The sequence below is a fragment of the Nocardiopsis sp. NPDC007018 genome, from assembly GCF_040635075.1.
Classification (GTDB): Bacteria; Actinomycetota; Actinomycetes; order Streptosporangiales; family Streptosporangiaceae; genus Nocardiopsis.
In genome coordinates, this window is sequence record NZ_JBEYHA010000015.1 from 1 (window position 1) to 115,343 (window position 115,343).

The window sequence follows — 115,343 nt, forward strand, 5'->3', positions numbered from 1 at the left end:
CCGCAGTGTCGCACAGCGGGGGCCCGCCCGGGTTTGGCTGTCCGAGCGAAGTCGGCGCAGCGAGAGGCAGCCTGGTGGTCGCGAGCCCGGAATGATCCGCGGAACACGCCCTAGGCGCACGGCGGTCTCAGACGGTCGCGCTCCGGGTCCAGGGGGAGTCGAGGACCCGGAGCGCTTCCGTAGACGCGCCCGCTTCCATGGGGAGGAGGGGAATTGAGCGCGTCTCTCCAGGATGGTCTAGGCGTGGCTCGCGCGGTCGCGGCCGCACCCCGCGAGGGGTGTCAGTGGACCACGATACTCCGTGTGGCCCGCCGTCGACCGTCAGTGAGAGACATCCGCCGGTTATTTCCCCTGAGCACCGGCTAACCGTTGGTAGGGAAGCCCAGGTCCACGCCGCCTTCGGGGCGCCGCCCCGGGTCGGTCCAGCGGGCCGTGACCGCCTTGGTCCGAGTGTAGAAGTGCACCCCCTCGGTGCCGTGCGCGTGCGAGTCACCGAACAGCGACTGCTTCCAGCCGCCGAAGGAGTAGTACGCCATCGGCACCGGGATGGGCACGTTGATCCCCACCATCCCCACCTCGACCTCGTTCTGGAACCGCCGCGCCGCCCCGCCGTCGTTGGTGAAGACGGCCGTCCCGTTCCCGTACGGGTTCTCGTTGACCAACCGGACCGCCTCGTCGTAGTCGCGCACACGCAGCACGCTCAGCACCGGACCGAAGATCTCCTCGCGGTAGCAGGACATCGCGGGGGTGACGTGGTCCAGGACCGAGGGGCCCAGCCAGAAGCCGTCCGCCTCCCCGCCCAGGACCGGGTGCACCCTGCCGTCCACCGCCAGGGTCGCGCCCTCGCGCACGCCCGACTCCAGGAAGGACGCCACCCTGTCGCGGTGCTCACGGGTGACCAGCGGACCCATCTCGCTGCGCTCGTCGTCGCCGGGGCCGACCCGCAGCCGCGAGACGCGTTCGCGCACGCGCTCCAGCAGGTCGTCGGCGACCGACTCCACCACGGCCACCGCCGACACGGCCATGCAGCGTTCGCCCGCCGAGCCGAACCCGGCCGAGACCGCCGAGTCCGCCGCCAGGTCCAGGTCGGCGTCGGGCAGCACCACCATGTGGTTCTTCGCCCCGCCCAGCGCCTGGACGCGCTTGCCGTGCTCGGCGGCGGTGCGGTACACGTACCGCGCGATCGGGGTGGACCCGACGAAGCTCACCGCCGCCACGTCCGGGTGCTCCAGGATCGCGTCCACCGCGGCCTTGTCCCCGTGCACGACGTTGAAGACCCCGTCGGGCAGCCCGGCCTCGGCCCACAGCTCGGCCAGGAGCACCGACGCGGACGGGTCCTTCTCGCTGGGCTTGAGCACGAACGTGTTTCCGCAGGCGATGGCCACCGGGAACATCCACATCGGCACCATGGCCGGGAAGTTGAACGGCGTGATGCCGCTGACCACGCCGAGCGGCTGGAGGATCGAGTAGGCGTCCACCCCCGTGGAGACGTTCTCGGAGTACCCGCCCTTGAGCAGGTGGGGGATGCCGCAGGCGAAGTCCACGACCTCCAGCCCCCGGGCGACCTCGCCCCGGGCGTCGGAGAGGACCTTGCCGTGCTCGGCGCTGACCGCCTCCGCGAGCCGCTCGCTGTTCGCGCTCAGTAGCTCCCGGAACCGGAACAGGACCTGGACCCGCCGCGACAGGGAGGTGTCGCGCCAGGCGGGGAAGGCCGCCCTGGCCGCGGCCACGGCGGCGCCGACCTCCTCGGGCCCGGCCAGGGCCACCGTTCCGGTGACCGCTCCGGTCGCCGGGTTGTGGATGTCGCCGGTCCGCCCGGCGGGGCCCTCGTGGGCGGCGCCGCCGATCCAGTGGGTGACGTGCTTGCTCATGCTTGCTCCTCCTGGGGCGGTCTTCAGGCCTGGGCGGCGACGGCGCGGACGGCGTCCAGCAGGAGGTCGCGGCCCTCGGCGGCCTCCTCGGTCGTCAGGGTCAGCGGCGGCGCCATCCGCAGCACGTTGCCGTGCACGCCGCCCTTGCCCACGAGCAGTCCCCGTTCGCGAGTGGCCTCCAGTACCTTCCCCGCCAGGGGCGAGGAGGGCGCGCCGGTGGCAGGGTCGGCCATCTCGATCGCGAACATCAGGCCCCTGCCGCGCACGTCCTTCACGCAGTCGAGTTCGCGCAGGGCCCGCAGGCCCTCGATCACGGTGGCTCCCTGGCGGAGGGCGTTGCCCTGGAGGTCGTGTTCCAGCACGTAGTCGAGGGTGGCCCCGGCCGCGGCCATCGACACGGGGTTGCCGCCGAAGGTGGCCACACCCAGCGCCGTCAGGCCGTCCATGAGGTCGCCGCGCGCCACCACACCGCCCACCGCGAAGCCGTTGCCGAGGCCCTTGGCGAAGGTCATGGCGTCCGGGGTGACCCCGTGGTTGCCGATCCCGAAGAAGCTGGTCCCGGTCCGGCCCCAGCCGGTCTGCACCTCGTCGGAGACGAAGAGGATGCCGTGTTCGTCGAGCACCTCCTTGTAGGCGGCGTACAGGCCGTCCGGGGGCATCGCGAACCCGCCCACGCCCTGGACGGGCTCGGCGATCAGACAGGCCACGCCGGGCGCAGCGGTGTCCAGGACCGCGCGCAGGTCGGCCACGCAGACGTCGACGTACTCCCGTTCGCTCAGGTGCCGGAACGCGGGGGCGGCGTGGTCGGTGCCGTGCAGGTAGTGCACGTTGAGGGGGGAGAGGGAGGAGTTCTTCCAGGCGCGGTTCCCGGTGACCGCGACGGTGCCGAAGGACCGCCCGTGGTAGCTGCCGCGCATCGCCAGCACCTCGTCGCTGCCGCGCGCGTGCGTGGCCAGGAGCAGGGCCGTCTCGTTGGCCTCGGTGCCGGAGTTGGTGAAGAACACCTTGGCGTCGGGGATGCCGGACAGGCGGGCGATCTTCTCGGCCAGTTCCACCTGCGAGCGGATGAGGTAGAGGGTGGAGGTGTGGACGACGCCCCTGGCCACCTGGCGTTCCACCGCCTCGCGGACCTCGGCGACGTCGTAACCGAGCATGTTGGTCACGATGCCGGTGAAGAAGTCCAGGTAGGTGCGGCCTTCGGCGTCCGTGACACGGGCGCCCTTTCCGCTCACGATCTCCAGCGGGGACTCGTAGTAGAGGGGCAACCAGGAGGGCATGACCGCGCGGTGGCGTGCAAGGAGTTCCGACATGACCCCAGTGTCCCCAGGGCCGCGGGGGTTGACCAGGACCACCATGTTGACAACATGCTGGCTGGGTTTACAGAGTGTAAAGAAGGGGGGTGGCGGCCGGACCGGGACTCACAGACCGGGCGGCTCGGCACGGTGTAAAGCAAACCGCCTTCGAACCTGACAGAGCGTCCTAGACTGTCGCCTGTGCTTCCCACCCTTGCCGAGCTCCTCCAGCTGCCCGCGCTCCAGAAGGCCCGGCCCCGAGTGGTGGCCGGCTCCGAGTACCTCGACGTCGCCGTGCGCTGGGTCCACATCGCCGAGGTCACCGACCTCGCCCACCTGTTGCGGGGCGGCGAACTGGTGCTCAGCACCGGCATCGCCATGCCCGACGACCCCCTCGCGCTGCGCCGCTACATCGAGGACATCGCCGACGCCGGAGTCAGCGGCATCGCCGTCGAACTCGGCCGCAAGTACCACGCCGAACTCCCCCCGGCCTTCCTCGAAGCCGCCCGCGACGCCCGAATCCCCGTGATCCTGCTCGACCGCGAGGCCCGCTTCGTGGAGATCACCGAGGCCGTGCACATCCGGGTGGTCAACGAGCAGCTGGAGGAACTGCGCGAGTCCGAGAAGCTGCACTCGGTCTTCACCCAGCTGTCCGTGGAGGGGGCCGACGTCGGGCAGATCCTGCACGAGGTGACCCAGCTCTCCGGCTGCCCGGTCGTGTTGGAGAACCTCGCCCACCAGGTCCTGGCCTGCGACCTCAACGGCGAGGACCCCGGAACCCTGCTCACCTCCTGGGAGAGCCGATCGCGCGCGATCCGCACCGGAACCCGGACCGTCCACGCGCCCGCCTCCGGCTGGCTCGTGACCACCGTCGGTGCCCGGGGTCAGGACTGGGGGCGGCTCATCCTGATCGTCGGCGCCGGCCCGACCGGGCGCCAGACCGTGCTCATTGAACGCGCCGCCACCACACTGGCCCTCGGCCGCCTGCTCGAACGCCACCAGGAGAGCCTGGAACGCCAGACCCACCGCACGATCATCGCGGGCATCATCGACCGCGCGTACTCCGATCCGGAGGAGGCCCTCGTCCGGGCCCGCGCCGTTGGGGTGCCCCTGCACAACCGGGAGATGGTCGGCCTGGTCCTGCGGCTGCGTGAGAGCGGCACCGGCCTGGCCGCGCAGGCCCGCCTCTCCGACACCGCCGAGGGCGCCGCCCGGGCCTGTCGGGAGCTGCGCCTGCCCGCGCTGGTGGGCTCCCTCGACGACCTGCGCGTGGGTATCCTGCTGGCCCTGCCGGACCGCAGACGGCTGGACGCCACCCTGCACCTGCTCGCGGACCGGTTGCGCGGCGCCGTGGGCGACGCCGCGGTCCTCGCCGTCGGGTCGGCCGCCGACGACGTGCGTGAGGTCCGACGTTCGTTCCTCGAGGCCCGCCAGGTCGGGGACGTGGCGATCAAGCAGAGCGACCGGCGCCCCTTCTACCGGCTGCCCGACCTGCACCTGCGCGGGCTGCTGCACCTGTTCCGGGACGACGAGCGCCTCCAGACCTACGTGGAGCGCGAGCTCGGCCCGCTCCTGGACCACGACGCCCGGCACGGAGGCGACCTCGCGGACATGCTCCGGCACTACCTCGGGGCGGGGCGCAACAAGGCGCTGGCCGCGAGCCGGGCCCACCTGTCCCGGCCCGCGTTCTACGAACGGCTGCGCCGGATCTCCAACGTGCTCGACACCGACCTGGAGTCGGTCGAGACCTGCCTGTCGCTGCACGTGGCCCTGCTGTCCCTGGACTCGCTGCGGGACCAGCGCTGACGGGGGCGGGGCCGAACACCCGCAGGGAGCCCGGCCCGGGTACGGGAGTTCGGGCCGGTCACCCTCGAGCCGACGCGTGCCGGTTCCGGCGTTCTCCGGGCGGGGACGCGGACGATGCACCAGAATGGGCCCTTGACAGCGGGGGGTAGCCGGTCGACCACGAGGGGTCGGCGGTGGTCAGGGGGAGTCGTGAGGTCGTTACGGGACGATGAGCAGGTCGGTGGCCTCGGGTACTACCCGGCCACCGGACGACCGCCGGCCGACGGTGGCCGACCGGCGGCCGGAGCCGGGTCCACGCCCGTGCGCTGGGCGCTGCGGGCGGACCGGGGCGACGTCCGCTCCTACCTGGCCTACCTGAGGTCCTGCCTGCGCCGTGAGGCGGTGCTCTCCCACACGGTGCGCGCCGAACTCCTGGAGAGCGACGCCTGTGTCTGCCTGCCCGCCGGGCCCGAACTCCTGTTCAGCGGGGCCCGGGACACCCTGCCCCCGCACCCCGGGAGCGCCGGGGTGGCGCACCTGGCCGCACGCCGCGGTCAGGCACTGCGGTACGGCTACCCCCTGGTCATCCTGGGGGAGGGGGCCGAACGCGCGGCACTGCCCCTGCTCACCGTGGACCTGCGTGTCACGGGCGCGGGGGAGGCGGGGGGCGGTCGGCCGGGCGCGCAGCCGGGGCCCCGGCTGCGGGCCGTGGGCAGGCCCGACGTCAACACCGCGCTCCTGACCCGACTGGGTGTCACCGATCCGGAGGACCTCTTCGAACTGCGCGCCAGGCTGCGCTCCGACGCCCCCGACCCCGCCCACCGGCCCGCCGCCGTCGCCGACCTCGCCGCCAAGGTGCGCACCCTGCTCACCCGGCTGGAGATCGAACGGATCGACGACATCGCGCCGTTGGGCACCCGCGGCCGACCCCACCCGCTCGTCGCCGGAGCGCACAACACCGCCGTGCTCTTCCGCGCCGGCCCTTCGGGCGCGAACACCCGGGCCGACGGCACACCGTGCGGGGCGGAGGCCGTACTGGCCGACCTCGACCCCACCGACCGCGACGGGATCGACCCGGCCGCCGTCCCCGGCACCGCGCTGGGGTCCCTGCTCGGCGGCGCGCCGCCCACCGCGCCCCGCGCCACCGGGGCGGCCGAGGCCTGGCCGGTCCCCGAACCGCTCCTCCGGCGCGCTCGCGGGCACCGGGCGGGTCACGGGGAACACGACCACGCGCCCGCCCCCGTCCCCGTCTCCGCCACGGACCTCAGCCAGTCCCAGTACGCGGTCCTGCGCGCCGCGATGCGCGAACAGCTCACCGCCGTGGCCGCCCCGCCCGGCAGCGGGGTGCCCGAGCTGGTCGACTCCCTGGTGCGCACCGCCGTCACCAGTGGGCAGCGGGTCCTGGTGTGCGGTCGCTCCGAGGACGACCTCGACGCGGTCCTGGCCCGGGCCGACGCCGCCCCCGCGCACCCGGTCGTGCGTGTGGACGCACCGCACGGGCGCGCCGCCGAACAGCGCCAGCTCACCCACCTGCTCGCACGCCACACCGGCACCCGGGAGCTCGCGGCACCGCCCCCTCCGGGGGGAGAGGGGGCCGGTCACCGCGACGAGCTGGCCGCCGCCTGGAACCGGATACGCCGGGTCTGGGCGGCCATGGACACCCTCGCGGCCGACGGACACGTGCTCGCCGGACTGGCCGAGGAGCGCGGGCGCGCCATCGCCCGGGGGTGGTCGCCCGACGCCCTCTTCACCCTCGAGCACGGGGGCCCCGAGTACTGGCTGCACCGGGCCGAACGCGCGTCGGCGGGCGGCCTGGGCGGCCTGGGGCACCGGGCGGCCGTCCGGCGTGAACTGGGAGTGGCCACCGACCCCGAGGGACTCGACCAGCTGTGCTCCGTGGCCCGTCTGGAGAGCGAGTGGCGCGAGGCGGTGGACCGCAGGACCCGGTGCGCGCCGCTGAACGAGCTCACCGAGGAACTGGCCGACGCCTGGTCGGCGCACCGTGGGGCCAGCGCCGCCTGCCTGGCCTCGGCCACCGTCCCGCGGCTCCTTCGGGGCCGTACCGCCGTCGAGAACCGGGTGGAGGCGCTCAACTGGCACCACGGCGGCTGGACCGGGGCGGCCTCTCTCCTCGACGCCCTGCCCGTGTGGGCCTGCCGCACCGACCGGGCCCGGACCCTGCCGTCCGAGGCCGGGACGTTCGACCTGGTCGTCGTGCTCGGCGCCGAACGGACCCCGGTCAGCGAGCTTCTTCCGGTGCTCTACCGGGCGAGCCGCGCGGTGGTGGTGGGCGACCCCGCCCACCCCGGTCCGGCCAGTGTCATGGAACCGGAGGAGGAGCGGCGGGCCCTGGCCGCCGCCGGACTGGCCGCGGACCAGCTGGACGAACGCGCGCTGCGGTACGGCGCGGGCTCGGCGCTGCGGGCCGCGCGTGCGGCGGCCCCGCCCGCGCTCTGGTTGGACGAACACGAGGGAGCCCCCGAGGACCTCGGCTCGGCCGCCTCACGCCACTGCTACGGCGGACGGCTCGTCGTGACCGGTCCGCCCCGGGGCGGCGGGGGGCCCGTGTTCGAGTGGCGCGACGTCGAGGGAGAGTGCGAGGCGGCGCCCGGTTCGTCCTACGTCAACCGTGAGGAGGCGTACCGGGTGGCCGTGGTCGTGGCCGAACTCGACCGCGACCTGCCCGAGGACAGCGACGTGGCGGTGGTGGCGCCCCTGCAACCGCAGGTGGCGCTGGTGCGCCGCCTGCTGCGCCAGCGCGACCTGCGGCACCGGGTCCGCGTCGGCGGCCCCGACCTGCTGGACTCCGACTCCGCGCGCGCCGACGTCACCGTGCTCTCCCCGATGCTCTCCTCCGGCGCCCCCGCCATCGCGGAGCGCAGGGTGCGCCAGGCGACCCACCTGTGGTCGTCGCTGCTCACCCGGACCCGGAACCGCCTCCTGGTGGTGGGGGACCGGTCGCACTGGTCCGGCGGCGAGGGCCCTCTCGGGGAGCTCCTCGCCGGACCCGGCCGTCCCGCTTCCACCCCGGCCTCCGCCGCCCTGGCGGACGCCCTGCGCGCGGCCGGGGCGGCGGTGGAGGCGGGCCGTCGCGTCCACGGCTGGACCGCCGACCTGGTGGTCGGCTACGGTGCGCGTCGCGTGGTCCTGCTGCTCGACGACGCACCGGACGGCCCGGCCCTGCGCCGCCTCCTCACCAGGGGTGACGCGCTCAACGAGGCCACCGACGACCTCGTGGTGGTCGTTCCCGCCTGGCGCTGCCTGACCGACCCGCGAGCCCTGGTGGAGGAGATCCTGTCCGCCCGCTGAACCCGGCATCCCCGTCATCGGCTGCCGGGTCCGTCGTGCCGCTCCGCCGACGGCCGCCCCCCATCCGCGCCCTATTCTGGGACCGACGGACACATGCTCACAGAAGGGGACACGGGTGCCTGAGGGTCACACGCTGCACCGGCTGGCCGCACACTTCGAGAAGGCCTTCGGCGGCGGCACGGTCAGGGCCAGCAGTCCCCAGGGGCGCTTCTCCGAGGGTGCGGCACGCGTCGACGGCCGCGTGCTCACCGAGAGCGAGGCGCACGGCAAGCACCTGTTCCTCGGGTTCGACTCCGGTGACTGGCTCCGGGTCCACCTCGGCCTCTACGGCGCGTGGACCTTCGGAGACGCGGACGGAGAGCGCCACCTGGGCGCGCCGCGCGCCGAGGGGGCCGACCGGCTCGACCTGGAGCGCGACCCGGACGGCTTCGTGGTCCCGCCCGAGCCGGTGGGCGCGGTCCGTGCCCGCCTGGTCAACACGTCGGGCTGGGCCGACCTGCGCGGTGCCTCCGCCTGCGAGGTCATCACCGTCGAGGAGAAGCACGCCGTCCAGGCGCGCCTCGGACCGGACCCGCTCCGCCCCGACGCCGACCCCGAACGCGCGTGGCGGACGGTGAGCCGGTCGCGCAGCAGTCTGGCGGTGCTGCTCATGCGCCAGGACGTCATCGCGGGCATCGGCAACATCTACCGGGCCGAGTCCCTCTTCCGCGCCGGGATCGACCCCCTGACGCCCGGTCGCGACCTGACCCGGGAACGCTGGGACGCCCTGTGGGACGACCTCGTCGGGCTGTTGCGGGACGGCGTCCGGGACGGCTTCATCATCACCACCCGTCCGGAGGACCGCCCCGACCCCGGAGCACGTCCGGTGCCCAGGCCGGACACCCTGTACGTCTGCTACCGGACCGGTGACCCCTGCCGCGTGTGCTCGTCGCCGGTCGCGGCCACCGAGCTGTCCGGGCGCACGCTCTACTGGTGTCGCGGCTGCCAGCGGTAGCCCCGAACGCCCTCCCGCAGCGGTTCTCCGGGCAGGCCGCCCTCCCGAAAAGCACGGGAGGTCCCGTGTGCCCCGTGGGTACAATCCCGAGTCGACCGCTGAACCGGTTCAGTGTTTCGGGTGCGCGGAGCCCCGATCCCGGCGGCGGACACGAGGAGGGTTCATGAGGGGAACACCATGGGCGCCCTGATGCGCAGGCCGACGATCATGGACATCGCCCGGGCGGCGGGCGTGTCCAAGGGGGCGGTCTCCTACGCGCTCAACGGGCGACCCGGCGTCTCGGAGGAGACGCGGGAACGCATCCTGGGCATCGCCCGTGACCTGGGGTGGGCACCCAGCAAGGCGGCGCGGGCGCTGTCCCCGGGCGGCCGGGTCGGCGCCGTGGGGCTGGTGGTGGACCGTCCGGCCCGCTCACTCGGCGTCGAACCGTTCTTCATGCAGCTGGTCTCCGGCATCGAGACGGAGCTGGCGTCGTCGGGGGTGGACCTGCTGCTCCAGGTCACCGACGACGCGGGCGCGGACCTGGAGGTCTACCGGCGCTGGGCCTCCGAGCGCCGGGTGGACGGGGTGGTCATGGTCGACCTGCGGGTGGACGACCTCCGGCCGGAGGCGGTGCGCTCGCTCGGGCTGCCCGCCGTGTTCCTGGGCGGTCCGGACGGCGTCGGCGGCCTGCCCTGCCTGTACACCGACGACGGTGCCCCGGTCCGGGAGGTGGTGCACTACCTCGCGGCCCTTGGCCACCGCCGTGTGGCCAGGATCGCCGGCCCGGAGGAGTTCGTGCACACCCGGGTGCGCGGCGCGGCCTTCCATGAGGCGGCGACCGAGGCGGGCCTGACCGGGGCGTACTCGGTGCACGCCGACTACACGGGGGAGGGCGGCACCCGGATCACGCGGCGGCTGCTGGCCTCCGCGCACCGGCCGACCGCCCTCGTCTACGACAACGACCTGATGGCGGTGGCGGGGCTCGGGGTAGCCGCGGAGATGGGTGTGGACGTGCCCGCCCAGCTGTCGATCGTGGCGTGGGACGACTCCGCCCTGTGCCGCCTGGTGCGGCCCTCACTGACCGCGATCAGCCGGGACGTCGCGGGTCACGGTCGGCAGGTCGCCCGGATGCTCGGCCGGGTCCTGGACGGGGACCGGGTGGAGAGCGAGGAGACTCCGACGGGGGAACTGCACCCCCGGGGGAGCACGGGGCCGCTGGTGGGACACCCCGAGAACGCTGTTACAAGCGGATAACACCGAAGTGTCGGGGATTGACGGGGTTCGTCGGTCCGTGTTGTTGTTAACGTCACTTACCCGGTTCAGCAACGGTCCTTCGCTCCCACTATTGGGAGCGCTCCCAGCCCCTGTTGTTTCCAGGATCGGCTTCCCCCCATTCCCAGGGCCGACCGGGTGAAAGAAGGAGTCGAGATGAGATCTCTGAGGCTTCCCGCCGCTCTGGCGGCGCTGGCGCTGGTCGTCAGCGCGTGCTCGGGCGAGGGCGCGGAGGGCGGAGCCGGGTACCCCCGGAACGAGACGCTGTACACCACCGGAACCGCCTGGGGACCCCCCACCAACTGGAATCCGATCATGGAGGGCAACTACGCGGTCGGGACCGTGGGGCTGGTCTACGAACCCCTCTTCATCTTCGACCCCAACGAGGGCGAGTACACGCCCTGGCTCGCCGAGAGCGACGAGTGGCCCAACGAGAACACGCATGTCATCACCCTTCGCGACGGGGTCGAGTGGACCGACGGTGAGCCCCTGGTCGCCCAGGACGTCGTCACCACCCTGGAGCTCGGCCACTTCGACATCCACTACAGCAACGTGTGGGACTACCTGGAGAGCGCCGAGGCCACCAGCGAGCGCGAGGTCACCCTCACCTTCTCGGAACCGCGCCCGCAGGAGTGGATGAACTGGGTGGCCAACCGCGCGATCGTCCCCGACCACCTCTGGGCGGAGAAGTCCCAGGAACAGGTCAACGACGACCCCAACTCCGACCCGGTCGGCACCGGCGCCTACGTCTACGAGAACCACGCCGACGACCGCATGGTCTGGAAGCGCAACGACGACTGGTGGGGCACCGACGCCCTCGGCCTGGAGATGAAGCCGACCTACATCGTCGACATCGTCAACGCGTCCAACGACGTCACGATGAACATGCTGAGCAACCACGAGGTCGACCTCTCCAACAACTTCCTCCCCGGCATCGACCAGGTCATCAGCAGCGACAACAACATCACCAGCTACTTCGCGGGCCCGCCGTACATGCAGTCCGCGAACACCGCCTGGCTCGTCCCCAACCACGAGCACCCCGCCCTGGGCGACCCCGAGTTCCGGCGGGCGCTGGCCCACTCGATCGACATCGACCAGATCGTCGAGGGCCCCTACACCAACCTCGTCGAGCCGGCCGACCCCACCGGCCTGCTCCCGCAGTGGGAGGAGTTCATCGACCACGAACTCGTCGCGGACGAGGGCTTCACCTACGACTCCACCGAGGCGGTGGCCATCCTGGAGGAGGCCGGCTACCTGGACGAGGACGGCGACGGCTTCGTCGAGACCCCCGACGGTGAGCCGATCGCCCTCAAGCTGGAGGTCCCCTCGGGCTGGAGCGACTGGATGGAGGCGGCCAACGTCATCGCCCAGAACGCGCAGGAGGCCGGGATCAAGGTCGAACCGGCCTTCCCCGAACACGAACTGCTCATCGAGAACTTCCGCAAGGCCGAGTTCGACCTGATGATCAACAACGACCGGAGCCTGAGCAACACGCCCTGGACGTACTACGACTTCATCTTCCAGCTGCCGATCCGCGACCAGCAGACCACGGCCAACTACGCCCGGTACGAGAACGAGGAGGCGTGGGAGCTCACCGAACAGCTCGCCGCGACCCCCGCCGAGGACGTGGAGGGCATGGCCGCGATCACCTCCGACATCCAGGGCATCTTCCTGGAGGACCTGCCGATCATCCCGCTCTGGTACAACGGCATGTGGTCCCAGGCCAGCAACCAGGTGTGGACCAACTGGCCCAGTGAGGACGAGGGCACCCCCGACAACTTCGCCACCATGTGGAACAACATGTACCAGATGGGCGCGATCCGTACCCTCGCCGAGATCGAACTGGCCGAATAGCGCACACGTGGGGCGTTCCCGGGAGGGGACGCCCCACGCTCCGCGCCCCCACACCTGGAGGACACCCGTGTGGCGCTACATGGGCCGCAAGATCGGCATCTACGGCATCACCTTCGTCGTGGCGGTCACCATCAACTGGATGATCCCGCGTTTCATGCCGGGCGACCCCGTCCGGAGCATGTTGAGCAGGGCCTCGGTCTCCGACCCGGAGGCCCTGGAGCGGATGACCGCCTACTACAACGAGGTCTTCGGACTCGACACCCCGCTGCACCAGCAGTACCTCAGCTTCTGGTCCGGGCTCCTGCGCGGTGACCTCGGTCTGAGTGTCTGGCTCTACCCCGAGCCCGTCACCGACGTCATCCTGCGGCACGTGCCCTTCACTCTGGGCCTGCTGCTTCCCGCGATCATTCTCAGCTGGATCGTCGGCAACCGCTTCGGCGCCTTCGCGGCGCGGAGCAAGGTGCTGGACAACACCGTCCTGCCGATCGGCTACATCCTCACCGCGATGCCCTACATGTGGATCGCGCTGCTGCTGGCCTACTCGCTGTCGGTGGTCGGCGGGTTCTTCCCGACGGCGGGCGGGTACAGCTTCGCGCTCACGCCCTCATGGTCGTGGGTGTTCGTCTCGAACCTGATCTCCCACTGGTTCCTGCCGTTCCTGTCCATGTTCGTCGTGGCCCTGGGCGGCTGGGCGATCGGTATGCGCAACATGATCATCTACGAGCTGGAGGCGGACTACTCGAACTACCTCCAGGCCCTGGGCGCCCCCCGTCGGCTGATCCGCCGCTACGCGTTCCGCAACGCGATGCTGCCGCAGATCACCGGGCTCGCCGTGCAGCTGGGGACGCTGATCGCGGGGGCCCTGCTCACCGAGATCGTCTTCAACTACCCGGGCCTGGGCACCCTGATCCTCAACTCGCTGAACAACCGCGACTTCTTCCTGCTCCAGGGGATCTTCCTGTTCGTGGTCGTCGGCGTACTGATCGCCAACTTCATCATCGACATCATCTACGTCATGGTCGACCCGCGTACGCGCGTCCAGATGACGGGAGGCGCCTCATGACCAGCATCCCCGGCACCCCCGGGGCCACCGACCCCGGAGGCACACCCGAGGCGACCGGCGAACGCCGGGTGTCCGAGACGCTGCACTTCGCCCGGCGCAACCCCAAGCTGCTCATCGGCTCGGGGATCGTGCTCGCCCTCCTGGCGATCGGTCTGGTCGGGCCCCTGTTCATCGACCACGCCCCCAACGCCTACGTCGGCCCGCAGAGCCAGCCCCCCAACTCCGAGTACTGGCTGGGCACCACCACGTTCGGCCAGGACATCTGGGCCCAGTTCGTGTTCGGGATGCGCTCGACCTTCCTCACGGGGCTGCTCGGAGGCGGCATCGCGTTCCTCGTGGGCACCACCGTCGGGTTCGTGGCCGGATACAAGGGCGGGATCGTCGACGAGGTCCTCAACATGCTCACCAACGTCGTGCTGGTCCTGCCCGGCATGGTCGTGCTGATCGTGGCCGTCGCCTACCTCGACGTGCGCGGGTTGGTCGTCCAGGCGCTGTTCATCGGGCTGACGTCGTGGCCGTGGGCCGCGCGAGCGGTCCGCTCCCAGGCCCTGAGCCTGGCCAGCCGGGACTACGTGGACCTGGCCCGGCTCAGCGGACGGCGCACCTGGCGGATCATCACCAGCGAGATCGCCCCCAACATGAGCTCCTATCTGGTGATGTCGTTCATCCTGCTGTTCGGTGGCGCCATCCTCATCGCGGCCGGGCTCGACTTCATCGGCCTGGGCCCGGCGGGCGGCGTCTCCCTCGGCCTGATGCTGGAGAACGCCGGGTCCTGGAGCGCCCTCCAGCTCGGCATGTGGTGGTGGTTCGTCCCGCCCGGTGCCGGGATCACCGCCCTGGTCGGTTCGATGTACATCCTCAACGTCGGGTTGGACGAGGTCTTCAACCCCAAGCTGCGGGAGCTGTGATGACCCTGCGCGTCAAGGACCTGAAGGTCTACTACCAGACCCTGCGCGGGGACGTCCACGCCCTCGACGGGGTGAGCTTCGACCTCGCGGACGGGGAGATCATGGGCCTGGCCGGGGAGTCCGGCTGCGGCAAGACCACCCTCGGCAAGAGCCTGATCCGGCTGGACGGCCGGATGCGGCACGTCGACGGCACGATCGAGTTGGACGGCAAGGACGTGCCCATCGCGGACGACCGCGCGATGGACCCCTTCCGGTACCACGAGATCTCGCTCGTCCCGCAGTACGCGATGAGCGCGCTCAACCCGACCCGCAGGATCGGGAGGATGATCGACGAGCTGCTGCGGGCGCGCGGGGTACGGCCCGCCTCGGTGGCCCAGGAGCTCCGTCGGCGCCTGGAGCTCGTGGGCCTGGACCCCGACGTGCTCCGGCGCTTCCCGATCGAGCTGTCCGGCGGCATGAAGCAGCGCGTGGTCATGGTCATGGCCACCCTCCTCAACCCGTCCCTGCTCATCGCCGACGAGGCGACCTCGGCGCTGGACGTGTCCACCCAGCGCTCGGTGGCGGAGTCCATGGTGGAGTTCCGCGATCGCGGCTACGTCAAGAGCATGATCTTCGTGACCCACGACATCTCGCTCGTCTACCAGATGGCCGACTCGGTGATGGTGATGTACGCGGGCCGGATCGCGGAAAAGGGACCGGCGTCCGCCCTCATCAACGACCCGCAGCACCCCTACACGCGGATGCTCATCGGGGCGCTGCCCGAGGTCGGCACCACCACCGAGGACACCCGCCTGGAGGGCATCCCCGGCACGCCGCCCGGGTTGCTGCGGCCGCCCTCGGGCTGCCGGTTCCGGGAGCGCTGCCCCCTCGCCTCGGAGGAGTGCGCCGAGGTACCGCCGCTGGTGGAGATCGAACCCGGCCACTGGGCCGCCTGCTGGAAGACGGGGAGGTAGCGCCGTGCTGGAACTCAGCCACGTGCACAAGGTGTACCGGGTGGGCGCTTTCGGCGGCTCCCGGCTGCGCGCGGTCCGCGACGTCAGCCTCACGGTCGCCCCCGGCGAGGTGGTGTCGCTGATCGGCGAGAGCGGCAGCGGCAAGAGCACCATCGGCAAGATGGTGCTCGGCCTGACCGGAGTGAGCTCCGGCAGCGTCCGCTTCGAGGGGCATGACGTCACCCGACTGCGCGGCTTCACCGCGAAGAAGGAGTACTACCGGCGGGTGCAGGGGGTCTTCCAGGACCCGTTCAGCTCCTTCAACCCCATCTTCAAGGCCGACCGCGTCTTCGCGATGATCCGCTCCTCGTACTTTCCCGAGGTGTCGAACGCCGACTGGCGGGAGCGGGTCCTCGACGTGGTCGGCACGGTCCGCCTCGACCCGGAGAACGTGCTGGACAAGTACCCGCACCAGCTCAGCGGCGGGCAGTTGCAGCGCCTGCTCATCGCCCGCGCGCTCCTGCTCGACCCCCGGATGCTGGTGGCGGACGAGGTGATCAGCATGCTGGACGCCTCCACCCGGATCGACGTGCTCAACCTGCTGGGCGACCTCAAGGAACGGGGCCTGGGCATCCTGTTCGTCACCCACGACCTCTCCCTGGGCAACTACGTGAGCGACCGGTCGGTGATCCTGCGCAAGGGGGCGATCGCCGAGATGGGGCCCACCCGCCGGGTGTTCGAGAACCCGCTGCACCCCTACAGCCGCCATCTGCTCTCGTGCGTGCCGCAGCTGCACCGGACCTGGGCCGAGGTGGACGCGGAGCTGGCCGCGAACCCGCCCGAGGACGTGGAGCTGCCCGTGGCCGACAGCGACGACACCGCGCCGCTGCTGGAGGTCGAGGAGGGGCACTTCGTGGGTATCGACCAGGGCTGATCCCGGCGGCCCCCGGGGCCGGGAGGACGGCCCGACCGAAGAAACAGACAGTAGTGAGCAGTAGTGAGAGGGAGCGCGCATGACCTCCTGGTTCGACCTGTGCGAGGGCTGGACCCTGACGGCGGAGCCCCACGAGGGCACCCTGCCCGGCCCGGCCGCCGCGCTGGGCGCGGTCCCGGCCACCGTGCCGGGCTGCGTCCACACCGACCTCCTCGACCGGGGACTGATCGAGGACCCCTACCTCGACGACAACGAGGACCGGTCGGGCTGGATCGGCCGTACGGACTGGAGGTACGCGCGCTCCCTCGCCGACCTGGCCCCGGAGCGCGCTCCCGACGTCGCGGCGGCGGAGCGGGTGGACCTGGTCTGCGAGGGCCTGGACACCGTCGCGGTCGTGCGGGTGGGAGGCAGGGAGGTCGGTCGGACCGAGAACGCGCACCGCTCGTACCGCTTCGACGTCACCCGTGCCCTGGCCGAGGGCGGTCCGGACCCCGCCCTGGAGGTGAACCTGGCCTCCCCCTACCGGTACGCGGAGGAGCGCCGGGAGCGCTTTGGCCCGCTGCCGGGCGCCTACGACGAGCCCTACCAGTACATCCGCAAGATGGCCTGCAACTTCGGCTGGGACTGGGGGCCGACCGTGGTCACCTCCGGCATCTGGCGGCCGGTCCGGCTGCACGCGTGGTCCACGGCGCGGCTGGCCTCGGTGCGGCCGCTGGTGACGGTCACCGACGACGGCTCCCTGGGCCGGGTCAGCGCCCACGTGCGGGTGGAGCGGACCGGGCCGGGTTCCGAGGCGCCGCTCACCCTCACGGCGACGGTGGCGGGGGCCCGCGCCACCGCCACCCTCGCCGCGGGGGAGACGGAGGCCGTCCTCGACCTCGTGGTGTCCGAACCCGCGCTGTGGTGGCCGCGCGGGCACGGTGACCAGTCCCGGTACGACCTCGGAGTGGAACTCTCCTCGGGTGCCGCCGACGGTCGCGGGCTGGACTCGTGGCGACGGCGGATCGGGTTCCGGAGCGTGGCGGTGCGCAGCGCGCCCGACGACGAGGGCACGGGCTTCGCCGTGCGTGTGAACGGCCGCGACGTGCTGGTCCGGGGTGCCAACTGGATTCCCGACGACGCCTTCCCCAGCCGGATCGGGCGCGACCGCTACCGGGAGCGGATCGACCAGGCCCGCGACGCCGGGATCAACCTGCTGCGGGTGTGGGGCGGCGGGATCTACGAGTCCGAGGACTTCTACGAACTGTGCTCCGAGCGCGGTGTCCTGGTCTGGCAGGACTTCCTCTTCGCCTGCGCCGCCTACCCCGAGGACGCCGCGACGGCCGCGGAGGTCGAGGCCGAGGCGCGGGAGGCGGTCGTGCGGCTGGCGCCGCACGCCAGCCTCGCGGTCTGGTGCGGCAACAACGAGAACCTCTGGGGGCACGAGGACTGGGGGTGGAAGGAGCGGTTGGAGGGCCGTGCCTGGGGCGCCGGGTACTACCTGGACCTGTTGCCGCGCGTGGTGGCCGAGCTGGACCCCACCCGCCCCTACTGGCCCGGGAGCCCGTGGTCCGGGGACGCCGGCACCCACCCCAACGCGGCCGAGCACGGCACCATGCACCTGTGGGACGTGTGGAACGAGGCCGACTACACCGTCTACCGCGACCACCGCCCCCGGTTCGCCGCCGAGTTCGGGTACCAGGCGCCGCCGACCCACGCCACCCTGCGCGCCTCGGTGACCGACGACCCGCTCACCCCCGTCTCGCCGGGCGTGCTGCACCACCAGAAGGCCGTCGACGGCAACGGAAAGCTCGCTCGGGGACTGGAAGCGCACTTCGGTGACCGGGAGTGGGGGTACGACGACTGGCACTACCTCACCCAGGTCAACCAGGCGCGCGCCCTCACCGTGGGGATCGAGCACTTCCGGTCCACCTGGCCGTACTGCACGGGCACGGTGATGTGGCAGCTCAACGACTGCTGGCCGGTCACCTCGTGGGCGGCGGTCGACGGGGCGGGACGGCGCAAGCCCCTGTGGTACGCGCTGCGGCGCGTGTACGCGGACCGGGTGGTGACCGTGCAGCCCGTCCCGGACGGGTTGGTGGTGGTCCTGGGCAACGACACCGACGAGGAGTGGGTCACCGAGGTGACCCTGGCGCGGCGGAGCACGGACACCGGGCGGGCCCTGGCCGCGTCCGCGCACGAGGTCCGGGTGGCGCCGCGCGGCGCGCTGCGGGTTCCGGTGCCCACGGTGGTCGCCGAGCCGTCGGAACCCGCCGGTGAGGTGGTGACCGTCGACGGCGCGGGGGAGCGGGCGTGGTGGTTCTTCCTCCGCGATCTCGACCTGGACTACCGAAAGCCGGAATTCGACGCGCAAACACGGGTGGAGGGCGCGGATTTGCGGGTGACCGTCCGCGCCCGCGTGCTCTTGAGGGATCTGGTCCTGAACGTCGACCGACTCGATCCCGGGGCGGCTGCGGACAGCGCCCTCGTGACGCTGCTGCCCGGCGAGTCGCACACGTTCACGGTGCCGGGAGGCGCCGGCCTCGACGGTGCCGCCGTGACGACCCCACCCGTCCTGAGGTGCGTCAACGATGTCCTCGCGAACGACCGGTGATCGTTCCGTGACACGCGGGTGGCCGTCACGGGCGTCACACGCGTACCCGGCCCGGCCCGCCGGTATTCCTCGGCGGGCCGTGCGGGTTGCCACACCGAAAACCCTCGCCACCGGGCCCGGCTGTGGTACGTTCAGTAGTGATTGTTAGTCGTTGAATTTCGCAGTTGGTGTCTTGCCCGCGGAGTTTGTGACCGGCGGGCGGTTTCTCATGGAGTCGGCTCGCGGCAATTTTCGGGCGTGTGAGTATGCGTCCGTGTACACCGAGCTGAAGGAGAAAACATGGCTCAGGGAACTGTGAAGTGGTTCAACGGCGAGAAGGGCTTCGGCTTCATCTCCCCCGACGACGGTGGCCCCGACGCCTTCGTTCACTACAGCGCCATCCAGGGCACGGGCTTCCGTAACCTGGAGGAGAACCAGCGCGTGGAGTTCGAGATCGTCGCTGGCACCCGCGGCCCGCAGGCCGAGAACGTCGTCGCGATCTAAGACCGCATAGACGTAGCGATGTCGCCCCTCGTGGGCGTGAACGTCGCTGAGAGCCCCCGGAGAGTTCGCCTCTCCGGGGGCTTTCGCGTGTCCGGAGCCGGGGCCGTCCTCCGGGATCGGGCCGCCTCCGGGCACGGTGGCGCCCGAGGAGCGGAGGGGTCCCTACGCGCGGGACCCCGGGGCCGTCACCGACGGCCCCGGGGTCCTCGTGTCGCTGTGGTGGCTCCTGGCGTGCCCGAAGGGCCCAGCCGGGGGCTCAGGCCTCCAGGACGGCGCGGGTGCGCTCGCGTACCTCGGCGGTGTCCAGCCCGCGAACGGTGACGGTGGTGCGGCGGCGCAGCGCGTCGTCGACGGTCACCGCCCACTCGCGGTCGCGGGCGAACACCACCTGCGCCCAGATGTCGGGGCCGTCCGGGTGGACGCGCTCGCCCAGCTCGGGCCGGTCGCGTACCGACGCGGCGATGTCCATGGCGAGGCTGCCGTAGTGCGACGCCAGGTGGCGCGCCACCAGCGGGTCCAGCCGCGCTCCCGGGTCGCGGTCGATGATCAGGCGCTGGGCGACCGCGTCCGGGCTGGCCAGACCGGGCAGCGGTACCGTGCGCAGCGGGTCGGCCATGTCCTCGGCCAGCGGCACCGCCGACACCCTGCGCAGCTCCTCCAGGACGGTCCGGCCGATGTGCCGGTAGGTCGTCCACTTGCCGCCCGCCACCGAGAGCATGCCGCCCCGGCCCTGGCTGACCACGGTCTCCCGTTTCGCGGAGCTGGTGTCCCCGGGCCCGCCCGGCAGCACGCGCAGCCCGGCGAACGAGTAGGTCATGCGGTCGCGGTCCAGGTAGGGGGCGTCGATGCCCAGCGCGGCCTCGCCGAGGATCTGGTCGACGTCACCGGGCACCACGCCCACGTCGGCGGGGTCGCCCTCGAAGGCCTCGTCCGTGGTGCCCAGGAGCAGGTGCCCCTCCCACGGGATGGCGAACGACACCCGGTACTTGTCCACCGGGATCGTGAGCGCGGCCCGCCAGGGGTCGGGGGTGCTCAGCACCAGGTGTGCCCCCTTGGACAGGCGCACGCTGGGGTTCGCGGCCGCGTCCTCCATGCGACGCAGGTGGTCCACCCAGGGCCCGGTGGCGTTGAGGACCAGCCGCGCGTCGATCCCGAAGTCCTCGCCCGCGACCCGGTCGTGCAGGTCGGCGCCGGTCACGCGCCCGCGCGTGGTGCGCAGACCCCGCACCTCGGCGTGGTTGAGCACCACGGCACCGGCGTCCACGGCGGCGCGCACGGTCATCACCGCCATGCGGCTGTCGTTCATCTGGTGATCGCTGTAGGCGGCCACGGACCTGAGCCCCTCGGTGCGCAGCCCCGGGGCCAGCCGCTTGGCCTGGAGGGGGGAGAGCAGGCGGCCCATGCCGTCGCCGAAGGCCGACAGCGCGGAGTAGAGGAAGACGCCCGCGCCCATCTTCGCGGCGCCGTGCGGTCCCCCGGAGTAGACCGGGACGAGGAAGGGGCGGTGGTTGACCAGGTGGGGGGCCACGTCGGAGGCGAGGGAACGGCGCTCCTTGTGGTTCTCCGCGACCAGGCGCACGTTGCCGGTCTGGAGGTAGCGCAGACCGCCGTGCACGAGCTTGGACGAGGCGCTGGAGGTGGCGCCGGCGAAGTCGCCCGCGTCCACCATGGCCACGCGCAGGCCCGCCTGGGTGGCGGTCCAGGCGACGGAGGTGCCGAGGATGCCGCCGCCGATGACGAGGAGGTCGAAGGTGCCCCGGGTGAGTTCGTCGCGCGTGCGCGCTCGGTGCGAGCGGGCGTCGCTTCGGTGTGCGCTGGCGGTCATGGCTGGTGCTCCGTCCGTTGGGAAGGGGGGCGTTACCGCACGTACCTGAACGGGCTCCACGTTTCAGGTGGGTGTCGTACGCATAATACGACAATGCCGAACGCTAGGGGAGTTCGGCGCCACCGTTCGGGCGCTCTCCCTCGGTGCTGGGGAGCGCGCGAGGGGGTTCGTGATGCCTGGTGTGACTCTCGGGGTTTGAGTGGTCGCTTGTTGTGTGCTGAGGTTCGGCATTGTCGAACCCGGGCGGTGTCCGAGTCGGTGGGGGAGCCTCACGCGCGGGGCGGCGGGGTCCGTCGCGCCGACATGTCGGTTCAAGGCCTGACAGGCGCGGTTCACCCCTTTTTCTGACTGGAATCCAGGATTCGGGAAGGTGGTTTCCCGGGTCCCAGCGCCAGAAGAAAGTCTGGACTTCGAGTTCCCCGGATTGTCCCGCTTGGGAGGCATCTCCGGTCCTACGATGAACCACATCATGGCCACTAGGTACTCACCCACGATCCGGCGGCGCCGGCTCTCCGCCGAACTGCGGCGGGTCCGGCTCGCCGCCCGCAAGACCAGCGAAGAGGCCGCCGCGGCCGCGGGCCTGTCCAGGTCCACCTACTCCAACATCGAGTCGGGGGTCAAGAAGCGCCCCAGCGTCCAGGAGATCAGGGCGGTCCTGGAAGCCTGCGAGGTCTCCCGGGGCAGAGAGTTCGACGAGATCATCGACCTGTGCCGCCAGTCCCTCGAACGCGGCTGGTGGTCCCGGTACCGGGACGTGCTCGCCGCGCGCTTCGTCGGCTTCGAGACGGAGGCCAGACGCATCACGTCCTGGCAGCCCGTCGTCATCCCCGGACTCCTCCAGGTCCCGGAGTACATGAGGGTCGCGGCCCAGGCGTGCCTGGCCAACCCCCAGGAGATCCGCAGGGACATCGACGCCCGCATGACCCGGCAGCGCATCCTGGAGGACCAGGACCCGCCCGAGCTGTGGGCCATCTTCGACGAGGGGGCGCTCCTGCGCCTGCGCGACCACCCCGAGGTCCGCAGGTCCCAGGTCAGACACCTCCTGGAGATGGCCCAACGGCCCAACGTCACCGTCCAGCTGACCCGGGCGGCCAAGCTCAACCCCGGGGCCGGGGGCTCCTGCGTGATCCTGGAGTTCCCCCACGTCATCGACCCCACGGTCGTCTACCTGGAGACCGCCACGGACGGCATCTACCTGGAGGAGCCGGACGAGGTCGCCCGGTACCAGCAGCTGGTCAACCACCTCAGGCTGGTGGCGCTGCGGCCCGGGGAGACCATCGACTACCTGGAGGAGGTCCACCTGGGTCCGTGAGGGCCCCGTGAACGCCGCAGGGCGCCCGGCCCGGCCGGGCGCCCCCTACGAGCGGCGGTGACGGGCGCGGCTCAGGTGCCGAAGCCGGTCAGGTGCCAGATCCAGGCGCCGATCACACCGCCCACGAGCGGGCCGACCACCGGAATCCACGCGTACCCCCAGTCGGAGGGCCCCTTGCCCGGGATGGGCAGCAGCGCGTGCGCGATGCGGGGACCGAGGTCACGTGCGGGATTGATGGCGTAGCCCGTCGGGCCACCGAGCGACAGGCCGATCGCCAGCACCAGCAGACCCACGAGCAGCGGGGCCAGACCGTGCGCGAACAGCGACGACAGGTCGGCGTCTCCCTTGGTGACCGACCCCTCGTTGGCTCCGATGCCGAGGATGCCCAGTACCAGCATCGCGGTACCGATGACCTCGGTGGTGAGGTTGGCGACCGGGTTGCGCACTCCGGGGGCGGTGCTGAAGACGCCCAGTTTGGCCTCGGGGTCGTCGGTGATCCTCCAGTGCGCGAAGTAGGCGAGGAAGACCAGGCACGCGCCCACGATGGCGCCGAGCAGCTGCGAGACGACGTACCCGGGGACCAGGGCCCACTCGAACTCGCCGATGCTGGCCAGGCCGAGCGTGACCGCCGGGTTGATGTGGGCGCCGGAGACGGTGCCGACGACGTAGACGGCCATCGCGACCGCCATACCCCAGCCGAACGTCACCACGATCCACCCTCCGGCGAGGGCCTTGGAACGGGCGAGTGAGACGCCGGCGACCACACCGCCGCCGAGCAGGATCAGAATGGCCGTACCGACGAACTCCGCCAGGTACATCGACATGTTTTCCATGGAGACCTCCGCCCCGAGCGGGGCTGCCGAGATGGATGGGCGGGGCGCCTCCCGGCGCCCCCGGCACGCGCGCCGGGGGCCGGGTCGGTGGGACCCCCGGGGCGCGGTCGTCGTGCGGTTCGGTCGCGCGAGGGCCGGGACGACCGTGCGCCGCGCCCGGGTCCCGCGCCGACCGGGTGCTACCCGGCGTCGTCGTGCTCGACCCAGCCGAGGGTGCGCTGAACGGCCTTGTTCCAGTTGTGGTACTCGCGGTCCCGGACCTCGGGCTCCATGCGGGGGTTCCACTCGGCGGCCTTGTGCCAGTTGGCGCGCAGCGTCTCGATGTCCGGCCAGTAGCCCACCGCGAGCCCGGCCGCGTACGCCGCGCCCAGGCACGTGGTCTCGGCGACCATCGGCCGCACGACCTCGGCGTCGAGCACGTCGGACAGGATCTGCATGAGCAGGTTGTCCGCGGTCATGCCGCCGTCCACCTTGAGGGTGGTCAGATCGATCCGGGCGTCGGCGTTCATGGCGTCGACGACCTCGCGGGTCTGCCAGGCGGAGGCCTCCAGGACGGCCCGGGCAATGTGCCCCTTGTTGACGTAGCCGGTGAGACCGGCGATCACGCCGCGCGCGTCACTGCGCCAGTGCGGGGCGAACAGGCCGGAGAAGGCCGGGACGACGTAGCAGCCGCCGTTGTCGTCGACGGTGCGTGCGAGCGTCTCGATCTCCGGCGCGGAGGAGATCAGGCCCAGGTTGTCGCGCAGCCACTGCACCAGGGCGCCGGTGACCGCGATCGAGCCTTCGAGGGCGTACACGGCGGGCGCGTCGCCGATCTTGTAGCCCAGAGTGGTGAGCAGGCCGTTTTCGGAGGTCACGGGCTCGGTGCCGGTGTTCATGACGAGGAACGTGCCGGTGCCGTAGGTGCCCTTGACGTCGCCCGGGTCGAAGCAGGTCTGCCCGAACAGGGCGGCGTGCTGGTCGCCCAGGGACGAGGCCACGGGCGTGCCCGCCAGGTAGCCGGTGGACTCGCCGTAGACCTCCGAGGACGAGCGGATCTCCGGCAGCAGGCTGGCCGGGATGCCCATGGCCGCCAGGACCTCGGGGTCCCAGTCCAGGGAGGCCAGGTTCATGAGCATGGTGCGGCTGGCGTTGGTCACGTCGGTGACGTGCCGTCCGGTGAGCTTCCAGATGAGCCAGGTGTCCATGGTCCCGAACAGCAGTTCGCCGCGCTCGGCCCGCTCGCGGACACCCTCCACGTTGTCGAGCAGCCAGCGGATCTTGGGGCCGGAGAAGTAGGTCGCCAGGGGGAGCCCGCACTGGGCGCGGAACCGGTCCTGGCCCTCCTCGGCGCCGAGTTCGCGCACGATGTCGTCGGTGCGGGTGTCCTGCCAGACGATCGCGTTGTAGACCGGATCACCGGTCTCCCGGTCCCAGACCAGCGTGGTCTCGCGCTGGTTGGTGATCCCGATGGCGGCGATCTGGTCGGGAGTGATGTCGCTCTTGCGGAGCGACTCCTGGACCACGGCCTCGACGTTGGTCCAGATCTCCAGGGCGTCGTGCTCGACCCAGCCCGGCTTCGGGAAGATCTGTCGGTGCTCTCGTTGGTCGACCGAGACGATGCGTCCGTCCCGGTCGAAGAGGATGCAGCGACTCGACGTGGTGCCCTGGTCGATCGCGGCGACGTACTGCTGACTCATCGGTGCTCGCCTTCAGGTGCTGGACGGCTCTGGAACGGGATGGGAAACGGTGTGATCGGCGATGCTCACCGAACGATGTACGACATTGACGTATGAATAGCCGATAGTTTCAACCGTCTCTCCTTCCCATGTCAAGGCCGTGTGACGCAATCGTGTTGCGTGGATCACGCGGTCGGGCGGACACTGTCTCAAGCCGGGCGAGCGCACGGAAAGGCACCACTCCGGGCCCTGACCCGAAGCGGGACCAAACGGTGGACGCCGTTGGGCCGACCGTTGCCCGGCACGGTGTGGGAAGGCGTGTGAAGGCCGCGCGGAGCCGGCCGTCCGCCGTCGCGGATGCTCGGCGGGGCCGTGGCGGGAGGCGTGTGACCTCCGGCTCAGTAGGGGGTGACGCCCAACTCGCGGGAGATGGCGCGGGCGGCGTCGCGCACGTAGGAGACCTGTTCCATGTCGGGCCTGCCGTCCTCGGCGCGCAGCCGCTCCACGGCGCCGCGCACCCCGATGGCGCCCACGGTGACGCCGCGCCGGTCGCGGATGGGCGCGGCGATCGACACCTCGCCGTCCACCAGCTCCTCGACCTCCCAGCCCCAGCCGCTGTCGCGGATCGTCGACAGCTGGCCCTCCAGGGCGGCCATCGACGTGACGGTGTGCCGGGTGAAGGAGGTGAGTTCCACCGGGGAGTCGGTCTCCACGGCGGAGACCTCCTCGGGCACGGCCAGGGGGTCGAAGGCCATCAGGACCTTGCCGAGCGCGCTGGCGTGCAGCGGCAACAGGGTGCCCACGTCCAGGGTCTGCCGGGAGGAGTCGGGGCGGAAGACGTGGTGCACCACGAGGACCTGGTGCTTGTGCAGGGTGCCGATCCGCACGCTCTCACCGCTGCGCGAGGCCAGGGTGTCGGCCCAGTTCAGGGCCCTGGTTCGGAGTTCGTTGCCGTCCAGGTACCGGGTTCCCAGGCTGAGCATTCCACCGCCCAGGCGGTAGCGTCCCGACTCCGGGTCCTGCTCCACGAAGCCCACGTGCTGGAGGGTGCGCAGGATGCCCAGGGCGGTGCCCTTGGGAAGTTCCAGCGAGCGGGAGACCTCCGCCAGGCTCAGTCCGCGGGCGCCACCGGCCAGGAGCCGGAGGATCGCGGCGGCGCGTTCGATGGACTGGATTCTTCCCGGCATTGCGGTGCTACCACTCTCTAGTACGACAATGTCATACGCCCGATCCTACTACGCGATGTGACGCCCGACACCTGTCGCCTCCCTGAGGTCGCGCGGGACCGACCGAGTCTACCGACGGCGGCACCGCGCCGACCTGGGGTCGGAGGGAGTCAGAGGGACGAGACCGCCCGGACGATCGCCTTCGCCGCCTCCTCGACGTCGCTGTCGGTGACCTCCTGCCGCAGGACCAGCCGCACGCGGTCGCCTCCCCCCAGCGCCCGGACCCCCTCGGTGGCGAGGGCCTCCAGGTAGCGCCCGGCCCGACCCTCGGGGGTCGTGATCAGCACCATGTTGGTCCGGGCCACCACCGACACACCGGGCAGGCCCTCCAACAGGTCGGCCAGCCGGGCCGCGCGGTGGTGGTCCTCCGCCAGCCGCTCCCGGTGGTGGCGCAGGGCGTGCAGGGCGCCCGCCGCGACGATGCCCGCCTGCCGCATGCCCGCGCCGAGCATCTTGCGGCCGCGCCGGGCCCGCCGGACCGTGTCCGCGTCACCGACCAGCGCCGAGCCGACCGGGGCGCCCAGGCCCTTGGAGAAGCAGACCGACACCGTGTCGAAGCCCTCGGCGACCTCGGCGGGGGAGACCCCCAGTCCGATCGCGGCGTTCCACAGCCGGGCCCCGTCCAGATGGGCGCGTAGCCCGTGCGCGTGCGCGAAGCCGGTCACCCGCCGCTGCTCGGTGAGGGGCACGACCCGGCCCGAGAACGTGTTCTCCCACCACACCAGGGCGGGGTCGGCCCGGTGGACGTCGCCCGCGCCCGCGATCCACGACTCCAGCAGGGGCTGGGAGGGGAACGGTTCGCCCGAATACAGGCGGGGCAGGGCCCGGGCGAGGACGGCGACGGCGCCCTGTTCGTCCCCGATCAGGTGGTGGTGTTCGTGCGCCCACACCTCCTCCCCGCTGCGGACCGACACGTACAGGCCGAGCTGGTTGGCCATGTGGCCGGAGGGCACGTACAGGGCGGCCTCGCGGCCCAACAGGGCGGCGGTCTCCTCTTCGAGCGCCCGGACGGTGGGGTCCTCCCCGAACACGTCGTCGCCCACCTCGGCCTCGGCCATGGCTCTACGCATCGCCGGAGTGGGCAGTGTCAGGGTGTCCGAGCGCAGGTCGATCAAGGCTTCTCCTCGACATGGTGTGTGTCCACGACGATACTCGGGCCGTACTCGGGCCGTCGCGGGGCCTCGGGGCCGGGAGCCGCCGTCCGCCGGTCAGGCCTCCTCCACCAGGGTCAGGTAGGCGTCCGTGTCGTGCAGGGCGTGCAACCGGTACCAGGCGTCCAGGGCGCGCGGGCTCAGCAGGTCGAGCCGGGCCAGGACCGCCCGGGCGAACTCGACCGGGGCGCTCTCGCCCGCCGTGACCAGGTCCCCGTCGGTGAGGGCCAGCTCGTCCCGGTAGCGGTGCGCACCCGCGTACCCCGTTCCCAGGAGGTAGTCCGGGGCGGAGCCGGTGTGGTCGCGCTGGTCGAGCAGGCCCTCCCTGGCCAGTCCGGCCACGGCGCCCCCGATCGCCGCCACGGGCACCCCCGTGTCCAGGAGGATGCCCGACGCCGACGCCATCGGGGCCAGCAGCTCCGGCTCGGTGTCCCAGTCGGAGGAGCCGGGGAGGAGGAACATGGCGCTGGCCGAGGGCTTGAGCTGGGCGAGGGTGAGGTCCGGGAGGACGGTGAGCCCGCCCGCCGTGGTGATCGGGGTGCCGGTGAGTCCCACGGTGACGACGGGGAGACTGCCGGTCCGGTGCGGACCGATCCCCTCCCGCACCTGAGCGACGGCGTGGCCGTAGTGCCAGTCGACCATCCGGTCGTAGACGGCGAGGTGCAGAGAGGGGGTGGGCTCAGCGCTCATGGCATGAGGTTGGGGTCTGGGCGGCGGGGTGTCAATGTCCGCGCGCCCGAGTCGTCACATCGGTTCCCCGGGCCACCGGTTTTATCCGAGGGTGCCGCGAAGATCCCGCTCGGGTGCGCTCCGTACGCCCCGGCCCGGGCCGGTTCCGCGCGTGCCGGACCGCGGTGCGCGGTCCCGCCGCCCTCACAAAACCGACAAGGGGTGTTCACAGAACCTCACAAATGGTATTACCATTCTCTGAGCCTGGTCCAAGAGCAGGTCAAGGGCGTGTCCCCGCGCCGCCAGCCCCACCGTCCCGCCCACCGGAAGGCTCCGCGATGGAGAACTTCGTACCCGTCTACGGCACGGGTCCCCTTCTCGGGATCGCGGCGGGAGCCATCGCGCTCCTGCTGCTCCTGATCATCCGATTCCGGATGCACGCGTTCGTCGCGCTGGTCCTGGTCAGCGTGCTCACCGCGCTGGCCGCCGGCATCCCGGTCGACGGAGTGGTCCCGACCCTCCTCGGCGGGTTCGGCGGCACACTCGCCAACGTCGCCCTCCTCGTCGGCCTGGGCGTGATGATCGGCCGCATGCTGGAGGTGACCGGCGGCGCCGCCGTCCTGGCCGGCGCCCTGATCAAACTGTTCGGGGAGCGGCGCGCCCCGATGGCCCTCGGCGTGGCCTCCCTGCTCTTCGGCTTCCCGATCTTCTTCGACGTCGGTCTCATCGTGATGCTGCCGATCGTCTTCAGCGTGGCCCGCCGCGTGGGCGGTTCGGTGCTCATGTACGCCCTGCCCACGGCGGGCGCCTTCGCGGTCATGCACGCCTTCGTGCCGCCCCACCCCGGCCCCGTCACCGCCGCCGTGGAGATCGGCGCCGACATGGGCCTGGTCCTGCTCCTCGGCGTGCTCCTGGCCATCCCCACCTGGTACCTGGCCAGCTACCTGTTCGGCCTGTGGGCCGGGAAGCGCTTCGAGATCCCCGTCCCGGACGACATCATGTCCAACGGCGACGTCACCCACGGGAACCCGCCCCGGCTGGTCACGGTCGTCAGCGTCCTCCTGCTGCCGATGCTGCTCATCTTCGCCAACACCGGCACGACCACCCTCGCCGCCACCGGTGCGGTACCCGCCGACGCGGTCTGGGTCCAGTCGCTGCGGCTCGTCGGAGAGACCCCGATCGCGCTCCTGGTCACCGTGCTCTACGCCATGGTCGTGCTCAGCCGGGGACGCTTCACCCGTCAGAGGGTCGAGGAGATCGTGGGCGGGGCGCTCGGCCCGGTCTGCGGGATCATCCTCATCACCGGCGCGGGCGGCATGTTCGGCGGCGTCCTGCGCACCAGCGGGATCGGTGACGCCCTCGCCGGAAGCCTGGAGTCCACGGGCATGCCGGTCATCGTCGCCGCGTTCGTCATCGCGCTCGCCCTGAGGGTCGCTCAGGGGTCGGCCACGGTCGCCATCACCACGGCCGCCGGGCTCGTCGCCCCCGCCGTGCAGGCCACCTCCGGGCTCAGCTCCGTCGACCTCGCGCTGATCGTCATCGCCATCGCGTCCGGGGCCACGGCCCTGTCGCACGTCAACGACTCGGGGTTCTGGCTGGTCGGCCGCTTCCTGGGGATGGACGTGCGCACCACGTTGAAGACGTGGACGGTCATGGAGACCCTGATCGGCTTTGTCGGCTTCGGGTTCGCGTTCGCCCTCCACCTGGTGCTGTAGGGGTTCAGCGGCCGGGGGCCCCGTCCCTGAGGGCGTCCGCGACCTCGGTCACGATCGCCCGCATGGCCGCCTCGGCCACGTCGGGCAGCCCGTCCCGGACGGCCCGCGCCACCGTCGTGTGCAGGCGCAGGGCCTCCGGGCGGGGGTTGTGGGGCATCAGGTCGTAGGAGGTCCGGGCGACGAGCACCTCGGTCACCACCTCGGCCAGTCCGGAGAGCATCTCGTTTCCGGACAGCTCCAGGACGGCGCGGTGGAAGGCGATGTCGAGCTCCATGAAGGTGGTGAGCTCTCCGGCCTGGCCGGTGACAGTCATCTCCTCCGCGACGTCCACCAACCGGGCCCGCTCGGCGGCGGGGCCGCGTTCGGCGGCCAGGGCCGCGGCGCCGGGTTCCACGGCGGCACGGAGCTCGTTGAGGGACCGCAGCTGTTCCATCCGGCCCGATCCGGCCAGGCGCCAGCGGATCAGCTGGGGGTCGAACACGCTCCAGTCCCCCTGGGGGCGGACCCGGATGCCGGTGCGGGGGCGGCTCACCACGAGGCCCATGGACTCCAGCACGCGCACCGCCTCGCGGGCGACCGTCCGCGACACGCCGAAGTCACCCTCCAGGCCCTGGAGGGTGAAGGCGTGGCCGGGGGCGTACTCCCCGGCGGCGATCGCGGGGCCGAGTACCGCCAGCACCCGGTTGTGCAGCGTTCGGTGCTCGGTGGCCATCGCGTCCCTCGGAATCTCCGTGTGTTCGACCTCTTCCGGTCGGGGTCAGGGAGCAGCCTAGTCGGATTGATTGATATCACTATTGGTGGCGGCGTCGCGGCGTAGCGGCGTGCCAGGACTCGGAGAGAGCATGCATTTCGTGTTCATGGGCGTATCCGGCAGCGGGAAGACCAGTGTCGCCGAGCGGATCGCCGCGCGGTTGGGGCTGCCCTTCGCGGAGGCCGACACCTTCCATCCGGAGGCCAACATCACGAAGATGTCGGCGGGTGTACCGCTGACGGACGAGGACCGCTGGCCGTGGCTGGCCGAGCTCGCGGACTGGATCGCCGCGCACGAGGCGCTGGGGGAGTCGACCGTGATGGCCTGCTCCGCGCTCCGGCGCTCCTACCGGGACGTGCTGCGCGGCGCGGCCCCGGGCGTGTACTTCGTGCACATGCACGGCACGGAGGACGTGATCTGGAAGCGGATCGAGGCCCGCACGGACCACTTCATGCCGCCCGCGCTGCTGCGCTCGCAGCTGGAGACCCTGGAGCGCCTGCGGCCGGACGAGGAGGGGCTGGAGCTCGACGTCCGGGCCGACCTCGACACGCTCAGCGGCCGGGCCCTGGAGTACGTGTCCGGGCGGCTGGGAGCCGCCCGGGCCTGAGCCCGGCGGCGTCTGGCCGGGTCGAACCAGTGGGGCGCCCCAGCGTGAAGTGAAGAGAGTTCACCCCAGCTGCCGACGGGCCTCGTCGAGTCCCTCCCGCAGCCAGTCGGGGGTGAACTCGTCACTCCTGGGGTAGAGATTCGCCTCGTTGACGTAGTCCTCGGCTCCCGGGGCGAAGGTGAACGGTGGCTGATTGTCATAGTCGAAGAAGGAGGCGAACTCCCCCTCGCTCCGGATCTCCAACCTCCAGGTGAACCAGGTTCCCTGACCCTCCCTGTACACGCCGGATCTGAGGTCCATGATCCTGGGGAAGAGCCTCCCTGGCAGATTGACCCTGCCGCGCTCTCCCGCCTCGTTCTCGAACTCGGCAGTCATGATTCCGTACATGCCGATGAGTGTGACGACGAGCCTTCCCGTCCTCCAACCGTCGGGCAGGTGGCGTGCCATGTCCGAGGCGATCCGCGAGATCACCTCGTTCTCCTCCGCCGGGCCCATGTGACCCCTGGGGCTGCCGTACATCCTTGTTCCGTTCTGTTCCGTTCGAGCCGTGTCCGTGTACGGTGTCCTCAGCGCCACCGTGCTCGCTGAGCGGCCGAGCGCCATGAATCGCTTCCACCGATCCACGGGGTCCACTGTCCGTCGCCGACTGGTTCGCGATCCTGTGACGGTGATATCACCTTGTGTGCGCGGATTCGGCTCCACTTGTGTAGTACGCCCCGGCACGCGACCCTGGTGGTCATGCACGACACCCAGACGTCCCCCGCATCCTCCGCGTCCCGGCCCTTCAGCGAGCTGCCGGCCCCCCGGCCGAGCATGCTCGCCGCGCGCCGCCCGGGCGTGCGGCCCCCGCAGGACGTTCGACAGACCTGTGTCCTGATGTTCGTCACCGCCGCCGTCTTCGTGGGACTGGCCTACCAGTCCTGGACGACGCTCCAGACGGACCCGCCCGCCCCGGTCGTGAACGAGCTGTGGGCGCAGCTGGTCCTGGCCGCGCTGGTCGCCCTGGGGCTGGTCGCGCTCGCCCTGCCGGTGCGCCGAGGGGGCAACGTCCTGTGGCGTGCCGCCCAGCTCGGCGCGCTGGTCGCCCTCGGCGTGGCGGTCTCCGTGCTCCACACGGCGGCTCGGCTGGCGGACACCCCGACGCTCCTGGTCGCCCTGGTGGTGGTCATGTTCTCCATCGTCACCGCCATCGCCCTGTGGAGCACGAGCGTGCGCCGCTGGTGCGCGGCCTAGCCGGGTACGCCGAGGGTCCGGGGCGCGTGTTCTCGGGCACGTCCCCGGGCCCCCTTCCGGGTCCCTCCTCAGGCTCCGCCGGTCAGTCCTCCTCCTCGCCGTCCGCCAGGACGTGCAGGCGGGCCAGGTGCTCGCTGTCGTCCTCCCCGTGACGGTTCACGTAGATCTCGCGGGCCTCATCGGCGATGTCGCCGACCTCGTCCTCGAAACCGTAGTCGAGCAGGTCGTCCAGGAGGTCGAGGGAGCGGTGCAGCGGGTCCCCGTCGTCGGGGTCGGCCGCGGACTCCTGCGGGGAGTGCTCGGTGACCCGAGTCAGCACGACGCCTCGGGCCTCCTCCACCGCGCTCTCCGCTCCGGCGGCCGCGCTCAGGCGGATGCGGGTGATGGGGTCCTCGTCGGCGACGAGCATCAGCTGCTCGGCCAGCCAGGCGGTGTCCTGGCCTTCGAGGAACGCGGTGAGTTCCGCGTCGTCAAGGGGAGTGTCCATCCGCAGATCATAGGACGAACCGCGCGTTGTCGGCGCCGCGGGTCCGGCCTCCGGAAGGGGGTCCGGGAAACGGACATTCGACAAGAAAGTTCATTCATCCCATGATAGGACAAAGAAGGGGAATGGGTGTTCGGGTGAATACCCTTGGTGATCGATTTCGAGTACGCGAGATACCGTCGAAGTTCTTTCACAGTTAAACACGTGCGCGCCAATAGGCGATCTATGGATCACGGCACAGATCTGAAACGGTTGTATTAATACCCAGCCGTCTACCTTCCCAGGTGGTCGTGGCGCGGTTTAGGGTCCAACACAATCGTTCCGGGACCCAAGCCCCGTCCCCCATCACTGAGGTGGACCATGTTCACGAAGTCTTCCCGTAAGCCGCTCGGCCTCCTGGCCGTCGCGGCGTCGCTCACGCTCGTGGCGACGGCCTGCGCGGAGAGTGACCGTGCCGGAGGAGGCGACGACGACTCCCAGCCGTTCGTCTTCGCCTCCGCCGGTGACATCACCGCGCTGGACCCCTTCCTCGCCAGTGACGGCGAGACCTTCCGTTACAGCCGTCAGGTATTCGAGACCCTTCTCGAACACGAATCCGGTGGTTCTGAAATCGTCGGCGGACTGGCCGAAACCTGGGACCAGTCCGAGGACGGAACCGTCTGGACCTTCCACCTCCGGGACGGGGTCACGTTCCACGACGGCGACGAACTCAACGCCGAGGCGGTCTGCGCCAACTTCGACCGCTGGTTCAATCTGACCGGCGCCTACCAGAGCTCGAACAACTCGTATTACTGGCAGAAGATCTTCGGCGGATTCGCGGAGAACGACGAGACGTACGCTCCACCGGAGGCGCGCTACGAGTCCTGCGAGGCCGAGGACGAGCTCACCGCCGTCATCGAGGTCACCGAGTACTCCTCGCTCTACCCGGGCGGGTTCAGCCTCGCGGCCTTCGGCATCATGAGCCCCACCAGCATCGCGGCCATGGAGGGCCAGGAGATCACGGGCGAGGAGGGCAACCCCAACCTGCCCGAGTACACCCAGGTCCCCGGCACGGTCGCCGGCACCGGTCCCTTCACGGTCGAGGAGTGGAACCAGGACCAGGGTGAGATCACCTTCAAGCGGTTCGACGACTACTGGGGCGAGCCCGCGGGCTTCGAGAACATGATCATCCGGGCCATCCCGGACGAGAACGCCCGCCGTCAGGCCCTGGAGGCCACCGACATCCACGGCTACGACCTGGTGGCCCCGGCCGACGTCGCCCCGCTCCAGGACAAGGGGTTCGAGGTCCCCACCCGTGACGTGTTCAACGTCCTCTACCTGGCCTACCACCAGGAGAACGAGGCCCTGGCCGAGCTGGAGGTCCGCGAGGCCCTCTCCAACGCCGTGAACCGCCAGCGCATCGTCGACACCATCCTGCCCGAGGGCGGCGAGGTCGCCACGCAGTTCCACCCGGACACCCTCGACGGCTGGTCCCCGGACGTGCGCGAGATCGAGTACGACCCCGAGCTGGCCGCCGAGAAGCTGGCCGACGCCGGTTACGAGGACCTCGAACTCGAGTTCTGCTACCCGACCGAGGTCACCCGCCCGTACATGCCCGCGCCCAAGGACATCTTCGACGTCATCTCGGAGGACCTCCAGGCGGCCGGCGTGACGGTCGAGGCCAAGAGCTACGAGTGGGCCGAGTACATCAACCAGACCGACAGCGGCAACTGCCCGCTGTACCTGCTCGGCTGGACCGGCGACTACAACGACGCCTACAACTTCATCGGCACCTGGTTCTCCACCCCCAACAGCGCCTGGGGCATGGACGACCAGGAGCTCTTCGACAAGATGGAGGAAGTGAGCACCAACCCCGACAACGACGAGCGCGTCGCCGGGTACCAGGAGCTCAACGAGATGGTGATGGACGTCCTGCCGGGGCTGCCCATCTCCAGCTCCCCGCCCTCCATCGCGTTCTCCGGGGACGTCAACCCGCCGAACGTGAGCCCGCTGACCCAGGAGAACTTCGCCGAGGCCTCCTGGAAGTAGACACGGGTACCCCTCCCTGACCCGAGAGGGGAACCGTGCCGGGCCCGACCGGTCCTGACCGGTCGGGCCCGCCGCGCGGCCGACGCCGCGCCCGGCCACCCCGGCGGCCCACTGCCCCACGGCACACCGAGCCGCATCCCCCCGGGACTCCCCACCCCATCCGTACGTCCCGCCGCACACCGGCGGGGGACGCTCCGCGTCCATCGTTACCACCACTGGCGAAAGGCGGCGCAGGTGCTGCGATTCATCGTCAGGCGACTCCTACAGCTGATCCCGACACTCGGCGGTCTGTCGATCCTGCTGTTCGTCTGGCTCCAACGACTGCCGGGCGGACCCGAGTACGCCCTCCTTCCCGACGACGCGACAGCGGAGCAGCGCGAAGCCCTGCGCCGCTCCCTGGGTCTGGACGAACCCCTCGCGGTTCAGTACCTGACCTTCCTGCGCAACATCGTGCAGGGCGACCTGGGGACCTCCCTCCAGACCAGCCGACCGGTCCTGGACGAGTTCCTCCTCCGCTTCCCCGCCACGTTCGAGCTGGCCGTGACCGCGATGATCTTCGCCGTCGCCGTCGGCCTGCCGCTCGGCTACCTCGCCGCCCGCAAGCGCGGCACCGTCCTGGACTTCGCCGCGGTGGGCGGATCGCTTCTGGGCATCTGCACCCCGGTCTTCTTCCTGGCGTTCATCCTCAAGGTCGTGCTCTCCGAGAACCTCGGGCTCTTCCCATCGGCGTTCCGGCTCTCCCCGGGGCTCAGTCGCACCGACATCACGGGGTTCGTGGTCCTGGACGGCCTCATGACCCGGGAGTGGGACGTCGTCATGGACGCCCTCGCCCACCTGGTGCTGCCGGGTCTGGCCCTGGCGTCCATCCCGCTGGCGGTCATCACGCGGATGACCCGCGCCAGCGTCCTGGAGGTCATGGGCGAGGACTACGTGCGCACCGCGAACGCCAAGGGCCTGCACCGCACCACGGTGCGCACCCGGCACGTGCTCCGCAACGCGCTGCTCCCGGTGGTCACGGCGGTCGGTCTGCTCGCGGGCAGCCTCTTCGCGGGAGCGGTCCTCACCGAGAGCGTCTTCGCGTTCCCGGGGATCGGTTCGTTCGTCTACGCGGCGACCCAGACCCGTGACTACCCGGTGCTCACCGGATTCATCCTCCTCATCGCCACCATGTACGTGTTCATCAACCTCCTGGTCGACATCTCGTACAGCCTCCTCGACCCGAGAGTGCGGGCCCAGTGATGCCTACGACACCGAGTCAGAACCCGTCCGAGGCCCCGGACACCGCGGGGACCGACGAGAAGGTGCCCTTCCACAAGCGCCGGGCCGACAAGGTCGACCGGCTCGCCGAGCTCATGGGAGACCGGGACGCGGGCACCCACGGCGCGGGGGTGTGGAGCGAGGCCTTCCAGCGGATGCGGCGCAGCCCCATGGCGATCACCGGCGCGGTCATCGTCGCGCTGTTCCTCGTCATCGCGCTGTTCTCGCCCCTGATCGCCACCTACAGCCCCACCTCCCAGGCCTGGGGCAACGAGGTCTTCCCGAACCGCAACGAGTTCGTCGGGCCGCGCGCCGAGAACTGGTTGGGCCTGGACCACCTGGGCCGGGACATGTTCTCCCGCATGGTGATCGGCGCCCGCCAGACCCTCATGGTGGGCGTGGTCGCCACCCTGGTCGGCTTCCTGTTCGGCGCGCTCCTGGGCGGTATGGCCGGTGCCTGCTCGGTGCTGGGCGGCCGCTGGGGGCGCCAGGTCGACAACGTCGTCATGCGTGTGATCGACATGATGCTGGCCATGCCGACCCTGCTGCTGGCCGTCACGGTCGCGGCCCTGGTCGGCCCGAGCCTGACCACGGTCATGATCGCGGTCGGTATCGCCCAGGTCCCGATCTTCGCCCGCCTGCTGCGCGGCGCGATGATCTCCCAGGGCAACCGCGAGTACGTGCTGGCCGCGCAGGCCCTCGGAGTGAAGAAGCACCGGATCGCCCTCACGCACATCCTGCCCAACTCCATGGGGCCAGTGATCGTGCAGTCCACGCTCACCCTGGCGACCGCCATCATCGACGCGGCCGCCCTGTCCTACCTGGGCCTGGGCAACCCGGACGCGTCCTACCCCGAGTGGGGCACGATGCTGTCCGAGGCCCAGCGGTTCCTGTCCAGCGCACCGTCCCTGGCCGTCTACCCGGCCCTGGGCATCATCATCACCGCGCTCGGCTTCACCCTGCTGGGTGAGGCGCTGCGGGAAGCGCTCGACCCGAAGTTGAGGAAGTGACCATGAGTTCCAGCACGCCGCTGTTGGCGGTGGACGAGCTGTCCGTGGTGTTCCGCCGCAAGGGCCAGAAACCGACCCGTGCCGTCGACGGGGTGTCCTTCACCCTGGAGGAGGGGCGCGTCACCGGGCTGGTCGGCGAGTCGGGCTGCGGCAAGAGCGTGACCTCCCTGGCCCTCATGGGCCTGCTCCCGGACCGGGGCGTGGAGGTCGGCGGCAGCGCCGTCATGCGCCTGTCCGACCGGGGTGAGGAGGTCCGTGAGGCGGACCTGCTGCGGGTCTCCCAGCGCCGGATGCGCGACCTGCGCGGTTCGCAGCTGGCGATGATCTTCCAGGACCCGCTGAGCTCCCTCAACCCGGTGGTGCCGATCGGGGTCCAGGTCACCGAGATCCTCAAGCGGCACCGGGGGATGCGCGGCGCGGCGGCGCGCAAGGAAGCCGCCGAACTGCTGTACCGGGTGGGCATCCCCGACCCCACCCGGCGCCTGAACGAGTACCCGCACCAGCTGTCCGGCGGGATGCGCCAGCGCGCGCTCATCGCCATGGCGGTGGCGTGCAAGCCGCGTCTGATGATCGCGGACGAGCCCACCACGGCTCTGGACGTCACCATCCAGGCGCAGATCCTGGAGCTGCTCAAGGACCTGGTCACCGAGGAGGGCACCGGGCTGTTGATGATCACCCACGACCTCGGTGTGGTGGCCGGGCTGTGCGACGACATCAACGTGCTGTACGCGGGCCGCGCCGTGGAGACCGCCGAGCGGGCGCCGCTGTTCAGCGACCCCACCCACCCCTACACGGTGGGTCTGCTCGGGTCCATCCCCCGGTTGGACGCGCCGCGCGGCGAACCGCTCACCCCGGTGCGCGGTTCGGTCAACGACAACATCGCGTGGGCGGACGGGTGCGCGTTCGCCCCACGCTGCGACCACTACACCATGGAGTGCCTCCAGGGGCCGCCCCAGCTCGTCGGCGTCGGCGTCGGCGACGGGGACCCCGGACACGTCCACCGCTGTGTGAACCCCATCAGCCACGCCGACGTGGTGGACCGGGCCGTGCTGGAGAGCCCGGCCGTGGTGGGCGACGACGAGGAGGAGCGGGGATGAGCCTGCTGGAGATCAAGGACCTCAAGGTCCACTTCCCGATCAGGCGGGGCGTGATCGTCGACCGCACGGTGGGGCACGTGCGCGCCGTGGACGGGGTCTCGCTCAGTATCGAGAAGGGCCAGACCTACGGGCTGGTGGGGGAGTCGGGCTGCGGCAAGACCACCCTGGGCCGCGCGGTGCTGCGGCTGAACGAGATCACCGAGGGCGAGGTGTGGTTCGGCGGGCGCGACCTGGCGGGGCTCGACTCGGAGTCGATGCGCCGTGAACGCGCCAACCTCCAGATGGTCTTCCAGGACCCGCTGGGCAGCCTCAACCCGCGTCAGAACATCGGCTCGATCCTCCTGGAGGGCCTCCAGACCCACGGCATCGGCGGTCCGGAGGGCGCCTCGGCCCAGAAGGCGAGCCGGGCTGAGCGGGCCGCCGAGACCAGGAAGGACCAGCGCCGGCGGGTGGTGGACGCGTTGGAGCGCGTGGGGCTGTCGGCCAAGGCGCTCCAGCGCTACCCGCACGAGTTCTCCGGCGGCCAGCGCCAGCGGATCGGGATCGCCCGCGCGCTGGTCCTGGAACCGGACCTGATCATCTGCGACGAGCCGGTGTCGGCCCTGGACGTGTCCATCCAGGCGCAGGTGCTGAACCTGTTGGAGGAACTCCAGGAGGAACTGGGCCTGACCTACCTGGTGATCGCGCACGACCTCGCGGTGGTGCGGCACGTCAGCGACGTGGTGGGGGTGATGTACCTGGGGTCGATGGTCGAGGAGGCCTCCAGCGACGAGCTGTACGAGACCCCGCTGCACCCGTACACGCGGTCGCTGATGTCGGCGGTCCCGGTGCCGGACCCGACGGTGGAGGACGGCCGGGAGCGCATCCTGCTCGCAGGCGACCTGCCCTCGCCCGCGAACCCGCCGGCGGGCTGCCGGTTCCACACCCGGTGCCCGTGGCGCCAGGAGGAGCGCTGCGACACCGAACGCCCGGAGCTGCGCCCGCTGAAGGGTGCCGAGGGCGGCACACACCGGGTGGCGTGCCACTACGCGGAGCAGATCCTGTCCGGGCAGATCCAGCCCCGGGAGGAGCTGGCGGAGCGGATCGTGCACGGGGCGGGCTGAGTCGGAACGCGTGCGCGGGGTCCCGTCGGGGGCCCCGCGCACGCGTGTGCGGCGCCGCCATCGGCGGGCCGGTCCGGAACCGGTGTCGTCCGCGCGATCCCGTGCGGAACCCGCTCAGCCCCCTCGCGGGGAGATGATCCCGTGGTCATTCGCCCAGCGTTCGAAACCGCCCGCGGGGAAGGGAAGGTGGTAAGCGGTTTCCAGAAGGTGGTCCGCCAGGCTGCCGACCATGGCCGTGGTGAGCAGGCCAGCGCGGATGGCTTCGCAGAGCAGACCGAGAGTTCCCTGGAAGGGGATACCCGCGTCCTGGGCCAGGCGCCGGGCCGCGCGGTCGTCGATCACCGCCGTGGCCTTGTGTACCTGCGCGTAGGCGAGGACCGAGCTCTCTCCGACATTTCGACCTCCCGCGACGAGGAACTCGGAGAAGCGGGCGAAGGACTCGATCTCGGCACCGGATTCCAGGGTGTGCCTCTTCGGCCACTCGGCTCCGAGGACCTGCTGTAGGTACGGTCTGGTGTGAGCACCCTGGCGCAACTCGTGTTCGACCTCGCCGGTGATGACGACGGTGCGCGGGCCCGCGACCGTGCGCAGCACACCCAGCCATCCGGCTTCGGTGAGGTGACTCAGAGGGCCGGTGTCGAGGACGATCTCCTCCGATGGCGGTCCGCTCATGAAACGAACTGCCATATGGCCGACTCGTTCAATCGTGGCAGCTCCGGAAGATCCGCTGTTGACCACGTCCCCATCAACAGGTCCACGGCGCGCTCTTCGCTGATTCTCTCGGAGGTGAACAGACGCAGCACGGCCGCTTCGTACTCGCGCGGGAGCTGGCTCTCGGCGAGCTCGTCCGCGTTGACGAGGTCGTACTGCACGATGTCCGCTCTGGTGGTTCTGGTCATGCGCACCTGAGCGGCCTGTGCGCCGCTGACCAGACCGAGCTCGGCGAGTCGACGTGCCAGTGTGGACATGTCCACGCGGAACCTGCTGGCCGTTCGAACGGTGGCCGCTCGGAGGCTGTCGTCCTCGTGTCCCGCCCACGTTCGCCAGGCCTCTCGCAGGGAGGCGTCCGGGAGCAGCAGGGAGCGGGCGAACCGGTCCATCAGCTGTTCGCGCGAGTCCCGGCTCGAACTTCCGTCGATGCGCCAGTCGACCGTGTACTCGTCGGCGACGAGGAGGTGTCCCAGCTCATGTGCCAGGGACAGGCGTCGACGTCCCACGCGGCGATCGCCGTTCACCACCGCGACCGCGCCGGTCTCCAGAAGGACGCTGGCGGCGTCGGCGGCGTCGGTGCCAAGGTCGATGACGAACGGGAGCAGCCCGGCTCGAACCACCGTTCTGCCGAGGTCGCACAACGGCCCCTCCGGGTCAGCGCCGAGGAGCACACGGGCCCGTTCGGCGAGCTCGTCGGCCTCTTCCCCGTTTTCGGGCATCGGATGTTCGGGGGGGCGCCGCACTCTGTCCCGAAATCCGCTGTCATTGCGGGCGACGAACTCCACGTCGCGGGCGCGACGTTCCACTTCGGTGTCGATGCGGGGGCTGGGTTCACCGGGGTCCGTGACGTTGCGGTGCGACACGATCGCGGGCGGGACCTCCTGGACGAACCACTCGATTCTCTCACCGACGGCATCGGCCACCTCGGCGAGCTCCAACGCCGTCAGCCGACGGTTGCCGTTCTCCATCTTCGCGAGTACGGACCGGTGTACGCCGATGGCCTGGGACAGCTCGATCTGTGTGAGACCCGCGCGCTGGCGGGCCTGGGCCACGCGATGACCCAGCTCGGCAGAGGTGAGGACCATGTGTTCCATAATAGAACACGCCGACGGCGGGCTCCCGTGACAGTCGGGGCGAGCCCGCCGCGATATGCCATCGCCGCACGTCATGGCAGCGGCAAGGTGCCTCGCGGCGCCGGTCCTACCGGGGGGGGCGCCGACACGTCCGTTCCCCGCGGGTCCACGGGGCGGGTGAAGCGGCGGCACACGTACACGCGGGCGAACGCGGCGCGCAGCCGTGCCTCCTCGGCAGGGTCCGCGTGTAGGAAGGCCCCGCCCACGTGGAACCCGACGCGGGGGGTCACCGCCTCCGCGGCCTCGTCCCCCTCGGCGTGGACGTGCAGGTAGTGGTCGTGGTCGGTGAAGCCCCGTGCCCGGTACCAGGCCAGGGTGTCGGCGTCGTCGCGGGTCCAGGCGTCGAGTGTGCGGACCCCGGTGCCCCGGAGCCGGGCCAGGAGCGCCTCCAACAGGGCGGTCCCGATTCCCCGCGCCCGGTGGTCGGGGTGGACCGCGACGGTGTCGATCGTGGCGCGGGCCCCGGACCTTTCGGCGTCCAGGATGCCGACGACGGTGGCGCCGGAGACGGCCACCAGCTCCACACAGGGCCGGTCGAACTCCGGCTTGGTCGTCTTCACGTCGTCGAAGTAGGCGGTGTGGAGGAAGGACAACACCCGGCAGCGCAACCACCCCTCCTCGTCGGCGGGACGGTAGGGGCGAATCTCCAAGGGGGCCATCCGGCCCATTCTGGGCGGCCTCCGCCACGTGCACCACCGGTTTTCTCCGGACCCGTTCCCCGTGTCACGGGTGCGGGGCGTGACACGGGCATGACCTCCGTGACTTTCGCCCGCAGCGGGCCCGGCCGAAGAATCGGGACCATGACCTCCTCTGACACGCAGCACCCCCCGCAGGACCCGCCGGTCACCGACCCGCCCGCTCCCGAGCGCCACCGACGGCCCAGGGCGCAGGCCGCGCCCCGCCGAGTGCTGCTGACGGCCCTCGTGATCGGCACCGCCGCGGCCCTGGCGGCCCACCTGCTCTTTCCCCTGCTCCCGCACCGGGCGCCGGTCGCGGCGGTGGAGCTGGAGGGTGACGACGCCCTGGCCGCCGACGTGGCCGCCGCCCTGGACACGGGCCAGATCCAGGGGCTGGCGGTCGCCCGATTCCGCAACGACGCCCCGGACCGGGTCGAGTGGGTGACGGCGGGGACCGCCGACGGCGCGGCCCCGATCACTCCGGACACCCGGTTCGAGACCGCGTCGGTGTTCAAGACCCTCACCGCGATGACCCTGGCGGACATGGTGGACCGAGGGGAGACCTCACTGGACCGCACCCTGGAGGAGGTGTTCCCCGACGCCGAGTTCGGCGACCCGGCCTTCGCCGAGGCCACCCTGGAGGACCTGGCCACCCACCACGCCGGGTTCGTGACCCAGGTCGAGACCGGATGGCTCGGCACGCTGCGGGGCCTGGCGACGGGTGACACCTACCGGACGGCGCACCCGCCGCTGGAGTTCGCGGCCTCCGCCGCGCCCCTGGCCCCGGGCCGCCACATGTACAGCAACGCCGGGTACGCGCTCCTCGGGGAGGCGTTGGCCGCCGAGTCCGGGACGCCCTACCCGGAGCTCGTGCGCGAGCGGGTGCTGGAGCCGCTCGGCATGGACGCCACGGTGATCAGCGGTTCGGGGGTGCCCGAGGGCGCCGCGGGTCCGCACCGTGAGCCGGGGGCGCGCAACGAGGACTGGCGCAACACCGACTACGCGGCCGCCGGGGTCGCGACCTGGAGCACCCCCGAGGACCTGGTCCGGTTCATGACCGCTGTGGCGGAGGGCGAGGCCCCGGGCATCGGAGCACTGGAACCGGTCTACAAGGAGGTGGAGGCCGCCGCTCCGGGGACGGGCATGGAGGGGCTGGGTATGGCACTGGGCTGGCATCTGCTGGAAGTCCCCGACGTCGGCCTGGTGACCTGGCACAGCGGCGGCACCAACGGCACCCGCACGATGGTCGCCACGGACGGGGAGCGCTCGGTGGTGATCATGGCCAACAGCTTCGGTGTGGAGGCGCCCGCGCTCGGCTTCCAGCTGCTGGGGGAGGACCCGCAGAGGGTGCAGGGGGTTCCGGCGTGGATCGCGCTGTCCCAGACCCTGCTCATGGTGCTGCTGCCCGCCCTGCTCCTGCTGTCCCTGACGCTGCGCCGTCGCACCCTGGTCACGCAACGGCCGCTCGACCGGCTGCGTCTGGTGTCGCTCACTCTCGGGGCCGTGGCCTGGAGCCTGTTCGCGGCGCGGCTGGGTGGCTGGGTGGCGACCCCCGTGGTCGTGTGGGCGCTGGGGGTCGGGCTGATCGCGGCGTCGGTCGTGGTGGGGTCCTGGCACTGGAGCCGGGTTCCGGTGGAGGCGGGACGGTGGCGTTGGCTGCACGTACCGGTGTTCGCCGTGTCGGTGCTGTTCTCGCTCGCCCTGGGAGGCCTCATGGCCTGGGGTGCCGCGGTCGCCTGGGGCTGACGGCCTCAGCGGTCCCGGTCGCCCTCCCGCGAGGTGAACCAGAGGGCGAGGGCGGTGCGGTCCCGCAGACCGAGCTTGCGCAGCACGTGGGTGACGTGGTTGCGCACGGTTCCCTCGGACAGGAACAGGGCGCGGGCGATCTCGCGGTTGCTGGCCCCGGACCCGACCAGGCGCACCACGTCGAGTTCGCGTCCGGTGAGACCGTGGTCGTCCGCGCCGCCGCGCCGGGCGGGGGTCGGGCGGGCCCCGGCCGCACCGGGTTCCGCCGCCCCCGGGGTTCTGGTCAGTGCGGCGACCATCCGGGCGGCGGCGTGCCCGAGCAGGAGGGTCTCGCCCCGGGCCGCGCGGCGGACGGACTCGGCGACCTCCTCGGGTTCGGCGTCCTTGAGCAGGTACCCCTTCGCACCCGCCCGCAGGCAGGCGAAGAGGTGCTCGTCCTCGTCGAAGCTGGTCAGCACGACAGCCGCCACGTCGGGGTGGCGCGCCGCCAGCCGCGCGAGCAGGGCGGTGCCGTCCATGCGCGGCATGTGCACGTCGACGAGGGCCACGTGGGGCGGTCGGGCGAGTTCGGGGGAGTCGAGCAGCTCCAGGGCGGCCACCCCGTCCTCGGCCTCGCCCACCACCTCGATGTCCGCTTCCGAGGCCAGCAGCCGGGCCATGCCCCGGCGGACGATCCGGTGGTCGTCCACCAGGAGCACCCGGACCCGTTCCCCTTCGTGGTGGGGCCTCGACATCACGCCGCCTCCAGTTCCCGTGCGCGTTCGTTGGTCGTGAGCGGCAGCCGGGCACGGAGTTCGAACCCGCCTCCGGCCCGGGGCCCGGTCTCCAGGGTTCCACCCAGTGCGGTCAGGCGCTCGCGCAGCGCGGTCAGCCCGAAGCCGGGGGCACCGTCGTCCGGCCCCCTCCCGTCGTCGGCCACGACCAGCTCCAGCGCCCGCGCTCCGGTGCGCACGTCCACGTCGACCCGGCTTGCTCCGGAGTGGCGCAGCGCGTTGGTCAGCGCCTCCTGTACGCACCGGAAGGCGACCAGCTCGGCTTCGGCGTCCAGGTCCTCGGGCCACGCGCCGCCGCTGGTGAAGGAGGTGGCCACTCCGAGTTCGCCGAAGGAGTCCGTGAGCGAGCGCAGGGCGGCCGCCCCCGAGCGTTCGGTGAGCGCGACGGGTTTGAGCGCCCGCACCCAGCGGCGGGTGTCGGCCAGGGTCTCCTTGGTGAGCCTGCGGGCCTGGCCGACGTCCTCGCGCAGGCCGTCCAGGAGGTCGGGCGGCAGGTCCGGGGGTAGGGCGGCGACCGCCCGCTCGGCGTTGACCAGGCACAGGTGGACGGCGCTGAGGTGGTGGCCGGTGCTGTCGTGCATCTCCCGGGCCATCCGGTCCCGCTCGTCGGCGATCGCGCGCTCCCGGTCGCGGGCGGCGTGCGCGCGCAGGAGCTCGTGGGCCTGTTCCAGCTCCTCCAGGAGTTCGCGGGTGCGGTGGGCCTGCCGGGCCGCGCCGACCAGCGCCCGCACGGCGGTGAGCACCCCGAGTCCGTAGAGCAGCAGGAGGGCCCCGTTGAACAGCGCGTAGCCGAACGCCAGACCGGCCAGGCCCAGGACGGTGTTGAGCAGCGCGAACACCACGGCCATGGCCAGGCCGCCGCGTAGGCCGAATGCGCACAGTGCCAGGGCGAGGGCGACGGCGACCAGACCGTGGAGACCGAACTCGGCGGTGAGCGGCATGACCACCGTGCAGGAGACCAGGAAGGCCACGGTGGCCGCCCGTCGGGGTGCCGGGGCGCCGGGCTCCCACGCGGTGAACGGCCACAGCGCGCACACCGGCACCAGGGCACCCAGCATGAGGAGGAAGACGGGGTCGGGGTACGCGAAGTGCGCGGGGACGAACCGGCCCTCCGCCAGGGCGTTGAGGGAGCGCACCAGGACGTAGCTCAGCACCACGGACCCGAACACGAGGTGCGCGACGGGACGCGGGCGGGGGCCGCGCGGGTCCAGGAGGTCGACCAGCGACCGCCGAGGGAGATCGGTCATGGCCCCACCCTCCCAAAGGCGGCGTCCCCGCGCGAAGGGAGTATGACGGATGTCCCATGACACCGGTGACTGTCCACGGGGTCCTCGGGGGGTAAGGATGGGGGTATGGGAGAGGAATCGCCGACATCCGGGTCGGGCGCGCACGCACCGTCCGGTTCCGGGCTGTTCCTGTACGACCGGGACTGCGGCTTCTGCCAGCGCGCGGTCGCGTTCGCCCGGGACCGCCTGCGCACCCGCACCGCCTTCGCGGCCTGGCAGGACTGCGACCTGCCCGCTCTGGGGCTGACGCCGGAGCAGACCGACGCGCGTGCCTGGATCGTCTATCCGGACGGGCGGCGGTTGGCCGGGGGCGACGCCGTCGCCGGGGTGCTCCTGGGGGGCGGGCGCCCGACCCGGGTCCTCGGCCGGTTCCTTCTGCTGCCCGGTGCGCGGGTCGTGAACCGCGCCGTCTACCGGGTCGTGGCCGCGAACCGGCACCGCCTCCCCGGCGGAACCTCCTCCTGTACCCTGCCGACCGCGAAGTGAGGACCACCCCGTGCGCCACCCGCCTCCGGCCCCGGGGCCGACGACGCTCCAGGCCGCGACCGACCAGATGATGCCCCCGTTCGCGGCCCTGGCCATGGCGGGATGCCTACTACTCGTCACGGCCGTCCTGGTGTACGTCGGTGTCCAAGGGGGGCGGCGCGGGCTGCGTCCCAGCCCGTTCGTCGGTATCTGCACGGCCTACACCCGCTCCAGCGAGTCCGCCTGGTACGCGGTGCACAAGGCCGCGGCTCGCTGGAACGTCGCCGCCGGTCTGGTCTGTCTGCCCGGACTGTTCTGGCTGCCGCTGGCTGCCACCCCCGAAGGCCAGGCCGCCGCCGTGCTCGTCCCGATCGGAGCCTCCACGGTGGTGCTCCTCACCGGTGTGCTCCGGGCCCACCGGGTGGCGCGGGAACGCGAGGCGCGTGAGGCGGGCCGGGCGGACCTGCCCTGAGCTCAGGCCGCCGCGCGCAGGGCCCGGCACACGTCCAGGACCCGTCCGCGCAGCACCGCGCCGCGTTCGGCGAAGTCCCGCTGGTACTCCATGTAGGCGGCCTTGCCCTCGGCGGTCTCGATCCGTACCGGGTCGTACCCCCACGCGCGCAGGTCGTAGGGGGAGGCGCGCATGTCCAGTACGCGGATCTCCTTCGACAGCTCGAAGCAGTCGGCCACCAGTTCCGAGGGGACCGCCGGGGTGAGCTTGTACGCCCACTTGTACAGGTCCATGTTGGCGTGCAGGCAGCCGGGCTGGTCGAGTTCGGTCTGGCGTTCCCGGGAGGGCTGGAGGACGTTGAGGGGGCGCGCGGGGCCGGTGAAGAACCGGAACGCGTCGAAGTGCGAGCACTGGACCCGGTGCGACTCCACGACCCGGTCGGTGCCCGCGTGCCCGAGCCGGAGGGGGACCTGCCCGTGTCGGACCTCCTCGGTCCGGTACACCATCGCCCACTCGTGCAGCCCGAAGCAGCCCAGGTGGGCGGGGCGTTCGGCCACCGCCGACAACAGCCGCTCCACGAAGTCCAGCACGGGCCGGGCGGCCAGGAAGGCGGGGACGTCCAGTCCCACCCCGCCCGAGCGCTCGGCGTAGAAGCGTTCGGAGAGCCGTTCGCGGGCGCCCCCGCCCAGCAGTACCGTCCCCGCCCCGGGGTGCCAGCGCCGCAGCTGTGCGGGCTTGAGGTTGTAGTAGGTGAACAGGAAGTCCTCGACGGGGTGGCGCTCCCCGGCGCTCCGGCGCCGGACGTGGTCGCCGACCAGGGCGTCGACCCGCCGTGCGTGCAGCTCGGCGCGCTCGCGCCACTCCGTCTCCGCCAGGCCTGCCACGGCCGCGGTCCTCGTTCCCGTCACGGCACCCAGGGTACGCGCGGCCGGTCCCCGGCCCTGCCCTAGGCTGCTGGGGTGCAGATTCCCACCGACGAACAGATCCGCGCCCTCCACGAGCGCCACGCGCCCACGGCCGAGGCCTTCGAGCGCGTGTACTCCCACTGCCGGGCGGTGTGCGAGGTGGCCGAACTGCTCCTGGACCGCGGGGACCGGGGTGTGAACGCCGATCTGGTCCGTGCCGGGTGTCTGCTCCACGACGTCGGCGTCTACCGGCTGATGGACGCGCGGGGGGTGATCGACGGCCCCCGCTACGTCAGCCACGGGGTGCTGGGCCACGGGCTGCTGGCGGAGGAGGGGTGGTCCCGGACCCTGTGCCGGTTCTGCTCGCACCACACGGGCGTGGGTGTGACCCGTGAGGACGTCGTCTCCCAGGGCCTGCCGGTCCCCGTCGCGGACTACCTCGCCGAGACCCCGGAGGAGGAGCTGGTGATGTACGCCGACAAGTTCCACAGCAAGAGCGAACCGCCGGTCTTCCTCACCGCCGCGACCTACGCCGCCAAGGTGCGCCGCTTCGGACCGGAGAAGGAACGCCGTTTCCGGGAGCTGGTCGAGCGCTACGGGGAACCGGACCTGGCCGCCCTGTCCCGCGCCCACGGGCACGCCCTGGTCTGACCGCTCCGGCGCGGGGCGCGGCGCTCAGTTCGACTGCTGCACCGGCAGGTGCCTTCCCAGGTAGCCCACGTACACGCGGTTGGTGGTGTCCGGGCCCAGGTGCGGGAAGAAGTAGAGCCGCGGACAGATGCCGTACTCGGTGTCCAGCTTGATGTGCGCGTACATCGGGACCCGGCCGTCCGGCTCCACCTCGGCCGGTACCCGGAAGACCCGCTTCTCGTGGAGCTTGCCCCGGTTGCGGACGTGGTCCGACTCCTGCGAGGCCAGCCGCTTCACCGGGATGACCCGGTACCCGTTCGGCGGTTCGCGCAGGTAGGAGTGGAACCCCAGTCCGCTCCCGGGGTTGTCGAACTGGTAGCGGGCGTAGTCGTTCAGGGCCAGCAGGGCCTCCCAGGCGCGAGTCACCCACAGCCCCTCCTTGCGGCTGTCGGAGAGTTCGCGCACCGTCTGGTCCTCGATGGTGAAGAACAGGTGCGGCAGCGCGGAACCGTCGGTGATGCGCTCCAGTAGCTCCACGACGTTGGACGGCGGTCGCAGCTCGGTGTCGCGCGGGGCCGGTTCGGCGGCCAGTCGGAACAGGCCCTCCTCCCGCACACGGTCGCGCAGCCACCGCGCCTCGAACCGGGCGGATCGACGCTCCTCCCGGGCCAGCGCCAGCTCCTCGGCCAGGTCGGAGTTCTCGGCGAGCGCCGCCTGGTGTTCCTCCGACAGCTCCCCGATCCGCGCGTTGAGCCTGCGCACCTCCTCGCGGAGCCGCCGCACCTGGTGTTCCTGGGCCTGGGCGGCGGCGCGCTCCAGGGAGGAGGCGGAGTCGTGTTCCGACTGGTGTGCGATGACGTTCCCCGATCCTGTGGGTGCCCGTGGGGGAACGGGGGCACGGGTGCGCGGACCCCGGCGCAGGTCCTCGGTCTCCTCGGTGAGAAGGCCGTCGATCGCCCGGAGCGCGTCGGGCAGGCCCAGGCCGAGCGCGTTGTCGCGCACCCGCCTGGACAGGGCCGCGCCCACCCAGTTGCGCACGCGTTCGCCGTCGCGTGCCGTGTCGAGGGTGCTGGGGCTCATCCGGGGGTGGCGCCGGGCGTCCGAGGCGTCGGCCGGGTCCACGCCCGGCAGGAGGGTGCGCACTCCGCCCGGGGGCACGTCGAGGCCGCGGGGCAGCAGCGCGCCCACCCGGTCCAGTGCGGCCCCGTCCAGGACGTATCCGGCGCACATGCCGGTGCACCGTGACAGGGCCCCGGCCATCGACGCGCGCCAGCTGGCCACGGTGACGTCGCGCGGCGCGCCGGTGGCCACGATGGCCAGACGGCGCAGCGGGTCGTGGATGGTCGAGAGGAGGGCGGCCACGTCCCCGTCGTCGTGTCCCCGCACGATCCGGGGAGAGGACGGCAGGGGATGGGCACCGTCGTGGGCGTCGACCGCCTCCAGCAGCATGCGCGCGACCTCGGGCGGCATCACGTCGGGGCGGGGGGCGTTCGGGGCGGCGGGGCCGGCGGGGTCGACGGTCATGTCGATCCACACGTGGCTCCACGGGGAGAGTTCGGGGTCCACGACCACCGTGGCCAGCGTGCGCCACACACCCTCGGGTTTGTCGGACTCGGTGGTCAGCCGCAGGAAGGTCAGGCCCTCGTCGGCGTTGTGGTGGCGTACCACCAGCGCACGGGAGCGGTTGCTCAGCTCGTACCGGCCCGGAGCGGTGAAGTCGACCCGCGCCCCCGAGTTGCCGCGCTTGCTCAGCCAGCGGGACAGGACGGAGGAGGCGACCGCGACCAGGTCGCCGTCGTGGTGGACCGCGACCATCGTGCGGTAGACGAGCGGCAAGGGCACCCCCGGGTTCCCGTCGGCTGCTGCGGACCCGGGGGTGCGGGTCACCGCCCCGCGGCCTCCAGGTCGTACTCTCCGTTTACCCAAGGAACGGCCAAGTCATCAATCGCCACACGCCAGTGCGCTCCGGGGATCTCCTCGCGCAGCCGGGCGAGGGCGGCCAGGTAGTGGCGCAGGTGTGCCATGACGGGCAGGGGGCCGCTCGCGGAGTGGGAGAGCTTGCTGGCCCCGGCGAACAGTTCTCCGGCGCCCGCGTACACGGCGTACGGGGCCAGGGGCTCGAAGAGTTCGGGGGGTCCCAGGGCCGGGTCGGTGACCTCTCCCAGGGCGATCCACTCGGGCAGCAGGCGCTCGGCGTGGGCGGCCAACGCCCGCTCGCCCTCGGCCGTGATCCGGTCCACGGCGGCGCGTTCGGTGTCGCTGAGCGGGGTGTCGCGGCGGGCGCTGTAGTACAGGCTGACGCTCAAGGGGGCTCCTGGTGGGTCGACTGCTCCCAGGATGGTCGGCGGGGCCGACACTTTCCGTGCGCGTGCGCCACCGGGATGACCGTCCGCAACCCCTCCACCGGAGGGACGGCGGGCGGCGATGACCGACCGCACCCACGAGCGGGCGCCGGTGCTGACCGGGATCGACCCGTAGGGGCCACGGCGCGACGCGCACGGGGGCGGCGGCCGGTGTGCGGCCGCCGCCCCCGTGGCACCCCTCGTGCGCGGCGTCCTACAGCTTCGAGGCGTGGTCGAAGAGGTCGCGGGCCTCGGTGCCCAGGCGGGGCCCGTACTGGGTGCCGCGGTCGTCGGCGTACTTGAAGCTCACCACGGACGAGATGGTGCCGGTGCCGGTGGCCGGGTCGAAGCCGGAGAACCAGGGTCCGCCGCTGGAGCCCTGGGTCATGGTGCAGCGCACCCCGTTGGCGGTGGTGCCGCCGGTGTCGGCGACGGTCCGGCCGGAGCAGTAGTGGAGTTCGCGGCCGTTGTAGGGGGAGGCGGCCGGGTAACCGAAGGTGTACACCTGCACGCCCCTGGACACGCTCTGCTCGGTCCAGGTGTCGAAGGAGATCCGTTGGGCGCCGACGCGGTCCTGCACCGCGGTCCCGCCGTCCTCGTTGAGCACGACCATCGCGAAGTCGTAGCTGTCGTCGGCCCGGTTGGACCACTGCGGGACGACCATGAGGTCGCGGGCGGTGAACTTGCCGTGCGGGCTGTCCCCGGAGGAGTAGCCGGGGACGAAGGTCCAGTTCTGGGCCCAGGAGCCCTTCCCGTCCTTGGCGCAGTGCCCGGCGGTGACCAGGGTGCTGCGGTTGGCGGAGTCCACGACCGAGGCCGAGCAGGTGAAGTCGCGGCCGTCCATGGTCAGGTAGACCTTGCCGGTGGTCCTGGTGACCTTCCCGCCGTCGTTCCAGCGGTCGCCGTCGCTGTTGGGGCTGGAGGCCTGCGGTTCGGTCCCGGCGGAGCTCTGGAGCGGTTCGGTCAGCCCGAGGGTGGACTCGACGAGGCTGGTGATGGGCTGGGCGGCGGCCATGCGGTCGCTCGTCCAGTAGTCGAGGACGGCGGTGCGCTGCTCGTTGGTCACGGCCCCGGTCTGGTGGACGACCCCGTCCATACGGGAATGGGGGGCGGCGCTCTGTGGAGCGGGTCCCCCCCGGGCGAGGGCGTCCGGGAGGGCGGCGGAGGAGTGGACGGCGTGGGAGACGGCGGCGGCCGGGGCGGGCAGGTGGTCGATGAGGGCGAGACCCCCGAGGGCGACCGCGGCTGCGGCCAGCGGGGCGAAGATCCTGCGTGCGGTGGGCGAGGTCATGCCCCTGATCTTCGCACACTTGGAGTAACGCGATAACTACTTTGGGTTTGTGTCGCGGCTTTCTCGGGAAGACGGCCGCCCGACCTCGCGCGGAGTCGGGCGGGGCCGCCCGACACGTGGCGGTGCGTTGACCGGAACGCGGGGTTTCGGCGCCGATGAGCGCCGAAACCCCGCGTCCGGGGGCACCGGTGTCTACCCGAGCGGGATGGTGACCCGGGTCGGCGCCTCTTCCGGAGAGCTCACCGTGACCCTGTCCCCGATCCGGCTCTCGTTCACGTACCGGGCGTCCCGGCTGTCCACGACCACGGCCAGCCGCTGCCCCGCGGGGACGTCCCAGACCACCGAGGACAGTTCGGTGTCGACCGTCACCGGCTCGCCGGGGGTCGCGCCCCGCAGGGTGTACGGGGCGTGGCTGAGCAGGGAGCCGGTGCCCCGGTCGTTGATCGCGTACAGGTACACGAGGACCGACTGGTCGGCGACGGTCGGGGTGACGGTGAAGGTCACCTCGGGGGTCCCGGCCACCCGGGCGCCCTCGGGGTAGACGGGGCTGGTCCACACGGCGGCCCGGTACCGGTCCACGGTGGGCAGCAGCACGCCGGTGGGCACGTCGAAGAACTGCTGGAGGGCCCCGGAGAGGATCACCGTGCCGCTCTCGGCGGTCGTGCCGATCCCGGTGCGGAAGCCGTACTCCCAGCCCGTGGCGGGCTCGGTGCCCATCGCGCCCTCGCTCCGCCAGCGACCCCAGCTGGAGCTGGGCTCACCGAGGTGGTACTCGTCGGCCGACGCCGTCACCGAGGGCCAGTCCGCGTGCGAGGTCCACCCGCCCGAGCCGTTGTTGGGCTTCACCCGTACCGGTTCCTCGGCGTCGACGCCGTTGTCCTCGCCCTTCAGGTGGTGGTCGAACCAGCGGGCCAGGTCCTCCCACACCTCGTTGGGCAGCCCGACCGCGCCGAAGGCCTCGGGGGTGGCGTGGTCTCCGGGGGTGAGCATGAGCCGCTTGGGGCCGGTCAGCTCCTCGTAGAAGTCGGCGATGTGCCCCGCGGGGAACATGCCGTCGTTCCAGCCGTGCGCCATCATCACGGCGGTGCCGTTGGCGTTGATCCGGTCCACCTTGGTGGCGGCGGAGCGGTCCGGGGCCATCTCCAGGATGGGGTCGACGTTGCCGCGCCGGTACTCGCGCTCCATCTCCCTGAGGGACTCCCCGGGGGTGCCGAGTAGGTTCCCGGCCAGGAGCAGCAGTTCGGCGGACTGCACGTCGATGGTCGCGTTGGGATAGAGGGAGGCCTCCAGGTCGGCCCAGCCGCTCATGGAGCCGACCGCCCGGACCCGGTCGTCCTCGGCTGCGGTGAGCAGGCTGATGCCGCCGCCGTAGGAGATGCCGGCCATACCGATCCGGTCGGGGTCGGCCCCGGTGTTCTCCAGGGCCCAGTCGATCACGGCGCTGGCGTCGGCCCGGTCCTCGGGCCCCGCCACCTCGATGCCGCCGCCGGAGTCCCAGAACCCGCGCGAGGAGTAGGCGACGACCTGGTATCCGGACTCCTCCGCCAGCTTCTTGGCCGCGCCGACGTAGAGGATGTGCGGGGTGGCCCAGGCGGAGGGCATCACGAGCAGCGGGTGCGGGCCCTCGGTGCCGGTGGGGGTGATGACCTTGGCCTTGAGCTCGGTGCCGTCGTGGCTGACGATCGTCTCGTAGCCGATGGTCGAGGCGACGGTGACGGCGGAGGCGGGGGCGGGGGACAGCGCGGCGACCGCGACGGCGGCGGCCACGGCCGCGGTGGACAGGGTGTGGAACCGCGCGCGGAGCGGGACGCGCGCGGGGGAGGAGGAACGCGTACTGACGGAGCGCGTGCTGGCTGGGGGCATGGCGGGAACCTCGGGGGTGGGGGCGGGGAGGCTCCGACGGTCGCTCGCGCCGACGCCGTCGGAAGGGGCCGGGGGTGCCGCACGTGATCGGCACCGCACTCTACTGTGAGGTAACTTACTCGCCAGTCAAGTTAGGTGATCCGGAGCCCGTTGTAAAGACCCCGTCACACGGACGCGCCCGTGCCGTACCGCGCGCCCGTGCCCGGGGCCGCCGCGCCGGGACCGCGCCCCCGGGGTTCGCCCCGCGTTCCCCGCGGGTTGTCCACAGGCCCCGGCGGCGGCGCGCCGGGTGCGCGACAATGGGCGGGTGCGAGAAGAACAGCAGCGAACAGTAGTGATCCTCGGCTCCACCGGTTCGATCGGGACCCAGGCCGTCGACATCGTCCAGCGCAACCCCGGACGCTTCCGGGTGGTCGGGCTGGCCGCCGGGGGCGGCCGCACCGACCTGCTCGCCAAGCAGGCGGTCGAGCTCGGGGTCGGGCGCGTGGCCGTCGCGGACCCGGCCCGGGCCGCCGACCTGACCCGCCTCCTGCGCGAGCAGGGCTCCGAGGCCGAGGTGCTGGTCGGCGCCGAGGGCGTCGCCGCGCTCGCCGGGCACCCCTGCGACGTCGTCCTCAACGGCATCACCGGTGCCCTGGGCCTGGAGTCCACCCTGTCCGCGCTGCGCGCCGGGACCACCCTCGCACTGGCCAACAAGGAGTCCCTCATCATCGGCGGGCCGCTCGTGCGCGACCTGGCCGCCCCCGGCCAGATCGTCCCGGTCGACTCCGAGCACTACGCCCTCGCCCAGTGCTTCCCCCACCTGCCCGAGGGCGAGCTCACCAGCCCCGCCCAGGGCCTGGTGCACGCCGCCCGCTCCGACGTGCGCCGACTGGTGATCACCGCCAGCGGCGGCCCCTTCCGCGGCCGACGCGCCGAGGAACTCGCCGACGTCACCCCCGCGCAGGCCCTGGCCCACCCGACCTGGAGCATGGGGCCGGTCATCACCGTCAACTCCGCGACCCTGGTCAACAAGGGCCTGGAGGTGATCGAGGCCAACCTGCTGTTCGACGTGCCCTTCGACCGGATCGACGTGGTCGTGCACCCGCAGTCGATCGTGCACTCCATGGTCGAGTACGTCGACGGCACCACCCTGGCCAAGGCCAGCCCGCCCAGCATGATGATCCCGATCGCCTACGGCATCAGCGCCCCCGAACGCGTCCCCGACGCCGCGCCCGGCATGGACTGGACCCGCGCCCAGAGCTGGACCTTCGAGCCGCTGGACCACGAGGCCTTCCCCGCCGTGCGGCTGGCAGCCGAGGTCGGCGCCTCGGGCGGCACCGCCCCGGCCGTGTACAACGCCGCCAACGAGGAGGCGGTGGACGCCTTCCTCAAGGGAAACCTCGCGTTCCCGGCGATCATGGACACCGTGTCCCAGGTAGTCTCTGAACACCAGAGGGCGGACCGTCCGGGAGCCTCGACCCTGACCCTGGACGACGTGTACGCCGCTGACACCTGGGCCCGAACCCGCGCGCGCGAGCTGCTCACCCGCGGCTGAGGACCGACATCGGCTTGAGGAGTGGTGCATGGTCGTTCTGCTGACGGTGGTCGGGATCGTCCTGTTCGTCGTGGGACTGCTGCTCTCGATCGCCTGGCACGAGCTCGGCCACATGACCGCGGCCAAGGCGTTCGGGATCAAGTGCACCGAGTTCATGGTGGGCTTCGGCAAGACGCTCTGGTCGGTGCGCAGGGGCGAGACCGAGTACGGGATCAAGGCCATTCCGCTGGGCGGGTTCGTGCGCATGGTCGGCATGCTGCCGCCCGCCCGCGAGCGGGCCGACACCGGGGCCAAGAAGATGTCCCGGTGGCGGGCGATGGCCGAGGACGCCCGCGAGGCCTCCTTCGTGGAGCTGTCTCCCGAGGACCAGGACCGGCAGTTCTACCAGCGCGCCCCCTGGAAGCGCCTGATCGTGATGTTCGCCGGGCCGGGCATGAACCTCATGCTCGCGGTCATCCTCCTCGGCGTGCTCTTCATGGGCATCGGCGTGCACAAGGAGACCCCGCAGATCGGGTCGGTGCGCGAGTGCGTCGTCCCGGCCGGGGTCACCGCCACCGAGTGCACCGACGCCTTCGCCCCCACCCCCTCCCACGAGGCGGGCCTGGAGCCCGGCGACGTCATCGTCTCGATCGACGGCGAGCCCGTGACGGGCGCCACCGTCAACCGGCAGATCCGCCAGTCCCTGGGCAGCACCGAGTTCGTGGTCGAGCGCGACGGTGAGCGCCTCACCACCGACGTCGACATCGTCGAGAACGAACTGCCCGCCCGGGACGCCGACGGCAACATCGTCTACGAGACCGACGAGAACGGCGACCTCGTCTACGACGACCAGGGCCGCAGGGTCGCCGCCACCGAGGTCGTCGGGTTCCTGGGCGTGGTGTTCGTCCAGGAGCGCCAGCCGCTGAGTGTGGGGGAGTCGGTCTCCGAGGTCGGCTCCATGCTGGTCGGGGTCGGAGAGGCGATCATCGCCCTGCCCAGCCGGGTCCCCGAGGTGTTCGGCGCGGCGTTCCTGGGCGAACAGCGCACCGAGGACTCCCCGGTGGGCATCGTCGGCATCTCCCGCATCGGCGGCGAGATCATGTCGCAGGGCCTGCCCGTGGTCGACACCGTCGCGATCATGATCAGCATCCTGGCCAGCGTCAACCTCTTCCTCTTCGCCTTCAACATGCTGCCGATCCTGCCGCTGGACGGCGGGCACATGGCCGGGGCGGTCTGGGAGTCGGTCAAGAAGTGGACGGCGCGGCTGTTCAGACGCCCCGACCCCGGTCCGGTGGACGTCGCGCTGCTGACACCGGTGGCCTACGTGATCGTGGCCTGTTTCCTGGTGTTCAGCGTGATCCTGCTCGTCGCCGACCTCATCAACCCGGTCCGGCTCTTCGGATGATCTCCGGCCACCCCCTCAGGAGCGCCCCCCGCACCCCCTGAGGGGGTGAACACCGGTTGAACTGGTGTGAGCGCGGCCACGAAGGGCCGAGCGCCGCCCCAAGGGCGGGTAACCTGGGGGTCGCGTACCGGGATCGCCGCCGTGGCCGAGGCCACCGGGACGGATCTCCCGGAAGACGCCCGCGCGGGCGCGGTGTGCGCGCCCCGTTTCTCCACGACCGGACGACATCAAGTGCCGCCCCTCCCTCCGGCGGCAGACGAGGTGAACCTAGCGTGACCATTGATCTCGGTATCCCCGCCACCCCGCCGCGCCCGCTGGCGACCCGGCGCAAGACCCGGCAGATCATGGTCGGGAACGTCCCGGTGGGCGGCGACGCTCCCGTGTCCGTGCAGTCGATGACGACGACCCGCACCTCCGACATCAACGCGACCCTCCAGCAGATCGCCGAGCTCACCGCCTCGGGCTGCCAGATCGTCCGTGTGGCCGTCCCCACCAACGACGACGCCGACGCGCTGCCGATCATCGCCAAGAAGTCGCAGATCCCGGTGATCGCCGACATCCACTTCCAGCCCAAGTACGTGTTCGCCGCGATCGACGCCGGGTGCGCGGCCGTGCGCGTCAACCCGGGCAACATCAAGAAGTTCGACGACAAGGTCGCCGAGATCGCCAAGGCGGCCTCGGCAGCCGGGACCCCGATCCGTATCGGCGTCAACGCCGGATCGCTCGACAGGCGGCTGCTCGCCAAGTACGGCAAGGCCACCCCCGAGGCGCTGGTGGAGTCCGCGCTCTGGGAGTGCTCGCTGTTCGAGGAGCACGGTTTCCAGGACATCAAGATCTCCGTCAAGCACAACGACCCGGTCGTGATGGTCAACGCGTACCGGCTGCTGTCGCAGGCCTGCGACTACCCGCTGCACCTGGGCGTCACCGAGGCCGGACCGGCCTTCCAGGGCACCATCAAGTCCGCCGTGGCCTTCGGCGCGCTGCTGTCGGAGGGGATCGGCGACACCATCCGCGTGTCCCTGTCGGCGCCGCCCGCCGAGGAGGTCAAGGTGGGCGCGCAGATCCTGGAGTCCCTGGGCCTGCGCGAGCGCGGCCTGGAGATCGTCTCCTGCCCGAGCTGCGGCCGCGCCCAGGTGGACGTGTACACGCTCGCCGAGGAGGTCACCGCCGGTCTGGAGGGCCTGGAGGTGCCGCTGCGAGTGGCCGTCATGGGCTGTGTCGTGAACGGCCCGGGTGAGGCGCGCGAGGCCGACCTGGGCGTGGCCTCGGGCAACGGCAAGGGCCAGATCTTCGTCAAGGGCGAGGTCATCAAGACGGTCCCCGAGTCCAAGATCGTCGAGACGCTGATCGAGGAGGCCATGCGCATCGCCGAGGAGATGGGCGAGGCCGGGGTCCAGGGCGAGCCCAGCGTGTCCGTGGCGGGCTGATCCGCACCGCCCCCTGAGGGGGCCACCGATCAGAGGGGGTACGGCGTGCGCCGTGCCCCCTTTGCCGTGCCCGGACCCGCGTCCGACTCGGAGGTGGGCACCCGTGTGCCCCGTTGGGGAACACGCGGGACCGCCGGAGGCTTACACCCACCGGTGGCCCGGACCGGCGCCACCGCCGGTCCGGGGGCAGGTCCGCGATGAGTCACGTCACGTGGCACGGATCACCACGGTGTGCGTTTTCTTGCGTCAGTGCGCATGATTCGGCCATGGAAAGCGGACAGAGGCAATGAATGTGGGTCATGCTACTCACGCGGCGCCATTAACGTTGCCCGAGGCACAGGTGGGGTCGCGTTGGTTCGAGACGGAGCCGAACCGGTGTGCCCACCCGCAGAACGTCGAGGAGTCCATTCGTGGTGCAGCAGAGGAGCCCCGTGGGGGCGGACGCGTCCGAGTCCACCCTGGGGCGGCGTCTGAGCCGGCGCAAGCCGGTCGAGAAGCTCGTGGCCGAGACCGAGGGCGACCACGGCCTGCGCCGCACCATGGGGTTCTGGCAGCTGTCCATGATCGGTATCGGCGCCACCCTGGGCACCGGAATCTTCGTGGTGCTCGGTGAGGCGGTCCCGATCGCCGGGCCCGCCGTCATCCTCGCGTTCGTCCTGGCCGGTGTGACCGCGCTGTTCTCCGCGCTGGCCTACGCCGAGATGGCCGGGATGATCCCCGCCTCCGGGTCGGCCTACTCCTACAGCTACGCCACGATGGGCGAGTTCACGGCCTGGGTGTGCGGCTGGTGTCTGATGCTCACCTACGGGGTCTCCGTCGCGGCGGTCGGCGTCGGCTGGGGCCAGTACATCAACGAGCTCCTGCACCTGACCACCGGGCTGTCGCTGCCGGGCGCGCTCCTGGCCGGTCCTCTGGAGGGCGGCCTGGTCAACGTGCCCGCCGCCGTGGTGGTCCTGCTGTCGATGTTCGCCCTGCTCGTCGGGGTGCGGGAGAGCACCCGCGTCAACGCCGTGATGGTGACCGTCAAGGTCGCCGTGCTGGTGATGTTCGTGGCCATCGCGGTCACCGCCGTCCAGCGGGGCAACTTCGCCCCGTTCATGCCGATGGGTATGGCCGGCGTGTCCGCCGCCGGTGCCACCCTGTTCTTCTCCTACATCGGCTTCGACTCCGCCTCCACCGCCAGTGAGGAGGCGCGCGACCCGCAGCGCGACCTGCCGCGCGCCATCATGTTCTCCATGATCGTGGTCACCGCCCTCTACTGCCTGGTGGCCTTCAGCGCGGTCGGCGCCCTCAACTGGACCGAGTTCGCCGAGGGGCGGACCTCCCTGGCCGGCATCCTCACGGTCGTCACCGGAACACCGGTCTGGGCGGTCATCTTCGCCGCCGGTGCGGTGCTGGCCCTGGCCAGCGTCGTCCTGGTCGTCCTCTACAGCCAGACGCGCATCCTCTTCGCGATGTCACGTGACGGCCTGATCCCCGCGGCCTTCTCCAGGGTGGACGCCCACGGCACCCCGCGCGCCAACACGGTCATCACGTCGGTGTTCATCGCCGTGCTGGCCGCGTTCATCCCGCTCGGGCCGCTCGCCGACGCCACGGCCATCGGCACGCTCTTCGCCTTCGCCCTGGTCAACGTGGCCGTGCTGGTACTGCGCAGGACCCGCCCCGACCTCAGGCGGGCCTTCCGGATGCCCGGGGCGCCCGTCACCCCGGTCCTGGGCGTGCTGGCCTGCGCCTACCTGATGGCGAGCATGCCGGTGAGCGTCTGGGCGGCCTTCTGCGCCTGGCTCGCGGTGGGGCTGGCGATCTACTTCGGCTACGGCATGCGCCGCTCCGCCCTGGAGGCCGAGACCGTTCCCGAGGTCCGCGCCTGACCCCGGACGGGGCCGGGGCGTCGGGCGCGGTCGGCGAGTGAGGACGGCGGGGCCGGGGGAATCCCCCGGCCCCGCCGCGCGTTCCCACGGGTGACCGTCGCGAATACGCGAACGAACGGAGCGTGAAGACGCCCTCGGACGCAAAGATGCGCGTCTGATCAGTGCGAACTCGCAACACGGCGCAGGTTCCACACACGGTTCCCACGCCTCCCTCCACCTAGAGTGGACGCGGCCGGACAGCGTCGGCGCACCAGCACACCTCGGGAGGTAGCCAGTCATGCCCGCACCCCTGCGCGTGGCCCTCGACCAGGGCACCGGACGCAGCGGCGACCCCGCCTCCTCGCTCCGTCGCCTCCGAGAGCGTGCCCGCGCCGCCGCCGACCGGGGCGCCGCCCTGCTGGTCACCCCGGAGATGTCGCTGACCGGCTACAACATCGGGGATCGCCTCAGGGAGCTGGCCGAACCGGCGGACGGCCCCCTCTTCGCGGAGGTCTCCCGGATCGCGTCGGACACCGGAGTGGCCGTCGTCTACGGCTTTCCCGAGCTGGACGGCGGCGACGTGTACAACGCGGTGCGGTTGGTGGACGCCACGGGGGTCTCCCGCGCGCTCTACCGCAAGACCCACCTGTTCGGCGCTCTGGACCGCGACCACTTCCGCGCCGGTGACGACCTGGTCGTGCAGGCCGACCTCGACGGCCACCGGATCGGCCTGCTGGTCTGCTACGACGTGGAGTTCCCCGAGACGGTCCGGGCCCACGCCCGGGCCGGGACCACCCTGCTCGTGGTGCCCACCGCGCTGATGGCGCCGACCACCTCGGTGGCCACGCTCCTCGTTCCGGCCCGGGCCATGGAGAACCAGATCCACCTGGCCTACGCGAACCGCTGTGACGCCGAGGGCGACCTCGACTACGTCGGGCTGAGCGCACTGGTGGGACCCGACGGCGCGGAACTGCTGCGCGCGGGGGCCGCCGAGGCCCTGCTCGTCGGCGAGGTGCACCCCGCCGACGTGGCCGCCTCCCGCTCCGAGCTCTCGTACCTGGGGGACCGCCGCACCGACCTGTACCCGGCTCCCGGCGCCCCCTGACGCACCCTCTCCGCGACGACCGCACCACCCGACCACCGCCGCTCACGCGGCGCCCGCTCCCGCCCCAGTGAAGGAGGACCCCATGACGTCCGCCGTACCCACGTCCGCCGGTACCGCGCCCGTGTCCGACCGGCCCGACCACCGTCCGCTGACCATGTCCGGGCCCGACTTCCCGTTCGCCTACGACGCGTTCCTGGCGCACCCCGCCGGTCTGGGCCAGGTTCCCGCCGGGCACCACGGCACCGAGGTGGCCGTCATCGGCGGCGGCCTGTCCGGCGTCGTCACCGCCTACGAGCTCATGAGGATGGGGCTGCGGCCGGTCGTCTACGAGGCCGACCGGATCGGCGGCCGCCTGCGCACCGAGCGCCTGCCCGGGGCCCCCGACGACGTCGTCGCGGAGATGGGCGCGATGCGCTTCCCGCCGACCTCCACCTCGTTCTGGCACTACGCCGACCTCATGGGGCTGCGCACCAGCCCGTTCCCCAACCCGCTCTCGCCCGCCACCCCGAGCACGGTCGTGGACCTCAAGGGCGAGTCGCACTACGCGACGCGTCTGGACGACCTCCCCGAGACCTACCGCGAGGTGGCGCGCGCCTGGGAGCGGACCCTGGAGAGCGTCGAGCACACCCGCATGCAGCGGGCGATCCGCGAGCGCGACGTGGCCACCCAGAAGGAGATCTGGAACGCGCTGGTCGAGCGGCTCGACAACCAGACCTTCTACGGGTTCCTGTGCGAGTCCCCGGGATTCTCGTCCTTCCGCGCCCGCGAGGTCTTCGGGCAGGTCGGGTTCGGCACCGGAGGCTGGGACACCGACTTCCCCAACTCCATCCTGGAGATCCTGCGGGTCACCTACACCGGCGCCGACGACGACCACCTGGGCATCGTCGGGGGTGTGGACCAGCTGCCGCGCCGACTGTGGGAGGCGGCCCCGGACAAGCTGGTGCACTGGGCACGGGGGACCTCCCTGGCCTCGCTCCACGGCGGGCAGCCGCGTCCGGCGGTGACGGCGCTGCGCCGGACGGCGTCCAAGGACTCCCCGGCGGGCAACATCACCGTCACCGACTCCTCCGGCTCCACCCGCGCCTACCCGGCGGCCGTCTTCACGGCGCAGTCGTGGATGCTGCTGTCCAAGATCGACTGCGACGACGACCTGCTGCCGATCGACCACTGGACGGCGATCGAGCGGACCCACTACATGGAGTCGTCCAAGCTGTTCGTACCGGTCGACCGCGCGTTCTGGCGCGACCGCGACCCCGAGACCGGTCGGGACGTCATGAGCATGACGCTCACCGACCGCATGACCCGGGGCACCTACCTGCTGGAGGGCGAGGACCCGGACGGCCCGGCCGCGATCTGCCTGTCCTACACCTGGTGCGACGACTCGCTCAAGTGGCTGCCGCTGTCGCCCAACGAGCGCATGGAGGTCATGCTGGCCTCGCTCGGCAAGATCTACCCGGACGTGGACGTGCGCTCGCACATCACCGGTGACCCGGTCACGGTCTCCTGGGAGGACGAGCCCTACTTCATGGGCGCGTTCAAGGCCAACCTCCCCGGCCACTACCGGTACCAGCGTCGCCTGTTCACGCACTTCCACCAGGACGATCTGGCCGAGCGGCACCGGGGCCTGTTCCTCGCGGGCGACGACGTGTCCTGGACCGCCGGATGGGCGGAGGGAGCGGTGCAGACCGCCCTCAACGCGGTGTGGGGCGTGATGCGCCACTTCGGCGGGGAGACCGACCCGACCAACCCCGGGCCGGGCGACCTGTTCGACGAGCTGGCCCCGGTGGAGCTGCCCGAGGACTGACCGTTCGAGGGGGTCCGGGGCGCGTACGGGGCCGCCGCCGGGCCTCCCGTCCTGGTCGGGGGTGGCCGCTTCCGGCCTGCGGATACGCGTGTTCCGGCGCTTCCGGCGGGTATCGGTCCGGTACCCCTCCCGGTTCCCGCTCCGGGCCCGAGACCTCCCGACGGGATTCCCCCATGCGTACCCCCGACGCCTCCATGCCCACCCCCGCGCGCGACCCCCTCCGCAGCGTCCACTGGTCACCGGCGACGGCATTGATGGCGCCCGTCGTTCTCGTCGCCTGTTTCGTCCTGCTCCTCGAGTTGGGTGAGCTGGCGTGGGAGATCTCCCTGTGGTTCGGCGTCGGGGGTTTCGTCCTCGTCCTGCTCCTCTTGTGGGCCTGGTGTGTGAGCGCCGTCGGCTACGTGACCCTGGTGCGGGAGGACGGGCTCGTCACGGGGGGCTTTCGGACCCTCACCCGGGTCAGGTGGATCGACGTCGAGCGTGTGCGGGTCACCGAGGACGCGCTGATCGAGATACGCACGAGGGACGGGGGACTCGTGGTGGTCCGGACCTACTGGCGTTCCAGGCCCACCATGTTCCTCGGGACCGGCCCGGCCGAACGCATGGCAGAGCGGATCGCCGCGCGGGCCGACGCGGTCCGCGAGGAGCGCGTGTGGCACGACGACGGCCTGTCCCGGGTACGCCGTTCCTGGTCTCCGATACCCGTGCTGATGGCGCCCGTCGCCTACGGTCTCACCTGGTGGGGGTCGTTCCTGGCCGCCAACTGGTACCTCTAGGGCCTGTTGTGCGGATCATTCCGCCCGCCCGTCGCCCTCGTCGGAGGGCTCGGCTCCGGCGGCACCCGCGAGGATGGGTTGGTCCACGAGCCGGGAGAGCACCAGGGTGCTCTTGGTGCGCACCACGAACGGCTCGGCGCCGATCCGCTCGATGACCTCTTCCAGGTGCTGGGTGTCGCGTGCGCGGACCTGCACGATCGCGTCGGCGTCGCCCGTGACGGTGCAGGCCGAGGTGACCTCGGCGTACCCGGACAGGCCGAGGCGGATCTCGCCCGGGGACGTGCGGGCACGGCAGTAGAGCTCGATGAACGCCTCGGTGGTCCAACCGATCGCCCGGGGTTCGACGACCACGGTGAAGCCGCGTACGGCGCCCGAGTCGACCAGCCGGTCGACTCGGCGTTTGACCGCCGAGGGGCTCAGACCGACCTCGCCGCCGATCTCGGCGAAGCTGGTCCGCGCGTCCGCGCCGAGCATCGCGATGATCCGCTCGTCGACACGATCAAGCCGCATGGTGCCCCTTCGTCCCCGTCTGATCTGACCAGGGCACATGTTACCGGGCAGTGCCCGACCGGGGTCCGTGTCGTTTCACGGTGTCACGTCGCGTAGCGGTGAGAATGCAGGTGGACGTCCTGGCCGGTATCGGGGGTAAGAGCGTGCGTTCAACCTGCACACAGTGGGCAGCGGTCTCCGCCGGGGTGCTCCTGGCCTCACTGGTCGCCGTTCCCGCGGCCCGGGCCGCCGCGCCGGTCGAGGCCGTCGCGCCGATCACCCGGCTCGACCAGCGGTCCCTCGACTGGCGGCCCTGCGAGGACCTCGCCCCGGTCGGCGGCACCGAGATGGAGTGCGCGACCCTCACCGTCCCCATGACCCGGACCACCGGGGGAGACCGCGTCGGCGACACCGCCGAGACCCTCCGGATCGCCCTGTCCCGGGTCCCCGCCACCGGCGAGGCCGAGCACACCGTGCTGGTCAACCCCGGCGGCCCGGGCAGTGCGGGACGCCGGTGGGCCGCGGTCACCCACAACCGCATGCCCCAGGAGCTGCGCGAGATCTACGACGTGGTGGCCTTCGACCCGCGCGGCATGGGCGCATCCACCCCCAACGTCACCTGCGACCCCGGGTACTTCGCCCCGGTCCGCAAGGACGCCGTCCCGGCCGACGCCGCCGAGGAGAGGGCGCTGCGCGAGGACGCCCGCGCCTACGCCGACGCCTGCGCCGAGAACGCCGGGCCGCTCCTGGACCACATGCGCACCGAGGACACCGCGCACGACATGGACGCCATCCGGGTCGCCCTCGGCCTCGACCGGATCGACTACCTCGGCTACTCCTACGGCAGCTACCTCGGTACCGTCTACTCCTCGCTCTACCCCGACAGCGTGCGCGCCGTCGTCCTCGACAGCGTCGTCGACCCGAACCTGCCCTGGTACGAGAGCAACCTCGGACAGACCCGCTCCCTCGACCGCGCCGCCGCCAACTTCTTCGACTGGACCGCCCGCCACGACGCCGTCTTCGGCCTGGGCGCCGACGGCGCGTCCGTCGCGTCCGCCTACCACCGCCTGCGCTCCCAGCTCCGGGACGCGCCTTTGGAGGACACGGTCGGGCCCAGCGAACTGGAGAGCGCGGCCGCCGTCGTCGCCTACAGCGGCAACACCTGGCCCGATGTCGCAGCGGCGCTGTCCGCGCAGGTCAACGACGCCGACCCGGCTCCGCTGCTGGAGTTGAACGCGACCTACGGCGACGACGCGGGCAGCGACCCCGGCTACGGCGGATACCTCGCGGTCCAGTGCACCGACTCCCGGTGGCCCCACGACTGGGACACGTGGAGCGCGGACGCCCACCGGGCCCACAAGGACGCCCCCTTCCTGGCCTGGCACAACACCTGGTACAACGCTCCGTGCGCTTCCTGGTCCGGCGAGTCGGAGCCCTGGTTCCAGGTCGGCGACGGCCCCTACGAGCACCCGGCCTACGACGGCGACGTGCTCCTGGTGCACGCCACCGGCGACGGCGCCACCCCCGTGGAGGGGGCCCGCTCCCTGCGCGACCGGCTGCCCGGCTCCTCGCTGGTGATCGAGGACGGCGGCATCACCCACGGCGTGGCCCTCACCGGGAACGCCTGCGTGGACGAGACCGTTGTCGCCTACCTCCGCGAGGGGACCCTGCCCGAGCGCATGGCGGAGGGACCCGACCTGACCTGTGACGCCCGGCCCGAGCCCAGCCCGCGCACCGCGCAGGGGGCCGAGCTCACCCCGGTCGAGCGGCTCGGACCGGTCGGACTCGAAACCTCCAGGTGAGTCCGGACAGGCCGTCGAATAGGCTGGAACCGGCGCGAACCGCCGTGGGCCCACGAACTGACCCGGTGTCCAGCCGGAGACGGTGATCGGGAAGAGGGGGAGATGCGATGCTGCGGACCTCGGCCGTACGGATTCTCGGAGCCCGCGACCGGGATGCCGTTCGCGCGCTCCTGGACGCCGACCCCGTGGGCAACGTCTTCGTGGCCTCACGGCTGATGGCCACCGGCATGTCCGGTGGAGCCGGGGCCGAGCTGTGGGGACACACCGAACGCGGCAGACTCACCGCCCTGTGCTACTCGGGCGCCAACCTCGTCCCGGTCAACGCCGGACCCGCCGCCGTGCGCGGGTTCGCCGACCACGCGCGCTGGCGCGGCCGCCGCTGCTCCTCGATCGTCGGGCCGGTCGAGGCGGTCAACGACTTCTGGCAGCAGGTCACCCCCGCCTGGGGGCCCGCCCGCGCCATCCGGGCCAGCCAACCCGTCCTGGAGATCGACGGCCCGCCCGCCGTCACGCCCGACCCCCTGGTGCGCAGGGTCCGCGTCCAGGAGCTCAACACCCTCGTCCCCGCGTGCGTCGCCATGTTCACCGAGGAGGTGGGGGTCCCGCCGGACTCCGGTGACGGTGGCGCCCTCTACCGGGCCCGCGTCGAGGAGCTGGTCCGCACGGGTCGCGCCTTCGCCCGGATCGAGGACGGGCAGGTGGTGTTCAAGGCGGAGATCGGCGCCGTCACTCCGCAGGCCTGTCAGGTACAGGGCGTGTGGGTCCACCCCGAGCTGCGCGGACGCGGGTACTCCAGCGCGGGTATGGCCGCGGTGGTCAACTACGCGCTCGCCGAGATCGCCCCCCGCGTGACGCTCTACGTCAACGACTTCAACACCCCCGCCCGGGCCACCTACCAGCGCGTCGGTTTCCGGCAGGTGGGGGAGGTCATGTCGGTCCTCTTCTGACCGGCGGACCCAACTGACGGGTCCTCGTCAGATTGCCGACCGGTCCGGCAACCGGCCGGGTGGAGCTGGGTACCGTGGACGGGCTCCCTCACCCGTGCCGCAGAGAGGCCCCATGCTCCACAACCCGACCGGCCGCGCGCGTTTGGGGCTGGCCCTGCTGCTCGCCCTGCTGACCGTGCTGGGCCCGCTCAACATCGACATGTACCTTCCGGCGTTTCCCGAGATCTCCGACGATCTGGGCGCCAACGCCTCCCAGGTGCAGCTGAGCCTCACCGCCTGCCTGGTCGGCCTCGCGGTCGGCCAGGTGGTGATCGGCCCGATCAGCGACGCCCGGGGTAGGCGGGGGCCGCTCCTGGTGTGCGTGGCGCTGTTCGTGCTCGCCTCGGCCCTGTGCGCGCTCGCCCCCGACACCGGGGTGCTGGTGCTGGGCCGGTTCCTCCAGGGCTTCACCGCCAGCGCCGGGGTGGTGCTCTCCCGCGCGGTGGTGCGCGACGTCTTCGACGGCCCGGCGCTCACCCGGTTCTTCGCCCTCATCATGGTGGTGGTCGCGGTCGCCCCCATGGTGGCCCCCGTGGTGGGCGGCGGCGTCCTCATGCTGCCCTCCACCACCTGGCGGAGCGTGTTCTGGGCGCTGGCCCTGCTCGGCGCCCTGATCGTCCTGGTCGTGGCGGTGCGCCTGCCGGAGACGCTCCACCCTCGGCGGCGCATCCCGAGCACCCTGGGCGGCAGCCTGCGCACGATGGGAGCGCTGTTCCGGGACCGCCGCTACCTCGGCTACACGCTGATCGTCGGCCTGCTGCACGGCGGCAGCTTCGCCTACGTGGCCGGGACGCCCTTCGTCTACCAGGACCTGTACGGGGTGTCCCCGCAGGTCTTCGGATTCCTCTTCGGGGTGAACGGGATCGGCATCATCCTGGGCAGCTCCGCGGTGGGCCGGCTCAGCGGCCGCTACGGCGAGCGGCGCCTGCTGGCGGCGGCCGTGGCCGTCGCGGTGGCGGCCACCTCCGTGGTGCTCGCCACCGCGCTCCTCCAGGGACCGCTGGTGCTCCTGGTCGTGCCCATCTTCGTCTACATGACCTGTATGGGCGTGGTCCTCACCGGCTCCTTCGCCCTGGCCATGGAGGGGCAGGAGAACCGGGCCGGGAGCGCCAGCTCCCTGCTCGGAGCCCTACCGATGACCATCGGCGCCGTCGTCGCGCCGCTGGTCGGCCTGGACGAGACCACGGCCGTGCCCATGGGCCTGCTCCTGTGCGCCAGCTCGGCCCTGGGCCTGCTGGTCCTGCTCACGCTGGCCAGGCCGCGCGCGGAGGCCGCGGTGCCGGAGGCCGACCCCCTCCCATGAGCGGGGGAACGCGGACCGGGGCCGGGTGCGCGTCGTGCGCGCCCGGCCCCCGTCCGTCGGGCCCGGTCAGCCCTCGGTCACGCGGTCCTCGGCGTCCAGGCCCAGGCGCGCGGGGGCGCCCGGAAAGGACAACTCGAAGTCCGGGGTGTCGGCGATCAGCGCGCGCGTGTACTCGTGGCTCGGCGACGACATCACCTCGCCCACCGTCCCGTACTCGACGATCTCGCCCTTGTTGAGGATCGCGACCCGCTCGGCGATGTTGGACACCAGCGCGATGTTGTGGGTCACGAACAACAGCGCCATGCCCTGGTCCTGGAGCTCGCGCAGCAGCTTCACGATCTCCGCCTGCACCGACACGTCCAGCGCCGACGTGATCTCGTCGCACACGAGCAGGTCCGGGCCGGTGGCCACCGCTCGCGCGATGCACACGCGCTGGCGCTCGCCGCCGCTGAGCTGCTCGGGGAAGCGGTCCGCGTAGGAGGCGGGCAGCGCGGCCCGCTCCAGGGCCCGGGCCACCACGGCGTCCGGGTCGTCGGGGCGGCCCACCAGGTGACGGTAGGGGCCCAGGATCTGCTCCCGCACCCGCTTGCGCGGGTTCAGGGCCTCGTACGGGTTCTGGAACACGTACTGCACCCGGCGGCGCTGCTCCGCCGTCCGCCGGTAACTGCTGGTGGCCAGCGGTTCGCCGTCGAACAGGATCTCACCGGTGAACTCGTGGTGCAGGCCCGCCACCGAGCGCGACAGGGTCGTCTTACCGGAGCCGGACTCGCCCAGCAGGGCCACGCACTCCCCACGGGAGACCGACACGTCGATCCCCTCCAGCACCCGCGTGCGCCCGTACCCGGCGGACAGACCGCGGACCCGCAGCAGCGGCTCTTCCTCGGCCCCGGTCCCCGGCTCCTCGTGCCCCGAGGTCCGCAGGAGCGGAACCGCCATCAGCAGTCGGCGCGTGTACTCGTGCCGAGGGTCGGCCAGCACCGCGTCGGCGCGTCCGTGCTCCACGAGCTCGCCCCGGTACATCACCGCGATGTCGTCGGCCAGGTCGGCGACCACGGCCATGTCGTGGCTGATGTACACGCCGGCGGTCCCGTAGTCGCGGGTCATCGACCGGATGGTCTCCAGCACGTGAGCCTGCGTGGTGACGTCCAGGCCGGTGGTCGGCTCGTCGAGCACGATCACGTCCGGGCGGCCCACGAACGCCATCGCGATCGCCACCCGCTGCTGTTGCCCGCCGGACAGCTGGTGCGGGTAGCGGCGCAGGAACGCGTCGGTGTCGGGCAGCGCCACCTCGCGCATGACCTCGCGGACCCGCTCCCGGACCCGCGCGGCCGACAGCGACCCGTCGTGCAGGGCCTCCGCCAGCTGCGTGCCCAGCCGCAGGGCCGGGTTGAGCGCCGAGGCGGGTGACTGCGGGATGTAGGCCACCGCGCGGCCCCGCAGCTGGCGGACCTCGCGCGGGTTGAGGGTGGCCAGGTCCTGGTCGTCGACCAGCACGTGGCCGTCGACGATCTCCGTGCCGCGCTTGCAGTGCGCCAGCAGTGACAGGCCCAGGGTGGTCTTGCCCGAACCGGACTCTCCCACCAGGCCGAGGATCTCGCCCCGTCGCACCGTCACCGACACGCCGCTGATGATCTCGACGTCCGAGGGGCGCCCGATCACGGTGAGCCCGTCGACCACCAGTACGGTCTCGCCGTCGCGGCGCTCCTCGCGGCCGGTGTCCCCGGCCCCCGTGTTCTCGTCCAAGGTCACTTCTCTACCCCCCGGTCGATGCCGATCGCCGCTCGGGAGAGCCCGTCGGTGATGAGGTTGGCGCCGACGGTGAGCACCGCGATCGCCGTCACGGGCAGCGCCACCGCCCACGGCTGGATGGCCATGCCGCCCCGGTTCTCGTTGATCATCAGGCCCCAGTCCGCCGTGGGCGGCTGGAGTCCCATGCCGAGGAAGCCGAGCACCGCCACCACACCGATGGAGTAGGTCAGGCGCAGGCCCAGCTCCACCAGGAGCGGGCTGGTCACGTTCGGCAGGATCTCCACCGTCATGATGCGCCAGCGGGGGAGACCGATCGCCTCGGCGGCCTTCACGTAGTCCTGTTCGATCACCTTGCGGGTGGCCTCGCGGATCACCCTGGCCACGCGCGGCATGTGCGAGACGGCGATGACCGCCACGATCAGCCACACCTGCGGGCCGAGGATCGACATCACCAACAGGGCGGCGATGAGCTGGGGAAAGGCCAGCAGCACGTCGTTGGTCCGCATGAGGACGTCGTCCACCCAGCCGCGGCGGTAGCCGGCGATGACGCCGACGACGGTACCGGCGGCCACGCCGATCCCGGCGGAGGCGGCGGCCAGCAGGAGCAGCGTCCAACCGCCCCACAGGAAGCGGGTGAGCACGTCGCGCCCGCGGTTGTCGCCGCCGAACAGGGTGCCGTCCACACCCGTCTCGAACGGCTTGGACACGAACTCGGTGGCGGTGTAGGGGGCCACGAACGGCCCCAGCACGGCGATCAGGACGATGAGGCCGGTCAGGCCCACGCCCACCTTGGTACGGCCGAACCGCCACGCGGTCCGGAACAGCCCCGGACGGCGGCGGGGCGCCGCCGTGACGGGCGTGTTCGTCGAGGGTCCAGTCATCGGTTCGCGACCCTCACCTTCGGGTTGGCCGCCAGCCCGATCACGTCGGCGACCAGGTTGACCAGGATGTAGATCCCCGCGATGAGCAGCACGACGGCCTGGATCAGCGGCACGTCGCGGTTACTGATGGCGTCCATGAGGACCTTGCCGACACCGGGGAAGTTGAACAGGAACTCGATCGCCACCACGCCGCCGGCCAGCCAGGCCAACTGGAGGGCGACCACCTGGGCGACCGGGCCGATCGCGTTGGGGGCGGCGTGGCGCCACAGCACCGTGCGCTCGTCCATGCCCTTGAGGCGTGCCTGCTGCACGTACTCGCTCTCCAGGACCTCGATCATGGTCGCCCGCATCATGCGCACGATCGGCGGGGCCACGGCCAGCGCGAGCGTCAGCACCGGCAGGACCCACTGTTCGGGGCCGCCGTCACGGGAGTACACGGACGGGAAGACGCCCAGGCCGCCCGGGCCGAGCAGGAGGATCAGCAGGATGCCGACCACGAACTCGGGGACGGAGGCCAGGACCAGCGTGCCCATGGACGAGGTGTGGTCGAAGGCCCGGTCGCGGCGCAGCGCGCTGAACGCCCCGACGAACAGGGCGACCGGGGTCGCGACCAGAGCGGACAGGCCCATCAGGGTGAGCGAGCCGCGCACCGGGTCGGCGAGGTAGTCGGCGACGGGCAGCCGGTTGGAGAAGGACGTGCCCAGGTCGCCCTGGAGCAGGCCCTGGAGCCACTGCGCGTACTGCACGGCCACGGGCTGGTGCAGGTTCAGCTGGTCGCGGAGGGCTTCCAGCCGCTCCGGGGTGGCGTCGCGGCCCAGGATGAGTTGGGCCGCGTCGCCCGGCAGCGCCTGCGTGGCCGCGAAGACCACGAGGGACACCGCCCAGAGTGTCAGCGCCCCGAACAGGAGGCGGACGACGATGAGTCGAGTCATGGTGAGCTTTCGGTAGCGGTCTGGAGGTGCGGGAACCGGGTGTCCGCTACTGCTCCAGCCACATCGTGTGGAAGGCGTAGGAGCCCAGGGGGTGGCCCGAGACCGCCGGGGTCAGGCCGTGCACCGTGATGTGGTGGGCGTCGAGCAGGTTCACGAAGCCCCACACGATGTAGCCGCCCTCCTCGTGCTCGATCTCCTGCGCCTTGCGGATGAGCGCGTTGCGCTCGTCGTCGTCGGCGGTCCGGCGCGCCTCCTCCAGGTACTCCAGCCACTCCTCGTGCTCGCCCCACATGGTCTCGTTGTAGGGGGCGCCCACGACCGAGCCCTGGGCGGTCTGGGTGATGTAGTTGCGGGCGCTCCAGAAGTCCTGGCCGAAGGCGTAGGGGAAGCCCTCCTCCGGGTTCCAGTAGTCGCTGGGGTTGACCCGGCGCAGGGTCACGGTGACCCCGGCCTCGCGGGCCTGCTCCTGGAAGACCTCGGCGGCGGCGACCACGCCCGCGCTGATGTCGGAGGTGACGAGCTCGACCTCCAGGCCGTCCTCGTAACCCGCCTCGGCGAGCAGGCGCCTGGCCTCCTCGATGTCCTGGTCGCGCTGCTCGATGTCCTCGGGGTAGGAGGGGTCCATCCGCGCGTACATGTCGTTGCCGAGCTGTCCGTACCCGGCCAGGGCCTGGTCGATTATCTCCTGGCGGTCCACGATGAGGCGGAAGGCCTGACGGACGCGGACGTCGTCGAAGGGCTTCTCCTCGATGTTCATCGTGAACGGCAGCCACATGCCGGTCTCGGACTCCAGGATGCTCACGTTGGGGTCGCCCTCCATGATGGCGACCTGCACGTGCGGAACCTGGCTGATGACGTGGACGTTGCCGCTGTTGAGCGCGTTGACGCGGGCGTCGTCCTCGGGGAAGTTCACGATCTCCAGCTCGTCCACGTAGGGCAGGCCGTCGATGTGGAAGCCCTCGTGGCGCTCGAAGACGCTGTACTCGCCGACCTTGAACTCGGAGAACTTGAAGGGCCCGGCGCCGATCGGGTTCTCCGGGTCGTAGTCCACCGGGACGACGCAGTTGTAGTACTCGGCGAGCGCCTCGGGCAGGGTGACCAGCGGCTCGTCGACGGGGATGGTCATCCTGAGGTCGTCGACGATCTCGATCCGCTCCGGGTCGACGCCGGGCATGTCACCCGCGCCGCGCATGGGGTTGTCGGGGTCGAGGATGCGCTTGAGGGAGTACAGGACGGCTTCGGTGGTGACCGTGGAGCCGTCGTGGAAGGTCAGCCCCTCCTTGAGGACCAGGGTCCACTCGGTGCCGTCCTCGTTGGCTTCCAGCGACTCCGCGAGGTAGGGCTCGATGGTGCCGTCGTTGTCGAAGCGCATGAGGGCCGCGTAGAGGGCGTGGTTGCGCGCGATGTCGACGTTGTCGGTGGGGTCGTGCGCGTCCAGGGTGTCGCTGGCGCCGCCTCCCGCGACACCCACCTTGAGACGGCCGCCGGTCTGGGGCTCGCCGTCGCCGGAACCACCGGAGCCGGAGCCTCCGCCGCCGCACGCGGCGAGGACGGGGGCGACGGCCGCACCGGCCGCGCCCGCCTTGAGGAGGCTGCGGCGGGAGGTGAGGTGGTTCAGGGCGGTGGTGGGGTCTTCGGACTGGGCAGGCACGGGGACACCTCGTGTGGGTACGTGGACTTCGGAGAGGCCGGGACCCTGTGACAGACGGTGGCTGGGGGTGCCCCCGGGAGGGGATGTCGGGATCGGCCCCAATCGATACTTGTTCGCCCCACAGGAAGCGTCAAACGAGGTCGGGGCGGGATCGGGGCCGCTCCCGCCCGCACTTACGGACGGCCCGGGATGGGAATTGAGGGGCTGATGGAATCTGCTGTGGCCTGGGGGTTTCCGACCGAATCGGTGGGCCTTCCGCGTGTCCGGGCGCGCACGCCTTCCGAGCCGTGGTAGGGGTCCCGCACGGGTTTCCGGCGCTCCCTGTTGTGTCCTCATCGTTGTCTGTGGGTAGTGAAAACGTGGCGTTTAGTCGCTTGTTTTCCGTCTTTACCGGGCGCGCGATCACGTAGGGTGACTTCCTTGGGGTGTCCTGGACGGGTCCCCGTGGGTGCCGCGCCCGCCGCCGAGCGGAGCACGGGCGCCGCGCGCGGCCGGATACGGCCAACCGTTGCCCGCGTGTTGCACCTCACATGGGTGGCCCTGAGGTCCGGACCGTTTCCTTTGTTCACATCGGGGAGGACACGGGACGGGGTTTTGTGGCCAATCCCCGGCGTGAAGAAGCGAGGTGTGCTGTTCTGGACCCGGCACACCCTTGTCTAAGGTGAGTGCAGGCGGCGCAACCCGCGCGCCCGTCGCGGGTGATTGGAGTGACCGGATGGCTGAGGCGAGGCAACTCCGGGATTACGTGCCCGCGGAAGCCGCAGACGCCGCGACGTCGACCGCACCGAGCATCGACGTCGGCGATCTCACGGGTGGGGTCACCGACCACACCGTGTGGAGTTGCGCGGGGAACCTGACCGCCGTGCGGTCCATCCGCGCACGGGTACGCGAGTTCCTCACCAGGAACGGGCACGGCCCGGGTGCCCTGGACGACGCGGAGCTGGCCGTGAGCGAGTTGGCGACCAACGCCCTGCTCCACTCGCGTTCGGGCCAGAGCGGGGGCGTGATGACGCTGTTCATCCGCTCCGACGCGAACCGCCTCCGGGTGGCCGTGGCCGACCAGGGCGAGCGCGACCCGGTCGACGCCGACGGCGTGCACACCCGCGAGGACGGTGACGACTTCGGCCGTGGCAAGTTCATCGTCGACAGCTGTGCCACGCGCAGCGGTGAGTACTGGAGCGAGGCCACCCACGTGACCTGGTTCGAGATCGACGACGAGGCGGCCGCGGACACGGCGTCGGAACAGGTCTGAGAAAGCGGGGGAGGGGCCACGGATCATCCCGTGGCCCCTCCCGGGGTGACGGCCGCCCCGGCCGCGTGGACGCTAGCCCGCGAGGTCCGACCGCGGGTGGGCGATCCGGGTCGGCACCGGATCGCAGGTGACCGTCACCTGGCGCCCCTCCGGGGCCGGGCAGCCCTCGCCCGCGACCACACACGTGCCGGTCCACAGCGCCAGCGCCACCAGGGCCAGACGGGTCGCCTCGTCCCCGGACCCGCCCACCGCGACGACGTCGTCGGCGGTCAGGGCGAGGTCGTCCCGCAGCTCGGTGAAGCGCGCCAGCAGGTCGTGGTGGGTGTGCAGCGTGGTGAGGATGTCGTCTCCGGCGGGCTCGTACCCCAGGTGCCCGTTGTCGAAGAGACCGCGCGCGGGGCTGTAGCCGTTCCCGTCGGGGCTCGGCAGCAGCAGATCCCGGAACGGGGTCGTGCCCAGCGCGGTGCCGAACGTGATGACCTGCCGCACCCGTGAGCGCTCGGCCAGCTCCAGTCCCCGCTCGGCGAGGTCCTCGCTCACCATCAGCAGTCGGGCGTCCGTCTCGGCCAGTGCGCGGCACTGGGTGCGCAGGTCGGACTCGGGGTGGACGGTCAGCGCCCGGCCGCCCACGGCCATCACGGTGTACGAGGCGAGGAAACGGTCGGGGGAGACGGGGGCGAGCACGCCGACCACGTCCCCCAGACACAGTCCACGGCGGCTGAGCCCCGCGGCGGCCTGCTCGACCGTGGCCGCGAAGGTCAGCGCGTCGGTGCGCCCGGAGGCGCCGCGGATGGTTCCGCCGCGCCCGGTCCGCAGCCGCAGCCGTTCGCACAACCCGCCCGTGAGTGAGCCGATCGGGTCGTCCCGACGCGGCAGGTGACGACCCGGTCGTCCGGTTCCTGAACTCAGCCCAACCCCCATGCGCTCCCCCACTCGAACGGTCTGTCGTGCGGGCCCGCTAACCGGGCTCGTCACGCCCCCTCCACGTGGCGAGCCCGGAAGCGCCGCGCCGGACGTTCACCGCGAGGGGCCTCCCCAGGTCCCCCCGCGCCGACGCGGTTGCCCACCGGCCCCGGGAACCCTCCCGTGACCGACGGCCCGACGGCGGCCCGGTGTTCGGCCCGGGCTCCGACGGCCGTTTCTGGGACCGGCTCGGGCGCCGTTCGCACGATGCCGGGAGCCCGTGGTCCCATGGCTTCGACCCTAGCGCGTTCATGGCCATATGCACATGCATCTGGCCATGCAGATGCATATGTAGATTCAGGGTCGGGTGCGAACTACACCACCCGGGCGGGCTCACCCGTCCACCCGTGCCGTGCGCTCGCGCCTGCGATCAACCCGGCCGGTGCCGCCTGATCCACGCCGCGATCTGCGTGCGCGAGTGGAAGCCCATCTTCCGGTTGATGTTGGCCACGTGCCGGGCCGCCGTCGACGACGTGATGAACAGCTTCCGAGCGATCTCGGGATTGCTCCGGCCCGTGCTCACCAGCTGGGCGACCTCCAGCTCCCGCCGGGTCAGCAGCTGTTCGGGACTGGTGGACTCCGGCAGGGGAGTGGAGGGCTTGCGCCGGGCGGGGGACGTGCGGCCCTCGCCCGCGCGCCGCCCGCGCGCCGACCGGGGAGCCGGGTGACGCGCCTCCTCGGCCAACAGCTCCGCCTCGCGGACCGCCTCGGAATGCCCCAGCGCGTGACCCCGCTCCCACCAGTCCACCAGTTGGCGGTGGCGGCGGCGCCCCCGCTCGGCGCCCGCGAACGGCCAGGGCGCCTCGCGCTCCGGCAGCCCGACCCGCGCACGCAGTGCGGTGGCCGCGCCCGCCAGACGGCAGGCCGACTCACGCAGCCCCGAACCGAACGCCACCCGGGCCAGCGCCACCAGGCTCCGAGCCGCCTCGGCCCGCTGCCCGCTGGCGTGGCTCAGCAGCAGCCCCTCACTCAGGTAGTCGTAGGCCTGGCCGGTGTACCCCTGGGCGTGCGCCACCCGGCCGATCCCGGCCAGACAGCGGGCCTCCTCGGACACCGAACCGATCAGCCGCTGCGTGTCCAACGCCTCCCGGTAGCAGCGGTCGGCCGTGATGAGATCGTCGTTCACCTCGGCGGTACGGGCCTGGCCGATGAGGGTCACGCCCACACCCCAACGGTGGTCGATGCCCCGCAACAGCGCCAACGCGGCGTTGTAGTGCTGGTCGGCGGTCGGGTAGTCGCCCTGCTGCGCGACCAGGGCCGCCCTACATCCCAGGGCGATGGCCTCGCCCCACAGGTCGCCGGCCTCCCGGCACAGCCGGAGCGCCTCCTCCACCCGCACCGAGGCCCGGTCCAGGTTGCGTTCGCGGACCTCCACCAGGGCCAGCAGGCTCAGCGCGGTGCGCACGAACGCGTCGTCGCCCGCCTCCCGGCACAGCCGCAGCCCCTCCTCGCCCGCCTCGAGCGCCAGCGCGTGGTCCCGGCGCACACGCGCCAGTTGGGCCCGGCCGACCAGCGCCCGGGCCCTCGAAGGCGCCTTCGCGCTCTCCTCGAGGGCCAGCAGGCGGTCCATCCAGTGCGCGCCCTCGGAGTAGCTGTTGTGGCTCACCCAGTGCGCCACCAGGCTCACACACAGCCGCAGCCCGGGTTCGGCGGCGCCCTTCTGGAGGGACCAGCGCAGCAGCGACCGGAGCGTGTCGTACTCGGCGATCACCCGCTGGCGCCCGGAGTCGCGCTCGGACCACGGCATGGGGCGGCTCGACTCCAGCCGCCGGCCCAGGTCCTCCGCCAGCCGCAGCATGCGGGCCAGCAGGCGTTCCTGGAACAGCTCGGACTCGCCCGCGGCCACCAGCCGCTCCCGCGCGAACCGGCGAACCGCCTCGGGCAGCCGGTAGCGCACCCGGCCCTCGAACTCACCGGTCACCGTGATGAGGGAGCGGTCCAGCAACGACGTGAGCAGGTCCAGGATGCTCTGCTCGGGCAGGGACTCGTCCGCGCACACCTGCTCGGCCAGTTCCAGGTCCCAGCCCCGGAACACCGACAGGCGGCGCAGCAGGACGCGTTCGGGCTCGGGCAGCCCCCGGTAGGCGAAGTCCAACACCAGCGGCAGCACCTCGCTGCGCGAGACGGCCTGGCCCGGACCGGGCCGGAACACCGGCGAGGACAGGTGGTCGCGCAGTTCCTCCGTGAGCGCCGCGACGCCCCGCTCCGGCGCGAGGGCGCCCAGCACCTCGATGCCCAGCGGTACCCCGCCGCCCAGGTCGCACAGGGTCGCCACGGCCTCCAGCTCCGGGCCGGCGACGGCGAACCGCGGGTCGCGGGAGCGGGCCCGGTCCAGGAACAACCGCACCGGCTCCGAGTCCTCGGGGTCCGGGGGCGGGGCGTTGCGCGGGGCCATCGGAGGCGCCATCGCGGGCACCCGCCACACCGTCCCGCCGGCCAACCGCACCGGGACCTCGCTGGTGAGCAGCACCGACACCGCGGGGCACTCCGCGAGGAGGGTCTCCCCGACCTCGGTCACCTCGTCCGCGATGTGCTCACAGGAGTCCAGCACCAACAGCAGCCTGCGATCCCGCAGAGCCTCGGTCACCGTCGCCCCGAGCGGCAGCCCCGGTTCCTCGACGACCCCCACGGCCTGGGCGACACGCGCGTACACCTCCAGAGCCGTACGCACGTCGGTGAGATCGGCGATCCACACTCCGTCGGGGAACGACACGGTGGACTGTTCGGCCACACGCAGCGCCAGCCGCGTCTTGCCGATGCCGTCCGCGCCGCTGAGCGTGACGGACCTGCTGGAGCCGAGTAGGCGGAGCAGATCGCTGAGATCTCGCTCCCGGCCCACGAAACTGGTGCCCGGCAGGGGGAGATTGTGCCGCGCGGGCGCGGTCAGAGGTGCCATGGCCTTCACAAGTAGGGGCTGTCGGGGGGGCTTACCTCGGAGGATTCGAGGGATACGGGGGGACGGGAGACATCGGTTCGGGAGGAGGGCTTGGGCTTCCTGGTTTAGCGGGTGCACGCGCACTGTGCAAGTGCTTCGGCACGAACACCCCCGGTTCAGCCGGTCTCACCGGTGGAAGCCCAGCCGGTCAACTGCGTCCTGGAGGAAATCGAGAGTTTTCTGAAGATGTTCGCGATATGGCGCGCTGCGGTGGCCTGGCTGATGGTGAGGCGCGTCGCGATCTCGCGGTTGGACAGACCCCCCTCGGCCAACGTGGCGATCTCCCGCTCCCGTGGTGTCAGCGAGTCCGGGCCGGTCAGGCGGGGCGTGGGCGGCCGGGGGAAGGCCAGGGCGCGGTCGCGCACCTGTTCCAGGGGCAGTGAACGCCAGGCGCTCCACGCCTCCGTGGCCCGCCCCACGCCCACCCGGCGCTCCACCGCCGAACGCAGCCGGACGGTCTCGGCCGAGGGGTGGTCCAGCGAGGCCCGCAGGTCGGCCGCGACTCCCGCCAGGGCGGCGGCCCGTGTGGGCTCCTCCTCCGCCAGGGCCAGCTCGGCCAGCGCCTCCAGGGCCTCGGCCACCGCGATCCGGCGGCCCGAGGCGAAACTCACCCGCAGGCAGCGGCTGAGCGGCTCGCGCGCGGACAGGGTGTCCCGGGCGGCCAGGTGGAGACGGCCCAGGTCCGCGGCGCACCGCGCGGCGTGCGGTGCGGAGGGCAGCTCGACGAAGACCTCCAGCGCCTCGGAGAACAGTGCGCGGGCCCGGTCGTGGTCGTCCTCGTCGGCGGCGATCCCGCCCAGCCCGTACAGGGCCCGGGCCTCGCTCCAGCGGTTGCCCAGCGCCCGCGAGGCGCTCGCGCTCCCCTCCAGGTGCGCGACCGCCTCGCCCACGGCGTTGCGCCGACGCGCCAGCTCGGCGAGGACGCCCCGGGTGCTGGCCTCGGTCATGGGGTCGCCGGACTGGCCCGCCCAGTCCAGGGCCCGGGCCGCCTGCCGCTCGCCCTCCTCCAGGGCGCCCGTGCGCAGCGAGAGCGTGGCGAGGGTGGCCAGCGCCGAGGCCGCGGCCACCGGTTCGCGACACGCGCGTGCGGCCTCCAGGGCACACGAGGCGAGCGTCTCGACCCTCGGTGCGGGGTCCACGTCCAGCCGTAGTTCCGCGTGCAGGGCCAGGGCCCTGGCCCGCAGCGCGGGCACCTGCTCGTCCGGCCGGTGCGCCAGCACCCCCTCCAGGAGCCTGCTGCCCTCGGCGGACAGCTCCCGCATCAGCCAGTAGGCCCGCAGCGCCACGCACACCCGCAGGGCGTCGTCGACGCGCCCCCGCGAGAGCGCCCACTCGACCAGCCGGGCGTGGTTCTCACGGTGGTGGTCGTACATGCGCAGCCGCCCCAGCCACTCCTCCCAGGCCTGGGGGGTGGTGGCGCTCTTGGCCGCCGCCTCCAGCCGGTCGACGGTGAACCGCAGGTAGCGGTCCCAGCGCCGGTCGCTGTCGGCGCCCAGGTGTTCGGCGGCGTAGGCCCGCACGGTCTCGGTCAGCCGGTAGTGGGCCGTCCCGTTGATCTCGGAGTCCATCACCACGAGGGACTTGTCCAACAGCGAGAAGTGCAGGGAGAGCACGTCGGTGGCGTCCACGCCCTCGCCGGAACAGACGTCCTCGGCGGCCTCCAGGTACCACGTGGAGAACATCGACAGCCGGTGCAGCAGCAACCGCTCGGTGTCGCCGAGCATGTCGTGGCTCCACTCCAGAACGGCCCGCAGGGTCCGCTGCCGTGCCGGGAGGTGCCCCGTGCCGTCGCTGGTCAGGAGCTGGAAACGGTCATCCAGGCGGCGCAGGATCTGCTGGACCGACAGCACCCGGACCCGGGCCGCGGCCAGCTCGATCGCCAGCGGCATGCCGTCGAGCATGCGGCAGATCTCCGCCACGTACCCCGAGTTCTCGCGCGTCATCTCGAACCCGGAACGGGCCGCGTGGGCCCGGGTGAGGAACAGGCGCACCGACTCGTAGCGCTGGGCGTCGCGCCGGGGGATCGGTGCGGGTACCGCCGCGTAGGGGTCGGTCGGGGTGGGCCGCGCGGGCAGCGACAGCGGTGGCACCCGCCAGATGTTCTCCTCCGGCACGTGCAGGGGCTGGCGGCTGGTCACCAGGACGCGCACCCGGGGGCAGTCCCGCAGCACCGCCTCGCAGAGTTCGGCCATCGGCTCCACGGCGTGCTCGCAGGTGTCCAGTACCAGCAGCAGGTGCTGGGTGCGCAGCGCGGTGATGACGCTGTCCATGAGCGTGGTCGCGTCACCGGTGACCGCCTGGATACCGGAGGCGACCGCGCGCAGCGCCTGTTCGCGGGTGGTGGCCTCGCTCAGGTCGATGAACCGCACACCGTCGGGGAACCGGCGCAGGACGCGCTCGGCGAGGTGGAGCGCGAGCCGCGTCTTGCCGATCCCGCCGGTGCCGGTCAGCGTGATCATCCTGGCCGAGCCCATGAGACGGCTCAGGTCGACGATGTCGCGTTCACGTCCGACGAACTGGATGAACTCACCAGCGGACAGGGGCAGGTTGTGGCGAGGAGGAGACATGGCCTCGATTACTAGGACACCAATCGGCCGTGCCTGAGGTACGGCACGGAGTACAGCCTGTCCCAGTCTGGCACCCGGACCCGGAACTGTCTCGCGAATGGCCGGTTCCGGCACGGGAGGTCGGAAACCGCCCGTGCCGGAACGGAACCTGCTAGGCGGTGGGGGACCAGGCGGCGGGGTCGGCGGTGACCTGCTCGCCCCGGGCCATGTCCTTCACCTCGTGCTCGCCGCCCTCCTCGAAGGGCGGGAACCACACGAAGGGGATGCCCTTCTTGGAGGCGTACTGGATCTGCTTGCCGACCTTGGCGGTGGAGTGGAACACCTCGGTGTTGAACCCCCGCGCGCGCAGGAGCTCTCCGGTACGCAGGGCCTCGGCGCGGCGTTCGGCGCCGGGTACCACGACCATCACGTCGGTGGGGCAGACCCGGCCCGCCTCGATGCGGCCCTCCGCCACCAACTTGGCGAAGATCCTGGTGAGACCGATGGAGATGCCCACGCCCGGCAGCCGCTTGCGGATGAACTGTCCGGCGAGGTCCTCGTACCGGCCGCCGGCGCAGATGCTGCCGTACCCGGGGTCGTCGTCGAACGACGCCTCGTACACCGTGCCGGTGTAGTAGTCCAGGCCGCGCGCGATGGACAGGTCGGCGACGACGCTGCCCTCGGGCAGGTCGGCGAGGTCGTCCAGGACGAAGGCGAGTTCGGTGAGGCCCTCCTCCAGCAGATCGGAGGTGACCCCGAGCGCCCGGACCTCCTCGACGACGCCGGTGCCCCGGATGCGGGCCAGGGCCAGGCAGGGGTCGATCTGCCCGGTGGTGAGGCCCTCGCCCGTGAGGATCTCGCGGACGCCGTCCTCACCGATCTTGTGCAGCTTGTCCACGGCGCGGATCACCGCGATCGGGTCCTTGACGCCCAGGCCCTCGTAGAAGCCCTGCAGCACCTTGCGGTTGTTCACGTTGAGCGTCCACGCCGGGATGTCGAGCCCGCTGAGCACCCGGTGGACGATCCGCGGCAGTTCGGCGTCGAAGTGCAGCGGCACCGAGTCGACGTTGATGACGTCGATGTCGCACTGGGTGAACTCGCGGTAGCGGCCCTCCTGGGGGCGCTCCCCGCGCCAGACGCGCTGCATCTGGTAGCGCTTGAACGGGAAGGTCAGCTCGTTGAAGTGCTGGGCGACGTACCGGGCGAAGGGCACGGTGAGGTCGAAGTGCAGTCCGAGCCTGGCGTCGGAGTCGTCCCTGGCGTCGGCCTGCAACCGGTGCAGCGTGTAGACCTCCTGGGAGGTCTCGCCCTTGGCCGTCAGCACGTCCAGGTTCTCCACGGAGGGGGTCTCCACGGACGCGAAGCCGAAGGACTCGAAACCGGCGCGGATATGGTCCAGCCAGCGCTGCTCCACGGCCCGGACCTGTGGGGTCCACTCGGGAAAACCGCTGATGGGAGTGGGGCGGACGACGCGCTGATCGGACATGTGGGGTTCTCGGCTCCCTTGGGAGTGTGCGGCGTGCTTCGGAAGGCGTCCCTCGACCCGTGTTCCCGCGCGGACCACGGCCGACGCGGCACGGGGAGGACGCCGACCATCCTACGCACCCGGGTCGTTTCCTTTCGCATCCGCCGACGGCGGGGGACGCCGGTGCGCACCACCCGTTCGCCGAGCTCGGCCCCGGTCGAGGCGCGGCGGCGGACACGGGACGATACCGCTCCCACCGGCCCACGTGGACGGTTGTGGGCCGGTGGGGCTGGGGAGCGCCCGAGTGTGGGTGTACGGCCGGTCCGACGCCGAAGAGCGAGACGTCGGCGGCGGTCGTGCGCCCCGGGGCGCCGCCAGGGCCCCGTGGCGGCCGCGTCCTCGTGCCAGGAGTCCGTTGCGGCCGCGCTGGTCGGGTGCCCTGTTCTCCACCGTAGATGGCGGGGGCGGTGCCGGACAGGGCTCGGCGCGGCCGAAAGCGGCCGAAAATGACCCCTCACAATGTCGTAAAGTCGACCTGCCGGGGTACAGGAGTGTGCTTGTCTGACTACGGTTCGTCGGACAGTACGGACTCCCTGACACGAGGCGGACATGCGCCCTCGGGGCCCTGTCGGCCGCCGTCGGCCCGTATGCGCCCACTGGTCGGGGATGTGACGTCTTCCCCCACTGTGTCGAAAACCCGGATTCCAGTGCCGTCCGGTGTTAGGTTCCAGTTGCGGTCGTTTCCGTGGAGGTTCGCATCCGGGAACGCCGCGCCCCTCCAGCCCGGGTCGTGTGCTCCGTCCGTCCGTGCAGGCCCGGCACTCTCGCTAGGACTAACAGTGATCCACTCAGCTAACAGTACGAACACCGTTCACGCGCCCACCGAGCTGTCCACCAAGATCATCGTCGCCGGGGGTTTCGGGGTCGGCAAGACCACGTTCGTCGGGGCTGTGTCGGAGATCCCCCCGGTGCGCACCGAGGCCGCCGTGACCGCGGCGAGCGCGGGTGTGGACGACCTTTCGCACACCCCGGACAAGACCAGCACCACGGTGGCCATGGACTTCGGGCGTATCTCCCTGGACACCGACCTCACCCTGTTCCTGTTCGGTACGCCGGGCCAGCAGCGCTTCTGGTTCATGTGGGACGACCTCGTGCGCGGTGCCCTGGGCGCGGTGATCCTCGCGGACACCCGGCGCCTGGAGGACACGTTCCAGGCACTGGACTACTTCGAGCGCCAGTACCGGCTGCCCTTCGTCGTGGCGGTCAACGAGTTCGACCCGGAGGCCGCCTACAGCGCCGACGAGCTGCGCGACGCCCTGGACCTCACCCCGGACGTCCCGGTGGTCTACTGCGACGCGCGTGACCGCAGGTCGGTGGTCAAGGTGCTGGTGACCCTCGTCAAGCACGGCATGGCCCTGGAGGCCCGGCAGCGGCACCAGCGCGACCAGCGCGGCCAGCGCCAGCTCGTCAACTAGACCGGGCCTTCGGGGGAGTACCGCACGGGTCCGCGCCGCCGGGTGTTCTGTCCCCGTTGCATCCGACAAGCGGGCACCCGAGGGGAAGCATTCGCTTGTGTCCGGCGTTACCCTGGCGTGGTGTTCGGACGAATGGCGGAAAGCGTCCGCCGCCTACTGGGCAAGCCCGGTGCGGTGGACCTGCGGCCCTATACCAAGCTCCTGCCGGCGATCGAGGCCGAAGAGGAGGGTCTGCGAGAACTCAGCGACGGCGAGCTGACGGAGAAGGCCATCAACCTCGGCTACGCCGAGCTTCCCTACTCCCAGAACGACCTCGTCAGTCTGTGTGCGGTCGGCCGTGAGGCCGCCCTGCGCACCCTCGACGAGCGCCCCTTCGACGTACAGCTGCTCGGTGTGATGGCCCTGCTCGACGGCCACGTCGCCGAGATGGCCACGGGTGAGGGCAAGACCCTCGCCGGTACGCTCGCCGCCGCCGGGTTCGCCCTGCGCGGCAAGCGGGTCCACGTGCTCAGCGTCAACGACTACCTGGCCCGGCGTGACGCCGAGTGGATGTCCCCCCTCTACACGATGCTCGGCGTCACGGTGGGCTCCGTCGGCGAGGATTCCACCGTCGCCGAGCGCAAGAGCGCGTACGGTTGCGACGTCACGTACGCGGCGGTCAGCGAACTCGGCTTCGACGTACTGCGCGACCGCATGGTGACCGACGTCGACGACCGTGTGGTGCCCGAACCCCACGTGGCGATCATCGACGAGGCCGACTCCGTACTCGTCGACGAGGCCCGGGTGCCCCTGGTCCTGGCCGGTGCCGCCGAGGCGGTGGCCGCCGACGTGGAGATGGCCGACGTGGTGCGGGCCCTCAAGCCGCGCCTGCACTACGAGGTCGACGGCGAGGGGCGCAACGTCCAGCTCACCGACGCCGGGATCGACGCGGTGGAGAAGGCCCTGGACGGGGTGGACCTGTACTCCGAGGACGACACCTCGGTGCTGCCCCAGGTCAACCTGGCCCTGCACGCCCACGTGCTGCTCCAGCGCGACGTGCACTACGTGGTGCGCGACGGCGAGGTGCGGCTCATCAACGAGTCCAGGGGGCGGATCGCCCTCCTCCAGCGCTGGCCGGACGGGCTCCAGGCGGCGGTGGAGGCCAAGGAGAAGGTGGCGGTGAGCGAGACCGGTGAGGTGCTGGACTCGATCACGGTCCAGTCCCTGGTCCTGCGCTACCCCACGCTGGCCGGTATGACCGGCACGGCCATGAGCGTCGCGGAGCAGTTGCGCGAGTTCTACGAGCTCGAGGTCGCGGTCGTTCCCTCCAACAAGCCGAACGTCCGTGAGGACCACGGCACGCGCCTGTACGCGACGCGTGAGGAGAAGGAGGACGCCCTGGTCGCCCGGGTGGAGGAGATCCACAAGACCGGACGGCCGATCCTGATCGGTACCCAGGACGTCGCCGAGTCCGAGCTGTTGGCGGACCGGCTGCGCGAGGCAGGGCTGGAGTGCGTGGTCCTCAACGCCAAGAACGACTCGGACGAGGCGACCGTCATCGCCGAGGCGGGCACCTACGGCGCGATCACCGTCTCCACCCAGATGGCGGGCCGGGGCACGGACATCCGGTTGGGCGGCAGCGACATGGCCGACCGCGAGCGCGTGGTGGAGACCGGCGGCCTGTACGTGATGGGCTTCGGCCGTTACCCCAGTAGCCGCCTGGACGGTCAGCTGCGGGGCCGGGCGGGCCGTCAGGGCGACCCGGGCGACTCCATCTTCTTCGTCAGCATGGACGACGACCTGTTGGTGAACCACGCTCCCGAGACGACCGGGTACCAGACCTCGGCCGACGGCGAGATCACCGACGAGGGCTGGCTGGCCATGGTCGACCACGCGCAGCGGGTCTCCGAGGGACAGCTGCTGGAGGTGCACCGCAACACCTGGCGCTACAACAAGCTCATCGACGTGCAGCGCGAGGTGGTCCTGGAACACCGGGAGCTGGTCCTCACCGACGGACAGGGCGACCGGCACGTCGCGGCGGACCGCGCGGAGCGCCACGGGGAGCTGGTGGAGGAGCTGGACCCCGACGAGGTCGCGCGGGCCGCCACGCTCATCACGCTCTACCACCTGGACCGGGGGTGGACGGACCACAACGCGTTCCTGTCGGAGCTGCGTGAGGGCATCCACCTGAGGTACCTGGGTCGCAGGGACCCGCTCGACGAGTTCAACCGTGAGGCGGTTCCGGTCTTCAAGGGCTTCCTGGACGACGCCCGGGCCCGGGCCGCCGAGAGCTTCGAGGAGCTGGAGGTGGTGGACGGCGAGCTGGACGTGAGCTCGGTCGGTGTGAAGCGTCCGTCGATGACCTGGACCTACATGGTGCACGACCACCCGTTCAGCTCGGCCCTGGAGACGCTTGTGGGCAGGCTCAAGGGCGGCCGGGGTACGTCGAGCGGTGACTGATTAATTCGCTCAACCGCCACTCGCGCGGGTCGGGACCAAAGTCCCGGCCCGCGCATTACTTTTGTCGGCTAGTCTGCTGAAGCGCTAATCTATCCCGCTGGTTGCCGGTGTAATTGGCGGACGCGGGTTAATATGGATGCGTTTTCCAGGTTATTCGAGACGGTTGGGACTGAATCCACGGTGGTCCACGAGATCGGCGCGCAGGAGAAGATCAGTTACGGGCGCAACGACCGCTTCGCGGGCGGGCCCGTGGGCGGAGGCAGCTTCTGGACCGACGACGACGGCGAGCCGGTCGCCAAGATCGGCGGTCCGCGGGAGTGGCGCCCCACGCCCATGATCGACGTGCGCGTCAATGACGTTTTCAGCGTCGGTGGTCAGGCTTGGCGGGTCACGGAAATCGTTGACGCCGATTCGCCGAGTGCGTATCTGATCGCTACGCGGATTAGCTGATGTGACTCCCCGGGGGCGCCCCGGGGAGTTCGTGTAGCAGCCCCACCGAAAACGCCGCGACCAGCCCCTTTCGCTGGTCGCGGCCGTGCGTCCGCGTTCTTCGGTTTTCCCGGTGGGGCTTCTCCGTCGCCCTTATCCCGTTCATCCGGTTCGCGTGTGCGTGTGCGGGAGTGCCGTGCGGTGCGGTTTGGTCGCGGTTCGGTGCGGGCGTGCGGGATTCCCCGGTGGTAATCGAGACATTCCGGTTACCCGAAGGGGGGTGTTCGCGTGACCGGCGCCTCGTTAACGTCTGGTGTGTAGGCGCGCCCCGGTACGTGTGGGAGGGTCCATCGTCCGCCCGGTCGCGGGTGGGTCGCGTCAGCCACCGTCGGTCCCAGGGGCTGTCCCCCGCCCCTGGGCCTGACCCGTTCCCGTGTCGTGGGCGGCGCGCGGTCCGCCCCGGTGTTCTGACCCGCTCCCGTGTCGTGCTCCGTTCCCCTCGTGTCCTGGGTCCGGAGGATCAGGTTGCGGTGTCGGGGCGGGATGTGGGCGTGTGGGCCCGTGCGGGCTCAGCCCAGGAGGCGGGAGATCTCGCCGAACGTGGGGCAGGGCCAGGCCAGGCGGCACCCCTGGCAGCGCGGTTGGTCGCGTTCGTCGGGGCGGTGCAGGCGCAGCAGGTCCACACAGACCCCGGCCAGGGCGGAGACCTCGTTGCGCGCGTTGGCGTAGAAGGCGACGTCGTTGATGCGCGCCAGGGCGCTGTCGGAGCGGGCCTCGGGGAGCCCGACGGTATCCGGCTCCCAGGGCACGGCGCGGTCGGAGCGCTCCGCTATCTCCTGCACGCACCTGAGCAGACGGGCGTGTTCGAAGGCGTGGCCCCTCCGAGTCGCGGGTCTCGTGAACGGCGGCATCGCTGATCGCCCCCATCGGGTGGATACGCAGCGGCTCATCCCCAAGGAAAAGCACTGTGACATAGAGTACACATTCCGTTGCGTATTGTCGCGACTCGGCAGTGTGGTCCGCTCTTCACCCGGGACGCCCACCACGGGCGGGGGAGCGGGCTGTCCCCAAGGGGAGGGACAGCCCGCAGGTCGGCGGGGGCGCCGCGCGGACGGGGCACCCTGCGGAACCGGTCAGCCGCAGCTGCCGCCGCACCCGCAGGAGCCGCCGCTCTGGCAGCCGCAGCCACAACCCGATCCGCAGGAGCAACCGCTCAGGTTCGGTGGTCTGGTCAGGGGGTCGGTCACAGTCCCTCCTCAAGGGCTCGACGCCGTCACCCGTGCGCGATCGCGCCGGACCCGGGGGCGGGTTCGGCACCACGGGAGAGTTTCCCGTCCCAGAAGGTGCCCGCTGTCCGGCTTTTCCAATCGAAGACGGGAACCTTGCCCTACCGTGACCCGCGGGGACCGGGGCGGGGCGCCCGTGGCGGTCCCCGGGCTGACCAGCACCGTCCTCTCCTGGCGGTCAGGCGAAGAACGTGGGGGACGCGGCCGGTCGGCGTGTCATTCGGTAGAGCCAGACCTGGCCCAGGAGCATGACCGGAACCACGGGCACCAGCATGGACCACACGAACGCCCCGGTCATGCCGGGCGGTCCCGACACGGGCAGATCGGTCGCCAGAGCCACCAGGAGGCCGGGGACCGCGATCGCCAGGGCCGAGGTGTGCCGGGACAGCATCGGTCCGGTCAGTCCGCTGGTCGCGGCCAGCAGCGCCAGCAGCACGACCGCCAGCACCGCCGCGATCCAGGGCCGGTCCGGAGCGTGCCCGTCGACGGTCACCGCGACCAGGGCCGTCGAGGCGACCGCGACCAGCGCGACGCGGGACAGCGTCCGCGTCGCCCGGGCGGCCGCGTCGGCGCTCTCCGCCTCCCGGGAACCCACCAGGCGCTCGGCTCCGAAGGCCGCGCCGCGCAGCGCGAACAGCGCCACGACCGCGATGGTGCCCAGAACGGTGAACGGGTCCGCCGCGAGCCCGCCGCCCGCCAACCCGGTCAGTGCCAGCCCCCAGGTGAGGGCCAGCGTCCAGCTGCCCGCGACGACGGCGGTGTCGCAGACGGACCGCCACCGCCGCCCGTCCACGCGGGCGCGGAACCACAACCCCGCGTCCCGGACCAGCCAGCCCAGGGCCAGCGCGGCCAACACCGGCCACAGGCCGACGACGATCTCGTGTTCGAGGGCGGGGAAGAGCCCCGCCAGGACACCCACGGCCGCGACGAGCCACACCTCGGAGCCCAGGAAGTAGGGGGCGATCGCGGAGACCACGCGGCGGCGCTCCTCGGGGGTGCGCGCCACATGGGGCATGAGCATGCCCAGGCCGACGTCGGACCCGGCCAGGACCAGGTAGCCCACGACGAACAGGGCGAGGAGCGCTGCGGACAGGAGTTCCATGGTGGCTGATCCCTCTGATTCCCGTTGACTCTCGTGACTGTCGGAAGGTGCGTGCGCGGCTCAGAACGTGGGAACGGGGTCGGGGGTCCCGCCCCGCTCCTCCTCGCGGGGTTCGGCGAGCGGGCCGCCCTCCGGTCCGAGCCGGGTGAAGCGGACCAGGAGCCAGTACGTCACGCAGGCCAGGACGGCGAAGGCGACCGTGAAGAGCGTGAAGGACACCAGGGCCGTCACCGGCGACATGGGGGTCACCGCGTCCGCGGTGGTCAGGTGGTGCACCACCACCCAGGGCTGCCGGTTGGTCTCCCGGAACACCCAGCCGCCGACGCTCGCCAGATAGGGGAGGAAGGGGGAGAACAGGAGCACCGCCAGCCCCCAGCGCCCGGGCCTGAACCAGGACGGCACCAGCCGGACCAGGGCGGCCACGGGCGTGCGGACGGCGATCCCTCCGTGGACGTCCGCGCCGGTGACGGCGGGGGAGCGCCGGTTCCGGAGCCAGCGCCGGGGGTCGAGCCAGCCCCCGAACCGGGCCAGCAGCATGACCGGTCCGAGGAAGAACATGACGCCCCACGCGGTCATCATCACCGCGTCGCCGGTGGTGTTGGCGGCGGACACGAACGCGCTCTCCCCGGCGCTCTCGATCGCCTCGATCTCCTCGGCCGAGTAGGTCAGCCCACTGGTGGGCGGGTCCTGACCGAAGATCTGGAACTGCGCGCCGCCGAAGCTCACCACCACCATCGGCATCACCGTCATGGTCACCGCCGCGAAGCGCATCCCGCGCCGGAAGATCCCGTGCGGATCGTTCCCGCGCAACAGGTGGTGGGCGCTGGCGGCCGCCACGACCAGGGCTCCCACCAGCAGGGCGCCGCTGGTCACGTGCAGGAAGGCGAAGACCGCCGCCGGGTTGGTCACCAGGGCGACCGGGTCGGTCAGGTGCGCCACCCCGTCCACCATCTCGAAGCCCACGGGGTGGCGCAGGAACCCGTTGGAGACCAGCACCCACCACGCGGACGAGTAGGCCGTCACCGTCACCACCGCGAAGCAGAACAGGTGCGACCACCGGCCCATACGGTCCCAGCCGAAGACCCACAGGCCGAGGAAGGTCGACTCGACGAAGAAGGCCGTCATCGTCTCGACGGCCAGGGGCGCCGCGAACGTGTAGCCGAACATCTCGTGCAGCCCGCTCCAGTTGAGCGCGAGCTGGAGCTCCATCACGATCCCGGACAGCACCCCCATGCCGTAGTTGACCAGGTAGAGCCCGCCCCAGAACCGCACGGCGACCACGCGTGAACGGTCCCCTCGAAGAGTGGCCACGAGCTGCGTGACAAGGATGTACGGAGCCAGGCCGAGAGTAAGGGCCACGAACAGGTAGTGCGTGGCGGCGGTCAGCGCGAACTGGAGCCGGGCCAGGACGAGGGGGTCTTCCAACATCGGGGTGCCTCTGCGGTCGGCGGTGGGAACGCTCCACAGCATCCGCCGACGGCCCCGTGCCGCACATCGTCTCCGGGGCGGCATCCGGGCGCCGCCCCGGGCGGTAGCCGGGCGGCGCGGCTACTCCCCGGGGTGTACGGGATGCCCCGGAGGCGCCCTCGGGGCACCCCGGGCCCCGACCGGCTCCGTCCCGGGCCCGGACGACCGTCCCTCCCGTCAGGCGTCCCGAGACCACCCGGGGGTGACCAGCTCCGTCTCGTAGGCGAGCACCACCAGCTGGGCGCGGTCGCGCACGCCCAGCTTCACCATGGCGCGGCTCACATGGGTCTTGGCGGTGGCCGGGCTCAGCACCAGTTCCAGGGCGATCTCCTCGTTGGACATGCCGCGTCCCACCAGGGCCAGCACCTCGCGCTCCCGCGCGGTGAGCGCGTCCAACCGCGTGGAGGGCGTCGCGGACCCGCCCGAACGGCGGACGAAGTCGGCGATCAGCCGCCGGGTGACACCGGGGGAGAGCAGCGCCTCGCCCTCGTGCGCGACCCGCACCGCCTGGAGCAGGTCGCGCGGTTCGGTGTCCTTGACCAGGAAACCGCTGGCCCCGCCGCGCAGCGCCTCGAAGATGTACTCGTCCAGGTCGAACGTGGTGAGGATGACGACCCGGGTGTGCTTCAGGGAGGGCTCGGCGAGGATGAGACCGGTGGCTTCGAGCCCGTCGACCCCCGGCATCCGGATGTCCATCAGCACCACGTCCGGCCGCTCGGTGCGCGTGAGCCGCACCGCCTCGGCGCCGTCCGCGGCCTCCGCGACGACCTGGATGTCGGGCGCGCTGTCCAACAGGGCCCGGAACCCGGCCCGCACCAGTGCCTGGTCATCGGCGAGCAGTACTCGGATCAACCCGTTCCCCCCGGTTCGGTCGCGGGGCCACCGTCGATCGGCAGCCGCACCCGCACCCGGAATCCTGCCCCGTCCACGGGCCCGACGTCCACCGTCCCACCGACGAGCGCGGCCCGTTCGCGCATGCCCGTGATGCCGTTGCCCTCGGCGGGTGGGCCCATGGTCCCGCGCCCGTCGTCGGTGACCTCCACCGTCAGTTCGTCGGGCCCGTAGCCGATGCGCACCCGGACGCCGTCCGCCCCCGCATGGCGCACCACGTTGGTGAGCGCCTCCTGGACGGCCCGGTAGGCCACTCCCTCGGTCCCCACCGACAACCGCCGCGGCTCTCCGGTCACCTCCACCCCGGTGTCCAGCCCCGCGCCTCGGGCGGCCTCCACCAGGTCCGGCACGCGGTCCAGCCCCGGAACGGGCGAGCGGGGCGCGGCCCCGTCCTCGTCCACCGCGCGCAGCACACCCAGCATGGACCGCAGTTCGCTCAGCGTGTCCTTGCTGGTCTGCTTGATGGTGGAGAGCGCCTCGGCGGCCCGCTCCGGCTGGCTCTCCATCAGGTACAGGGCCGTGCCCGCCTGCACGTTGATCAGCGAGATGTTGTGCGCCACCGTGTCGTGGACGTCCCGGGCCAGTCTCAGCCGCTCGTCCGAGGCCCTGCGCAGGAGCTCCTCCTCACGGGTCCGGGCGGCCTCCTCCTCCCGCTCGCGGTCCGCCCGCAGGTACTCCTGGCGCCAGCGCACCACCTCGGCCGCGCACAGAAGGAGCAGGACCCAGGCCACGATGCCGACCGCCTCGGGCCGGTAGGTGCCCGTGGACAGGTACTCGTAACCGTTCACGGCGACGAACTGCCCGATGCCCAGGGTCCAGCCGAAGGCCCGGTACCCCCAGCGCACCACGCTGTAGAGCATCACGGCGGTGCACAGCATCACCATGCCGTCCGGGAAGCCCAGCGGGTAGTAGACGGTGGCGGCCACCACCGAGACCACGGCGACCGTGCGCGGCAGGGCGGTACGCCACAGGAGCGGCAGGCAGGCCGCCACGACGAGCGCGTACCCCCAGGGCCAGGGGTCACGGTCGTCGGGGACCGGGTCGACCACCCCGACCAGGGCGGTGCTGCCCCAGGAGAGCAACAGCAGGCCCGAGGCCAGCCACAGGTCGGTGCGGGTGGGGCGCGGGACGCGGGAGAGTAGTGCTGGCACCCCACCGACGGTACGTCCGACACACCGCCGCGTCCGTCCTCCCCACGGCGACACTTCGGGGTAGGGCCCTACTCCCCGCGGAGTACGCCCGGAGGCGTCCGCGGTCGGACCAGGGGCCTCCGCTCCGGTGGGACGCTCAGAAGATGTCGGTCGGCGGCGCGGGGGAGTCCACCGCGTCGGCGTCCGCCACGGGGGAGCGGCCCGACGCGAACCGGTCCAGGTCCCCGCCCTCCACCAACCGGGCCATCTCCGGGTCCCGGTGGGCCCGGCGGCCCAGCTCCTCCACGGGCAGCGGCCGGTGGCCCGCCACCAGCACCAGGTTGCCGAACCGGCGCCCCCGCAGGATGCCCGGTTCGGCGGTCATCACCACGTGCGGCAGCACCGAGCGGACCGTCGCGACCTGGGTGCGCGTGTGCTCCAGCGCGTAGCCGTCCCCGACGTTGACCACCAGGAAGCCGCCCGGCCGCAGCACCCGCGCCGCCTCCGCGTAGAACTCCGCCGAGGTCAGCCGGGCCGGGGTCCGGGCCCCGGAGAAGACGTCGGACACGATGAGGTCCGCGCTGTCCTCGCGCCTGGCGGCGATCCAGTCCCGGGCGTCGCCGATCCCCACCCTCAGCTGGGCCCTGCGGTCCCACGGGAGCCGGCGTCGCACCGTTTCCACCAGGGCCGCGTCCACGTCGACCGCCCGCTGGCGCGACCCCGGCCGGGTGTGCGCCACGTACCGCGCCACCGTCAGGGCCCCGGCTCCCAGGTGCATCGCCTCGACCGGCTCGCCCTCGGGGGCCACCAGGTCGGCCGCGTGCGCGATCCGCCGTACGTACGAGAAGTCGAGGTAGCCGGGGTCGGACAGGTCCACGTGCGACTGCGGCGTGCCCTCCACCAGCAGGAACCACGAGTTGGGCCGGTCCGCGTCGGCGAGCAGGTCCACCCCGGGTACCACCGAGACCTCCTCCTCGGCCTCGACCCTGTCACGCACACGTCTGCCCATGCCCCCGCCTCACTTCCCACGATCCCCCCAACGTTAGGCGCAGCCGGGAGCCTTCGGAAACGGGCGCGCGTTCCCCCTCGAAGGAGCGCTAGCCTGGGGTTCCCCAGAAGTCCCAACCCGCGCCCCTGTCGGGCGCGATCACCGAGGAGTGGCCGTGCTACTGCGGATGTCGACCCTGTTCCTGCGCACCCTGCGTGAGGACCCGGCGGACGCCGAGGTGCCGAGCCACAAGCTCCTCGTCCGCGCCGGCTACGTGCGCCGCGCCGCCCCCGGTGTCTACACGTGGCTCCCCCTGGGCAAGATCGTCCTGGAGAACGTCGCCCGCGTCGTGCGCGAGGAGATGGACGCCATGGGCGGTCAGGAGGTGCTGCTGCCCGCGCTGCTGCCCCGGGAGTACTACGAGACCACCGGGCGCTGGGAGGAGTACGGCGAGACCCTCTTCCGTCTCAAGGACCGCAAGGGTGCCGACTACCTGCTCGGCCCCACGCACGAGGAGCTCTTCACCCTTCTCGTCAAGGGCGAGTACTCCTCCTACAAGGACTTCCCGGTCGTGCTCTACCAGATCCAGGAGAAGTTCCGCGACGAGGCCCGCCCCCGGGCCGGGGTGCTGCGCGGCCGCGAGTTCCACATGAAGGACTCCTACTCCTTCGACGTGGACGACGAGGGCCTCCAGGAGTCCTACGACCGGCACCGGGCCGCCTACATCCGGATCTTCGACCGGCTCGGCCTGGACTACGTCATCGTCTCCGCGACCTCCGGCGCCATGGGCGGCTCGGCCTCCGAGGAGTTCCTGGCGGTCGCACCCACCGGCGAGGACACCTTCGTCCGCAGCACGGGCTCCGACTACGCGGCCAACGTCGAGGCCGTGCGCACCCCGGCCCCCGCGGAACTCCCCGTCGACGGGCTGCCCGAGGCCCGGGTGCACCACACCCCCGGCACCGCCACCATCCAGACCCTGGTGGATTTCCTCAACGGCGCCGAGCTGGGCCGCGACTTCACCGAGGCGGACACCCTCAAGAACGTCCTGGTCAAGACCCGCGCCCCCGGCAGCAAGGAGTGGGAGCTCCTCGGCATCGGCCTGCCCGGCGACCGCGAGGTCGACCTCAAGCGCCTGGAGGCGGCCCTGGAGCCCACCGAGGTGGCGCTCCTGGACGACGCCGACTTCGCCGCCAACACCTTCCTGGCCAAGGGCTACATCGGCCCGCGCGCCCTGCTCGACAACAAGGTCCGCTACCTCGTCGACCCGCGTGTGGCCACCGGCACCTCCTGGGTGACCGGAGCCGACCGGCCCGACCACCACGTGATCGACCTCGTGGCCGGGCGCGACTTCACCCCCGACGGCACCATCGACGTCGCCGAGGTGCGCGACGGCGACGCCTCGCCGGACGGCCAGGGCACCCTGTACACCGCGCGCGGCATCGAGATCGGGCACATCTTCCAGCTGGGCCGCAAGTACACCGACGCCTTCAAGCTCGACGCCCTCGGCCCCGACGGCAAGCCCCGGCGCGTCACCATGGGCTCCTACGGCATCGGCGTCTCGCGCGCCGTCGCCTCCGTCGTCGAGCAGTCCCACGACGACAAGGGCATCGTGTGGCCGCGCGAGATCGCCCCGGCCGACGTGCACGTGGTCGGTACCGGCAAGGGCGGCGAGGTCGAGGAGGCCCTGAGGATCGGCCGCGAACTGGAGGCGCGCGGGCTCCGCGTGCTGGTCGACGACCGCAAGGCGGCCCCCGGCGTGAAGTTCAACGACGCCGAGCTGCTGGGCGTGCCCACCGTGGTCATCGTCGGCCGCGGGCTCAAGGACGGCCTGGTCGAGCTGCGCGACCGCCGCACGGGTGAGCGCACCGACGTGCCGGTCGGCGAGATCGTCGAGAGCACCGTGGCCGCCTGCGCCCCGTAGGGCACCGGACGGACCGAGAGGGGGCTCCCGCGCCGGTGCGCGAGAGCCCCCTTCTCCGCGTTCGTCGCCGGCGGGGCGCGGTCAGCCCCGTTCGAAGCCGGGAAGGGGGTCGAGCGCGGCGTCCCACTCCAGCGATCGCACCGTCGCCTCCTGGAGGGCGCGCGCCGCGGTGACGCGCAGGTCGGTGTCGTCCGACGCGCTCAGCCACAGGTAGGCGCTCATCGTGGTGTGTTCCAGGCCGACGGCGAAACCGTCCATCGCGCCGTCACCGCGCCCCTCGGGGAGCGGATAGGAGGCCAGCGCGGCGGGCGGGTCCATCCCGCGCTCCACCGAGGCCGCGTGCAGGGCGTCCCGCAACGCCTTGTGTTCGTGGGCGGACGACGAGGCGCGTTCGCGCCGCTTCTTGTCGTCGGCGGCCCCGCCGACGAACTCGTACCCGTACACGGCCGCGTGCTCGGCGCTCAGGGCCTCGGCCAGGGCCGCGCCGGACGGGTCACCCCCCTCGGACGGGGACGCCGCGGCGCCCGGGCCGTGGGTGCCCTGTGCGGGCGCGGGGCTCTTGCTCACCTGACTACCTGCCTTCTCCGCCTCACGTCGCTCGGACGCCGCTGGGTTGTTCCTCGACCGCTCGACCGCCGTCGTTCAGGCCCGGGCGAGCAGGTGCGCGTGCCCGGCCTCGCACGCCCCGATCGCGCTCACGAGCTGGGCCAGGCCCGGGTCGGTCACCGCCGCCGCCTGGTCGAGCCGGGCGCTGGTCGCGGCCGCCGCCAGGGCACGCAGCCCGGGGGTGTCCGCGACCCCCTCCACGGGAACGTCCTCCCCGGGCGGGGCACCGTCCGCGTCGTCGTCCTCCGCGTCCTCCGCGTGCGCGGCCACCCCCTCCGGCAGGGCGTCCAGCAGGGCGTCCAGGTGGGTGGCGTGGTCCTCCAACAGCCGCTCCAGGAGGTCTCCGGGGCCGGTCCCCCCGGCCAACGCCGCCTCGACGCGCACGACCGCCCGCTCCTTCTCGCGGATGAGCGCGCGCAGCACGGCGACGTCCGGAGTCACGTCGTACGGGTACCAGTCGGCCCCGCCGCACCCGCTCACCCCGACGGCGCCCGCGACCACTCCGGTCACGGCCACGCCCGAGAGCGCCAGGCCCCCGGCAGTGAAGGACCTCCTCGAAAGCCCGGGCGGCGTGCGACCGCTGGCATACCCCTGGTCCACGCGCTCTCCTCCCGTGCCCCGCGGTGTCCACAGGACCGCCGTCGCCGACGGTCAGCCCCCATCTTTCCACGCCCCGAGACGGTCGCGGGCCGGGCCGACACCCCATGCCAGAACGGTGTTCCGGTGGGCCCCCGCCCCCTCCCCGGGCCGCCCCGCCCGCGTGTACCGACCTGGGCGGCGCTCAGGTGTGGATACCCTTGCACCACGACCGCCGCCGCACGCGGCGCGCGGCGCTCGGCTCCCCTCGCGGGGCGCGGAGCGGAATCAACGCAGACTACGTACAGAGCTGGACCGCCCCGTTCGACGGCACACGGCCGAGCGGGCGGGATTTCGCCGTTTGAGGGGCTAATCACGCATGGGAGCGCAGGCGCGCAACGAGCGCATCGCCGAGCTGCTTGAGCCGGTACTGGCCGAGGCCGGACTGGACCTGGAGGCCGTCGAGCTGACACCCGCGGGCAAACGCCGGGTGCTGCGCGTGGTCGTGGACTCCGACGACGGGGTCGACCTGGACACCGTCGGCGAGGTCAGCCAGGCCGTCAACGAGAGCCTGGACGCCTCCGACGTCATGGGCGAGCAGCCCTACGTGCTGGAGGTCACCTCCCCGGGGGTGGACCGCCCGCTCACGCTGCCGCGCCACTGGCGGCGCTCCCAGGGCCGCCTGGTGAAGGTCTCCCTCGTCGAGGGCGGCGACCTCACCGGTCGTGTCACCGGTTCCGACGACCAGGGCGTGACCCTGGACGTCAGGGGACGGCCCCGCACCCTGGCCTACGACTCCGTCGCCAAGGCCAAGGTCCAGGTGGAATTCCGTCGCGAAGCCGACACCGACGCGGCGGACTAGAGGGGGAGCCCCGTGGATATTGACATGAGCGTCCTGCGCAGCCTGGAGCGCGAGAAGGACATCGCCGTCGAACTGGTGGCCAAGGCCATCGAGGACGCCCTCCTCATCGCCTACCACCGCGAGGAGGGCCCCGACAAGAAGGCCCGCGTGGAGCTCAACCGCTCCACCGGCCACGTGGTCGTGTGGGTCACCGAGACCGACGAGGACGGCGTGGTCGTCGGCGAGTTCGACGGCACCCCCACCGGCTTCGGCCGCATCGCGACCTCGACCGCCAAGCAGGTCATCCTCCAGCGTCTGCGCGACGCCGAGGACGAGCTGACCCTGGGCGAGTTCGCCGGACGCGAGCACGACATCGTCTCCGGGATCATCCAGCAGGGCAAGGACCCGCGCAACGTGCTGGTCGACCTCGGCAAGCTGGAGGCGATCCTGCCCCCGCAGGAGCAGGTCCCCACCGAGGACTACACCCACGGCGAGCGCCTGCGCGCCTACGTGGTGCAGGTCCGCAAGGGCCATCGGGGTCCCTCGGTGACCCTGTCGCGGACCCACCCCAACCTGGTGCGCAAGCTCTTCGAGTTGGAGGTCCCCGAGATCGCGGACCGCACCGTCGAGATCTCCGCGATCGCCCGGGAGGCCGGTCACCGCACGAAGATGGCGGTCCGCTCCAACCGGGGCGGCGTCAACGCCAAGGGCGCCTGCATCGGCCCGCTGGGCAGCCGCGTCCGCAACGTCATGGCCGAGCTCCACGGCGAGAAGATCGACATCGTCGACTACTCCGAGGACCCCGCCGTGTTCGTCGCCAACGCGCTCTCCCCGGCCCGGGTCAACTCCGTGGAGATCCTCGACATGGCCGCGCGGGTCGCCCGCGTGGTCGTCCCCGACTACCAGCAGTCGCTGGCGATCGGCAAGGAGGGCCAGAACGCCCGCCTCGCCGCGCGCCTCACCGGGTGGCGCATCGACATCCGTTCCGACGCCGAGCCCGTGGCGGCCGCGGCCGAGGACACCGACGAGACCGTCCGGGGGGACGAAGACACCCCTTCGGCCGGTTAATCGGGTCGCGCCCATGTCCCGACGCGATAGGGTGGCCGTTGACGGTCCTGACCGCCCCGTGCGTACGTGCGTGGGTTGTCGGTCGCGGACAGTCCAGTCCGACCTCGTGCGGCTGGTGGCCGTGGGCACGGTCATCACGCCCGACACCCGAGGCCGACTCCCGGGGCGCGGCGCCTATCTGCACCACGATCGGCGATGCCTGGAGCTCGCCGAACGCCGCAGAGCATGGTCCCGCGCCTTCCGGAGTCGGAACGGCGGCGGAGCCACCGGGTGGGACGTCTCACTTGTGACGTCCCTTCTTGGTGAGGCCCCGCGTGATCGAGCGCGACTCGGTTCCGGATAGGGTTGGAATGTCCGCGCCGACCCCGTGGTTGAAGTGATCGAGGTCGGCGTGTAGTGCTGTGTCGGCACGGATGAGCTGGCCCATTGTTGTGTAGCGATGAGGAAGCAGGTCGAGATTGCGATGAGCGCCTGATGAGTACGCAGCGATGAGTAACTCAAGCTAACGACGGTCCGGCACAAGCCCATGTCCCGGACCGAAGCTGAAGGAGAAGTGTGGCGAAGGTCCGGGTGTACGAACTCGCCAAGGAGTTCGGTGTAGAGAGCAAGGCCGTGCTGGCCAAGCTCAACGAGATGGGCGAATTCGTCCGATCGGCGTCCTCGACGATAGAGGCCCCCGTCGTTCGACGCCTGCAGGAAGCTTTCAACAACGGTTCCGACGGCGGCAAGAAGGGCGGAGCCCCCAAGCCGGGCCCCGCCGCCAAGCCCGCCGAAGGTGCGGCGCGTCCCGCGGCTCCCAAGCCCGGCCCCGCGCCCAAGCCGGGTCCCAAGCCCGGCCCCGCCGCGCGTCCCGCGGCGCCCAAGGCCGAGAAGCCCGCCGCGCCGGTGGAGAAGCCCGCCGCGCCGGTGGACAAGCCCGCGGTCCCGCATTTCGAGCAGCCCGCCGAGCGGCCCGAGTCCGCTCCCAAGCCCGGCCCCAAGCCGGCTCCGAGGGCTGCCCGCGGCGAGGCCCCGCGCCCCGGCGGCCCCAAGCCGGGCGGCGCCCAGGGCGCCCGTGGCGACCGTCCCCAGCGCGGTGAGCGCCCGGAGCGTTCCGGCGGCCGCGAGGGTGGTCGCGACGGCGGCCGCGGCCCGCGTCCCGGCGGTCCCCGTCCGGGCCCGCGTCCGGGCAACAACCCGTTCGCGTCCAACGCCTCGGGCATGGGCTCCAAGCCCGCGTCCCCGCGCCCCGGCGGTGCCGGCGGCCCGCGTCCGGGCCCCCGTCCCGGTGGTCCGCAGGGCGGCGGCGAGCAGCGCGCTCCGCGTCCGGGCGGCGGAGCTCCGCGTCCCGGCGGTGCCGGCGGCCCGCGTCCGGGCCCCCGTCCCGGTGGTCCGCAGGGCGGCGGCGAGCAGCGCGCCCCGCGTCCCGGTGGCGCCGCGGGTGCTCCGCGTCCCGGTGGCGGTGCTCCGCGACCGGGCGGTGCGGGCGCTCCGCGTCCCGGCGGTCCGCGTCCCAGCCCGATGAACATGCCCTCGTCCCGCCCGGCCGCTCCGGCCGGCGGTCGCGGTGGCGGCGGCGGTCGCCCCGGTGGCGGCGGAGGCCGTGGCCGTGGTGGCGCTCCCGCCGGTGCGGGTCCGCGTCCCGGCGGCGGTGGCGGCGGCGGTCGTCCCGGCGGTTTCGGTGGTCGTCCCGGTGGCGGCGGCCGTGGTCGCGGTGGCGGCACGGCCGGTGCGTTCGGCCGTCCGGGCGGGCGTCCCGGGCGTGCCCGCAAGTCCAAGAAGCAGCGGCGTCAGGAGTTCAACGACCTCCAGGCCCCGTCCTTCGGCGGCGTCAAGATCCCGAGCGGCAACGGCCAGGTCATCCGCCTGTCCCGTGGCGCCTCGCTCTCGGACTTCGGCGACAAGATCGACGTCAACCCGGCGTCGCTGGTCCAGGTCATGATGCACCTGGGCGAGATGGTCACCGCGACCCAGTCGCTGCCCGACGAGACGCTCCAGCTTCTCGGCGAGGAGCTGCAGTACACGATCGAGGTCGTGAGCCCCGAGGACGAGGACCGCGAGCTGCTGGAGTCCTTCTCCATCGAGTTCGGTGAGGACGAGGGCGGCGACGCCGACCTGCGTCCGCGCCCGCCCGTGGTCACCGTCATGGGTCACGTCGACCACGGTAAGACGCGACTGCTGGACACCATCCGCAAGTCCAACGTCGTCAGCGGCGAGGCCGGCGGTATCACCCAGCACATCGGCGCCTACCAGGTCGCGACCGAGGTGGACGGCGAAGAGCGCAAGATCACCTTCATCGACACCCCCGGTCACGAGGCGTTCACCGCCATGCGTGCCCGTGGTGCGAAGGTCACCGACGTCGCCGTGCTGGTCGTGGCGGCCGACGACGGCGTCAAGCCGCAGACGGCCGAGGCTATCGACCACGCCAAGGCGGCCGAGGTGCCGATCGTGGTCGCGGTCAACAAGATCGACGTCGAGGGAGCGGACCCGCAGCGGGTGCGCGCCCAGCTGACCGAGTACGGTCTCGTGGCCGAGGAGTACGGCGGCGACGTCCAGTTCGTGGACATCTCCGCGCTCAAGGGCGACAACATCGACGCCCTGCTGGAGTCGATCGTCCTCACGTCCGACGCGGCCCTGGACCTCCAGGCCAACCCGGACATGGATGCCCAGGGTCTGGCGATCGAGGCCTACCTGGACCGCGGTCGCGGTTCGATGGCCACGGTGCTGGTCCAGCGCGGCACGCTCAACGTCGGTGACTCCATCGTCTGCGGCGACGCCTTCGGTCGCGTTCGCGCCATGCTCGACGAGCACGGCGACAACGTGCAGTCGGCCGAGCCGTCCCGTCCGGTCCAGGTCCTGGGTCTGACCAACGTGCCCAGCGCCGGTGACAGCTTCCTGGTCGTCAAGGACGACCGCGTGGCCCGTCAGATCGCCCAGCAGCGCGAGGCGCGCGAGCGCTTCGCCCAGCAGGCGAAGTCGGCCCGCCGGGTCACCCTCGACAACTGGCAGTCGGCCATCAAGGAGGGCGAGCGCTCCGAGCTGCTCCTCCTCATCAAGGGCGACATGTCCGGTTCGGTCGAGGCGCTCGAGGAGTCGCTGCTCAAGATCGACGCCGGTGGCGACGAGGTCAGCATCCGGATCATCGGACGCGGCGTCGGTGCCATCACGCAGAACGACATCAACCTGGCGTCGTCCGCGGACGCGATCATCGTCGGCTTCAATGTTCGGCCCGAGGGCAAGAACAGCCAGCTGGCGGACCGCATGGGCGTCGACATCCGGTACTACTCGGTCATCTACCAGGCCATCGACGAGGTCGAGGCCGCGGTCAAGGGTCTCCTCAAGCCCATCTACGAGGAGGTCCAGCTCGGCAGCGCCGAGGTCCGCGAGGTCTTCAAGGTGCCGAAGATCGGCAACATCGCCGGTGCCATCGTCCGCGACGGTCTCATCCGTCGCAACACCAAGGCACGGCTCATCCGCGAGGGCAAGGTCATCTCCGAGAACCTCAACGTCGAGTCGCTGCGCCGGTTCAAGGACGACGCCACCGAGGTCCGCGAGGGCTTCGAGTGCGGTATCGGTGTCGGTTACAACGACATCCGGGTCGAGGACGTCATCGAGACCTACGAGATGCAGGAGAAGCCCCGCGACTAGTCGCGAGGACTGATCCACCTGGGGCCCCGGACGATCCTGTCCGGGGCCCCGCCTTTGACGGCTCACACAACACCACAGGTGATCATTTGTACGTTGGGGCGCTGACCCTGGACGTGCTCCTCGGAGACGTCCACTCGCTCAAACAGAAGCGTTCGCTGGTCCGGCCGGTCATCGCCGAACTACGACGGAAGTTCTCGGTGTCGGTCTCCGAGGTCGGGGAACACGACCTCTACCGTCGGGCCAGGATCGGGGTGGCCGTGGTCGCGCCGACCGCGGCCCACGCCCGGGACCAGATGGACACCTGCGAGCGTTTCGTCGCGGGCCGTCCCGAACTGGAGCTGCTCTCCGCGAGGCAGCGGCTCTTCAACGAAGAGGAAGACTGACGATGGTTGACGCCGCACGCGCGCGAAAGATCGCCGACCGTATCCAGCGGATCGTCGCCGAGATGCTGGACCGGCGCATCAAGGACCCGCGCCTGGGTTTCGTCACCGTGACCGACGCCCGGATCACCGCCGACCTGCGGGACGCCACGGTGTACTACACGGTGTTCGGCACGCCTGAGGAGAAGGCGGCCAGCGCCGCCGCCCTGGAAAGCGCCAAGGGCGTGATCCGCAGCGAGGTCGGCCGCCAGACCGGTATCCGTCACACGCCCAGCCTGACCTTCGTCATCGACGAGGTGCAGGAGAACGCCCAGCACATCGAGAAGCTGCTGGTCGAGGCGCGCAAGTCCGACGAGGAGGTGGCCCAGCGGGCCACCGGTGCCCGGCACGCGGGTGAAGCCGACCCGTACAAGGCTCCTCGTGAGGACGACGAGGACGACGAGTAACCAGCAACCCCGGGGCGGCGGCAGCGGTCGCCGCCCCTCTCTCCCCTTCCGGAAGGAACCCCATGGCCGACAGCGGTGTCGTGGTCGTCGACAAGCCCGCCGACTGGACCTCGCACGACGTGGTCGCGAAGACCCGGGGGCTCGCGCGCACCCGGAGGGTGGGCCACGCGGGCACCCTGGACCCGATGGCCACCGGTGTCCTGGTCCTGGGGATCGAGAAGGGCACGAAGCTGCTCGGTCACCTGACCCTGACCGAGAAGACCTACGAGGCGACGATCCGCCTCGGGCTAGTCACCAACACCGACGACGCCGAGGGCGAACCCGGTGCCCGGGTGGACGCGTCCGCCGTCACCGACGCCGGTGTACACGCGGCCGTCGCGAAGCTCACCGGCCCGATCCAGCAGGTCCCGCCGCAGGTCAGCGCGATCAAGGTGGACGGCAAGCGCGCCTACAAGTCGGCCCGCGAGGGCAAGGAGGTCGCGCTCAAGGCGAGGACGGTCACCGTCTCCCAGTTCGACGTGACCGCGATCCGGCACACCCCGGACGGTTTCGTCGACGTGGACGCGGTGATCACCGGTTCCAGCGGTACCTACATCCGTTCCCTCGCCCGCGACATGGGCGCCGACCTCGGTGTGGGCGGGCACCTCACGGCCCTGCGCCGCAACCGCGTGGGCCCCTACGACCTGTCCCAGGCCCGCACGCTCGACCAGCTCGCCACGGAGTTCACCCTGGTGCCGCTGGCCCACGCGGTCGCCGCGGCCTTCCCGGTGCGGACCATGGACGAGGCCGAGACCAGGGCGATCCGCCACGGCAACCGGATCAGTGAGAGCTCGCTGGGGGAGGGGCCGGTGGGGTTGTTCGCCCCGGACGGCTCGGTGATCGCCCTGGGCGAGAACCGCCCGGGTCACATGAAGCCGGTCGTGGTGTTCTCCCCGGCCTGATCAGATCTTGATGACGGCGGCCCGACCGGCGCACAGGGCCAGGAGATCGTCCGGATCAGAGGTCAGGATGACAGCGGGCCCCTCCGCCTGGAGCGCGGTGGCACACAGCATGGCGTCGATCGCGTGCTTGTGGCCGTGAAGGCCCGCCTCGGAGAGCAGAGCGCACGCTGCCCGCGCGACCTGTTCCGTGACCGGTTCGACGGCGATCCGGGAGAGGGTCCATTCCAGCGCGGGACGCTTGATCCCGGGATGCACGGTCTCCACGAGCGTGGCCGCGCTGGTCAGAACGGTCATGTCGTCGCGGAGAGCGGTGGCCAGCCAGTCGCTGATCAGGCCGTCTCTCCGGATGGCCCCGGCGAGACCCTCGCTGTCGAGAACCAGGGACCTGACCGGGGTGTGGGGGGCGGAACTCACGCGGCCTCGTTCTCTTTCTCTTTCTGCGCGGAATCGGACGCGCTGACTCCCTGCTCTCGCAGAGCCCGGCGCATCTCGTCGCGTATCTCACTCATTCGTTGGTCCGTGACCGGGCCGTTCTCAGCTTCCAGCGTCCCGACCAGCTCGGCCAGCTGGTCGCGCTGCACTTGACGTCTGACCGCGTTGGTGACGTAGGCGGAGAGCCCAGATCCGCCGCTACGGGAGCGCGCGTCCTCGGCGAGGTCCTCGGGAAGGGTGACGGAGTACTTCTTGGTAGTGCCACTCATGACACTTATGCTACCCGCCATGCCACCGCCGTATGCGAAGGGCGGCTGGATGCAGACTTCCGTGCGGAGGTTCGATGTCAGTGTGTCCACTTCGGCGAAGATGGCGAGGCGTCACTGGGTGTGTGTGGGTTTCACGAAGGTTTCCCGGACTTTCTCGGGACATCGGGGTCGAGTTCTCCGACGGGGCCGCCTGGGCGCCCCGGGTGCGTGGCGGAAGCGGGGGAGCGACGTGGCAGGCTTGACGTGGACCGAGACAACGTGACCGAAGGGGACCGAACGTGCTGCGATGGGACGGGCTGGGGGACATCCCCTCCGACTGGGGGCGGTCCGTGGTGGCGGTGGGCGTCTTCGACGGCGTGCACCGAGGACACCGGGCGATCCTGGCCGCCGCGCGCGCCCGCGCCGACCGGCTCGGCCTTCCGGTGGTCGCGGTCACCTTCGACCCGCACCCCGAGCGGGTACTGCGCGGGACCACCCCGGCGGTCCTGACCCCGGTGGAGCGCCGGGTGGAACTCATGGAACCGCTCGGAGTCGACGCCGTGTGCGTCCTGCCCTTCGACGAGGCGCTGTCCGCCCTCGCTCCCGAGGAGTTCGCCCGGCGCGTGCTCTCCGACCGGCTCGGCGCCGCCGCCGTGGTGGTCGGTGAGGACTTCCGGTTCGGGCACCGGGCGGCCGGAGACGTCACCGTGCTCGCGGAACTGGGGGAGAAGCTCGACTTCACCGCCGACGGCGTGCGCCTGGTCGCGGACGGCGACACCATCACCTCCACCCGGGTGCGGGCCCTGTTGGACGAGGGGGACGTGGCCGCCGCCGCCGCACTCCTGGGGCGTCCGCACCGGGTCTCGGGGGAGATCGTGCACGGCGCCGCGCGAGGACGTGAACTCCTCGGGTTCCCCACCGCGAACGCCGACCTGCCCCCCGACACCGCCGTTCCCGGCGACGGCGTGTACGCGGGGTGGCTGACCCGGCTCGAGCCGGTGCCGGGGCACGAGTCGCGCTGGCCCGCGGCGATCTCCGTGGGCACCAACCCCACCTTCGACGGTGCCGAGCGCACCGTGGAGGCCTACGCCCTGGACCGCGACGACCTGGACCTGTACGGCCTGCGCATGGCGGTCGACTTCACGGCGCGCATCCGGGGTCAGGAGCGCTTCGACGACATCGACGCCCTCATCGCGGCGATGCGCCGTGACGTGGATCGCTGCCGCGAGGTCCTGGGAGTGTCCTGAGGCCGCCGTCACCCCGGAACCGGGTCCCGAGCCCGCTCCGCCTGCTGTAGGGTGGGTCCGTCCACGTGTGCCCGCAGCGAGGTGCGTCCCTTCGGGGGCGGACTCGGCGGGAGCGCGGCGTACCCACGCCATCGGCGGCGGGCCGCGCGCACCACACGCGACGGCGACTGCTCGTACGCGCGGTCGTCGCGTCTGAACCCTGTCACGTACCGGGGTTCGCCCTGCGTACCGACTTCTCAATGAAGGAGCGTCGTGTCGATCGACACCGCCACCAAGGAAAAGATCATCGCCGAGTACGCCACCGTCGAAGGTGACACCGGCTCCCCCGAGGTCCAGATCGCGCTGCTCACGCACCGCATCACCGAGCTCACCGAGCACCTCAAGGACCACAAGCACGACCACCACAGCCGTCGTGGCCTGCTCCTGATGGTCGGCCGTCGCCGCCGTCTGCTCAAGTACGTGGCCAAGCAGGACATCACCCGCTACCGCTCGCTCATCGAGCGTCTGGGCCTGCGCCGCTAGGTCTTTCGGGAGGGAGTGGCCTCGGCCGCTCCCTCTTTGTTAGTAAGGTGTGACCAGAGTGGTGTCCGGGACAGGACGCCACCCGCACCACCCGTGCCGCCACCCGGACCCAGGGGTCGGTCCTCGGTAGTGGTCTCCGGACACCGCCCGTCTCGGGCGTGCCGTGGGCTTCGATCGATGACCGGCCGTCATCACCTTCCGGGGCACGACACGGGCAGAACATCGCCGCGCCGCGGGCCGTCGGGTCCGGGCGCCGCGCCCGCAACGTGTAACAGGAGGTCGCCCATGGAGGGCGTTTACTCGGCCGAGGCCGTCATCGACAACGGCAAGTTCGGCACCCGCACCATCCGCTTCGAGACCGGCCGCCTGGCCCGTCAGGCCGCTGGTTCGGCCACGGTCTACCTGGACGACGAGACCGTCGTCCTGTCGGCGACCACCGCCTCGAAGCGCCCCAAGGAGAACCTCGACTTCTTCCCCCTGACGGTGGACGTCGAGGAGCGCATGTATGCCGCGGGCCGCATCCCCGGCTCCTTCTTCCGGCGTGAGGGCCGTCCTTCCGAGGACGCCATCCTCACCTGCCGTCTGATCGACCGTCCGCTGCGCCCCTCCTTCAAGAAGGGCCTGCGCAACGAGATCCAGATCGTCGAGACGATCCTGTCGCTGCACCCCGAGCACCTGTACGACGTCGTCGCCATCAACGCGGCCTCGATGTCCACGCAGATCGCCGGCCTTCCCTTCTCCGGCCCGATCGGCGGCGTCCGCGTCGCGCTGATCGACGGCCAGTGGGTCGGCTTCCCGACCCACGGTGAGCTCGAGGGCGCCACCTTCGACATGGTCGTCGCCGGCCGTGTCCTGGAGGACGGCGACGTCGCGATCATGATGGTCGAGGCGGAGTCCACCACCCAGACCCTGAAGCTGGTCGCCGAGGGCGCCGTCGGCCCCAACGAGCAGACCGTCGCCGAGGGCCTCGAGGCCGCCAAGCCCTTCATCAAGGTGCTGTGCAAGGCCCAGCAGGCCGTCGCCGACCAGGCCAGCCGTGAGCAGGGTGACTTCCCGATCTTCCTCGACTACGAGGACGACGCCTACGCCGCCGTCGAGGGGGCCGTGCGCGAGGAGCTCGCCAAGGCTCTCACCATCGCGGACAAGCAGGACCGCGAGGCCGAGCTCGACAAGATCAAGGCGTCGGCCGCCGAGAAGCTGGCCGAGGACTTCGAGGGTCGCGAGAAGGAGGTCAGCGCCGCCTTCCGCAGCCTCAGCAAGCAGCTCATGCGTGAGCGCGTCCTGCGCGACCAGGTCCGTATCGACGGTCGCGGTCCCAAGGACATCCGCCAGCTGAGCGCCGAGGTGGGCATCCTGCCCCGCGTGCACGGTTCGGCCCTGTTCGAGCGCGGCGAGACCCAGATCATGGGTGTCACCACGCTGAACATGCTGCGCATGGAGCAGACGGTTGACACGCTCAACCCGGACAAGACCAAGCGCTACATGCACAACTACAACTTCCCGCCCTACTCCACCGGTGAGACCGGTCGGGTGGGCTCGCCCAAGCGGCGCGAGATCGGGCACGGCGCCCTGGCCGAGCGGGCCCTGCTGCCCGTCCTGCCCGCCCGCGAGGAGTTCCCGTACGCCATCCGCCAGGTGTCCGAGGCCCTCGGGTCCAACGGCTCCACCTCGATGGGTTCGGTCTGCGCCTCCACCATGTCCCTGATGGCGGCCGGTGTGCCCCTGAAGGAGATGGTGTCCGGTATCGCCATGGGTCTGATCAGCGAGGGCGACCAGTTCGTCACGCTGACCGACATCCTCGGTGCCGAGGACGCCTTCGGCGACATGGACTTCAAGGTCGCCGGTACCCGTGAGCTCATCACGGCGCTCCAGCTGGACACCAAGCTCGACGGCATCCCCGCCGAGCAGCTGGCCCTGGCGCTCCAGCAGGCCCGCGGCGCCCGTCTGGCCATCCTCGACGTCATGCAGGAGGCCATCGAGCGTCCGGCCGAGATGAGCCCGAACGCTCCGCGCATCCTCACCGTCAAGGTGCCCGTCGAGAAGATCGGCGAGGTCATCGGCCCGAAGGGCAAGATGATCAACTCGATCCAGGACGACACCGGCGCGGACATCTCGATCGAGGACGACGGCACCATCTACATCGGTGCCACCGACGGCCCCTCCGCCGAGGCGGCCCGGGACACGATCAACCAGATCGCGAACCCGACCATGCCCGAGGTGGGCGACCGCTACCTGGGCACCGTCGTCAAGACGACCGCCTTCGGCGCGTTCGTCTCGCTGCTGCCCGGCAAGGACGGTCTGCTGCACATCTCGCAGATCCGCAAGCTGCACGGCGGCCAGCGCATCGAGAACCTCGACGACGTGATCGGCATCGGCGAGAAGATCCAGGTCGAGATCCGCGAGATCGACGACCGCGGGAAGCTCTCCCTGGTGCCGGTCGAGGTGGTGGAGTCCGAGGCCGCCGCCAAGACGGACAAGTCCGAGAAGGCCGAGGCCCCCGCGGCCCCGGACGAGGACTCCGACAAGGGCGACGACAAGGCCGAGGCCCCGCGCCGCCGCCGTCGTCGCAGCTCGGGCGGGCGTTCCGAGAACACCTGATCCACACCTGTGTGACCCTGTACGGGGCGGTCGCGTCTGCACGACGCGGCCGCCCCGCCGTCGTCCCGGGGCGTATGCTCTGCTGGACGTCCCGACGCGAAGAAGAAGGATTCATGAGTTCTGTCCCCATCGCCGCCGAGCAGGAGCCGGGTACCACCGTCACGCTGCTGGAGCCGGACGGCGGCTCCGGCCTGGTGCGCCGGTCGGTGCTGCCCGGCGGCCTGCGCGTGGTCACCGAGAACGTTCCCGGGGGGCGTTCCGCCGCCTTCGGGATCTCGGCGACCACCGGCTCCCGTGACGAGGACTCCGCGCACGCGGGGTCGGCGCACTTCCTGGAGCACCTGCTCTTCAAGGGGACCGGGACCCGTTCTGCTCTGGAGATCTCCGCGCTCCTGGACGGGGTGGGCGCCGACCACAACGCCTACACCACCAAGGAGCACACCTGCTACTACGCGAAGGTCCTGGACCGGGACCTGCCGCTCGCGGTGGACGTGGTGGGCGACATGGTCGCCAACTCGGTGCTGGACGAGGGCGAGGTGGAGACCGAGCGCGGCGTGATCCTGGAGGAGATCGCCATGTACGAGGACGAGCCCGCCGACCTGGTGGACGACGTCTTCGCGGAGCACTTCTTCGGCGACACCCCGCTGGGCCGCCCGATCCTGGGCACCACCGACACGATCCGCGCGCTGTCGCGGGAGCGCATCGCCGAGCAGTACCGGGACGCCTACGTCCCCTCCGAGCTCATCGTGACGGCGGCGGGCAGCCTGGACCACGACACCGTGGTGGAGCAGGTCCGGGCCATGTTCGCCGACCGCCTCGCGGCGGCCGGTGACGCCCGCCCCTCGCGTCCGCGCGGGGCCGGGGAGCCGGTGCGCACGTTCGGCGGCACGGTCGTGCAGCCGCGTGAGACCGAGCAGGCGCACATCATCCTGGGTTCGGAGGGGCTGACCCGCACCGATCCGCGCTGGCACGCCCTGCGCCTGCTCAGCGCCGCCCTGGGCGGCGGCATGTCGTCCCGCCTCTTCCAGGAGGTGCGTGAGAAGCGCGGTCTGGCCTACGCGGTGCACGCCTACCACACGGCCTACGCGGACACCGGTACGTTCCAGATCTACGCGGGCTGCCTGCCGGAGAAGGCCGACGAGGTCGTCGGAGTCTGCCGCGACGAGCTGGCCAAGGTCGCCGCGTCCGGGATCTCCCCGGAGGAGCTGGCCCGAGCCAAGGGACAGATCCAGGGGGCCATGGTGCTCGGCAGCGAGGGCACCAACGCCCGGATGGGGCGCCTGCTCGCGCACGAGCTCACCCAGCCGCGCCACTTCTCCATCGACGAGGACCTGGCCCGGTTCGACGCCGTCACCCTGGAGGACGTGGCCGCGGTCGCGGCCGAACTCCTGTCCCGCCCGAGGGCGCTCGCGGTGATCGGCCCGTACACGGCCGACCGGGTGTTCTGAGGCTCCGCTCCCCGGCGGGTCCGGGGACGCGAACGGGGAGCCCGTGACCGGGGCCGGTCACGGGCTCCCCGTGTACGGTGACGTGCGCCGACGCCTACAGCGGGCGCCCCCGGGGCCGACCGCGCTTCTTGATCGCGATCTGGCGCGGGCCGCCGGTGTGCGCGCCGCCGTGGACGACGACCTCCAGGAGGCCGTCGCCGAAGGCCGCCTCCACGTCCTCGTCCTCGATGCCCTCGGGCAGGCTGATCTCACGCCGGAACGAACCCATGAAGCGTTCGGACGTGTAGTAGATCGTGGTGTCCTCCTCCTCGCGGTGGCGCTCACCGCTGATGACGAGCACGCCGTGGGTCAGGCTGACGGAGACGTCGGTCTCGTTCACGCCGGGCAGCTCGGCCCGGATGACGAGGTCGTTCCCCTTGGCGAGGATGTCCGTGGACGGGCTCCAGGCGTCGGCGAACGTGCGTTCCCGCTCACCGACCTGGGTCGTCTCGATGGTGGAGATCGTGTCCGACATCCTGTTCATCTCGGTGATCATGTCCACCACCCCGTGGAAGGGGTTGCTGAACCTCTTGGGTGCCACCGTTACCTCCTCAGTTCGACGTCGGTGTCGGTCGGTCCGACGGACCTAGTGCATTCCACCGTGACCGTGACCGTCCCCGGAGCGGGGGCGGTCCTCGGCCCGGGCCCTCTTCGGTTCGCCCGGCGCGCGTTCGCTGGCCAGACCCTTGAACAGGCCCACCGCCATGAACAGCAGGATCACCGCGAACGGTAGGCCGGTGATGACCGAGGCCGCCTGGAGCGCCGACAGCGCGTCGTCGCCTCCCGCCACCAGGAGAATCCAGGTGACGGCGCCCAGGCAGACCGCCCAGAAGCCGCGCTGGAAGCGGCTCGGGTTGCGGGCGCCTCCGTTGGTCAGCATGTCCACGACCAGGGAGCCGGAGTCCGCCGAGGTGATGAAGAAGATCGCCACGACGGCCAGCAGCCACACGGCCGCGATGACGGCCACCACACCGGAGATGGGCAGGGCGTCCAACAGGGTGAACGCGGCGTCGGCCTCGTCGCCCTCGACGAAGTTGGCCCGGCCCGACAGGTTGTAGAAGAGACCGGAGCCGCCGAAGACGCCGAACCACAGGACGCAGACGGCGGTCGGTGCGAACAGGGCGCCGATCACGAACTCGCGGATGGTGCGTCCGTACGAGATGCGGGCCAGGAAGATGCCGACGAACGGCGCCCAGGAGATCCACCAGCCCCAGTAGAAGACCGTCCACGCCTGGGTCCAGGCGGCGGCCTGCGGCTCGACGCGGGGGCTGGGGAAGGACAGGCTCCAGGAGACTAGGTTGCTCAGGTACTCGCCGGTCGCGGTGGTGGTACTCGCGATGATCCACAGCTTGGGGCCGACCAGGAACACGAAGGCCAGCAGGATGAAGGCCAGCCACAGGTTGATCACCGACAGGCGCCGCAGGCCCTTGTCGATGCCCGACAGCACGCTGAAGAGCGCCACGGCCGAGATCACCGCGATGATGACGGTCTGGACCAGCGGGTTGTTCGGGACCCCGAACATCTCGGTGAGCCCGCCGTTGATCTGGAGCGTGCCCAGCCCCAGTGACGTGGCGAGGCCGAACATCGTGCCGAACACCGCGAGGATGTCGACGATGTTGCCGGGCCAGCCGAACGCGCGGTCGCCGAGCAGCGGGTAGAGCGCGGACGCCGGTCGCAGGGGGAGGCCCTTGCGGTAGGCGAAGTATCCCAGGGAGAGGCCGAGGGCGATGTAGACGGCCCAGGGGTGGAACCCCCAGTGGAAGAAGGTGAGCGCCAGCGACTCCGAGGCGGCCTCGGGCTGGGGGACACCCTCGGAGTCGGGGTTCAGCGCGGCGTCGCGCGGCCAGTGCAGGTGCTCGATGGGCTCGGCCACGCCCCAGAACACCAGGCCGATGCCCATGCCCGTGGTGAAGAGCATCGCGAACCATGCCAGCGTGCTGAACTCGGGCCGTGAGTCGTCCGGGCCCAGCCGGATGTTGCCGTAGCGGCTCAGCATGAGGAAGACGGCGGTGCCCACGAAGAACACCGTCGCCAGGACGTAGATCCAGCCGATCCGCTCACCGATCCAGTTGCGGGTCGTCTCGGTGGCCGCGAGCAGCGGGCCGGTGAACGCCACGCCCATGACGATGAAGGCGATGATCACCAGGCCCGAGACGCCGAAGACCGTCGGGTTCGTCTTTTCTTTTATGTACGTGCGCAGGGATGAGATGGTTGCTCCTTCCCAGCCCCACTGAAACTACGGGGGTTGGAGTGCCGGTTCCTGCCACCGGCTGCTGACATGTCCCGTGGGATGGTAGAGGCTTTCGTCCCGGGTAGTAAAGCAACCGTCACATTGCGGAGAGTTTCCGTCAGGGTGTGCCATGTCGGTTGTGGGCTCCTGCGGCCGGGTGGGGCGCGAGGGCGGAGCGGGCCGGGGCGCGGAACGGCGGCCGGGGTCAGTCCCGTGGTTCGACGAGGTGGTCGAGGACGGCTCCGGTACGGTCCAGCCAGTCCGCGATCACCTCCAGCTCCCGCTCGGAGTAGACGGAGTGCAGGTCGGTCATGGCCTGGCGTATCCCGGGGAGGGGACTGCGCAGAGCGCCCTCGGCGCCGTCCAGGAGCCGGACGGCGATCTTGCGCCGGTCCAGCGGGTGGGGTGCGCGCTCGACCAGTCCGTGGGCCTCGAGCCGGTCCACCACACCGGTCACGGAACCGGTGGACAGACAGAGGCTGTCGGCGATCTCACCGGGGGTCATGGTGCCGGTCACGCGCAGGAGCGTGAAGCACTGGAAGTCGGTGGGGTTCATCCCGGAGCGGTCGGCCATGCGGTGCAGGAGGCGGACCAGGCGTACGGCGAGCTGTTGCCCGTCGCCCTGAAGGGCCTCGTACAGCTCCTCGCGGGTGCGGGGACCGTGGCCGTGTCCGAGCGCCTTCTGTGAGGGCTCGGTGTTGGGCACGGTGTCCATGGGTCTCCCTACCGCTCGGTGAACGGTCCCTCCGGCCACCCGTCGTCCGAGTCTAGGACGCCCTCCAAGTGTCGCGTGGCCCCGGAGGGGGCCACATGAAATGATCGCCTTAGCAAGATGCTTTGTTTCCAAGGTATTTGACGAAAAATCGGACACTCACCGGGGGTGGCCATCACCGTCTCGCCAGCTGACACACGGGAGGAACCCCTGCCCGCCGACTTCGGCGGGGTTCGGGACGCGGTACGGGACCAGTTGGCCGCCTACCTCGCGGAACGGGTCGCCGACGCGGGTGCGGCCGACGGGGAGTTCGCGACGGAACTCTGCGAGCGGATGGCCGCGTTCACGCTGCACGGCGGCAAGGGTCTGCGCTCGGTCCTGGCCTGGTGGGGCTGGCTCGCGGGGGGAGGCGCCGCCACGGGGCGCGGGGCCCGCGCGGCCCTGCGCGCCTGTTCGGCCCTGGAGGTCCTCCAGACCTTCGCCCTCGCCCACGACGACGTCATGGACGCCGCGCCGCTCCGACGCGGTGCCCCGTCGTTCCACGCCGTGTACACGGCCCGGCACCGGCAGCGCGGGATGCGCGGGGACGCGCGCCGCTACGGGGAGTCCCTGGCCGTCCTGGTCGGCGACCTCGCCGTGCTCTGGGCCGACGACCTGCTCCACGAGTCCCTCGCCGCCCTGTCCACCGGGGCGGCGGCCCACGCGGTGTGGCGGGACATGCGCACCGAGGTCGTCGCCGGGCAGTTCCTCGACCTCACCGCCCAGGCCCTCGGCGACCGCTCCGAGGAGACCGCGGTGCGCATCGACCGGCTCAAGACCGCCACCTACACCGTCGAGCGCCCCCTGCACATGGGGGCCGCGATGGCGGGGGCCGACGCGTCGACGGTGTCGGCGCTGCGAGCCTACGGAACCGACGTGGGCGTGGCCTTCCAGCTCCGGGACGACCTCCGGGACGCCTTCGGAGCACCCGACCGCACCGGGAAGCGGGCCTTCGAGGACCTGCGGGAGGGCAAGAGCACCCTGCTCCTGGCCAGCGGGGTCCGGTTGGCGGGGGAGGCGGGGGACACCGCGGCCCAGGACCTGTTCTCCCGGGTCGGCCACCCCTCGAACCGGGTCGACCCCGAGGAGACGGCCGCCGCCCTCGACCGCGTCGGCGCCCGTGAGGAGGTGAGGCGCCGGTGCCGCCGCCTCGCCGAGCGCGGGCGGGAACGCCTGCGCTCGCTCGACCTCGACCCGGCCGTCGCCGACGGACTGCACCGCTTCGCCGACACCGCCGCCCGCACGTGACCACCGCGCAGAAGGGACCCGAGAACGTGACCGCGAGGAAGGGAAGGCACCCCGTGGTCGTGGTGGGGGCCGGACTGTCCGGCCTCTCCTGCGCCCTCCACCTGCTCGGAGCCGGACGCGAGGTGGTGGTCGTCGAACGCGAGGACCACCCCGGGGGGCGCGCCGGGCGCCTGGACATGGACGGCTTCCGCGTCGACACCGGGCCGACCGTGCTCACCATGCCCGACCTCCTCGACGAGGCCTTCGCGGCGGTGGGGGAGTCCGTCCGCGACCGGCTGGAGCTGCGGCCGCTGACACCCGCCTACCGGGCGTCCTTCGCCGATGGCTCCACCGTCGACGTCCACACCGAACGCGAGCGGATGGCCGCCGAGGTGGCCAGGGTCGCCGGACCCCGGGAGGCCCGCGGTTACCTGCGGCTCCGGGAATGGCTCACCCGCCTGTACGAGGTGGAGATGCGCTCGTTCATCGACGCGCGGCTCGACTCCCCGCTCGACCTCCTCGGCCCCGACCTCGTGCGTCTCGCGGCGATGGGCGGGTTCGGCCGGTGGTCCCGGGCGGTGGGCCGCCACCTGAAGGACGAGCGCCTGCGCCGGGTCTTCTCCTTCCAGGCGCTCTACGCCGGGGTC

95 protein-coding genes (1 of these 95 running past the window's edge) are annotated in these 115,343 nt (G+C 71.5%); 52 read left to right on the forward strand and 43 right to left on the reverse strand.

What is annotated here, in order from left to right; genetic code table 11:
• Positions 1–362: 362 nt before the first annotated feature.
• Together ABZ635_RS10770 and ABZ635_RS10775 are read right to left on the reverse strand one after the other, a co-directional pair.
• Positions 363–1,871, reverse strand: coding sequence for a CoA-acylating methylmalonate-semialdehyde dehydrogenase (locus ABZ635_RS10770; protein WP_357762214.1), 1,509 nt, complete (start codon positions 1,869–1,871; stop codon positions 363–365).
• A 23-nt stretch (positions 1,872–1,894) separates the two neighbouring features.
• Complete coding sequence (locus ABZ635_RS10775; protein WP_357762217.1) at positions 1,895–3,181, reverse strand: aspartate aminotransferase family protein; 1,287 nt, start codon at positions 3,179–3,181, stop codon at positions 1,895–1,897.
• Positions 3,182–3,364: 183 nt separating this feature from the next.
• Between ABZ635_RS10775 and ABZ635_RS10780 the strand changes: the two genes are divergently transcribed.
• The 11 genes from ABZ635_RS10780 (at position 3,365) to ABZ635_RS10830 (ending at position 19,272) form a co-directional block, all read left to right on the forward strand.
• Entirely contained in the window at positions 3,365–4,969 is a 1,605-nt protein-coding gene (locus ABZ635_RS10780) for a PucR family transcriptional regulator ligand-binding domain-containing protein (protein ID WP_357762220.1), read from the forward strand.
• A 189-nt stretch (positions 4,970–5,158) separates the two neighbouring features.
• On the forward strand, positions 5,159–8,257 hold the full coding sequence (locus ABZ635_RS10785; RefSeq protein WP_357762223.1) for a DNA helicase: 3,099 nt from the start codon (positions 5,159–5,161) through the stop codon (positions 8,255–8,257).
• A 115-nt stretch (positions 8,258–8,372) separates the two neighbouring features.
• The gene (locus ABZ635_RS10790; RefSeq protein ID WP_357762226.1) at positions 8,373–9,251 is read left to right on the forward strand and encodes a DNA-formamidopyrimidine glycosylase family protein; all 879 of its coding nucleotides are present in this window, start codon (positions 8,373–8,375) and stop codon (positions 9,249–9,251) included.
• A gap of 189 nt (positions 9,252–9,440) precedes the next feature.
• Positions 9,441–10,487, forward strand: a complete 1,047-nt coding sequence (locus ABZ635_RS10795; protein ID WP_357762480.1) for a LacI family DNA-binding transcriptional regulator — start codon at positions 9,441–9,443, stop codon at positions 10,485–10,487.
• A 174-nt stretch (positions 10,488–10,661) separates the two neighbouring features.
• Positions 10,662–12,359, forward strand: a complete 1,698-nt coding sequence (locus tag ABZ635_RS10800) for an ABC transporter substrate-binding protein (protein WP_357762229.1) — start codon at positions 10,662–10,664, stop codon at positions 12,357–12,359.
• Between the two features lie 67 nt (positions 12,360–12,426).
• Positions 12,427–13,422: an ABC transporter permease gene (locus ABZ635_RS10805; RefSeq protein WP_357762232.1), complete on the forward strand. Its 996-nt coding sequence runs from the start codon at positions 12,427–12,429 to the stop codon at positions 13,420–13,422.
• Positions 13,419–14,330, forward strand: coding sequence for an ABC transporter permease (locus ABZ635_RS10810; RefSeq protein ID WP_357762235.1), 912 nt, complete (start codon positions 13,419–13,421; stop codon positions 14,328–14,330). The genes ABZ635_RS10805 and ABZ635_RS10810 overlap by 4 nt, the downstream gene beginning before the upstream one ends.
• Entirely contained in the window at positions 14,330–15,283 is a 954-nt protein-coding gene (locus tag ABZ635_RS10815; protein WP_357762238.1) for an ABC transporter ATP-binding protein, read from the forward strand. The genes ABZ635_RS10810 and ABZ635_RS10815 overlap by 1 nt, the downstream gene beginning before the upstream one ends.
• A gap of 4 nt (positions 15,284–15,287) precedes the next feature.
• Positions 15,288–16,196: an ATP-binding cassette domain-containing protein gene (locus ABZ635_RS10820; protein ID WP_357762241.1), complete on the forward strand. Its 909-nt coding sequence runs from the start codon at positions 15,288–15,290 to the stop codon at positions 16,194–16,196.
• Positions 16,197–16,275: 79 nt separating this feature from the next.
• A complete protein-coding gene (locus ABZ635_RS10825; RefSeq protein ID WP_357762244.1) occupies positions 16,276–18,789 on the forward strand; it encodes a glycoside hydrolase family 2 protein in 2,514 nt (837 codons plus the stop codon).
• 279 nt (positions 18,790–19,068) lie between these two features.
• Positions 19,069–19,272 carry a cold-shock protein gene (locus ABZ635_RS10830; RefSeq protein WP_014912876.1) on the forward strand — a complete coding sequence of 68 codons (204 nt, stop codon included), beginning with the start codon at positions 19,069–19,071 and terminating at the stop codon, positions 19,270–19,272.
• Positions 19,273–19,528: 256 nt separating this feature from the next.
• Here the strand turns inward: ABZ635_RS10830 and ABZ635_RS10835 are convergent, their stop codons facing one another.
• Positions 19,529–21,097, reverse strand: a complete 1,569-nt coding sequence (locus tag ABZ635_RS10835) for a glycerol-3-phosphate dehydrogenase/oxidase (RefSeq protein ID WP_357762247.1) — start codon at positions 21,095–21,097, stop codon at positions 19,529–19,531.
• A 457-nt stretch (positions 21,098–21,554) separates the two neighbouring features.
• On the opposite strand from ABZ635_RS10835, the gene ABZ635_RS10840 reads away from it, so the two are divergent.
• On the forward strand, positions 21,555–22,409 hold the full coding sequence (locus ABZ635_RS10840; RefSeq protein WP_357762250.1) for a helix-turn-helix transcriptional regulator: 855 nt from the start codon (positions 21,555–21,557) through the stop codon (positions 22,407–22,409).
• 71 nt (positions 22,410–22,480) lie between these two features.
• Here the strand turns inward: ABZ635_RS10840 and ABZ635_RS10845 are convergent, their stop codons facing one another.
• From ABZ635_RS10845 to ABZ635_RS10865, 5 genes are all read right to left on the reverse strand, one after another.
• On the reverse strand, positions 22,481–23,242 hold the full coding sequence (locus tag ABZ635_RS10845) for an MIP/aquaporin family protein (protein ID WP_357762252.1): 762 nt from the start codon (positions 23,240–23,242) through the stop codon (positions 22,481–22,483).
• Positions 23,243–23,421: 179 nt separating this feature from the next.
• Entirely contained in the window at positions 23,422–24,921 is a 1,500-nt protein-coding gene (glpK, locus tag ABZ635_RS10850) for a glycerol kinase GlpK (RefSeq protein ID WP_357762255.1), read from the reverse strand.
• A gap of 377 nt (positions 24,922–25,298) precedes the next feature.
• Positions 25,299–26,087 (reverse strand): IclR family transcriptional regulator, encoded by a 789-nt coding sequence (locus ABZ635_RS10855; RefSeq protein ID WP_357762258.1) that lies wholly within the window; start codon positions 26,085–26,087, stop codon positions 25,299–25,301.
• Between the two features lie 149 nt (positions 26,088–26,236).
• The gene (locus ABZ635_RS10860; protein WP_357762261.1) at positions 26,237–27,241 is read right to left on the reverse strand and encodes a GntG family PLP-dependent aldolase; all 1,005 of its coding nucleotides are present in this window, start codon (positions 27,239–27,241) and stop codon (positions 26,237–26,239) included.
• Positions 27,242–27,334: 93 nt separating this feature from the next.
• Complete coding sequence (locus ABZ635_RS10865; protein ID WP_357762264.1) at positions 27,335–27,967, reverse strand: DJ-1/PfpI family protein; 633 nt, start codon at positions 27,965–27,967, stop codon at positions 27,335–27,337.
• A 317-nt stretch (positions 27,968–28,284) separates the two neighbouring features.
• Between ABZ635_RS10865 and ABZ635_RS10870 the strand changes: the two genes are divergently transcribed.
• A complete protein-coding gene (locus tag ABZ635_RS10870; protein ID WP_357762267.1) occupies positions 28,285–29,661 on the forward strand; it encodes a GntP family permease in 1,377 nt (458 codons plus the stop codon).
• 4 nt (positions 29,662–29,665) lie between these two features.
• On the opposite strand, the gene ABZ635_RS10875 is transcribed toward ABZ635_RS10870, so the two are convergent.
• Positions 29,666–30,373 carry an FCD domain-containing protein gene (locus tag ABZ635_RS10875; RefSeq protein WP_357762270.1) on the reverse strand — a complete coding sequence of 236 codons (708 nt, stop codon included), beginning with the start codon at positions 30,371–30,373 and terminating at the stop codon, positions 29,666–29,668.
• A gap of 130 nt (positions 30,374–30,503) precedes the next feature.
• On the opposite strand from ABZ635_RS10875, the gene ABZ635_RS10880 reads away from it, so the two are divergent.
• Entirely contained in the window at positions 30,504–31,019 is a 516-nt protein-coding gene (locus ABZ635_RS10880) for a gluconokinase (protein WP_357762273.1), read from the forward strand.
• Positions 31,020–31,079: 60 nt separating this feature from the next.
• On the opposite strand, the gene ABZ635_RS10885 is transcribed toward ABZ635_RS10880, so the two are convergent.
• The gene (locus ABZ635_RS10885; protein WP_357762276.1) at positions 31,080–31,538 is read right to left on the reverse strand and encodes a hypothetical protein; all 459 of its coding nucleotides are present in this window, start codon (positions 31,536–31,538) and stop codon (positions 31,080–31,082) included.
• 219 nt (positions 31,539–31,757) lie between these two features.
• Here ABZ635_RS10885 and ABZ635_RS10890 point away from each other — a divergent pair, with 219 nt between their 5' ends.
• On the forward strand, positions 31,758–32,252 hold the full coding sequence (locus tag ABZ635_RS10890; RefSeq protein WP_357762279.1) for a hypothetical protein: 495 nt from the start codon (positions 31,758–31,760) through the stop codon (positions 32,250–32,252).
• A gap of 82 nt (positions 32,253–32,334) precedes the next feature.
• On the opposite strand, the gene ABZ635_RS10895 is transcribed toward ABZ635_RS10890, so the two are convergent.
• Entirely contained in the window at positions 32,335–32,739 is a 405-nt protein-coding gene (locus tag ABZ635_RS10895; protein ID WP_357762282.1) for a hypothetical protein, read from the reverse strand.
• Positions 32,740–33,096: 357 nt separating this feature from the next.
• On the opposite strand from ABZ635_RS10895, the gene ABZ635_RS10900 reads away from it, so the two are divergent.
• From ABZ635_RS10900 to ABZ635_RS10920, 5 genes are all read left to right on the forward strand, one after another.
• Entirely contained in the window at positions 33,097–34,764 is a 1,668-nt protein-coding gene (locus ABZ635_RS10900; protein ID WP_357762284.1) for an ABC transporter substrate-binding protein, read from the forward strand.
• Positions 34,765–34,998: 234 nt separating this feature from the next.
• A complete protein-coding gene (locus ABZ635_RS10905) occupies positions 34,999–36,003 on the forward strand; it encodes an ABC transporter permease (RefSeq protein WP_357762287.1) in 1,005 nt (334 codons plus the stop codon).
• Entirely contained in the window at positions 36,003–37,031 is a 1,029-nt protein-coding gene (locus ABZ635_RS10910; protein WP_357762290.1) for an ABC transporter permease, read from the forward strand. Before ABZ635_RS10905 ends, ABZ635_RS10910 begins: the two co-directional genes overlap by 1 nt.
• Positions 37,032–37,033: 2 nt before the next feature.
• Positions 37,034–38,128 carry an ABC transporter ATP-binding protein gene (locus ABZ635_RS10915; RefSeq protein ID WP_357762292.1) on the forward strand — a complete coding sequence of 365 codons (1,095 nt, stop codon included), beginning with the start codon at positions 37,034–37,036 and terminating at the stop codon, positions 38,126–38,128.
• Positions 38,125–39,231 carry an oligopeptide/dipeptide ABC transporter ATP-binding protein gene (locus tag ABZ635_RS10920; RefSeq protein ID WP_357762295.1) on the forward strand — a complete coding sequence of 369 codons (1,107 nt, stop codon included), beginning with the start codon at positions 38,125–38,127 and terminating at the stop codon, positions 39,229–39,231. Before ABZ635_RS10915 ends, ABZ635_RS10920 begins: the two co-directional genes overlap by 4 nt.
• Before the next feature lie 114 nt (positions 39,232–39,345).
• On the opposite strand, the gene ABZ635_RS10925 is transcribed toward ABZ635_RS10920, so the two are convergent.
• The 3 genes from ABZ635_RS10925 to ABZ635_RS10935 form a co-directional block, all read right to left on the reverse strand.
• Positions 39,346–39,903, reverse strand: a complete 558-nt coding sequence (locus ABZ635_RS10925; RefSeq protein WP_357762298.1) for a hypothetical protein — start codon at positions 39,901–39,903, stop codon at positions 39,346–39,348.
• Complete coding sequence (locus ABZ635_RS10930; RefSeq protein WP_357762301.1) at positions 39,900–41,027, reverse strand: XRE family transcriptional regulator; 1,128 nt, start codon at positions 41,025–41,027, stop codon at positions 39,900–39,902. The genes ABZ635_RS10925 and ABZ635_RS10930 overlap by 4 nt, the downstream gene beginning before the upstream one ends.
• Before the next feature lie 80 nt (positions 41,028–41,107).
• Entirely contained in the window at positions 41,108–41,734 is a 627-nt protein-coding gene (locus ABZ635_RS10935) for a GNAT family N-acetyltransferase (protein ID WP_357762304.1), read from the reverse strand.
• A 141-nt stretch (positions 41,735–41,875) separates the two neighbouring features.
• On the opposite strand from ABZ635_RS10935, the gene ABZ635_RS10940 reads away from it, so the two are divergent.
• Positions 41,876–43,498: a serine hydrolase gene (locus tag ABZ635_RS10940; RefSeq protein ID WP_357762306.1), complete on the forward strand. Its 1,623-nt coding sequence runs from the start codon at positions 41,876–41,878 to the stop codon at positions 43,496–43,498.
• A gap of 5 nt (positions 43,499–43,503) precedes the next feature.
• Here the strand turns inward: ABZ635_RS10940 and ABZ635_RS10945 are convergent, their stop codons facing one another.
• Positions 43,504–44,232: a response regulator transcription factor gene (locus ABZ635_RS10945; RefSeq protein ID WP_357762308.1), complete on the reverse strand. Its 729-nt coding sequence runs from the start codon at positions 44,230–44,232 to the stop codon at positions 43,504–43,506.
• Positions 44,232–45,518 (reverse strand): sensor histidine kinase, encoded by a 1,287-nt coding sequence (locus ABZ635_RS10950; RefSeq protein ID WP_357762311.1) that lies wholly within the window; start codon positions 45,516–45,518, stop codon positions 44,232–44,234. The genes ABZ635_RS10945 and ABZ635_RS10950 overlap by 1 nt, the downstream gene beginning before the upstream one ends.
• A gap of 105 nt (positions 45,519–45,623) precedes the next feature.
• Between ABZ635_RS10950 and ABZ635_RS10955 the strand changes: the two genes are divergently transcribed.
• On the forward strand, positions 45,624–46,043 hold the full coding sequence (locus ABZ635_RS10955; protein ID WP_357762314.1) for a DUF393 domain-containing protein: 420 nt from the start codon (positions 45,624–45,626) through the stop codon (positions 46,041–46,043).
• Between the two features lie 10 nt (positions 46,044–46,053).
• A complete protein-coding gene (locus ABZ635_RS10960) occupies positions 46,054–46,494 on the forward strand; it encodes an SdpI family protein (protein ID WP_357762316.1) in 441 nt (146 codons plus the stop codon).
• A gap of 2 nt (positions 46,495–46,496) precedes the next feature.
• Here the strand turns inward: ABZ635_RS10960 and ABZ635_RS10965 are convergent, their stop codons facing one another.
• Positions 46,497–47,381, reverse strand: coding sequence for a 3-methyladenine DNA glycosylase (locus ABZ635_RS10965; RefSeq protein WP_357762318.1), 885 nt, complete (start codon positions 47,379–47,381; stop codon positions 46,497–46,499).
• A 51-nt stretch (positions 47,382–47,432) separates the two neighbouring features.
• Between ABZ635_RS10965 and ABZ635_RS10970 the strand changes: the two genes are divergently transcribed.
• A complete protein-coding gene (locus tag ABZ635_RS10970; protein ID WP_357762321.1) occupies positions 47,433–48,029 on the forward strand; it encodes an HD domain-containing protein in 597 nt (198 codons plus the stop codon).
• Between the two features lie 24 nt (positions 48,030–48,053).
• On the opposite strand, the gene ABZ635_RS10975 is transcribed toward ABZ635_RS10970, so the two are convergent.
• From ABZ635_RS10975 to ABZ635_RS10990, 4 genes are all read right to left on the reverse strand, one after another.
• Positions 48,054–49,844 (reverse strand): hypothetical protein, encoded by a 1,791-nt coding sequence (locus tag ABZ635_RS10975; protein ID WP_357762483.1) that lies wholly within the window; start codon positions 49,842–49,844, stop codon positions 48,054–48,056.
• 47 nt (positions 49,845–49,891) lie between these two features.
• Complete coding sequence (locus tag ABZ635_RS10980) at positions 49,892–50,314, reverse strand: hypothetical protein (protein WP_357762324.1); 423 nt, start codon at positions 50,312–50,314, stop codon at positions 49,892–49,894.
• 250 nt (positions 50,315–50,564) lie between these two features.
• Positions 50,565–51,641 (reverse strand): trypsin-like serine protease, encoded by a 1,077-nt coding sequence (locus ABZ635_RS10985; RefSeq protein WP_357762327.1) that lies wholly within the window; start codon positions 51,639–51,641, stop codon positions 50,565–50,567.
• A gap of 192 nt (positions 51,642–51,833) precedes the next feature.
• Positions 51,834–53,504 (reverse strand): CocE/NonD family hydrolase, encoded by a 1,671-nt coding sequence (locus ABZ635_RS10990; RefSeq protein WP_357762330.1) that lies wholly within the window; start codon positions 53,502–53,504, stop codon positions 51,834–51,836.
• A 334-nt stretch (positions 53,505–53,838) separates the two neighbouring features.
• Here ABZ635_RS10990 and dxr point away from each other — a divergent pair, with 334 nt between their 5' ends.
• The 7 genes from dxr (at position 53,839) to ABZ635_RS11025 (ending at position 63,387) form a co-directional block, all read left to right on the forward strand.
• A complete protein-coding gene (gene dxr, locus ABZ635_RS10995; protein ID WP_357762485.1) occupies positions 53,839–55,041 on the forward strand; it encodes a 1-deoxy-D-xylulose-5-phosphate reductoisomerase in 1,203 nt (400 codons plus the stop codon).
• A gap of 28 nt (positions 55,042–55,069) precedes the next feature.
• On the forward strand, positions 55,070–56,425 hold the full coding sequence (locus tag ABZ635_RS11000; RefSeq protein ID WP_357762333.1) for a site-2 protease family protein: 1,356 nt from the start codon (positions 55,070–55,072) through the stop codon (positions 56,423–56,425).
• Positions 56,426–56,697: 272 nt separating this feature from the next.
• On the forward strand, positions 56,698–57,852 hold the full coding sequence (ispG, locus tag ABZ635_RS11005) for a flavodoxin-dependent (E)-4-hydroxy-3-methylbut-2-enyl-diphosphate synthase (RefSeq protein WP_357762335.1): 1,155 nt from the start codon (positions 56,698–56,700) through the stop codon (positions 57,850–57,852).
• Between the two features lie 410 nt (positions 57,853–58,262).
• Positions 58,263–59,723: an amino acid permease gene (locus tag ABZ635_RS11010; protein WP_357762338.1), complete on the forward strand. Its 1,461-nt coding sequence runs from the start codon at positions 58,263–58,265 to the stop codon at positions 59,721–59,723.
• A gap of 277 nt (positions 59,724–60,000) precedes the next feature.
• Positions 60,001–60,807, forward strand: a complete 807-nt coding sequence (locus ABZ635_RS11015) for a carbon-nitrogen hydrolase family protein (RefSeq protein WP_357762341.1) — start codon at positions 60,001–60,003, stop codon at positions 60,805–60,807.
• 82 nt (positions 60,808–60,889) lie between these two features.
• Positions 60,890–62,611 (forward strand): FAD-dependent oxidoreductase, encoded by a 1,722-nt coding sequence (locus ABZ635_RS11020; RefSeq protein ID WP_357762343.1) that lies wholly within the window; start codon positions 60,890–60,892, stop codon positions 62,609–62,611.
• Between the two features lie 173 nt (positions 62,612–62,784).
• A complete protein-coding gene (locus ABZ635_RS11025) occupies positions 62,785–63,387 on the forward strand; it encodes a hypothetical protein (protein WP_357762346.1) in 603 nt (200 codons plus the stop codon).
• Between the two features lie 15 nt (positions 63,388–63,402).
• Here the strand turns inward: ABZ635_RS11025 and ABZ635_RS11030 are convergent, their stop codons facing one another.
• Positions 63,403–63,897: an Lrp/AsnC family transcriptional regulator gene (locus ABZ635_RS11030; protein ID WP_357762349.1), complete on the reverse strand. Its 495-nt coding sequence runs from the start codon at positions 63,895–63,897 to the stop codon at positions 63,403–63,405.
• A gap of 104 nt (positions 63,898–64,001) precedes the next feature.
• Here ABZ635_RS11030 and ABZ635_RS11035 point away from each other — a divergent pair, with 104 nt between their 5' ends.
• The 3 genes from ABZ635_RS11035 (at position 64,002) to ABZ635_RS11045 (ending at position 67,967) form a co-directional block, all read left to right on the forward strand.
• Positions 64,002–65,678 (forward strand): alpha/beta hydrolase, encoded by a 1,677-nt coding sequence (locus ABZ635_RS11035; protein ID WP_357762352.1) that lies wholly within the window; start codon positions 64,002–64,004, stop codon positions 65,676–65,678.
• Positions 65,679–65,785: 107 nt separating this feature from the next.
• Positions 65,786–66,625, forward strand: coding sequence for a GNAT family N-acetyltransferase (locus tag ABZ635_RS11040; RefSeq protein ID WP_357762354.1), 840 nt, complete (start codon positions 65,786–65,788; stop codon positions 66,623–66,625).
• Positions 66,626–66,737: 112 nt separating this feature from the next.
• On the forward strand, positions 66,738–67,967 hold the full coding sequence (locus tag ABZ635_RS11045) for a multidrug effflux MFS transporter (protein ID WP_357762357.1): 1,230 nt from the start codon (positions 66,738–66,740) through the stop codon (positions 67,965–67,967).
• A 66-nt stretch (positions 67,968–68,033) separates the two neighbouring features.
• On the opposite strand, the gene ABZ635_RS11050 is transcribed toward ABZ635_RS11045, so the two are convergent.
• The 4 genes from ABZ635_RS11050 to ABZ635_RS11065 all read right to left on the reverse strand — a co-directional run bounded on the left by ABZ635_RS11050 (position 68,034) and on the right by ABZ635_RS11065 (position 73,180).
• Positions 68,034–69,644 carry an ABC transporter ATP-binding protein gene (locus ABZ635_RS11050; protein WP_357762488.1) on the reverse strand — a complete coding sequence of 537 codons (1,611 nt, stop codon included), beginning with the start codon at positions 69,642–69,644 and terminating at the stop codon, positions 68,034–68,036.
• Positions 69,645–69,712: 68 nt separating this feature from the next.
• The gene (locus tag ABZ635_RS11055; protein WP_357762360.1) at positions 69,713–70,597 is read right to left on the reverse strand and encodes an ABC transporter permease; all 885 of its coding nucleotides are present in this window, start codon (positions 70,595–70,597) and stop codon (positions 69,713–69,715) included.
• A complete protein-coding gene (locus ABZ635_RS11060; RefSeq protein WP_357762363.1) occupies positions 70,594–71,529 on the reverse strand; it encodes an ABC transporter permease in 936 nt (311 codons plus the stop codon). Before ABZ635_RS11060 ends, ABZ635_RS11055 begins: the two co-directional genes overlap by 4 nt.
• A 46-nt stretch (positions 71,530–71,575) precedes the next feature.
• On the reverse strand, positions 71,576–73,180 hold the full coding sequence (locus tag ABZ635_RS11065; protein WP_357762366.1) for an ABC transporter substrate-binding protein: 1,605 nt from the start codon (positions 73,178–73,180) through the stop codon (positions 71,576–71,578).
• A gap of 715 nt (positions 73,181–73,895) precedes the next feature.
• Between ABZ635_RS11065 and ABZ635_RS11070 the strand changes: the two genes are divergently transcribed.
• Complete coding sequence (locus ABZ635_RS11070; RefSeq protein WP_357762369.1) at positions 73,896–74,432, forward strand: ATP-binding protein; 537 nt, start codon at positions 73,896–73,898, stop codon at positions 74,430–74,432.
• Positions 74,433–74,504: 72 nt separating this feature from the next.
• On the opposite strand, the gene ABZ635_RS11075 is transcribed toward ABZ635_RS11070, so the two are convergent.
• From ABZ635_RS11075 to hisS, 4 genes are all read right to left on the reverse strand, one after another.
• On the reverse strand, positions 74,505–75,353 hold the full coding sequence (locus ABZ635_RS11075; protein WP_357762372.1) for an AMP-binding protein: 849 nt from the start codon (positions 75,351–75,353) through the stop codon (positions 74,505–74,507).
• A 412-nt stretch (positions 75,354–75,765) separates the two neighbouring features.
• Positions 75,766–78,282: a LuxR C-terminal-related transcriptional regulator gene (locus ABZ635_RS11080; RefSeq protein ID WP_357762491.1), complete on the reverse strand. Its 2,517-nt coding sequence runs from the start codon at positions 78,280–78,282 to the stop codon at positions 75,766–75,768.
• 164 nt (positions 78,283–78,446) lie between these two features.
• Positions 78,447–80,897, reverse strand: coding sequence for a LuxR C-terminal-related transcriptional regulator (locus tag ABZ635_RS11085; RefSeq protein ID WP_357762375.1), 2,451 nt, complete (start codon positions 80,895–80,897; stop codon positions 78,447–78,449).
• A 151-nt stretch (positions 80,898–81,048) separates the two neighbouring features.
• Positions 81,049–82,362 carry a histidine--tRNA ligase gene (hisS, locus tag ABZ635_RS11090; protein WP_357762378.1) on the reverse strand — a complete coding sequence of 438 codons (1,314 nt, stop codon included), beginning with the start codon at positions 82,360–82,362 and terminating at the stop codon, positions 81,049–81,051.
• Between the two features lie 818 nt (positions 82,363–83,180).
• Between hisS and ABZ635_RS11095 the strand changes: the two genes are divergently transcribed.
• From ABZ635_RS11095 to ABZ635_RS11105, 3 genes are all read left to right on the forward strand, one after another.
• On the forward strand, positions 83,181–83,816 hold the full coding sequence (locus ABZ635_RS11095; RefSeq protein ID WP_357762380.1) for an ATP/GTP-binding protein: 636 nt from the start codon (positions 83,181–83,183) through the stop codon (positions 83,814–83,816).
• A gap of 132 nt (positions 83,817–83,948) precedes the next feature.
• The gene (secA2, locus tag ABZ635_RS11100; RefSeq protein ID WP_357762383.1) at positions 83,949–86,255 is read left to right on the forward strand and encodes an accessory Sec system translocase SecA2; all 2,307 of its coding nucleotides are present in this window, start codon (positions 83,949–83,951) and stop codon (positions 86,253–86,255) included.
• Between the two features lie 180 nt (positions 86,256–86,435).
• The gene (locus ABZ635_RS11105) at positions 86,436–86,705 is read left to right on the forward strand and encodes a DUF6406 domain-containing protein (protein ID WP_357762386.1); all 270 of its coding nucleotides are present in this window, start codon (positions 86,436–86,438) and stop codon (positions 86,703–86,705) included.
• 548 nt (positions 86,706–87,253) lie between these two features.
• On the opposite strand, the gene ABZ635_RS11110 is transcribed toward ABZ635_RS11105, so the two are convergent.
• The 6 genes from ABZ635_RS11110 to ABZ635_RS11135 form a co-directional block, all read right to left on the reverse strand.
• Complete coding sequence (locus ABZ635_RS11110) at positions 87,254–87,526, reverse strand: hypothetical protein (protein ID WP_357762389.1); 273 nt, start codon at positions 87,524–87,526, stop codon at positions 87,254–87,256.
• Between the two features lie 622 nt (positions 87,527–88,148).
• Positions 88,149–89,072, reverse strand: coding sequence for a cytochrome d ubiquinol oxidase subunit II (locus tag ABZ635_RS11115; RefSeq protein WP_357762392.1), 924 nt, complete (start codon positions 89,070–89,072; stop codon positions 88,149–88,151).
• Positions 89,073–89,132: 60 nt separating this feature from the next.
• Positions 89,133–90,500, reverse strand: coding sequence for a cytochrome ubiquinol oxidase subunit I (locus ABZ635_RS11120; protein ID WP_357762395.1), 1,368 nt, complete (start codon positions 90,498–90,500; stop codon positions 89,133–89,135).
• 216 nt (positions 90,501–90,716) lie between these two features.
• On the reverse strand, positions 90,717–91,391 hold the full coding sequence (locus ABZ635_RS11125) for a response regulator transcription factor (RefSeq protein WP_357762396.1): 675 nt from the start codon (positions 91,389–91,391) through the stop codon (positions 90,717–90,719).
• Positions 91,388–92,581 (reverse strand): sensor histidine kinase, encoded by a 1,194-nt coding sequence (locus ABZ635_RS11130; protein ID WP_357762399.1) that lies wholly within the window; start codon positions 92,579–92,581, stop codon positions 91,388–91,390. Before ABZ635_RS11130 ends, ABZ635_RS11125 begins: the two co-directional genes overlap by 4 nt.
• A gap of 136 nt (positions 92,582–92,717) precedes the next feature.
• The gene (locus ABZ635_RS11135) at positions 92,718–93,569 is read right to left on the reverse strand and encodes a fused MFS/spermidine synthase (RefSeq protein WP_357762402.1); all 852 of its coding nucleotides are present in this window, start codon (positions 93,567–93,569) and stop codon (positions 92,718–92,720) included.
• Between the two features lie 166 nt (positions 93,570–93,735).
• Between ABZ635_RS11135 and ABZ635_RS11140 the strand changes: the two genes are divergently transcribed.
• Positions 93,736–95,469 (forward strand): proline--tRNA ligase, encoded by a 1,734-nt coding sequence (locus ABZ635_RS11140; RefSeq protein ID WP_357762494.1) that lies wholly within the window; start codon positions 93,736–93,738, stop codon positions 95,467–95,469.
• Between the two features lie 81 nt (positions 95,470–95,550).
• On the opposite strand, the gene ABZ635_RS11145 is transcribed toward ABZ635_RS11140, so the two are convergent.
• Positions 95,551–96,036, reverse strand: a complete 486-nt coding sequence (locus ABZ635_RS11145) for a ferritin-like domain-containing protein (protein WP_357762405.1) — start codon at positions 96,034–96,036, stop codon at positions 95,551–95,553.
• Positions 96,037–96,111: 75 nt separating this feature from the next.
• Positions 96,112–96,675, reverse strand: a complete 564-nt coding sequence (locus ABZ635_RS11150; protein WP_357762408.1) for a hypothetical protein — start codon at positions 96,673–96,675, stop codon at positions 96,112–96,114.
• Between the two features lie 355 nt (positions 96,676–97,030).
• Here ABZ635_RS11150 and rimP point away from each other — a divergent pair, with 355 nt between their 5' ends.
• The 7 genes from rimP (at position 97,031) to truB (ending at position 103,954) form a co-directional block, all read left to right on the forward strand.
• A complete protein-coding gene (rimP, locus tag ABZ635_RS11155; protein ID WP_357762410.1) occupies positions 97,031–97,513 on the forward strand; it encodes a ribosome maturation factor RimP in 483 nt (160 codons plus the stop codon).
• Between the two features lie 24 nt (positions 97,514–97,537).
• Positions 97,538–98,560, forward strand: a complete 1,023-nt coding sequence (gene nusA / locus ABZ635_RS11160) for a transcription termination factor NusA (protein WP_357762497.1) — start codon at positions 97,538–97,540, stop codon at positions 98,558–98,560.
• Positions 98,561–98,573: 13 nt separating this feature from the next.
• Positions 98,574–98,903: a YlxR family protein gene (locus tag ABZ635_RS11165; RefSeq protein WP_357762413.1), complete on the forward strand. Its 330-nt coding sequence runs from the start codon at positions 98,574–98,576 to the stop codon at positions 98,901–98,903.
• Positions 98,904–99,115: 212 nt separating this feature from the next.
• On the forward strand, positions 99,116–102,187 hold the full coding sequence (gene infB / locus ABZ635_RS11170; RefSeq protein ID WP_357762416.1) for a translation initiation factor IF-2: 3,072 nt from the start codon (positions 99,116–99,118) through the stop codon (positions 102,185–102,187).
• Positions 102,188–102,273: 86 nt separating this feature from the next.
• Positions 102,274–102,570: a DUF503 domain-containing protein gene (locus ABZ635_RS11175; protein WP_357762419.1), complete on the forward strand. Its 297-nt coding sequence runs from the start codon at positions 102,274–102,276 to the stop codon at positions 102,568–102,570.
• 2 nt (positions 102,571–102,572) lie between these two features.
• Entirely contained in the window at positions 102,573–103,013 is a 441-nt protein-coding gene (gene rbfA / locus ABZ635_RS11180; protein WP_357762422.1) for a 30S ribosome-binding factor RbfA, read from the forward strand.
• A gap of 62 nt (positions 103,014–103,075) precedes the next feature.
• Positions 103,076–103,954 carry a tRNA pseudouridine(55) synthase TruB gene (truB, locus tag ABZ635_RS11185; protein WP_357762424.1) on the forward strand — a complete coding sequence of 293 codons (879 nt, stop codon included), beginning with the start codon at positions 103,076–103,078 and terminating at the stop codon, positions 103,952–103,954.
• On the opposite strand, the gene ABZ635_RS11190 is transcribed toward truB, so the two are convergent.
• Complete coding sequence (locus tag ABZ635_RS11190) at positions 103,955–104,368, reverse strand: PIN domain-containing protein (protein ID WP_357762427.1); 414 nt, start codon at positions 104,366–104,368, stop codon at positions 103,955–103,957.
• The gene (locus tag ABZ635_RS11195; RefSeq protein WP_357762429.1) at positions 104,365–104,655 is read right to left on the reverse strand and encodes a hypothetical protein; all 291 of its coding nucleotides are present in this window, start codon (positions 104,653–104,655) and stop codon (positions 104,365–104,367) included. The genes ABZ635_RS11190 and ABZ635_RS11195 overlap by 4 nt, the downstream gene beginning before the upstream one ends.
• A gap of 278 nt (positions 104,656–104,933) precedes the next feature.
• Here ABZ635_RS11195 and ABZ635_RS11200 point away from each other — a divergent pair, with 278 nt between their 5' ends.
• From ABZ635_RS11200 to ABZ635_RS11215, 4 genes are all read left to right on the forward strand, one after another.
• Complete coding sequence (locus ABZ635_RS11200) at positions 104,934–105,881, forward strand: bifunctional riboflavin kinase/FAD synthetase (protein ID WP_357762432.1); 948 nt, start codon at positions 104,934–104,936, stop codon at positions 105,879–105,881.
• A gap of 252 nt (positions 105,882–106,133) precedes the next feature.
• Positions 106,134–106,403, forward strand: a complete 270-nt coding sequence (rpsO, locus tag ABZ635_RS11205; protein WP_017542637.1) for a 30S ribosomal protein S15 — start codon at positions 106,134–106,136, stop codon at positions 106,401–106,403.
• Positions 106,404–106,688: 285 nt separating this feature from the next.
• Positions 106,689–109,001, forward strand: a complete 2,313-nt coding sequence (locus ABZ635_RS11210) for a polyribonucleotide nucleotidyltransferase (RefSeq protein WP_357762436.1) — start codon at positions 106,689–106,691, stop codon at positions 108,999–109,001.
• 113 nt (positions 109,002–109,114) lie between these two features.
• Positions 109,115–110,449 (forward strand): pitrilysin family protein, encoded by a 1,335-nt coding sequence (locus ABZ635_RS11215; RefSeq protein ID WP_357762439.1) that lies wholly within the window; start codon positions 109,115–109,117, stop codon positions 110,447–110,449.
• A gap of 94 nt (positions 110,450–110,543) precedes the next feature.
• On the opposite strand, the gene ABZ635_RS11220 is transcribed toward ABZ635_RS11215, so the two are convergent.
• From ABZ635_RS11220 to ABZ635_RS11230, 3 genes are all read right to left on the reverse strand, one after another.
• A complete protein-coding gene (locus ABZ635_RS11220) occupies positions 110,544–111,029 on the reverse strand; it encodes an Hsp20/alpha crystallin family protein (protein WP_357762441.1) in 486 nt (161 codons plus the stop codon).
• A 45-nt stretch (positions 111,030–111,074) separates the two neighbouring features.
• Positions 111,075–112,676, reverse strand: coding sequence for a BCCT family transporter (locus ABZ635_RS11225; protein WP_357762500.1), 1,602 nt, complete (start codon positions 112,674–112,676; stop codon positions 111,075–111,077).
• Positions 112,677–112,923: 247 nt separating this feature from the next.
• Positions 112,924–113,433 (reverse strand): MarR family transcriptional regulator, encoded by a 510-nt coding sequence (locus tag ABZ635_RS11230; RefSeq protein WP_357762444.1) that lies wholly within the window; start codon positions 113,431–113,433, stop codon positions 112,924–112,926.
• Positions 113,434–113,604: 171 nt separating this feature from the next.
• Between ABZ635_RS11230 and ABZ635_RS11235 the strand changes: the two genes are divergently transcribed.
• Positions 113,605–114,717 carry a polyprenyl synthetase family protein gene (locus ABZ635_RS11235; protein ID WP_357762503.1) on the forward strand — a complete coding sequence of 371 codons (1,113 nt, stop codon included), beginning with the start codon at positions 113,605–113,607 and terminating at the stop codon, positions 114,715–114,717.
• A gap of 53 nt (positions 114,718–114,770) precedes the next feature.
• Positions 114,771–115,343, forward strand: partial view of a phytoene desaturase family protein gene (gene crtI / locus ABZ635_RS11240; protein ID WP_357762506.1) — the start only. It continues 894 nt past the right edge of the window; the window shows 573 of its 1,467 coding nt (coding positions 1–573); it begins with the start codon at positions 114,771–114,773; its stop codon lies beyond the right edge, outside the window.

Bases quoted from the DNA above. Each gene is read 5' to 3' on its own strand.
- ABZ635_RS10835 (WP_357762247.1), bottom strand. From the start codon at position 21,097: ATGACCGCCAGCGCACACCGAAGCGACGCCCGCTCGCACCGAGCGCGC.
- ABZ635_RS10925 (WP_357762298.1), bottom strand. From the start codon at position 39,903: ATGAGCGGACCGCCATCGGAGGAGATCGTCCTCGACACCGGCCCTCTG.
- ABZ635_RS11215 (WP_357762439.1), top strand. From the start codon at position 109,115: ATGAGTTCTGTCCCCATCGCCGCCGAGCAGGAGCCGGGTACCACCGTC.
- ABZ635_RS10845 (WP_357762252.1), bottom strand. From the start codon at position 23,242: ATGGAAAACATGTCGATGTACCTGGCGGAGTTCGTCGGTACGGCCATT.
- secA2 (WP_357762383.1), top strand. From the start codon at position 83,949: ATGGCGGAAAGCGTCCGCCGCCTACTGGGCAAGCCCGGTGCGGTGGAC.
- ABZ635_RS11165 (WP_357762413.1), top strand. From the start codon at position 98,574: ATGTCCCGACGCGATAGGGTGGCCGTTGACGGTCCTGACCGCCCCGTG.
- ABZ635_RS10830 (WP_014912876.1), top strand. From the start codon at position 19,069: ATGGCTCAGGGAACTGTGAAGTGGTTCAACGGCGAGAAGGGCTTCGGC.
- ABZ635_RS10955 (WP_357762314.1), top strand. From the start codon at position 45,624: ATGGGAGAGGAATCGCCGACATCCGGGTCGGGCGCGCACGCACCGTCC.
- ABZ635_RS11030 (WP_357762349.1), bottom strand. From the start codon at position 63,897: ATGCGGCTTGATCGTGTCGACGAGCGGATCATCGCGATGCTCGGCGCG.
- ABZ635_RS10920 (WP_357762295.1), top strand. From the start codon at position 38,125: ATGAGCCTGCTGGAGATCAAGGACCTCAAGGTCCACTTCCCGATCAGG.
- ABZ635_RS10855 (WP_357762258.1), bottom strand. From the start codon at position 26,087: ATGCCGGGAAGAATCCAGTCCATCGAACGCGCCGCCGCGATCCTCCGG.
- ABZ635_RS10880 (WP_357762273.1), top strand. From the start codon at position 30,504: ATGCATTTCGTGTTCATGGGCGTATCCGGCAGCGGGAAGACCAGTGTC.
- ABZ635_RS11210 (WP_357762436.1), top strand. From the start codon at position 106,689: ATGGAGGGCGTTTACTCGGCCGAGGCCGTCATCGACAACGGCAAGTTC.
- ABZ635_RS11060 (WP_357762363.1), bottom strand. From the start codon at position 71,529: ATGACTCGACTCATCGTCGTCCGCCTCCTGTTCGGGGCGCTGACACTC.
- rbfA (WP_357762422.1), top strand. From the start codon at position 102,573: ATGGTTGACGCCGCACGCGCGCGAAAGATCGCCGACCGTATCCAGCGG.
- ABZ635_RS10815 (WP_357762238.1), top strand. From the start codon at position 14,330: ATGACCCTGCGCGTCAAGGACCTGAAGGTCTACTACCAGACCCTGCGC.
- ABZ635_RS10800 (WP_357762229.1), top strand. From the start codon at position 10,662: ATGAGATCTCTGAGGCTTCCCGCCGCTCTGGCGGCGCTGGCGCTGGTC.
- ABZ635_RS10985 (WP_357762327.1), bottom strand. From the start codon at position 51,641: ATGACCTCGCCCACCGCACGCAGGATCTTCGCCCCGCTGGCCGCAGCC.
- ABZ635_RS10895 (WP_357762282.1), bottom strand. From the start codon at position 32,739: ATGGACACTCCCCTTGACGACGCGGAACTCACCGCGTTCCTCGAAGGC.
- ABZ635_RS11195 (WP_357762429.1), bottom strand. From the start codon at position 104,655: ATGAGTGGCACTACCAAGAAGTACTCCGTCACCCTTCCCGAGGACCTC.
- ABZ635_RS10795 (WP_357762480.1), top strand. From the start codon at position 9,441: ATGCGCAGGCCGACGATCATGGACATCGCCCGGGCGGCGGGCGTGTCC.
- ABZ635_RS11140 (WP_357762494.1), top strand. From the start codon at position 93,736: ATGTCGACCCTGTTCCTGCGCACCCTGCGTGAGGACCCGGCGGACGCC.
- ABZ635_RS10885 (WP_357762276.1), bottom strand. From the start codon at position 31,538: ATGTACGGCAGCCCCAGGGGTCACATGGGCCCGGCGGAGGAGAACGAG.
- glpK (WP_357762255.1), bottom strand. From the start codon at position 24,921: ATGAGTCAGCAGTACGTCGCCGCGATCGACCAGGGCACCACGTCGAGT.
- ABZ635_RS11000 (WP_357762333.1), top strand. From the start codon at position 55,070: ATGGTCGTTCTGCTGACGGTGGTCGGGATCGTCCTGTTCGTCGTGGGA.
- truB (WP_357762424.1), top strand. From the start codon at position 103,076: ATGGCCGACAGCGGTGTCGTGGTCGTCGACAAGCCCGCCGACTGGACC.
- nusA (WP_357762497.1), top strand. From the start codon at position 97,538: ATGAGCGTCCTGCGCAGCCTGGAGCGCGAGAAGGACATCGCCGTCGAA.
- ABZ635_RS11085 (WP_357762375.1), bottom strand. From the start codon at position 80,897: ATGTCTCCTCCTCGCCACAACCTGCCCCTGTCCGCTGGTGAGTTCATC.
- ABZ635_RS10875 (WP_357762270.1), bottom strand. From the start codon at position 30,373: ATGGCCACCGAGCACCGAACGCTGCACAACCGGGTGCTGGCGGTACTC.
- ABZ635_RS11040 (WP_357762354.1), top strand. From the start codon at position 65,786: ATGCTGCGGACCTCGGCCGTACGGATTCTCGGAGCCCGCGACCGGGAT.
- ABZ635_RS11020 (WP_357762343.1), top strand. From the start codon at position 60,890: ATGACGTCCGCCGTACCCACGTCCGCCGGTACCGCGCCCGTGTCCGAC.
- ABZ635_RS11120 (WP_357762395.1), bottom strand. From the start codon at position 90,500: ATGTTGGAAGACCCCCTCGTCCTGGCCCGGCTCCAGTTCGCGCTGACC.
- ABZ635_RS10990 (WP_357762330.1), bottom strand. From the start codon at position 53,504: ATGCCCCCAGCCAGCACGCGCTCCGTCAGTACGCGTTCCTCCTCCCCC.
- ABZ635_RS10870 (WP_357762267.1), top strand. From the start codon at position 28,285: ATGGAGAACTTCGTACCCGTCTACGGCACGGGTCCCCTTCTCGGGATC.
- ABZ635_RS10930 (WP_357762301.1), bottom strand. From the start codon at position 41,027: ATGGTCCTCACCTCTGCCGAGCTGGGTCATCGCGTGGCCCAGGCCCGC.
- ABZ635_RS11025 (WP_357762346.1), top strand. From the start codon at position 62,785: ATGCGTACCCCCGACGCCTCCATGCCCACCCCCGCGCGCGACCCCCTC.
- ABZ635_RS11045 (WP_357762357.1), top strand. From the start codon at position 66,738: ATGCTCCACAACCCGACCGGCCGCGCGCGTTTGGGGCTGGCCCTGCTG.
- ABZ635_RS10775 (WP_357762217.1), bottom strand. From the start codon at position 3,181: ATGTCGGAACTCCTTGCACGCCACCGCGCGGTCATGCCCTCCTGGTTG.
- ABZ635_RS10810 (WP_357762235.1), top strand. From the start codon at position 13,419: ATGACCAGCATCCCCGGCACCCCCGGGGCCACCGACCCCGGAGGCACA.
- rimP (WP_357762410.1), top strand. From the start codon at position 97,031: ATGGGAGCGCAGGCGCGCAACGAGCGCATCGCCGAGCTGCTTGAGCCG.
- ABZ635_RS10840 (WP_357762250.1), top strand. From the start codon at position 21,555: ATGAACCACATCATGGCCACTAGGTACTCACCCACGATCCGGCGGCGC.
- ABZ635_RS10945 (WP_357762308.1), bottom strand. From the start codon at position 44,232: ATGTCGAGGCCCCACCACGAAGGGGAACGGGTCCGGGTGCTCCTGGTG.
- ABZ635_RS11075 (WP_357762372.1), bottom strand. From the start codon at position 75,353: ATGGGGGTTGGGCTGAGTTCAGGAACCGGACGACCGGGTCGTCACCTG.
- ABZ635_RS10940 (WP_357762306.1), top strand. From the start codon at position 41,876: ATGACCTCCTCTGACACGCAGCACCCCCCGCAGGACCCGCCGGTCACC.
- ABZ635_RS11135 (WP_357762402.1), bottom strand. From the start codon at position 93,569: ATGGGCAGACGTGTGCGTGACAGGGTCGAGGCCGAGGAGGAGGTCTCG.
- ABZ635_RS10935 (WP_357762304.1), bottom strand. From the start codon at position 41,734: ATGGCCCCCTTGGAGATTCGCCCCTACCGTCCCGCCGACGAGGAGGGG.
- ABZ635_RS10825 (WP_357762244.1), top strand. From the start codon at position 16,276: ATGACCTCCTGGTTCGACCTGTGCGAGGGCTGGACCCTGACGGCGGAG.
- ABZ635_RS11070 (WP_357762369.1), top strand. From the start codon at position 73,896: ATGGCTGAGGCGAGGCAACTCCGGGATTACGTGCCCGCGGAAGCCGCA.
- ABZ635_RS11035 (WP_357762352.1), top strand. From the start codon at position 64,002: ATGCAGGTGGACGTCCTGGCCGGTATCGGGGGTAAGAGCGTGCGTTCA.
- ABZ635_RS10915 (WP_357762292.1), top strand. From the start codon at position 37,034: ATGAGTTCCAGCACGCCGCTGTTGGCGGTGGACGAGCTGTCCGTGGTG.
- ABZ635_RS11055 (WP_357762360.1), bottom strand. From the start codon at position 70,597: ATGACTGGACCCTCGACGAACACGCCCGTCACGGCGGCGCCCCGCCGC.
- ABZ635_RS10865 (WP_357762264.1), bottom strand. From the start codon at position 27,967: ATGAGCGCTGAGCCCACCCCCTCTCTGCACCTCGCCGTCTACGACCGG.
- ABZ635_RS11230 (WP_357762444.1), bottom strand. From the start codon at position 113,433: ATGGACACCGTGCCCAACACCGAGCCCTCACAGAAGGCGCTCGGACAC.
- ABZ635_RS10900 (WP_357762284.1), top strand. From the start codon at position 33,097: ATGTTCACGAAGTCTTCCCGTAAGCCGCTCGGCCTCCTGGCCGTCGCG.
- ABZ635_RS10770 (WP_357762214.1), bottom strand. From the start codon at position 1,871: ATGAGCAAGCACGTCACCCACTGGATCGGCGGCGCCGCCCACGAGGGC.
- ABZ635_RS10890 (WP_357762279.1), top strand. From the start codon at position 31,758: ATGCACGACACCCAGACGTCCCCCGCATCCTCCGCGTCCCGGCCCTTC.
- ABZ635_RS11015 (WP_357762341.1), top strand. From the start codon at position 60,001: ATGCCCGCACCCCTGCGCGTGGCCCTCGACCAGGGCACCGGACGCAGC.
- ABZ635_RS11115 (WP_357762392.1), bottom strand. From the start codon at position 89,072: ATGGAACTCCTGTCCGCAGCGCTCCTCGCCCTGTTCGTCGTGGGCTAC.
- ABZ635_RS10910 (WP_357762290.1), top strand. From the start codon at position 36,003: ATGCCTACGACACCGAGTCAGAACCCGTCCGAGGCCCCGGACACCGCG.
- hisS (WP_357762378.1), bottom strand. From the start codon at position 82,362: ATGTCCGATCAGCGCGTCGTCCGCCCCACTCCCATCAGCGGTTTTCCC.
- ABZ635_RS10950 (WP_357762311.1), bottom strand. From the start codon at position 45,518: ATGACCGATCTCCCTCGGCGGTCGCTGGTCGACCTCCTGGACCCGCGC.